The sequence below is a fragment of the Mameliella sp. LZ-28 genome (assembly GCF_012274245.1).
Taxonomy (GTDB): Bacteria; Pseudomonadota; Alphaproteobacteria; order Rhodobacterales; family Rhodobacteraceae; genus Antarctobacter; species Antarctobacter albus.
Map to the genome: position 1 here is coordinate 281,834 of NZ_JAANYX010000032.1, position 109,615 is coordinate 391,448.

Sequence of the window (109,615 nt, forward strand, 5' to 3'; positions counted from 1 at the left end):
AGGAAGGCATGGACGAGCTGTGGGACCAGACCAAGGCGGTTTACAATCCCACTGACGAGGTGCCGCCGAAGAAATTCCAGAAGCAGATCGCCTTCAACGTCATTCCGCATATCGACGTCTTCATGGAAGACGGTTCGACCAAGGAAGAGTGGAAGATGGTCGCCGAGACCAAGAAGATCGTCGATCCGTCGATCAAGGTCACGGCGACCTGCGTGCGCGTGCCTGTCTTTGTCGGTCACGCCGAGGCGATCAACCTGGAATTCGAGGACTACCTGGACGAGGACGAGGCGCGCGACATCCTGCGCGAGGCGCCCGGCATCATGGTGATCGACAAGCGCGAGGACGGTGGTTACGTCACGCCGGTCGAATGCGTGGGCGATTTCGCCACCTTCATCAGCCGCATCCGCCAGGACTCGACCATCGACAACGGTCTGAACCTGTGGTGCGTCAGCGACAACCTGCGCAAGGGCGCGGCGCTGAATGCGGTGCAGATCGCCGAGGTGCTGGGCCAGAAGGCGCTCAAGAAAGGGTGATTTGAGGCGCCGCGCGACGGCGCGGCGGCACCTCCGGCGGAGGTTTCCCAGGTCACGGGCCGCGTTCCGGCCATAGGCATCAACAGAACCCGCGCCACGTGCGCGGGTTCTTTCGTATCCGGGGCTATCCCGCGGGGCGCAGAGCGTCCCGTTCCGTGGCGTGTGCCGTGTCCGGTATCCAGCTGTTGGCATGGGCGGGGAAGGCGCGCCCGAACCTCCTGGCCAGTGCCTCGGCGCATTGGTCCAGAGCCGAAAGCGTACAGATCCGCTGCCCTCCCGGTTGATGGTATAGCACGAGCCCCTCCACCGATTGGCGCAGGCGGTAGCCCTTGAGCAGCAGCCGGCCCTGGAGTTCGGGCCAACTGCGCGCCCTGGCGAAATCCGGTGACAGCCTGTCCCGAAGGCATGCGGCCAACGCGGGACCGGGGGCGGCCCTGTGTGCGGCCGCGTCCCGGACCGTGCGGGTCAATGCCTTTTGCAGGAGGTGATCCAACGTCGTGCCCTGCCGGGCCGACAGGCGGGTCGCCGCATCGTGCAGGGGACGCGGCAGGCGCAGGGTGATTTCCGTCTCTTCCATGCTGATACCGTGCCGCACGCATGGTTAACGCCCGGTTTTCCTTTCGTGTCGAATTCTGGGCGGGCGGCCGGAGTTGCCCAAGTTTTGCCGCAATTCGGTGCCACGCTTTCTGGATCGGCAAGGAGACGTAGGATGTTTCACACTGCCATACCGCAGGCCAATTGGCCGAACGCCCCCCGGACATCCGGCCTTCCAAGGCCCCTGGACAGTGAGGCCCTGTCGCTGCTGCGATTGTTCCTGACGCCGATCCTGGAACGCGCCGCCAGTTGGCAGGCCCTTCATGAACAGCTCTGCGCCAAGGGGTTCCGGCTGGTCTTTCGCCGGGGCCACATGGTCATCCTGAACGACACCGGCGAGGGGCTTTGCACCGGCAGCGACCTGGGTGTCCCCCTGGCCACCATTTCGGCCCGGATCGGGCGGCCCTGCGTTCGCGCGCATCGGACCGGACAGACCGGCGAACTGGATCTGCCGCGCGCTGCGGCCCGTGCGGCCCGCGCCTAAAGGGCGGAAACGAAAAGGCCCGGACACAGCCGGGCCAAAAGACGGTTTGTGTAAGGCCGGCGTCAGACCGGGACGAACTGGCCGGACTTGCCGTCGAGGTTCTGCAACTCGCCGCTGCCGATATCGACCCAGAGACCGTGAAGCCCCAGCTTGCCCGCTTCGACCGCCTCGCGCACGAAGGGGAAGGTCATCAGGTTGCGCAGCGACACGGAAACGGCCTCGCGTTCCAGGGCGTGCGGCATGTCCGCGTCGCCCTTCACCGCCTCGTATCCGGGGCGCAGGATGTCCATCCAGCGGCCGACGAAGCTGCCCGTTTCCTCCAGTTCGGGGGCGCGGCCTTCGCACATGTCCAGACATCCCTGCACACCGCCACAGCTGGAATGTCCCAGCACGATCAGATGCGCGACCTTGAGCGCCATGACCGCGTATTCCACGGCCGCCGAGGTGCCGTGGTGCTGGCCATCGGGTTCGTAGACGGGCACCAGGTTGGCGATGTTGCGGTGAATGAAGAACTCGCCCTGGTCCGCGCCGAAGATCGACGTCACGTGGACTCGCGAATCGCAGCAGGAAATCACCATCGCCCGCGGCCGCTGGCCTTCATCGGCAAGACGGCGGTACCAGGCACTGTTTTCAGCGTGCGTGGTGGCTTTCCAGCCATGATAGCGCTGCAGTAGAAATCCGGGCAGGGGGCGAGCGAATTCCATGAAATCCTCCGGTCGTCGCAAGGGTTCGGTCCAACTACGATGAATTCACGGGAAATTCGAGCGAAAACACGTCTCTGGAATAACCTTTTGAGAACCCCGCCGAGGGCATGTTGCGCCCTGCGTGGGGCACTTGAATGGGGTGAGATGTGAAAGAGGTTACCTATCTGGCACCGGCGGAACGACCCGCCGTTGATCCGGCGCAGATCGAGACGCTGTGCACCGATCTGGGCAGACCGGCGGCCGAAGACGTGGTTTGCCGTGCGATGGAGGAACTGGCACAGCGCATGTGCCTTATCCAGACCCAGGCCCTGAAAGGGCCGCGCGAGGACATGCACAAGGGGCTGCGCGCCCTTGCGGCGATCGCCGACCAGATCGGCCTGTGTTCGCTGAGCGAGGTGGCCCATGATGTCATGGCCTGTATCGAGCTGGGCGATGCGGTGGCCGAAGCGGCGACATTGGCCCGGCTGGCGCGGGTGGGCGAACGCTCGTTGACCGAGCTCTGGGATCTCAACGAGTTCACCGTCTGAACGGGTCGTGAAATCCGCTTGCGGCGGGCGGCGCAGGCAATAGGCTGGCGGCACCTTGTTACAGGAGCCTCCATGCCCGTGTCCTTTGCCACGCCCGATACTTCCCCCCTGCCGCTCTACGTGATCGAAGCCGATGCCTTGGCCGCCTGGCTGGACGGGCAGGACGCACCGACACGCGCCTGGGTCGAGGCCAGCGGCTTTGCCGGCGGGCTGGGCACGGCGCTGATGCTGCCGGGGCCGGATGGCACGCCGGTGGGGGCGCTTGCGGGCTACGGCAGTTCCGACGCGCGCGCGCGCCATCGGTTCCCGCTGGCCGGTGCGATCCCGGGGCTGGCGCCGGGGAGTTACCGGATTGCCTCCGGCCTGCCGCCGGAATGCGCGGCGACCGAGGCGCTGGGCTGGCTGCTGTCGGGGTATTCCTACGGTCGCTACCGCGAACAGGGGGGGCGCGAACGGACGCTTGTCGCGCCCGAGGGCATCGACCCCCGCCGGATCGAGATCCTGGCAGAGGCCGAGACGCTGACCCGCGATCTGGTGAACACGCCGGCCTCGGACATGGGGCCGGAGGCGCTGGAGGCCGAGGTGCGGGCGCTGGCAGGCCGGTTCGGTGCCGAGGTCGCGGTCATCGCCGGCGAAGACCTGCTGTCGGAAAAGACATATTTCCCGATGATCCACGCGGTAGGCCGCGCCGCCGGGCAGGTGCCGCGGCTGATCGACATGCGCTGGGGCCGTTCGGGGCCTATGCTGACGCTGGTCGGCAAGGGGGTCTGTTTCGACACCGGGGGGCTGAACCTGAAACCCGGCGGCTCGATGGGTCTGATGAAAAAGGACATGGGTGGCGCGGCCAATACCATCGGGCTGGCGCAGGCGATCATGGCGCTGGACCTGCCGCTGCGCCTGCGGCTGCTGATCCCGGCGGTGGAAAACAGCGTATCCGGCCACAGCTTCCGCCCCGGCGACATCCTGCAGTCACGCAAGGGGCTGACGGTCGAGATCAACAATACCGACGCCGAGGGGCGGTTGGTGCTGGCAGATGCACTGGCCTATGGCGACGAGGAAACGCCGGACCTGATGATCTCGATGGCGACGCTGACCGGGGCGGCCCGCGTGGCCGTGGGGCCGGACCTGGCGCCTTTCTACACCGATGCCGAGGATTTTGCCGGCGCGCTGGCGGGTGCTGCCCCCGGTGCCGCAGACCCGGTCTGGCGGATGCCCTTCCACGCGCCCTACGAGGCAATGATCGAACCGGGCATCGCCGACCTCGACAACGCGCCGTCGGGCGGCTTTGCCGGCTCGATCACCGCCGCGCTGTTCCTGCGCCGCTTCACCGGGCAGGCCGCACGCTACGCGCATTTCGACATTTATTCCTGGCAGCCCAAGCCCGAACCGGGCCGTGCCAAGGGCGGGCTGATGCAGGGCCCGCGGGCGATCCTCGATGCGCTGCCGCAGGTTCTGAACCTCTGATGGACCGCCGCCTGACGCCCTTCAATGGCCGGGTGGCCCATGTCTCGCTGACAGGGCAAGTCGAGGCGGACCGTTTCGTCGAGGGCGAGCGGCACCGGATCGCTGCCCCCATCGCGGACCTGCTGACAAAACCCAAGGGCGCCCGCGACCGGCAGTTGCTGCGCGGCGCGCCGTTTCAGGTTCTGGAACTGGCAGACGGCTGGGCCTACGGGTTCGCGGAACGGGACGGCTACGTGGGCTGGGTCGCGGCCAGCGATCTGGTCGGGATACCCAAGGAACCCGAGACCCACCGTATCGCCAGCGCTCGGAGCTATGGCAAAACCACCCCAGGTCTCAAGCAGATGGGGCAAATCACGCCACTGTCACTGGGAACCCGACTGGCCGTTATCGAAGAAATCGACGGCTGGGCGCGGGTCGCCTGGGCTCGGGGGGCCACCCCGCGTGATCTGTACATCCCGGGCCAACACCTTGCGCCTGTCGACCATCCAGAGGCCGATCCCGTCGCCGTGGCCGAACGGCTCCTCAACACCCCCTACCTCTGGGGAGGCAACAGCGCCTTGGGCATCGACTGTTCAGGCCTCGTCCAGATCGCGCTGCACGCCTGCGGGCAAGACTGCCCCGGCGACAGCGACATGCAAGAGGCACTGGGCCGGGCCCTGCCCCCCGGCACGCCCCCCGAACGCGGCGACCTGATGTTCTGGAAGGGCCATGTGGCCTGGGTCGCGGACCCCGACACGCTGATCCATGCCAATGCCTACCACATGGCCGTCGCCTACGAGCCGATCAAAGAGGCCATATCCCGCATCCGGCAACAGGGAGATGGCCCCGTCACCCGCCACGCCCGCTTGACCACCTGAGCACGCCCCTGTCTTCTTCTTGGTGAAAATACTCCCGGGGAGCGCGAGGGGCTGGCCCCTCGCCCCCGCAACGACTGGAGCCTGCAATGTCCGACCCGTTCTTTCACCCTGTCTCAGGTTTCGACCTGCCGCGCTTTGCCGGGGTGCCGACCTTCATGCGCCTGCCGCACCTGACGTCGGACCACCCGCGGTTCAAGGATGTGCAGATCGGCCTTGTCGGCGTGCCCTGGGACAGTGGCACCACCAACCGTCCCGGGCCGCGTCACGGCCCGCGCCAGTTGCGCGATGCCTCGACCATGATCCGCGCACAGCACGCGGCGAACGGCATGCGCCCCTTCGAGGCAGCCAATTGCGCCGATCTTGGCGATGTCGGGCCGAACCCGGCGGACATCCCCGACAGCATGGCGCGCATCACTGCCTTTTACACGCAGCTGCGGCAGGCGGGCATTCGGCCGCTGACGGCGGGTGGCGACCACCTGACCTCGCTTCCGGTCCTGCGGGCGCTGGCCAAGGACGGTCCGCTGGGCATGGTGCATTTCGACAGCCACACGGATCTCTTCCACAGCTATTTCGGGGGCACGATGTACACGCATGGCACGCCCTTCCGCCGGGCCGTCGAAGAGGGATTGCTGGATCCGAAACGGGTCATCCAGATCGGCATTCGCGGCACGATGTACGATTCCGAGGACCGCGATTTCGCCGCCGCGAACGGCATCCGCATCGTCCCGATCGAGGAGTTCTTTGCCCGTGGCGTGGCCGAGGTCATGGAAGAGGCGCGCGCAACCGTGGGCAGTGCGCCCTGTTACGTCAGCTACGACATCGACTTTGTCGATCCGACCTTTGCGCCCGGGACCGGCACGCCGGAAGTGGGCGGCCCCAACAGTTACCAGGCGTTGCAGGCTTGCCGAGAACTGGAAGGGCTGGACATCGTGGGGGCGGACCTGGTCGAGGTCTCTCCGCCCTTCGATCAATCCGGCGGAACCGCCTTCCTGGGCGTGTCGATCATGTTCGAACTGCTTTGCGCCATGCTGGCCAAGTGACGGCTTGGGGGCAGGGTGGTGCCCTGCCTGTCCCTAGTCGACCGGGCGGATCAGCTTGCGTTCCAGCACGCGCAGAACGGTCTTGAGGTCATGGCCGCGTTTCAGGACCTGCCCTTCCATCCCGTAGACCGCGTATTCGCCCTGTTTGTTGCGCAGCTTCGGGCGTTTCTCGATCCGGTAAAGCGGGTGTTCGGCGGTGCGGCGAAAAACCGAGAAGACGGCCGCCTCTCGCAGGCTGGAAATCCCGTAGTCGCGCCATTCGCCGGCGGCGACCATGCGTCCATAGAGCGATAGGATGACGTTGAGCTCGGGCCGCTGAAAGGCGACCACCTCATGCGCGGACCCCTGGCCGGGGAAGGGCGTCAAGCTGTTCATACCCTCAGAGTTGCGCCCTTCCGGCAATAAATCAAGGGGGTGGATGGTGGTTCAAAAATTACTTGACCGCGCGGTCGGTTTTGGGCAGTCTCGCGCCACCGAGGGAGGAGCGAGATGACACCGCAGCAACGCGCCGAGCGTGCGGCCGAGGCCATGTATGCCAAGGATACCGCCGCGCAGGAGATGAAGATGCAGATCGAGGCGGTGGGTCCCGGTCGGGCCGTGCTGTCGATGGAGGTTCAGCCGGCGCATCTGAACGGCCACCGCATCTGTCATGGCGGGATCATCTTTACCCTGGCCGACACCGCCTTTGCCTATGCCTGCAACAGCTACAACACCCTGACCGTCGCGCAGGAAAACCAGATCACCTTCCTGGCTCCCGGCCAGTTGGGCGAACGGTTGACCGCCACGGCCGAGGAACAGGCGCTGGCCGGCCGGTCAGGCGTCTACGACGTGACCGTGACCGGCGGGGATGGCCGCAAGGTGGCGCTGATGCGCGGCCTGTCGCGCACCGTGAAGGGCCAGCATTTCCCCGAAGATGAATTGACCCAGGAAGATCGCGCCTGACGCGCCAGCACTGCCGGAGGAGACCCGATGGAAGACCTCACCCCGTCCAAGGACAGCCTTGACCCGATCGAGATCGCCTCGCGCGATGAGATTTCCGCCCTGCAGTTGCAGCGGATGAAATGGTCGCTGCGCCATGCCTATGACAACGTGCCGTTCTACAAGCAGAGCTTTGACGCGACGGGCGTGCACCCGGATGACCTGACCTCGCTGGCGGACCTGGCCAAGTTCCCCTTTACGGTCAAGACCGACCTGCGCGACAACTATCCGTTCGGCATGTTCGCCGTCCCGCGCGAAAAGGTCCGGCGCATCCATGCGTCGTCCGGCACCACGGGCCAGCCGACGGTCGTGGGCTATACCGACAACGACCTGGATGCCTGGGGGACGGTGGTCGCGCGCAGCCTGCGGGCGGCGGGGCTGAAGCCCGGCGACGTGCTGCACAATGCCTATGGCTACGGGCTGTTCACCGGGGGGCTGGGCATCCACCTGGGCGCCGACAAGCTGGGCCTGTCCACGGTCCCGATTTCCGGCGGCATGACCCAGCGCCAGGTGCGCCTGATCGAGGATTTCCAGGCCACGGGAATCACGGTCACGCCCTCTTACGCGCTGTCGATCATCGACGAATATGCCGCCCAGGGCCGCGACCCGCGCAAGTCTCCGCTGAAGGTCGGAATCTTTGGCGCCGAACCCTGGACCAACGCCATGCGGCTGGAAATCGAAGAGGCCTTCGACATGCACGCGGTCGACATCTATGGCCTGTCCGAGGTCATGGGGCCGGGCGTGGCGAATGAATGCGTCGAGACAAAGGACGGCCTGCATATCTGGGAAGACCACTTCTACCCCGAGATCATTGACCCGGAGACGGGCGAGGTGCTGCCGGACGGCGAGCTGGGGGAACTGGTCTTCACCTCGCTGACCAAGGAGGCCTTCCCGGTGATCCGCTACCGGACCCGTGACCTGACGCGCCTGCTGCCCGGTACGGCGCGGTCGATGCGGCGGATGGAGAAGGTGACGGGGCGATCTGATGACATGATCATCCTGCGTGGCGTCAACGTCTTCCCGACCCAGATCGAGGAACAGCTGATGACGGTCAAGGCGCTTGCACCGCATTTCCAGCTGGAACTGGACCGGGTCGACCACAAGGACGTCATGAAGGTGGTCGTCGAACCCTGGCCGCATTCCGTCGAAGGCGGTGCCGAGGCCGCACGCGAGCTGGCGGCCAAGGTCAAGCAGGTGGTCGGCGTGACCGTCAAGGTCGAGGTCGCCGAGCCCGGCGGCGTGGCCCGAAGCCAGGGCAAGGCGGTGCGCATCGTCGACAACCGGCCCAAGACCTGAGGGCCGTCGGGCGACGCTTGCCGGGCCATGCGGCCCGACGTCGCCCCGCCCACCGTCCCTGAAAGGCGCCTGCGGGCGCCTTTTTCCGTTTGGAATGCCGTTGTCGAGTTTCCGATTGGCGTCAGGGCCACCGCGTGCGGGCCTGAAACCCGACGCAATAGATGCAAAAACCGACTTGCCGAGTCTCCGGCCCTGCCGTAGATGCGTTCGTGGGACACCCCTCCCCAACGAGGGGCATCTATCTGGAAGGTTAGCTCAGCTATGGCACCCCAAGCACCGGCAACGCGGCCGGCTAATCCGCGTTTTTCCTCTGGCCCCTGCGCCAAGATCCCCACATTCTCCCTGGACAAGCTGTCCGACGCGGCCCTGGGCCGGTCACACCGCGCGGCGGTGGGCAAGGACAAGCTGAAAGCGGCCATCGAAGGCACGCGCGAAATCCTGGGCATCCCGGCAGACTACAAGATCGGCATCGTTCCCGCGTCCGACACCGGCGCGGTCGAGATGGCCATGTGGTCGATGCTGGGCGCACGCAAGGCGACAATGGTGGCTTGGGAAAGCTTTGGCTCGGGCTGGGTGTCCGATGTCGTCAAGCAACTCAAGATCGACGCCGATGTGAAAGAGGCCGGCTACGGCGAGATCGTGGACATGGCCGCGATCGACTATGACTCCGACGTCGTCTTTACCTGGAACGGCACCACTTCGGGCGTGCGCGTCCCCAATGGCGACGTGATCCCGGCGGACCGCCAGGGCCTGACCATCTGCGACGCCACCTCGGCGGCCTTTGCGCAGGACCTGCCGTGGGACAAGCTGGATGTGACGACCTTTTCCTGGCAAAAGGTCATGGGCGGCGAGGCCGCGCACGGGATGCTGATCCTCAGCCCCCGCGCCGTCGAGCGGCTGGAAAGCTACACCCCCGCATGGCCGCTGCCCAAGATCTTTCGCCTGACCAAGGGCGGCAAGCTGATCGACGGCATCTTTACCGGCGCGACGATCAACACGCCGTCGATGCTGGCGGTCGAGGACTACCTGGTGGCGCTGGACTGGGCGCGCGAGATTGGCGGTCTGACCGCGCTGATGGCCCGCGCCGACGCCAACGCCAAGGTGATCTGGGATTTCTGCGATACGCACGACTGGATCGCCAACCTGGCAGAGGACCCGGCGACGCGGTCGAACACCAGTGTCTGCCTGAAGTTCACCGACGACCGGATCAAGGATGGCGCGGCATTCGCCAAAGCCGTGGCCAAGCGGCTGGAGGCCGAAGGCGTGGCGCTGGACATCGGCGCCTATCGTGACGCCCCGGCGGGCCTGCGCATCTGGTGCGGCGCCACGGTGGAAACCTCGGACATCGAGGCCCTGATGCCCTGGCTGGAACATGCCTTCGCGGCAGAGATCGCGGCGCAAGCGCAAGCCGCCTGAGACAACACGCGCGCCCCGGGGCGGACCCGGGGCCTCTCCCCCATATCCTCTCAACAGGAGGCCCCGGATCAGGTCCGGGGTGTGTATCCCATGACTGCACCCAAAGTTCTCGTCTCCGACAAGCTCTCGGAAACCGCCGTCCAGATCTTTCGCGATCGCGGCATCGATGTCGATTTCCTGCCCGACGTGGGCAAGGACAAGGAAAAGCTGGCCGAGATCATCGGCCAATATGACGGCCTTGCCATCCGGTCGGCCACCAAGGTGACGCCCTCGATCCTGGAACATGCCCACAAGCTGAAGGTGGTGGGCCGCGCCGGGATCGGCACCGACAACGTCGACAAGGAAGCGGCGTCGAAAAAGGGCGTGATCGTGATGAACACGCCCTTCGGCAACATGATCACCACTGCCGAACATGCCATCGCCATGATGTTTGCCTGCGCCCGCCAGATCCCCGAGGCCAGCGCCTCGACCCACGCGGGCAAGTGGGAGAAATCCAAGTTCATGGGCGTCGAGCTGACCGGCAAGACCTTGGGCGTGATCGGTGCCGGCAATATCGGCGGCATCGTCTGCGACCGCGCGCGCGGCCTCAAGATGAAGGTCGTGGCCTATGATCCCTTCCTGTCGGAAGAGAAGGCCGGAAAGATGCAGGTGGAAAAGGTCGAGGACCTGGACGACCTGTTGAAACGCGCCGATTTCATCACGCTGCACGTTCCGCTGACCGACCAGACCCGCAATATCCTGTCGAAGGAGAACCTGGCCAAGACCAAGAAAGGCGTGCGCATCATCAACTGTGCCCGTGGCGGCCTGGTCGACGAGGCGGCGCTGGCAGAGCTGATCAAGTCCGGCCACGTGGCCGGCGCGGCCTTTGACGTCTTTGCCGAGGAACCGGCCAAGGAAAACCCGCTGTTCAACCTGCCGAACGTGGTCTGCACGCCGCACCTTGGCGCCTCGACCAGCGAGGCGCAGGAAAACGTCGCCCTGCAGGTGGCGGAACAGATGTCGGATTACCTGCTGACCGGCGCGGTGCAGAACGCGCTGAACATGCCCAGTGTCACCGCCGAAGAGGCCAAGGTCATGGGGCCCTGGATCAAGCTGGCCGATCACCTGGGCAGCTTCATCGGCCAGATGACCGACGAGGCGATCAAGGCGATCAACATCCTTTACGACGGCGAAGCGGCGACCATGAACCTGGAGGCGCTGAACTGTTCGCTGATTGCCGGGATCATGAAATCGGTGAATCCCGAGGTGAACATGGTTTCGGCGCCGATGGTGGCGCGTGAGCGTGGCATCAAGATCTCGACCACCAACCAGGAGCAGTCGGGCGCCTTCGAGGGCTACATCAAGGTGACGGTCGTGACAGAAAAGCGCGAACGCTCGATCGCCGGGACGGTGTTCAGCGACGGCAAGCCGCGCTTCATCCAGATCAAGGGCATCAACATCGACGCCGAGGTCGGTCGCCACATGCTGTATACCACCAACAACGATGAACCGGGCATCATTGGTGCGCTGGGGCATACGATGGGCAAAAACGGCGTGAACATCGCGAACTTTACCCTGGGGCGCAAGGATGCGGGGGGCGAGGCTATCGCGCTGCTGTACGTCGATGAGCCGGTCCCGGCCGAGGCCCGCGCGCAGTTGGCAGAAACCGGCCTGTTCAACCAGATCAAGCCGCTGCAATTCGACGTGGCCTGAACCTGGCGTCAGCCCTGACGGCTACGACCCTCTCCCGCGCGCCGGGGGAGGGTCTTTTCTTGTCCGGGTGTCAGCCCTGCGCGTGGTATTCGGCGATCAGCTCTTCGAACCGGTCCATCGGCGGCCATTCCACGTAGCTGTGCCGCGCCGGGGTGGTGGCCCAGGGCAGGCGGGCGCTGGTCATGGTCTCGATGAAGGGCGAAAACCAGCTGGTGTCGTCGAACATCGTCGGGCGGACGTTCACGAAGGCGTCGATCCCGGTGATGCGGGTGAACATCCAGCTCATGCAATGCGGGCAGGCCATGTGGTCCTGGTCCGGTCCGTGGGTGCCGCATTCGACCGGCGCGCCCTTAGTCACTTCCAGCCCGTCCGCGGGGACCATGACGGTCAAGGAAAAGGCGCTCGAGGACATTTTCTGGCAGCCCCGGCAATGGCAGGCGGCGGTCATCAGGGGCGGCTTGGTGATCCGGATGTGGACCTGGCCGCAGCGGCAGGACCCGTCGAGGGGCAGGGAAGGCGTCGACATGATGTTTCCTTGGCTGTTTCCTGGCCGCACCCTAGGCGCAACCGGCAGCCCCTGCCAGTGGCGCGGGCGCACTGGCCGGGCCGTGGGGAACATGCTAGGCGGCGGGCATGGGTGACACGATCTACGCCATTGGCGACATTCACGGCCAGCTGGCCATGCTGGACACCGCGCTGGACCGGATCGAGCAGGACGGCGGGCCGGATGCGCGCGTGATCTTCCTGGGTGATTACGTCGACCGAGGGCCGAACTCTCGCGGGGTGATCGAACGGCTGAGCCGGGGTCTGGCCGAGGGGCGAAACTGGGTCTGCCTGAAAGGCAACCACGACCGCCTGTTCGAATGGTTCATCGCGCCGCCCGCACCGCGCCAGGACCCTTACCTGCTGCTGGGCTACGACTGGTTCCATGAACGCATCGGCGGGCTGGACACGGCGGACTCCTACGGTGTCGACGTGCCCACTCGGATCCGGCGCAAGGACCTGGCCGCCGAGTTCCGGGCCGCCGTGCCGCCGGAACACCTGGCCTTCTTGCAGGGGCTGAAACTGATGCACCGCGAGGCGGGCAAGGTCTTTGTCCATGCGGGCATCCGCCCCGGCGTGCCGCTGGATCAGCAGGACGAGGAAGACCTGTTGTGGATCCGGCAAGAGTTCCACGATGACCCGCGCGACCACGGGGCGTTGATCGTGCACGGGCATACGCCGGTGGAGGCGCCCGAGCTGAAACCCAACCGCCTGAACCTGGATACCGGGGCGGGCTACGGGCGCCCGCCCGGCGTTGCCGTTCTTGAGGACAATGGCGCGATCTTCACGCTCGAAGCGTCAGGCCGCACCTACCTTGGCGGGTGAGCCCTGCTCCGGGCTGGGGGCAGGCTCTTGCAGGGCTTGCCAGGCGTCGTATTGCGACAGGAAGACCTTGCCAGTCAGCTCGTCCAGGAAATGCGACCGTTTCAGCCGGTCCATCACCGGGCCCTTCACCTCGGACAGGTGCAACTGAATGCCCATTTCCGACAGGCGGCGGTTCAGTTCTTCCAGCGTTTCCAGCGCGCTCATGTCGACCTCGTTGACCGCCGGGAACATCAGCACGACATGTTCGATCGGCTCGTCACAGGTGACGCGGCCAAGAACGTAGTCCTCGAGGAAACGCGCGTTGGCGAAATACAGGCTTTCGTCCACCCGCAGCGTGACGAGGTGGGGCAGCGTCTCGACCTTGTGGCGCTTGATGTTGCGGAAATGATGGGTCTCCGGCACCAGCCCGACCTCTGCCACATGCGGGCGCGAGGTCTTGTAGAGATGCAGGCCGATCGAGATCAGCACTCCCGCCGAAACGCCCAGTTCCACGCCGAACCCCAGCGTCAGGACGATGGTGGCAAAGACAGCGGCGAAATCGACCCTGGAATAGCCCCAGGCCTTCTTGAGGATCGAGAAATCGACAAGGCTGAGGACGGCCACGATGATCGTCGCGGCCAACGTCGCCTTGGGCAGGAAGAACAGCAGGGGCGTCAGCAGCAGCGTCGCGACGGCGATTCCCACGGCGGTATAGGCGCCCGCCGCCGGGGTCGCGGCGCCGGCGTCGAAGTTCACCACCGAGCGCGAGAAACCACCCGTCACCGGAAAGCCGCCCGAGACCGCCGAGGCGATGTTCGAGGTGCCCAGGCCGATCAGCTCCTGGTCGGGCGAGATGCGCTGGCGCCGCTTGGCGGCCAGCGTCTGCGCGACGGACACGGATTCCACGAAGCCGATGATCGAGATCAGCAGCGCGGACATGAAGAGCTCATTCCAGAGCGATGGCGAAAAGCTGGGTGCGGTCAGCGGCGGCAGACCCATCGGGATCTCGCCGACGATCTTGACCCCGGCATTCGACAGGCCAAAGACCCAGGTGGCCAGCGTGGTCACGACGACGGCGGCCACGGGGCCGGCCTTGGTCAGCACGTCGGCCAGTTTCGGCGGGACCCCCTTTTTCAGCAGCAGCGGTTTCAGACCCTTGCGGACCCAGAACAGGAAGGCCAGCGCCGACAGGCCCAGGACGAGGGTATAGCCGTTGGTCTCGCCCAGATGCGCGAACATGGTGCGGATCAACTCGGTCAGGGTGTGACCGTGCATGTCGATGCCGAAGATATGTTTCAGCTGCGAGGCGGCGATCAACACGCCCGAGGCGGTGATGAAACCGGCGATGACCGGGTGCGACAGGAAATTGGCGAGGAAGCCCAGCCGGAACAGCCCCAGCAAGGACAGGATCACGCCAGAGATGAAGGCCAGCGTTCCGGCGGCCAGCGCAATGTCCACCGGGTCCGACAGGCCCAGGTTGCCGATGGCGGCGGCGGTCATCAGCGAGACGACGGCCACGGGGCCGACGGCAAGCGCGCGGCTGGTGCCGAAGATCGCATAGGCCACCAGCGGCAGGATCGAGGCGTAAAGGCCCATCTCGGCGGGCAGGCCCGCCAGCAGCGCGTAGGCCAGAGATTGCGGGATCAGCATGATCGTCACGATCACCGCCGCCAGCCCATCGGCAGAGGCGGTTTCGCGGTCATAAGTCCGCGCCCAGTCGAGAATGGGCAGGTAGCGGGTCAGTTGGCGTGGCAGTTGCATGGCGAATCCTGCTTTCGGGTCGGGTTCATCCCCCGAGTCGCGTTTGGAACTCGTATATATATTCAGGAATCAGAATTTAAAAGGGGCAGTGCGCATTCGCCAGACGACTTCGGCAGACGAAAAGGGGCCGGGCCATTGGCTCCGGCCCCTTGTGCCCTTGGGTTTATCCGGCCGAGACGCTTTCCGGCTTGGCCATCCATTCCTTCCCGCGCAACATGGCCTTCCAGTAGACAGGCGGCAGGATCTGTTCCTTGAGCAACCAGGCGGCGCGCGTCGGCTTGGTTCCGTCGATCACCCACTTGGGGAAGGAGGGCAGCAGCGCACCGCCATAGCCGAACTCGGCCAGGACGATCTTGCCCTTCTCCACCGTCAGCGGGCAGGACCCGTAACCGTTGTAGACCGCGTGCGGGCTGAGGCCGCGGGTGTCGGCCACCACGTTCTCGGCCACCACGGGCGCCTGCATCCGGGCGGCGGCGGCGGTCTTGGCGTTGGGCGCGTTCATCACGTCCCCCAAAGACCAGATGTTGTCGTAGGTCTTATGCCGCAGCGTGGCCTGGTCCACGTCGACCCATCCGGCGGCATCGGCCAGCGGTGACACGCGGATGAAATCCGGTGCCACCTGCGGCGGGCAGACATGCATCATGTCGAAGTCGACCGTGACCTCGGTCGGCTCTTCGTCTGGCTTGGAGACCTTGAAGGTTGCCGTTTTTCCGGGGCCGTCCACGGCGATCAGGTTGTGGAAGAAGTTCAGCGAGGCGTCGTATTTCCTGACGTAGTCCATCAGCGCAGGGACATAGTCCTTGACCCCGAAGAGCACGCCGCCGGCGTTCATGAACTGGATGTCGATGTCCTTCAGCCGCCCGGTGCGGAACCAATGGTCGCCCGACAGGTACATCGCCTTTTGCGGTGCGCCGGCGCATTTGATCGGCATCGGCGGCTGGGTGAACAGCGCGCGCCCCTCGCGCATCTTGCTGACCAGCTCCCAGGTGTAGGGCGCCAGGTCATAGCGATAGTTCGAGGTCACGCCGTTCTTGCCCAGCGTGTCCACCAGCCCCTCGACACCGTGCCAGTCCAGTTTCAGCCCCGGGCAGACGATCAGCCGGTCGTATTTCACCACGCGGCAGCCATCGAGCACCACGGCATTGTTCTGCGGTTCGAAGGCGGCGACGGCGGATTTGATCCAGTGGACACCCTGCGGGATCAGGCTGCCCATCGTGCGGGCCGTGGTCGCGGCCTCGAAGACACCGCCGCCGACCATCGTCCAGCCGGGCTGGTAATAGTGCACGTCGGCCGGGTCCAGAATGGCGATGTCCAGCCCCGGCTTGCGCGCCTTGAGGCTGGAAGCCACGGCGATCCCCGCCGCGCCGCCGCCCACGATCACGACGTCGAACTTGGCGTCGCCTTCGTCCGTGGGGGTCTTGCCGCCGTTCACGATGCGCCGCACGACACCGGCCATGTCATAGCCGGCGCCCTTGGTCGCGGCGAGGATGGTCGCCGGGGCCAGCGCATTGGCCTGGCTCAGCGACCAGAGCGTCGCCGACCGCGTGCCGGTGCGGCAGTAGGCAAAGACCGGGCCGGGCAATTCTCGCAGCAGCTTGCCAAAGGCCTCGGCGTCCTCGTCCCGGACCTTGCCCGAAGTCACGGGCTGATAGCGGACCTCCAGCCCCTTTGCCTTGGCCGCCGCTGCGATCTCGTCAAAGGTCGGCTGATCGGCGCCCTCGCCATCCGGGCGGTTGCAGATGACGGCGCGATAGCCGGCGTCGGCGATCTCTTGCAGGTGATCTGCGGTGATCTGGGGAGAGACGGTGATGTCGTCGGTGATCTTGCGGAATTCCAAGGCCTGCACCTCCTGCATGCGGGGAATCGGGTTATGCGAAGGTATACATTCATTTCTGCGAATGCGTCATGGGCGAAACGGTCGCAGGCTGATGGGGCAAAACCGGCTCCTTACCGCATAAAAACCGGGAGATGCTTTGCCTCAGGCGCGAAAAATTGGATAATTCGGTCGAACCGGCATGCGTTTGACATGTTTTCGGGAAAATCCCCTGTCACACCGTTGTTACTCTTCACTCAGCCATAAGGCGAATAAACGGAACAGGGACAATCAAGATGAACGATTAGTTTGTCGTCGGATATGACGGCAGCGAAGCGGCGCGGCGTGCGCTGGACTTCGCGATGGATCGCGCCGCGGCGCAGGGGGCGACGGTTGTGATCGCCCATGTGCTGGAATGGTCGCCCTACTCCTTCCTGACCCCGACCGAGCTTGAAGAGCGCCACATGCGCCGCAAGGAAGAGCTGAACCGGGCCGAGAAATCGATCATTACGCCCGCCAAGGCCGCGGTCGAGGGCAAGGGCGTGCCGGTCGAGACGGTGCTGCGTTACGGCCATATCGCCGACACGCTGTGCGAGGTCGCCGACAAGATGGAGGCGGCCCAGATCTTCATCGGGCGGAACGGGCATTCGCGTTTCGGCAGCCGGGTCTTCGGCTCTGTCGCCGGGTCGCTGGTCCAGACCGCCCCGGTGCCCTGCACCATCGTCCCCTGAAGCGCCGTAGAACAGGACAACCGACATGAACAGATTGACACAACGTGCGGCGCTTGCCGCCACGGCTTTTCTGCTTTTTGCGGGCGCTGCCGCCGCGCAGGAGCAGACCATCGACGACAGGATCAACGCGGTCTTCAGCGGTGCAACCGGCTGGTTCGTGAGCTTCATCTTCAGCCCCTTTCCCGGCACCAGCTTTCCCTGGATCGTCGCCTGGCTGGTGATCGCTGCAACCGTCTTCACCATCTATTTCGGCTTCATCCAGTTCCGGGCCTTTCCGCATTCCATCGCGCTGGTCAAAGGCGACTATTCCGATCCTGATGACGCGGGCGAGGTCAGCCACTTCCAGGCGCTGGCCACGGCGCTGTCGGGCACGGTCGGTCTGGGCAATATCGCGGGTGTCGCGGTGGCCGTGGGCATCGGCGGGCCGGGGGCGACCTTCTGGATGATCCTCGCCGGTCTCATGGGCATGGCGTCGAAATTCACCGAATGTACGCTGGGCGTGAAATACCGAAACGAGTTCGAGGACGGCCATGTCTCGGGCGGTCCGATGTACTACCTGACCAAGGGTTTTGCCGAACGCGGACTGCCGGGCGGCGGCATCCTGGCGGTGCTCTTCTCGATCTTCTGTATCCTGGGGTCGCTGGGCGGCGGCAACATGTTCCAGGCCAACCAGGCACACCAGGCGCTGACCGGGGTGCTGGGGGACTATCCCGGCTTCATCACCGGGCTGATCTTTGCGGCGATCGTCTTTGTCGTCATCATCGGCGGGCTGAAATCCATCGCCTCGGTGACGGAAAAGGTCGTGCCCTTCATGGCGGTGATCTACGTCGGCACGGCGCTGATCATCCTGATCATGAACGCCGACATGATCGGCTGGGCATTCGGTCAGATCTTTGCCGGTGCCTTTACCGGGTTGGGTGTCGCGGGCGGCATGGTCGGCGCGCTGATCCAGGGGTTCAAGCGGGCGGCCTTCTCGAACGAGGCGGGCGTCGGTTCGGCGGCCATCGCACACTCTGCCGTGCGTACCAAGGAGCCGATCACCGAAGGCTTCGTGTCCTTGCTTGAACCCTTCATCGACACGGTGGTGATCTGCACCATGACGGCGCTGGTGATCATCATCACCCAGCAACTGGTGATCGACGAGGCGACGGGCAACTACCTGCTGAACGAGGCCGGGACCGCGATCAGGACAGTCGGCGATACCTCGGGCGTGGGCCTGACGGCGGCGGCCTTCGGAAGCTCCTTCAGCTGGTTCCCGACGATCCTTGCCATTGCCGTGATCCTCTTTGCCTTCTCGACGATGATCAGCTGGTCCTACTACGGCCTGAAGGCCTGGACCTTCCTGTTCGGCGAGGGAAAGACCAAGGAACTGGTGTTCAAGGTGATCTTCTGCATCTTCGTGATTATCGGGGCTTCGGCCAGCCTTGGCCCGGTGATCGACTTCTCGGATGCGGCGATCTTTGCGATGGCAGTGGTCAACATCATCGGCCTCTACTTCCTGATGCCGATCGTCAAGCGCGAGGTGAACAGCTACCTCGACCGCCTGAAATCGGGTGAGATCAAGAAGTTCAAGCACTGAGGCTTGCAACAGCACAGGCAGGGGACCGGGTTCGGCCCCCTGCCGTACAAGTCCGTCATTGACCGATCCGGGGGCCTGCGGACAAAGGGCGTTTGAAGCCCGGTACAGTGGATCAGGCTTTGGCGACCACGACGTGCGACGCGTGTGGAAATGTCATCGACGTTCCGTCGAAACAGGCCTCCAGCCCATCCAGAAAGATCCCCACGGCGCGCGCAACGCCATCCCTTGCCAGGTCTGACAGCTTGTCCCCCGTGTGCATGCCGCCCATTGCCCCGATCGCAAAGGCGCGGGCATCAGGGTGATGCAGCGTCAGTGTCACTGGGTCGACTTCGATGTCCCGGAAACCCGCCTCTTTGAACAGCTGCCTCAGTTCATTTCCGTCCGGTAGGCTGCAGATGGCCCGGACAGCATCCCCGGCGGTGCTGCCGACACAGGCGTCAAGCGCGGCGGCCTGCGCCCGAAGCATCGGGTTGACGTCCAGCTCTCGTTGCACGCAGAAGACAACCCGCCCGCCCGGTTTCATGACGCGGTGCAGATCGCTCAGCGCGGCGGGCTTGTCCGGGAAGAACTGCAAGGCTTGCTGGCAAAATGCCAGATCGAAGCGGTCGTCCGGGAAGGGCAGGTGTGCCGCATCGGCTTCGACCCATTCGACATCCCTTGCGGCGTTGTCGGCGAGGGTCCGTGCGACGCGCAGCATGTCGGGGCTGTGATCGCAGCCAGTGAGACTGCCCGGTTGGAACGCGAGCGAAGAGACCAGCCTCGTGACCACGCCCGTGCCGCAGGCAAGATCAAGGATATGTTCCCCCGCCCCGGGTTCAGCGCGGCGGACGAGCTCTTCTGCCCAGGGCCTGAAGATCACCGGTACCAGGATCGACTGGTAACGGTCTGCAAAGGTCAAGTCTGTCGGCATGTCCGCACCCAACGGTTTGCGCGTGACGCCGGGCAAGATCATGCACCTGGCTCCGACGCCGCGTCATTGATGCTGGATTCAGCTTATCACGGATGCGGCACGGGCCAAATGTCAAACTGCCGGAGCAGCGACAGTGCGGTGCGCCAGCGGGTGACGCGCACCGAAAGGGCGGGAAGGGGCCGTGCCGTTTCACGGCCCCCGGCCCGCTGTCAGGCGGAGGCAAACCCCTTGTCCAAGGCGGTGAGGATGGTGTCGATCTCGCCCTCGGTGATGGTCAGCGGCGGCGACATCAGGATGTTGTGCATGCCAAGGCGGACCATCGCGCCAGCCTCGTAGGCGGTCTGGTGGATGCGCTTCATGGTTTCACCGTCCATCGGCGTCTTGGCCGCGCGGTCGCTGACGATCTCGATCCCGGTCATCAGTCCGTGGCCGCCGCGCACGTCGCCGATGATGTCATAGCGTTCGGCCAGCTTGCAGACCCCGTCATACAGCTGCTTGCCGCGTGCCGCCGCGTTGGTTTTCGTGTCGAGGCGCAGGGTCTCTTCGAGGCAGGCGATCACCGCCGCGGCGCCCACCGGATGCGCGGAATAGGTGTAGCCGTGGTAGATGCCGCCATCGGCGCCCGCACCTTCGAAGACCTCGGCCACCTTGCCGGACATCAGGGCCGCGCCCACCGGGAAATAGCCCGATGTGATGCCCTTGGCGGTGCTCATCATGTCGGGCTGCACGCCCCAGTGCCGCGCGCCGGACCAGTCGCCGGTGCGGCCAAAGCCGGTGATGACCTCGTCCGAGATCAGGAGGATGCCGTGCCGGTCGCAGATCTCGCGCATCAGCGGCATGAAGGTGGCATCCGGTACGATCACGCCCCCGGCGCCCTGGATCGGTTCCATGATGAAGGCCGCGATGGTGTTCGCGCCCTGGAACTGGATCTCGTCCTCCATCGCCTGCGCGATCAGTTGGGCCAGTTTCGCCGGGTCCGTCTCGTTGAAGGGGTTGCGATAGGGGTAGGGGGAGGGCAGGTGGAAACAGCCGGGCAGGAGCGGTTCATAGTTGATGCGGAAGCGGTTGTTGCCGTTCACGCTCGCGCCGCCGAAATGGGTGCCGTGATAGCCCTTTTTCAGGCTGAGAAACTTGGTGCGCGTCGCTTCGCCCCGCAGGCGGTGGTACTGCCGCGCCAGCCGCAGGCAGGTTTCCACCGAGTCCGAGCCGCCCGAAGTGAAGAACACCCGCTCCATGCCGTCAGGGGCAAAGAACTCCTGCACCGCATAGGCGGCCTCGATCGCCGGCGGGTTCGAGGTGCCGGCGAAGGCCGAGTAATAGGGCAGGTCGAACAGCTGATCCGCGATGGCCTGTTTCACCCGGTCGTTGGAATAGCCAAGGTTCACGCACCACAGGCCGCCCACCGCGTCCACGGCAGAGTGCCCGTCGATGTCGGTGATGCTGCTGCCCTCGGCGCCCTTGATGATCTTGGGCGGGTTGGCCTGTGCGTCGCCCGGGGCGCCCATCGGGTGCCAGAGTTGGCGGGCGTTGTTTTCCTTGAGAAAGTTCTCGTCCTTCATGGCGGCGACTCCGGCTGCGGGTTTTGATCAAATTGGCAGGGGTGCGAAGGGCTGTCCAGTGGGGCGAGGCGCCTTGGGTACGGTGAATGCCACGGGCGCTCGGCCCGAGATGCGCAAGAACCTGCCGGGTCCGGGTGAGGGAAATCAGACTGACGCGCCGCGACCGGCCCGCGTAGCTTTGACCGGCGGGGTGTTCCAGGCCCCGAATTTTGATTGAGGAGATTACAATGCGTATTGCTTTGCTTTCGATGACAGCCCTTGTTGCCCTGGCCAATGTCGCCGTGGCGGACACCCCGCCCTGCATGCCCAAGGTCAGCCCGGGACAGGTGAAATGGACAACCTGTGTGCCGGATGAATTGCATGCCCCCAGCGGCCCCAAGACCGTGTCCGGGATGGGGCTGAGCGTCAAGAAATGACCGCTCGAACGGCCGTTCGCGGTCTGCCAAACGAAAAACGCCGCCCCGAGGGGCGGCGTCCTGTTTCGAAAGGCGGAAGGCTCAGAAGCCGAGGCCTTCGTATTTCTTCTTGAACTTCGACACGCGGCCGCCCTGGTCGAGCATGCGGCCCGTACCGCCGGTCCAGGCCGGGTGCACGGTGGGGTCGATGTCGAGCACGAGCGTGTCGCCCTCTTTGCCCCAGGTCGAACGGGTCTGATACTCGGTCCCGTCGGTCATCTTGACGGTGATCAGGTGATAATCGGGGTGCAGATTCTTTTTCATATCGCGGGCTCCTTACGCGTCAGCGCCAGCGCTCTTGCCTTTGAGCGGCTTGTAGGTGGTGTCCTCTGCGATACGGGCCGACTTGCCACGGCGCGAGCGCAGGTAGTACATCTTGGCGCGGCGGACGCGGCCACGACGGACGACTTCGATCGACTCGATGTTGGTCGAGTACAGCGGGAACACACGTTCCACGCCTTCACCGAAAGAGATCTTGCGAACGGTGAACGAACCCGCGATGCCCTTGCCGTTCTTGCGGCTGATGCAGACGCCTTCGTAGTTCTGCACACGGGTGCGGGTGCCTTCGGTCACCTTGTAGCCGACGCGCACGGTGTCGCCGGGCTTGAAATCGGGAATGCTCTTCCCGAGCGAGGCAATCTGTTCTGCCTCGAGCTGTGCGATCAGATCCATCTGACCTTCTCCTATGTTCGTCGCGGTTTTCCCGCGGAGATGTCTGGGCAGTGCTTTCCCCCTGTCGGGAAAAAGATGACCAGCTGTTCTTTGTTCGGGTGCCACCCGTTTCCGGACAACAAAACCAATCGGCGCCGAGTCGCCCCGGCACCGAAAGATGCGTGTCCTTACATGTGCGCCGGAGCTAAATCAAGGACCAAGACCCACGGCCCGCAAGGTGCGTCGCGATCAGGCGCTTTGCGCGAAATCCGCGTGCTGCGGGGTATCGTCGTCCAGCCGGGCGCGGAGGCAGTCGGGCAGGAAACGGCGGCTGGAAATCCGGGGCAGGGCCATCTCGTGGATGAGCCGGTCTGCGCCGTTCAGGTCGAGGTATTCCTGGTAGTTGGCAAAGGCGCCACGCCCGGCGTAATCGACATAGGTTTCTGCCGGGGCGCCTTCCGCCAACAGCGCCTCGTGGGTCTCGGTCTCGACATGGTAGACGGTAACGGTCTGGGGCATCTGCGCCGGGTCGGCCCAGGTGATCCCGCGCCCGTTCACCAGGACAGAGGCGTTGACGACATGCCCGTCCAGAACCATTCCGTGATCGCCGGTCACGATCAGGTCGCGCAGCGGTAGCCCAGCACCCAGCGCGCCGGCACGGATCACGATCAGGTGGCCGTCGACGGGACGCACCGCCTGGTGGCCGACCCAACGTACCCGGGTGGTGCCGCCATCGGCGCGCAGGATCTCCTGGCCCGCTGTCAGCGTTTCGACGGCGGCTTCGCCCCGGGCGGTCGCGATCCGGGTGCCTGCCGCAAAACAGTTGATCGTGCTGGCGGATGCGGTGGGCGAAGAAATGGGCTGCGTGACGGCGCTGCCGTTCAGCGTCGACAGGTCGTCGATGCTGGAATCGAAGGGGATGTAGAAATCCCGGCCGTCCTGGAAGATGGCGTATTCGTTGCCATTGATCGTGATGGTAAAGCTGCTGAAGGACAGCGTGCTGCTGCCCCACTGAAGGTAGTCGAAGCCAAGGTTGACCTGGCCATCAGTGTTGCCGTCCACCACGGTCGTGTTCGAGGTGTAGAGAACGTAGTTCCCGGAGGGCGTCAGGGTCGAACCGCTGTCCGAGCCCCGGAAATACAGCATGTCCGTCGCTTGGAAGTTTGGCATTTGGGATCACTCCTTTTTGGTACAATCTTTTTTTGGCGCGCAGGCCTGTCTGATCCGTTCGACCGGGCGTCCGCAGCGGGCGCCACATGTCGTTGCAAAGCGCGCGAACCGGGGGCTCGCGCGGTGGATGGTCTGATGTGCCGACGTTCTGTCAGGGGATGGGGTGGTAGGGCACGCGCGGGCGTGCGGTGGGCCGTCCGGGTCGTTCAGGGCCGACGCGCAGAGGGCGTCAGTGGCCCGGTTGCAGCACCGTCAGGGACACATGTCTCATGTGTGGGGAGCGCATTGTGCGCTGTCTGGGGCTGGCAGTGCGGCCCGGAAAATCCGGACCGGACGGTGTGGGGCAGAAAACGCCTCCGCAATGGTCAAAGATGGACATGGTTATCCCGAAACAATCAAGTTTTCAGCAAGATAGCCAGAAGACCCCGAAAGTGAATGCCGAATTGACGTGCCGTCGCGTCAAGGGTGTGAGGGGGTCATCGTGTCGAACATTGCGCCAGCGTTGTGCCGTTCATGGTCTGCGCGTTCAGGTTCGCGGTCAGGACCACCGTCACAAAGGGATTGCCCTGGGCATAGGACAGCGTGTCGGCACATTCGCCCAGCCCGTTGTCGGCCTCGATGGTGATGATGGTATCGCCGTGATGCTGGTGGGACAGCGAGACCTCGAGCATTTCCGGGTCCTCGTCGAAGTCGGGGGTGATGACCCGAAATCCGGCGATTTCGGGCCCCTGGAACCGCCATTCCACGGTGTGTTCCCAGGCCAGGGCCGGCATGGCCAAAAGGCAAAGGGAAAGGGCGGGGACAAGGCGCATGATGGCTCTCCAAGGCTGGACCGGGGTAGGCTGGCACGCGCCATCCGGCCTGTAAAGCCGCTCAGAGCGCCAGCTTGAAGCCGGTGTGGCTGCCGGTGAAGCCGAGGCTTTCGTAAAAGTGATGCGCCTCGGGCCGGGCCGTGTCCGAGGTCAGCTGGACAAGGGTGCACCCGCGGGCGCGACAGGTCTCGATGGCCCAGTCGAACATCTGCCGACCAAGCCCCTCGCCCCGCGCCGCGCGGGCGATGCGCACGGATTCGATCTGGCCCCGCCAGGCGCCCATGCGGGACAGGCCGGGCAGGAACGTGATCTGCAGGCAGCCAAGGATTTCCTGGTCTCGGACCGCTACGGCAAGCAACTGGTTCGGGTCCGCGTCGATCCCGGCGAAGGCAGAGATATAGGCCTGGTTCAGTGGCAGAGAGGCGTCCTCGCGCGCCGCGCCAAGGTCATCATCGGCCAGCAGGGCGACGATGGCAGGCAGGTCCTCGGCTGTGGCGCGGCGAAAGCGGATCACGGGGTCAGTCCTCCGTGCCAAGATGCGCCTGCCAGAGATCCGGGCGGCGTTCCTGTGTCAGCTTCTCGGATTCCGCGCGGCGCCAGGTCTCGACCGCGCCGTGATTGCCGGACAGCAGAACCGGCGGGATTGCCCGGCCCTGCCATTCGGCGGGACGGGTGTATTGCGGATGTTCCAACAGTCCGTCGGAAAAGCTTTCTTCCTCGGCGGACTCGGCATTGCCCAGGACGCCGGGCAAGAGGCGTACAATGGCATCCAGCATGACCTGCGCGGCGATTTCTCCGCCGGTCAGGACGTAGTCGCCGATGGACACCTCGGCGATGTTGAAATGGTCGATCACGCGCTGGTCCAGACCCTCGAAGCGGCCGCAGATCAAGGTGATCCCGGGCCGCGTGGCAAGATCGCGCGCCATGCCCTGCGTGAATGGCCGTCCGCGTGGCGACAGGTAGACCAGCGGCGCCCCGGCGTGCTGGGTGGCACGCGCGGTCTCGATCGCCGCGCCCATGACATCGGGGCGCAGCACCATTCCCGCGCCGCCGCCGGCGGGCGTGTCATCGACGTTGCGGTGCTTGCCCTCGCCGAAGGCGCGCAGAGGCACGGTATTCAACTGCCAGAGCCCGTCCTTCAGCGCCTTGCCGGTCAGGGACAGGCCAAGCGTCCCCGGAAAGGCCTCGGGGAAAAGGGTGATGACCTGAGCGCGCCAGGCGCGGGCCAGTTCTGCCTCCGGGTCCATCAGCTCGCGGGGCTTGAGCGTGGGGCGGATCGTCTTGCGCCCGTGGGACCGGGCCGGGGGGGACTTGTCTGTCATGGGTAAGGGCGTCCTGCTTTGACGCGCCGTTTAGCCCGAGCCGGGGGCAGGGGGCAAGGATGTGCCCGATCTCAGAGATAGTCGGCCCGGTTCGGCGCGGCGACGAGCCGTCCCAGGGCGATGTCCCAGGCCGGGCGTGGGCGGGCCTCGCGGCCTTCGTGCAGGACAAGGATGCACTGCGGGTCCGGCCAGCGCGGTTCGCGGTTCAGCACCGCAAGCCCGTCCAGTTCCCGCGCCAGGGCTGCGGCGCTGTCGCTGTGCGGCGCATAGGCCAGTTCCTGGCTGCGGTAGATCCCGGCGTTGCAGTTGTCGATGATCCGGCGCACCTGGCCCAGAAAGCCGAGGTCGCCGTCGATCTCGGCATTCTGCAACTGGGACTCATCGGTCAGGCGGGCCAGGTAGGCGGCAACCGTCGCGCGATCGCAGTCGGGCTGGGTCACGCACCACAGCGCTGCGCTGCGCTGGGCGGGGTCTGCTGGGTCGTGCTCCAGAACGATGCGATGCCACAGGTCCCTGTCCACCGTACCAAGGCATTGCAGCGCTTCGGTCAGGGTGCCGGGCTGCGGGCTGGCGGCGAACATCAGGCGGGTGGCCTGAAAGGCGGCAAAGGCCCGGTCGTAGGCGGCGCGCGCCTCGGTGATCCTTTCGATCTCTTCGCGCAGGCTCAGCACCACGTCGGGACGTTGGAACATCTGGGCGATGCGGCCGGCCTCGCCCGGATCCGCTTTCAGCAGGCGTTCCAGCTGTGTCAGCGCAATCGTCATGTCGCGCGGCAGTTCTGCAAGGTCCGTGACCTTCCAACTGTCCAGGATGCGTCCCAGAATGCGCGCGATGGCGGTTTCCCGGGTCGGCGGGGCCTCGGGTTCGGCGCGCAGGTCCACGGCGGCGGCCAGGGCATCGGCCAGTGCAAGGCGCTGATCCGCGGTCGAGGGCAGGGTGTCGTCGCGTCTGCGCAGAGAGGCGCGCCGCAAGAGGACGGGGCCGGCCGGGCGCGGGCGCGCCTTGCGTCCGCGTAACGAGGTCATGAGCGCATAGAGGCTGCCTATCCCGCCGATGGCCAGACCGATCGGCACGCCGATGGCAGAAGCCGGCAACAGCGTGGCCAGAAAGGCCGGGCCGATGGCCACACCTGCCAGTGCCAGTCGATACACGAATGCGTCCACGGTAGCCCCTCAAATCCACGTCGAATGCGGCTAAAATTGGCCGAAAATTGCGGCTTGATCGTGGCGCGAAACGGCCCAAATTCCCGGCCTGCGTTTCGCAGGTGGTGACATTGCGGGCTGTTCTGTGTGGTTGTTTTCGGGGTGCGTGAAATCTCTCAAGGCGCGGCCGGGATGCGGCAAAAGTCCGGATCGAAACGGGACCAAAACGAGTCACGGGCAGGGGTTGCCGTGGTGCGCGCGGGATCAACTATGGCGCGATTTGCGCAACCGGCGCAGGCCGGGCGCTCAGTCGAACAGGCCCTCGGGAGGGTCTGCCACGATCCGGCCCGCGGTCAGGTCGACGGTGGGCACCGCCGCCAGCGTGAAGGGCAGGAGCACGGTGCTGGACTTGCCCGGAACCTGAAGCTCCAGCAGGTCGGTGGCGCCGTGGTTCTGGACCGCGCGGACCTTGCCCAGTTCAACACCGCCGGCGTCGAAGACCGGCAGGCCGATCAGGTCGGCGTGGTAGTATTCGTCGTCGGGAAGATTGGGCAACCGGTCACGCGGGGCGTAAAGGCGCGTGCCCTTGAGCGCATCCGCCTCTTCCTTCGTCCGAACCCCGGACAGGTGGGCGGCAAAGCCGTTCTTGATTTCGCGGGTGATCTCGATGTCGAAGAGGCGCGCGCCGTCCTCGGTGCTCAGCGGCGAATAGTCGGCCACCGCAAGCGGATCGGATGTGAAACTCTTGAGGCGCACCTCACCGTGGACGCCAAAGGCGCCCGCGATCGCGCCAACGCAGATCGTGTCAGTCATTGGGATATTCCGAAACAGACGCCATCACGGGCCTCGCCTCCCTTGTCCTCACAGCGATCATGCCATGTCAATTCGGAATAGAGAAACCCGGCGGTGAAGGCGATCACCAACAGGAAGAAACTGCGCAACAGGCGAAACATGGGGACAGGGACGGGACGGCAGGGCTGGCCCGCCGTCCCGCTGTACGGATCTTATTCCGCGTCGGCGCCAGCCGCTGCGGCGGCCTTTTCGGCCTTCTCTTCGGCGCGTTCCTGGGCTTTCTTGCCCGGGGTGCCCTTCTTGGGGTTGTTGCGCTCTTTCTTCTCGATCACGCCAGCGGCTTCGAGGAAGCGCGACACGCGGTCGGTGGCCTGTGCGCCTTCGCCCAGCCAGTACTGGATGCGCTCGACGTCCATCTTGACGCGCTCTTCGCTGTCCTTGGGCAGGAGCGGGTTGTAGGTGCCCAGCTTCTCGATGAAGCGACCGTCGCGCGGCATGCGCGAGTCGGCGGCCACGATGCGGTAGAAGGGACGCTTTTTCGAGCCGCCGCGGGCGAGACGAATCTTGACTGCCATTTGTTTTCTCCTTTGTCGAATGGCTGAAGACGGAGAGTGCCGTCTTACGTCTGGTGTTGCTTGTGGTGCTGTATGACTTCCTGAATGACGAAGTTCAGGAATTTCTTGGCGAATTCCGGGTCGAGGTCGGCCTGGGTCGCAAGATCCTGGAGCCGCGCGATCTGTTTTTCCTCACGCGCGGGGTCGGATGGGGGAAGCTCGTGCTGCGCCTTGAGGACGCCCACGGCCTGGGTGTGCTTGAACCGTTCGGCCAATGTGAAGACAAGGATCGCGTCGAGCCGGTCGATGCTTTCGCGATGTTCCTTCAGCAGTTCCGCGGCGCGGATGACGGGATCGGTCATTGTGCGGTCCTTTCGGGCGAAACGGGGCGGGCGATGTCAGTCAACGGCCCAGCCTTTCGGTTTGAACAACGGGTCCTGGTAATGTGCGATTTCCATCGCGACCCCATGACCGACCTGGCCGCGCAGTTCGTCGAGCGAGGGATGGCGGTAGACCGCATCGCTGCCGTCGATCGAGGGCGCGGTTGCGTCCTTCTTGCAGCCGAGGCGTTCGGCCAGGCGGATCGAGTCCAAGTTCTTGGGGTCGATGTAGCTGACGGCGCTTTCCCACCCAAGGTCATGGTAGAAATGCCGCCGCACCCGGTCGGTCGCCTCCAGCGCATAGCCCTTGCCGGCCTGGTCCGGCCAGATGATCCAGGCGATCTCGCGCTCGGGCCATTTCGCGGGGAACCAGCCACCGGCCATGCCCACGGTTTCGCCGGTTTCGCGCAGGTGGATCATCCACATGCCGAAACCGCGGATTTCCCAATGGCCGATCTCGGCGGCGTAGAGCATCCATGTTTCGTAGGCATTCAGCGGCCCGCCCATGAAACGCGACCGGTACGAGGCAAAGGTGGCCTTGAAATCGGGGTAATCATGGGGCTCCGGCCCACGCAGGATCAGCCGCCTGGTTTCCAGGACGGGGATGTCGCGATGACCCATCAGGCGGCCTCCTTGTAGTGGCGGAAGACAAGGGTGCCATCGGTCAGCGCGGCCTCTGCCTCGGCGTCGCGACGGGCGCCAAGCCGGGTCATCAGGCCGATGCTGCGGTCGTTCCCGGGGGCGACATAGGACACGATGCTGTCCCATTTCAACGCCTCGAAGGCATGGGCGCGCACGGCCTCGACCGCCTCGGTGGCATAGCCCTGCCCTTCGGCCTCGGCGGTCAGGAAGATGCCAAGCTCGGGCTCGGGGTCTTCGTATTCGTAGCCGATCAGCGCAAAGCCCGCCGAGGGCGTGGTGCTGGCATCGATGGTCCAGAGCCCGAAACCGTGCAGCAGCCAGCAGGCGCAGTAATTGGTGAAATCCGCCCAGGCGCCCTCGCGGGTCATCGGGCCGCCCATGTGGACCGCGCGCTCGGAACAGACGATCGTCGCGTAGGCGTCGAAATCGTAGATCCGCGGGCCGCGCAACTGCAGGCGCCGGGTGTCGAGGACCGGCAGCCGGCCACCCAGCCGGGCGGCGACGCGGGCGCCGGGCCCAGGGATATGACGTTCGCAGGGCGCGGTCATGCCTGCCCCCCGGTGTGGCGCCAGATCTGGGCGGCATGACCCAGCAGGTCCGTATCCCGTTCAAAATGCGCGCCCAGCCTTTCTGCAACCCTGCGTGAGGGCGCGTTGTCGGGATGGATGTAGGAGATCAGCGGGCCAAGACCGCGTTCCGTGCCGGCCCAGTCCCGGATGCGGGCCGCTGCCTCGGTGGCAAAGCCCTGTCCCTCGAACCCGTCGAAGATGTGCCAGCCCAGTTCGGGCTCGTCCCACATGACATGGTTGACGATGCCCACGCGTCCGACCTTTTGCCCGTCGTGCAGAACCATGAAAAAGCCGTAGCCGCGCAGCGCCCAGTGGCCGAAACCGGACAGGAAACCGCGCCACTGGTCGAATTCATCGGTCACCGGCCCGCCGACAAAACGCGCGCGGTCCGAGGCCATGAAGGCGGAAATGACAGGATAGTCCTCTTCCAGCGGCGTACGCAGGGTGAGGCGATCGCTGGTCAGGGTGATCTGAGGGATCATGCCAGCGCCTCCGGACCGGGGTGGCGCCAGAGTTCGTCTTCGCCCATGTTCTCGTTGTGATAGGTGCGCTCGTAGGCGGCACCAAGGCGGCGCGCCAGCGCCTTGGACCTGTCGTTGCCGGGAACGATGTTCGAGGTGAGCGTGGTGAACCCCAGGTCGTCATAGGCCCAGCGGCGGGCGCGTTCCGCGGCCTCGCGCGCGATACCCTTCCCTTCGAACCCGTCGAAAACGACCCAGCCCAGTTCCGGTTCCGGCCAGGATTCCGGGAACCAGATGCCAGAGATGCCGGCGGCCTCGCCGGTGTCCTTCACCTCGATCACGAAGTAGCCGAAGCCATGCCAGTGCCAGTGGCCGACGTTCATGGTGAACCAGCGCCAGGCGTCGCCCCGTTGCGGGATGTGGCCAAAACCGTCGGCGCGCACCGGATCCTGCAGGAAGGCGATGACCGCCTCGGCGTCGCGTTTTTCGGGGCCGCGCAGGATCAGGCGGTCGGTTTCCAGGCGGGGGGCATTGGTGAGGCTCATGCGTAGGCCTCCGGGCTGCCGTCCGCGTCGGGGCTGTGGCGATAGACCAGCGTTTCCTGCGCCGTTTCACCGTCGGGCAGCTGCGCGTCGGGGTCGTGTACCGCGCCCAGCCGTTCGGCCAGCGCGATGGAGCGGGCGTTGTCGGGGTGGATGTAGCTGACCAGCGTGGACCAGCCCTGCGCCCAGGCCCAGTGCAACGCGGCGGTGGCGGCCTCGGTGGCATAGCCCTTGCCCTCGAAGCCTTCGAAGAAGATCCAGCCGATTTCGCGCTCGGGGAATATCGGGGGGCGGGTGATCGCCACCTGGCCGATGACCCGGCCATCCTTGAGGTCGACGCCCCAGCCCCCGTGCCCCAGAAGATCCCAACTGCCGACCTCCGACGCGAAGCCGAGCCATTGGTGCGTCAGGCTTTTCGGGCGCCAGACATAGGCGGCCCGGTCGCTCTGGTGAAAGTCCCAGAACGGGGTCATGTCGCTTTCGACATGGGGGCGCAGCGTCAGGCGCGGAGTATGCAGCGTTGGGGCGGGCATGGGCGAGTCAACGTGATCGGCGGTTCCTGTGGCGAGGGCGTGTGCCTCCGGCGGGAGGTATTTTCAGCCCAAAGAAACGCCGTGTCGGTCTGTCCTTTCGTTACTTCTTCTTGCCGAAACCGGAGAGGCCGGGGGGCAGGGCGCCGCCGCCGAGGCCGGGCATGCCGCCCTTGGCTCCCATCTGCTTGGCCGCGGCCTCCAGCGCCTTGGGATCCATGCCCTGCGCCATTTCCGGGGGAAGGCCACCCTTGCCGCCGAACATGCCGCGCATCGCCTGTTTCAGCATGCCGCCTTTGCCCATCTTGCCCATCTTCTTCATCATGTCGGACATCTGGCGCTGCATTTTCAGCAGCTTGTTGAGGTCGGCGACCTCCATGCCCGCGCCCGCGGCGATGCGTTTCTTGCGGCTGGCCTGCAGGATCTGCGGGTTGGCGCGTTCCTTTTTCGTCATCGAGTTGATGAGCGCGATCTGCTGGCGCAGCATCTTGTCGTCGATGCCCGCGCCGTCCATCTGCTTGGCCATCTTGCCCATGCCGGGCATCATGGACATCATGCCTTCCATGCCGCCCATCTTGATCATCTGGTCGAGCTGCATCTTGAGGTCGTTCATGTTGAACTGACCTTTCTGGAAGCGCTTCATCATGCGCTCGGCCTGTTCGGCCTCGAGCGTCTGTTGCGCCTTTTCCACAAGGGCCACGATGTCGCCCATGCCCAGGATGCGGCCCGCGACGCGGTCCGGCTCGAAGGTTTCGAGCGCGTCCATCTTTTCGCCAAGGCCGACGAACTTGATCGGCTTGCCGGTCACGGCGCGCATCGAGAGCGCCGCACCACCACGGCCGTCGCCGTCCATCCGGGTCAGCACGACGCCGGTGATGCCGATGCGGCTGTCGAAATTCTCGGCGGTGTGCACAGCGTCCTGGCCGGTCAGGCCGTCGACGACAAGGATGGTCTCGCGCGGGTTGGCGACGTCGCGCACCGCCTCGACCTGGGCCATCAGCTCTTCGTCGATGGAAAGGCGCCCGGCGGTGTCCAGCATGTAGACATCGTAGCCGCCGAGGCCCGCCTGGGTCTTGGCGCGTTTGGCAATCGCCACCGGGTCCTCGCCCTTGACGATGGGCAGGGTGTCTACGCCGATCTGCTGGCCGAGGATGGCCAGCTGTTCCATCGCCGCCGGGCGGTTGACGTCAAGCGAGGCCATAAGGACCTTCTTGCCGTCGCGCTCCTTGAGGCGCTTGGCGAGTTTCGCGGTGGTCGTGGTCTTGCCGCCGCCCTGCAGACCGACCATCAGGATCGGCGCGGGTGGGCTGTCGATGCGCAGCTTGCCGGGGTCGCCATCTTCGCCGGCCAGGACGGCGATCAGCTCGTCATGGACGATCTTGACGACCTGCTGACCGGGGGTGACGGACTTGGTGACGGCGGCGCCGGTGGCCTTCTTCTCGACGGCCTTGATGAACTGGCGCGCCACGGGCAGCGAAACGTCGGCCTCGAGTAAGGCGACGCGGACCTCGCGCAGCGCGGTGCGGACGTCATCCTCGGACAGGGCGCCCTGCTTGGTCAGACGGTCGAAGACGCCGCCGAGGCGTTCGGAGAGATTTTCGAACATGGGGCGCAGGGCCTCCTTTTCCTTCGTATTGCGCCACTCAAGGTAAGGGCGCGCGGCGTGCATCACAATCGGATGGGTCAAAGCGCGAGAGCCCCCGTGGGCGCAACGCGCTGACGGAGGGCGATCCCGGGCATAGCCCATGGGACCGGAAGGCCACAGGCTTCCGGAGGTTGGGTGCATATAGAGAGGAGGTTGGCTGCGAGTCAAGGCCCGCGGCCTTGTCAGTCCTCGACCCCGAGCCAGGCGTTGATGGCGCGCGCCATGCGGCCCTTGCGCCATCCGCCGGAGCTGTAGCCGCCGGTCAGCGAATGGGGGCCGGCCTGTTCGTCCCCTGACACCTGCAGGACCAGCTTGTAGAGGCGGTTGCCGGATGTGCGTCGGCGCAGGACCTGCGCCCGGGTGATGGAGGCCAGCGGCAGGGTAAGGTCGCGCCTGCCGAAAAGACTGGCAAAACGGATTGTGGCCGTGCCCGTTTCGCGATCAAGGAGGATATGCGTGCGGCGGGACAGCAGCCAGACGCCCAGCCCGATCATGCCCAGGCCCACGGCCACAAAGATGCCGCCTTGTGCCTCTCCGGCCCCCAGGGCGGCGACGCCGAGCGCCGTGAAGAGCGCGCCGAAGACGGACAGAAGAAACCCGGCCAGCCAGCTCCGAATGCTGGCCTCGAACCGGGTTTCGCTGTTCTGGATGACGCCCATGCCTTCAGGTTAGGCAGGTCGGCGCATCGGGTCAAATCCGGGCAGCCCCGTGGGGGCCGCCCGGATGGTTGGATCAGGCGGCCAGATGCGCCAGGTCGTCCGCCGCGCGGGCCTTCGACGCTTCGGCGTCGACCATCTGGCGGTCCGACCGCACCACCTGGATGTCGGTGATGCCGATGAAGCCCAGGACGTGACGCAGCCAGGGGGTGGCAAAGTCGATCGGGCCGTCGACCTCGGTGCCGCCCGAGGCGACGGTGATGATGGCGCGCTTGCCCTTCATCAGGCCCTCGGGGCCTTCTTCGGTGTAGCGGAAGGCGATGCCGGCGCGGGCAATCTGGTCGAACCAGGCCTTGAAGCCGGAGGGCACGCCGAAGTTGTAGATCGGCAGCGCGATCACCAGCGTGTCGGCGGCGCGCAGTTCCTCGATCAGTGCGTCGGACAGGGCCAGGCGGGCGCGCTGATCAGGGGTGCGCTCGGCCTCGGGGGTGCCGTTGGCCTCCAGCCAGCGGGTGTCGATCTGGGGCACGGTCTCTGCCAGGTCGCGCGAAACGACGGTGGCGGGGTTCAGGCGCGAGACCACCTCGTCGGCAAGCTGGCGGCTGACGGAATCGGTGCCACGGGCAGAGGCGTCGATGCGGAGAACGGTGTTGGTCATCGGTCGGGTCCTTTCCAGGAATGATGCATTCGATGGACCACAACTTGATCATTGCATTTGTGAACGCAATATCGCATCAAGCGCAAATGCTGTGCGCATATGCGCAGGTGGCCAAGCGAGGGGCAGATGGACAACTGGGATGAGATCCGCACGGCCTACCAGGTCGCCCGGCTGGGAACGGTCAGCGGCGCCGCAGAGGTGCTGGGCGTGCACCACGCGACGGTGATCCGCCATATCGACGCACTGGAGGGGCGGCTGGGTGTCAAGCTGTTCCAGCGACATGCGCGTGGCTATACGGCGACCGAGGCGGGCCATGACCTGATGCGCGTGGCGCAGACCACCGACGACCAGTTGCAGCAGCTGGAGGGCCGGATAAAGGGGCGCGGAAATGAGGTGGCGGGTGACCTTCTGGTCACGTCCCTGGTGGCCTTCGCACCGCTACTGGTCCCGGCGCTGACCAGTTTCCGCGCGCAATACCCGGACGTGATCGTGCGTTTTCTGACCGACGACCGGGTGTTCCGGCTGGAATACGGTGAGGCGCATGTGGCGCTGCGCGCCGGTCCTGCCCCGCAGGAACCGGACAACGTGGTGCAGAGCTTTGCCCGCCAGGACATCGCCCTTTATGCGCATCGCGACTACATCGCGAAGCACGGGATGCCCGAGGGCGAAGACGACCTTAAGGATCATTTCTTCGTCTCCCACGACGATCCCGAAAGCCGCGCGCCTTTTGCGCGCTGGCTGCGCGGGCATGTGCCGGCGGACCACGTCGTCTTTCGCAGTACCGATTCCCGGGTGCTGGAGGCCGCGGTGGCCGAGGGTGCGGGGATCGGCTTCATGGGCGCGCGGGAGGCCGCGTTGCGCCCGGAGTTGGTGCAGGTCATGCCCCCGCGCGAGGACTGGGCCTCGCCGCTCTGGCTGGTGACCCATGTGGATCTGCACCGGACCGCCAAGGTCCAGGCCTTCCTGTCGCATCTCAAGGCCTTCGCCGGCGAAGGTTCGGCCCGATGAGTGAGGCAGGGCGCGGGCACCTGGCCATGCTGGGCTTTGCCATGCTGGTTTCGGGATCTTTTTCGCTGGGTGCGATGGCGGCCCCCTTCATCGAACCCGAGGTGCTGAACGCGGTGCGTTTCCTGCTGGCGGGGGCGGTGCTCTGGGGCTGGGCGCTGGCGACGGGCAAGGTGACACGGGCGGTCTTTGATGCGCCCTGGCGGTACTTTGTCCTAGCCGGACTCTTCGTCATCTATTTCGTCACCATGTTCGAGGGGCTCAAGACGGCGGCCCCGGTCAGCATGGCGGCGGTCTTTACCCTGAACCCGGCGCTGACGGCGGTCTTTGGCTACATGGTCGTGCGCCAGGTCACCACGGCCCGCATGGCGCTGGCCATCGTCGTGGGCGGGGTCGGCGCGCTCTGGGTGATCTTCGATGCCGACCTGGCGGCCTTGATGCGATTCGAGGTCGGGCGCGGCGAGGCGATCTATTTCTGGGGCTGCGTGGCGCATGCCCTCTACGCGCCGATGCTGCGCAAGCTGAGCCGCGGGGAATCCGGCATCGCCTTCAACGCGGGTATCCTGACAGCCGGGTCGGTGATCCTGTGCATCTGGGCGGGGCCGGGCCTGGTGGCGATGGACTGGGCCGCATTGCCGATGATCGTCTGGTGGACGATCCTCTACGTCGCGCTGGCGGCGACGGGCGTGACCTTCCTGATCCTGCGCTACGCGACCCTGCGGCTGCCGGCAGCCAAGGTCATGGCCTACACCTACATCGTGCCGTCCTGCGTGATCCTGTGGGAGCTGGTGCTGGGGCGGGGCGTGCCGACGGCGATGGTCCTGCCGGGGGTCGCGCTGACTGCCTTGTCGCTGCTCCTGTTGCTCAAGGACGAGGAAAAGCCCGAGGAAGTGACTGCTGCCTGAGATGCCCCGGCAGTGACGGCCTCAGGGCTTGTCCTCGGGCGCGGGGGCCAGCTCCTGTTCAAGGAAGCGTTCAAAGCCGTCGAGGTCGAACTGGTCGAACTGCCCGAAGGCCTGCATCCAGATGCTGGCTTCGCGCAGGGCGTCCGGTTCCAGCTTGCACCATTTCACGCGACCGCGCTTTTCCTGGCTTATAAGGCCCGCGCGGGTCAGGATGACGAGGTGCTTGGATATCGCGGCCAGCGACATCTCGAACGGGTGGGCGACATCGGTCACGGCCATATCGTCCTCCAGCAGCATCGACAGGATGCGGCGGCGCGTCGGATCGGCGAGCGCGGCAAAGACGGTGTCGAGCCGGTCGCTCATCTTGTCCCGGCGCGGAGAGCGGTGGCCGCGGGCGGCTGTCGGCGGCAATGGAAGGGGCGGGCGAACATGGGGCGATCCTGAGCGGTTTAGGCCGGTTTGGGCGGGTCCCGTGGAAAACTCAACCGCTAAGTTGAATTTGCAATTGCAGCATGGTTGGCGCCCAAACGGGCTGCGGCGGAATGACCTCTGCCTTGGTGTCTCTGAAATAGTCATTTAATTACAGTATCTTGGGGTACCCATTTTCGGCTCGCCATGCGTGTTGACTCGATGCGCCCCCCAGCTTAGCACCATGCCAACCCTGACCGGAGCCATCTGCACCGTGAGCGACCCTGACCCCAAGCGAAAGCTGGATGACCTGGACGCCAAGCTGAACGCCTACAAGGCGGGACGCAAAGTGGAGAAGGCCCATCAGGAAGAACACTACTCGCAGGCCAATATCGCCTGGCGGATGGTGACGGAAATGGTTGCCGGTCTGGGGATCGGGTTCGGGATCGGATACGGGCTCGACGTTCTCTTGGGCACCAAGCCGTTGCTGATGGTGGTGTTTGCATTGCTGGGCATCGCCGCGGGCATCAACGTGATGCTGCGGACGGCGAAAGAAGTCCAGGCGAAACAGGGTTCCGGACCGCAGTCCGGAACAGGCCCTGAGCGGGCCAAGGCGGACCGCCCCGACGGGGGCACGAACGACAACGCCCGGTTGACCGGCGCGGATGAGGGGAAAAGAGATGGCGACTGAAAGCGCAGAAACGGCAGACGGCGGCCTGGTGTTCCACCCGATGGACCAGTTCATCGTCAAGCCGCTGTTCGGCCACGGTGAAGTGGGCATGTTCACCATCACCAACGTGACGCTCTGGCTGTTCCTGGCCATCGTTGCCGTTGTCCTGATGATGGTTCTGGGCACCTCCAAGCGCGCCATCGTGCCGTCGCGGTCGCAGTCGGTGGCCGAACTGGCCTACGGTTTCGTCTACAAGATGGTCGAGGACGTGACCGGCAAGGACGGGCTGAAGTACTTCCCCTACATCATGACCCTGTTCATGTTCATTGTCTTCGCCAACTTCCTTGGCCTGATCCCGATGAGCTTCACCACGACCTCGCATTTCGCCGTCACCGTGGTTCTGGCGCTCTCGGTCTTCCTGACCGTGACCGTGCTGGGCTTCGTCAAGAATGGCGCCGGTTTCCTGAGCCTCTTCTGGGTTTCCAGCGCACCCTTGGCGCTGCGCCCGGTGCTGGCCCTGATCGAACTGATCTCGTACTTCGTGCGCCCGGTCAGTCATTCCATTCGTCTTGCGGGCAACGTCATGGCGGGCCACGCCGTGATCAAGGTCTTCGCGGGGTTTGCCGCAATCGCCGCCATCTCGCCGATTTCGGTGCTGGCAATCACGGCGATGTACGGCCTTGAGATCCTGGTGGCCTTCATCCAGGCCTACGTCTTCACGATCCTGACCTGCGTCTACCTCAAGGACGCACTGCATCCGCATCACTAAGGCAGATGGGTCGGACGACCCATCCTACCGCACAGAACACCTCGATACAGAAACTTCCAATCGTAAGGAGATACACAATGGAAGGTCTCAACTTCATCGGCGCCGGTCTCGCAGCAATCGGTTCGGGCGCAGCCGCCATCGGTGTGGGCAACGTTGCCGGCAACTTCCTGGCCGGCGCCCTGCGCAACCCCTCGGCAGCTGCTTCGCAGACCGCCACCCTCTTCATCGGTATCGCATTCGCGGAAGCACTGGGCATCTTCTCGTTCCTGGTTTCGCTGCTGCTGATGTTCGCCGTCTGATCCACGGAACTTAACGATCCTTACGCGCGGGCGGTCAGGCACGCCTGACCGCCCGATGTAGAGACAAGTTCCGACGGAGGACAAAATGGCGACCGAAACTCACGGAGCCGAAGCCGTCAGCACCTGCGTGGACTCGCACGGCTCTGCCGTCGGGATGCCGCAGCTCTGCGGTGACTGGATCGGCAACCAGGTCTTCTGGCTGGTGATCACGCTGGTCGTGATCTACTTTGTGCTGGCCCGCATCGCCCTGCCGCGCATCGCGGCCGTTCTGGCGGAACGCCAGGGGACGATCACCAACGACATCGCCGCCGCCGAAGATCTCAAGCGCAAGGCCGAAGAGGCCGAAGCCGCTTATGACAAGGCGCTTGCCGATGCCCGGGCCGAGGCCCAGGTTATTGCGCAAAAGGCGCGTGACGACATTAAGGCCGACCTCGACGTCGCAATGGAAAAGGCCGACGCGGAAATCGCGGCCAAGGCTGCCGAGTCGGAGAAGGCCATCGCCGAGATCCGCGACAGCGCCCTTGCAAATGTCGAAGTCGTGGCCAAGGACACCGCAGGCGCCATCGTGGCCGCCCTGGGGGCATCCGCCGACGACGCCAAGATCGCCGCTGCGGTCGACGCGCAGCTGAAAGGGTAAGGTTATGAAGAAACTCATCCTTCCCGTGATCGCAGCGCTGGCCGCGACCCCGGCTGCCGCCGCATCCGGCCCCTTCTTTTCGCTGGGCAACACCGACTTCGTGGTGCTGCTTGGTTTCATCGTCTTCATCGGCGTCCTGATCTACTTCAAGGTGCCGGGCCTGCTCATGGGCCTGCTGGACAAGCGCGCCGAGGGCATTCAGGACGAGCTGGACGAGGCACGCAAGCTGCGTGAAGAAGCTCAGTCGTTGCTGGCCAGCTACGAGCGCAAGCAGCGCGAAGTTCAGGGCCAGGCCGACCGCATCGTTGCCCATGCCAAGCAGGAGGCCGAACTGGCCGCCGAGCAGGCCAAGGCTGACATCCAGGCCTCGATCGCCCGCCGCCTGCAGGCCGCCGAAGGCCAGATCGCATCGGCCGAGGCCGCTGCGGTCAAGGAAGTGCGCGACCGTGCCGCTGCCGTGGCCGTGGCTGCCGCGCGCAACGTGGTGGCCGAGCAGATGACTGCCGACAGCGCGGGCAAGCTGATCGACGACGCGATCGCAGACGTGAGCGCCAAGCTCCACTGACCGCGTCCCGAGGGACAGTGACGAGGCCCGGCCAAAGTGCCGGGCCTTGCGCGTTGCAGGCCCCGGGTGGGCCCAATCGCCGGAACAGGCAGCAAGACCGGACCGCGAGAGACATCGCGGCCGCACCAGGACAAGGGTTGAGGCGTGGCACATATCATCGTCGTGGGAAACGAAAAGGGTGGGGCGGGCAAATCGACCATCGCGATGCATGTCGCGACGGCGCTTGCGCGCATGGATCATCGGGTCTGGACGCTGGACCTGGACCTGCGTCAGCAGAGCCTGGGGCGCTACCTTGCCAACCGCCGTGCCTGGCTGAAGAAAGAGGAACACGACCTGCCCGTGCCGGGGTACATGGCCTTGCCCGAGGCCGATCCCGCTGCCCTCGCGGCGGGTGAGCAGGCCGCCGACAACCGCCTCAGCCGCGCGGTCGCAGAGCTGGAGCCCAAGTCCGACTTCATCATCATCGACTGCCCCGGCGCCTACACACGTTTGGCGCAGGTGGCGCATTCGCTGGCGGATACGCTGGTGACGCCCCTGAACGACAGTTTCGTCGATTTCGACCTTCTTGCCCGGATCGAGGGCGACGGCGAGACCATTGCCGGTCCGTCGGTCTATGCTGAGATGGTCTGGTCGGCGCGTCAGCTCCGGGCACAGGCCGGGCTGCAGCCGATGGACTGGATCGTGCTGCGCAACCGGATCGGTGCCCAGCAGATGATCAACAAGGCCAAGATGGAAAAGGCGGTCGCAACCCTGTCAAAGCGGATCGGCTTTCGCGTTGCGCCCGGCTTCTCGGAACGGGTTGTGTTCCGAGAGCTGTTCCCGCGCGGGTTGACCCTGTTGGATCTGCGAGACATTGGCGTGCGCAGCCTGAGCCTTTCGAACATCGCGGCCCGGCAAGAGGTGCGTGACCTCGTCAAATCGCTGAAACTCCCGAACGTCACGGTCAACTTCTAGACGCCCTGCGTTGGGCGCGATTCACAACGTCCCGTGTTTCTTTGGGCACGAAATTCTTCGGGGGTCCGGGGGCAGAGCCCCCGGCGCCGCCTTGGCGGCAAGAAAAAAGACCGGACCCGAAGGTCCGGCCCATGAATCCGGCCAAGGATTTGGAGGAGATGTTACTCGGCCGGAACCGCTGCGGGGGTTGCCTTGGCAAAGTGCTGGCGGTTCAGGCGCAGCACCAGGGCGATGGCAACCACCTGCGACGCGATGGCCAGTCCGGTGACGCCCCAGTAGGCAAGGTCGAACTTGTCCACGACACCGGCTGCGACCAGACCCTTGTTGGCAAAGAAGTGGATCATCACTGCCAGCGCCACGAAGGGGCAGACCAGCGCGTAGGAGCCCGGCGAGGTCTTGGACCCCACCACGAAGTCGCTGAAGTACCCCTGTGCCTTGAGCACCACTGCCCCGAGGCCAAGGAAGGCCAGCTGGATGCCCAGCAGGCGGGCAAGGAAGACCATCGTTTCGCCGGCGTTGCCATGTGCGTCAAAGCTGGTGTGCAGCCCGTGATCCTGGCGCAGGAACATGATTCCCAACACGGTGACGATCGGAACGATGATCATCAGGGTCGGGCCGGCTTCGCGCGCGGTGCCATGCTGCAACATCGAGCCGAAGGCCGTGATGCTGGCAAACGCGGCGTAGAGAACCGCGATGGTGCCGAGGATGGTCGAGATCACCAGGGCGACACCGACGGTCGTGGCGCTTGTGCTCATGGCGGCGGGGGCGGCAAAGCCGACCGCGATCATCGACAGGGCGAAGGCCGGGGTGAGCTGCGCGAAGGAGTTATGCGCGGTCACGTCGAACAGCCCACCCTTGGCCAGCACGCGGCCCAGGAAACCACCGATCAGACGGAAGGCGATCACGGCAATCAGGCCAAAGGCAATCATGGCCAAGGGGAACAGGTATTCCACCACGTTCCAGAGTTGGGGCACGAAGACGAGGCCGATGATGAAACCGACGTTCACCGACATGGCCAGCGCCAGCGGCATCGCAAGAAGTGTGGATTCGGCGTTGGAATTGCGCAGCTCTTCGTAGACCGGGCCCTTCTTGAAGGCGCTGTAGGACGCAAGGTTCCAGATCAGCGACTTGATGTTGAGAAAGGCAAAGCCGGCAATGCCCGCCATCGCGATGACGATTGCGGCCTGCATGTAGAGGCCGCCTTTGGCCCAGGCGGCCATGATGTCTTCGAACACCGGGACGGGCTGGCCGGGGTGGGGCACCCAGAACATGAGGAACATGAAGAAACTGACCGCGATGCCGCCGGCGCCCAGCGAGGCGAGAAAGTAGATCGGGGAATAGCTGTCTGCGGGTCTTTGTGCTGCATTGGCCATGAGGGCCTCCTGTGACATGCAGGTAAACATTCATCAGATGGAATGTAATATACATTCTAAAATGAGAATGTAAAGGACGGCGTCGATTGCCCGCCATGCACGCCACACATGACGGGATTAACCACTTCGTAACCAGGTTCAGGCCAGAATTGGCCATGCGCGGTTATCCCTGTGTTCTTCTTCTGCTCGGCCTCGTCGGATGCGCATCGGCGGGGCCGGGTTTTTATGGAGCAGAGCAACACATGCGCTCGGTCGAAGGATCACGCTTTAGCCTTAGGTTCCGCGGCCCCCTGGTCGAGGCCACACGCACCTCTCCGGAATGGTTGCCCCGGTTCGAAGAGATCGCTCGCAAGGCCGGCATCGCGGCGCAGATCGAAACCGGTTGCCGCGCCAAGTGGGTCGAGGGCGATCCGGCGATGATGTGGATCGGATTGTCCTGCGACGGCAAACCTGCCCCGAAAATGCCCCGACGGCCCCGCACCATCCAATGTGCCATTGATGAACCCGCCCCGCGAGCGACCCGGCGCGGTTTGGTCTTGGATTGCGGCGCAGGCCGGCGTTAGGTCGCAATATCTTGTGGAGAAGTGGCGCGAAGCCGCCATATGGGGCGTCCTTTCCTTGACTCGACACACCCCGAAAGCGCAGGCTGAGGTCCAATCTCGGAATCGGACATGGCCCATTGCGCTTTTCCAGACTCAGACTCACCGGCTTCAAGAGCTTCGTCGATCCGACGGACCTGATCATCAACGACGGGCTGACCGGCGTGGTCGGTCCCAACGGCTGTGGCAAGTCCAACCTTTTGGAGGCGCTGCGCTGGGTCATGGGCGAAACCCGGGCCAAGGCGATGCGTGGCGGCGGGATGGAGGACGTGATCTTTGCCGGCGCCTCGTCGCGGCCCGCCCGCAACTTTGCCGAGGTCAGCCTGCATATCGACAACGCCGACCGTCTGGCCCCGGCGGGGTTCAACGACCACGATCATCTGGAAATCGTGCGCCGCATCACTCGTGACGTCGGCAGCGCCTACAAGGTCAACTCCAAGGACACGCGGGCGCGCGACGTGCAGATGCTGTTCGCGGACGCGGCGACCGGGGCGCATTCGCCCGCCCTGGTCCGGCAGGGGCAGATCAGCGAGTTGATCAACGCCAAGCCCAAGAATCGACGCAAGGTGCTGGAGGATGCCGCCGGGATCGGCGGGTTGTACCAGCGTCGGCACGAGGCCGAGCTGAAGCTGAAGAACACCGAAGCGAACCTGTTGCGGGTCGATGATGTGGTTGAGCAACTGGCTGGACAATTGGCCGCGCTGGCCAAACAGGCCCGGCAGGCGGCGCGCTATCGGGCCATCGGGACCGAACTGCGCCAGGCCGAAGGCATGTTGTTGTATCGCCGTTGGCGCGAGGCTGACGATGCCCGTGCCGCGGCAGAGGCCGCATTGCGCGAGACGGTGACACGGGCCGCGCAGGCGGAAACCGCGGCGCGTGCCGCCGAAAAGACCCGGGCCGAGCGCGAAGAAACCCTGCCGCCCCTCCGCGAGGAAGAGGCAATCGCGGCGGCCGTTCTGCAGCGATTGATTGTCCAGCGTGACACGCTGTCCGATCAGGAAAAGCAGGCGCTGGCCCGGATCGAGACCCTGCGCAACCGGATCGCCCAACTGGTCCGTGACATGGACCGCGAGGCGGGGCTGAACCGCGACGCCGGAGAGACCATAGAGCGGCTGGAATGGGAGGCACGAGAGCTTGCCAAGGCCTCGGAAGGGCACGAGGACCGGCTGGCCGAGGCGCATGAGGCTGCACGCGAAGCCTCGGGCGTGTTGCAGGCCCGCGAGGCGGAGCTGGAACAGCAGACAGAGGATGTCGCCCGTCTGTCCGCGCGCCACCAATCCGCGCAGCGCTACCTCGCCGATTGCCGCAAGACGGTTGAGCGGAACGAAAGCGAGGCCGCCCGGGCGCGTGCCACGGTCGACACCGCCAAGGAGGCACAGGCCCGGTCGCGCGAGGCGGCAGAGGCCGCGCAGGCCCGCCTGGCCGAGGCGCAGGAGGCGGCGGAGCAGGCCGAGGTGACCCTGACCGAGGCCGAAGCCGCCCGTGCCGATACGCAGGCCCGCGAAGCCGAGGCGCGTGGGGAACGCTCCGAGGCCGAGGGCCAGATGAATGCCCTGCGGGCCGAGGTGACGGCGCTGGCCCGATTGCTGGACCGCGACACCGCCGAGGGTGGCCAGATCCTGGATCGGCTGCAGGTGGAGCAGGGCTATGAAAAGGCACTGGGTGCGGCGCTGTCGGACGACCTGCGCGCCCCCGAGGTCGAGGGCGACGGGCCGACCGGCTGGGTCGTGTTGGCGGCCTACGACACCACGCAGCCGCTCCCCGAAGGCGCCTCGCCGCTGGCGGGCCATGTCTCTGTTCCCGACGTGCTGGAACGGCGGCTGAGCCAGATCGGCCTGGTGGACCCCGAGGATGGCCCGCGCCTGCAGGCCTTGCTGAAACCCGGTCAGCGTCTGGTGACGCTGGAGGGCGATCTCTGGCGCTGGGACGGCTATCGCGCCTGGGCCGAGGATCAGCCCTCGGCGGCGGCGCTGCGGCTGGAACAGCTTAACCGGCTGGAAGGGTTGAAACAGGAAATGGCCCGCGCATCGGCCCAGCTCGAAGGGACGCAGGCCGCGCATGAGGCGCTGGTGGCGCAGTTGAGCGCGCTGACCGAGGCCGACAAGGCGGCGCGCGCGGCACGGCGCGCGGCGGATCAGGCCGTGACAGAGGCCGCCCGGGCGCAAAGCCGCGCCGAGGCCGAACGCGACATGGCCGAGGGCAAGGTGGAAAGCGCGAGCCTGTCGGTCAAGCGCTACGAGGACGAAGCCGGCGCGGCACGCGGCCAGTTGAAAGAGGCCGAGCGCGCACTCGAAGGGTTGGACGATCTCGAAGAGGCGCGCGCGCAGGCCGAAGACATCAAGATGACGGTCGAGGCCGCGCGGATGACCATGATGGCCCGCCGCTCTGCCCATGACGAGTTGCGCCGCGACGGCGAGGCCCGCAAGGGGCGCGCCCAGCAGGTGACCAAGGACCTGTCGGGCTGGCGTCACCGTCTGGAAACCGCCGAGAAACGCGCCACCGAACTGGCCGAGCGCAAGGCCGAGAGCGAAGCGGAACTGGCCCAGGCCGAGGAGGTCCCCGGCGAGTTGGAGGCGCAGCGCGACGACCTGACCGGCGCGATGGAAACGGCCGAAGACCGCAAGGCGGCGGCCAGCGATGCATTGTCGGCGGCTGAAAGCGCCCTGCGTGAGGCGATCACCGCCGAACGCGACGCCGAACGTCAGGCCGGTGAGGCGCGAGAGGCGCGGGCGCGGGCCGAGGCACGGGCCGAGGCCGCCCGCGAAACCGTCGAGGCCGCCGCAGAGCGCATCACCGACGAGTTGGAAACCACGCCGGCGACGCTCTTGGAGCAATTGGACGTGGACCCGGACCAGATGCCCGCTTCGGACAAGATCGAGGCCGAGGTGTCGCGCCTGAAACGCCAGCGCGACGCCTTGGGTGCGGTCAACCTGCGTGCCGAGGAAGACGCCAAGGAAGTGCAGGAAGAGCATGACACGCTGGTGGCGGAAAAATCCGACCTCGAAGAGGCGGTCAAGACTCTGCGCTCGGGCATTGCCAGCCTCAACCGCGAAGGGCGTGAACGCCTGCTGACCGCTTTCGAGCAGGTAAACAGCAACTTCTCGATGCTGTTTACCCATCTCTTCGGCGGTGGTGAGGCCAGCCTGATGATGGTCGAAAGCGACGACCCGCTGGAGGCCGGGCTGGAGATCATGTGCCAGCCGCCGGGCAAGAAACTGTCGACCCTGTCGCTGATGTCTGGCGGTGAACAGACCCTGACCTGTCTGGCGCTGATCTTTGCGGTCTTCATGGCCAACCCCTCGCCGATCTGTGTGCTGGACGAGGTGGACGCGCCGCTGGACGATGCCAACGTGACCCGGTTCTGCGACATGCTGGACGAGATGTGCCGTCGCACGGACACGCGGTTCCTGATCATCACCCACCACGCGGTGACGATGGCGCGGATGGACCGGCTGTTCGGCGTGACCATGCAGGAGCAGGGCGTCAGCCAGCTTGTCTCGGTCGACCTCAAGCGCGCCGAGAGCCTGGTGGCCTGAACCAGGCACACGGCGCCGTCACGTTCACGTCAAAGGGTTTTCGCCAACGGCCAATTGCGCCATGTAGGGCGGGCTGTTCCTTTGATCCGGTTCCCCGCGAGGGTATCCCATGCGCCTGTTTCTTCTGATCGCCCTGACGATGGTGGCTTTTGCCGCGAACTCTGTCCTGAACCGGGCTGCCCTGGCCGCGGGCGGGATCGACGCGGTGAGTTTCGGCACCATCCGCCTGTGGTCCGGTGCGGCGATGCTGGTGCTGCTGGGGCTGGTGCTGCGCGGACGAATTGCGCTGGGCGGCGCCGGACGGGTGGCCGGGGTGCTTGGGCTGGTTCTCTACATCTATGGGTTCTCGGTGGCCTATGTGGCGCTGGACGCGGGCCTTGGGGCGCTGATCCTCTTCGGGACGGTCCAGGTGACCATGTTCGGCGGCAGCCTGATCGGCGGAGAGCGCCCTCCGGCCCTGCGCTGGGCCGGGGCGGCGCTGGCCTTTGGCGGGCTGGTATGGCTGCTCTGGCCAGGGGGCGGCGTTGCGCTCAGCCTGACGCACGGTACGGCGATGGTCCTGGCCGGGTTGGGCTGGGGCATCTACTCGCTGGCGGGGCGGCGGGCCGAGGATCCGCTGCTGGCGACCGGGGCGAACTTCCTGCTGGCCGCGCCAATTGGCTTTCTGCTGGGGCTGGTTTTGCCGGTCAGCCCCGAGGCGATCTCACCGGAGCCCACGGGCATCCTGCTGGCGGTGATCTCGGGCGCAGTGACCTCGGGTCTGGGCTATGCGTTGTGGTATCATGTCCTGCCGCAGATCAAGGGCAGCGTCGCGGCGGTGGCACAGTTGAGCGTGCCAGTGATCGCGATGGCGGGCGGCATGATCTTTCTGGGCGAGGCACTGTCGTTGGATTTCGTCATCGCCGCGGCGGTGGTCCTGGGTGGTGTGGCCCTGTCGGTGCTGCGGAAATAGCCGCGTGGATCAACGCAGGATAGGTTCCAGCGGGTCATAGCCGGGCCCTTCGCCCCAGGCGACATCGGGCAGGCTGGAGGGTTTCAGGCGCAGGCGCGTCAGCTCGTCCCGCGCAAAAAAGCGCCGCTTGTGCACCACGCCTTCCGGGTCTTTCCAATCGTCGGTCAGCGTGCCTGCGGTGATGCGGGCGCGAAAGAAGATCTCGACCTGGTGAAAACCGCGCTTGGGGTCGTGGAACTCGTTGACGAGGCAGGGGGCGCCGACCTCCACGCGCAGGCCGGTTTCCTCCAGCACTTCGCGGGCGAGGTTTTCGGGCAGGCTCGAGTGCGGCTCGACCCCGCCGCCGGGGGCGCACCACAGGTCCGACAGGTTGCCGGGCCAGGCGTTGACCAGCAGCAGGCGGTTGTCCTGCAGGATCACGGCGCGGCAGGCGATGCGGGGGGCGGGCAACGGGGCACTCCTTTCATGACTTTTCTAGGCGCTGGCGGGACGCTATGCCAGCGTCATGAAATGGTTTCTCCTGTGTCTTGTCCTGCTTGCCCCTCTGCCTGCGCGGGCCGGGGATTGCGTCATCCTGCTGCACGGGCTGGCGCGGACCGAGTATTCGATGGCGCTGCTGGGCGCGGTTCTGGAATCGCGCGGGCATCGCGTCATCATCCCCGGCTACGATTCGACCCGCTACCGGGTCGAACACCTGGCCGAAGAGACCCTGCCGGAGGCGGTGAACCGTTGCGGATCCAAAACGGTGCATTTCGTCACCCATTCGATGGGCGGCATCCTTTTGCGGCACTGGCTGCGGGACCATCGCCCGCCCCGGTTGGGCCGGGTGGTGATGATGGGCCCGCCAAATGGCGGCAGCGAGATCGTGGATCTTGCCGGGGGCTGGGAGGTTTTCGAGTGGATGAACGGTCCGGCGGGCCAGCAGCTGGGCACCGGGCCGCGGGATCTGCCCGCGCGGCTGCCGCCGGTGGATTTCCCTTTGGGGGTGATTGCCGGGTCCAGGACCCTGAACGCGCTGACCAGCTCGGTGATCCCCGGTGTGGACGATGGCAAGGTTTCGATTGCGTCGACCCGTGTCGACGGCATGGCTGACCACATCGTTCTGCCGGTCACCCATACCTTCATGATGCAGGCGCCCGAGGTCATGGTGCAGGTGGTGCGGTTCCTGGAAGAGGGGCACTTCCAGCCGGGCGCGGACTGGCGCCTGCTGCTGGACGAGGCCGACCTGGACTGCCTGCTGGGAGAGTGCGATGCCGATTGAACTGGACCTTCAGGGCGCGCGGGTGTTGCGGCCCGGTGGCTGGGATCACGGGCCCCTGTCGCTGGCGGGCGGGGTGATCATCGACGGACCGGTGGGACGCGCCGTGGACCTGTCCGGCTATGACCTGCTGCCGGGGATTGTCGACGTGCATGGCGACGGGTTCGAGCGGCACATGGCGCCGCGCCGGGGCGCCCTGCGGGAACGCGACGCGGGCATGGTGGCCTGCGCCGCCGAGCTGGGGGCCTGCGGGATCACCACCGCCGTTCTGGCGCAGTTCTGGTCCTGGGAAGGCGGAATGCGCGGGCCGGAGTTCGCCGAAGAGGTCTTTGCCGCCGTGAGTGCCGTGTCGCCAACCGTGCCGGTGGACCTGCGGCTGCAGATGCGGCTGGAGACGCATTTCACCGAAAGTTTCGAGGGGGCCGAGGCGGCGCTGGCGCGCTGGGGGATCGGCTATGTCGTTTTCAACGACCACCTGCCGCATGCGCGGCTGGCCGAGGGCCGGCGCCCGCCGCGCCTGACCGGGCAGGCGTTGAAATCGGGCCGCAACCCGGAGGCGCACCTGGAACTGATGACGCGCCTGCATGAAGCCGGGGACGCGGTCCCGGGCGTCCTGGATGCGCTATGCGCGCGGCTGGCCGCACAAGGGATCCGCATGGGCAGCCATGACGACCGGACGGCGGCGGGCCGAGCCGCGTGGCGCGCGCGGGGCGTCACGGTGTCCGAGTTTCCCGAAACGCTGGAGGCGGCGCAGGCGGCACGGGACGCGGGGGAGCCGGTGGTTCTTGGGGCGCCGAACGTGGTGCGCGGGGCCAGCCATGCGGGCAATGTCTCGGCGCTGGACCTGATCGGCGCGGGGCTTTGTGATGCTCTGGCCTCGGATTATCACTACCCGGCGCCTGCGCGGGCGGCCTGGCGTTGTGTCGAGCTGGGCCTGATGGACGAGGCGGCGGCCTGGGCGCTGGTCTCGGAGGGGCCGGCGCGGGTGCTGGGCCTGGCGGATCGGGGGCGACTGGATACCGGCCTGCGCGCGGACCTGGTGGTGATGGACCGCGAGACGCGGCGGATCGCGGCGGTCTTTGCGGGCGGCGATCTGGCCTGGATGAGCGGGCCGGTGGCGGGGCGCTTTATCAGTTAGCGGAGCGCTGGCGCGCACAGGGGGGATTGCGTTCAGGCCACGCAGGCCTTGAGGAGGGCGCTGCCCTCCTCAAACTCCTCCCGAGGTATTTGGAAAACCAAAGAAAACCGGGTCAGTCCTTGGGGACAAGGAAATTGGCGTGACCCATCTTGCGGCCAGGCTTGGTCTCGGTCTTGCCGTAGAGATGCAGGGCGCAGGCCGGATCGGCGGCAAGGGCGGGGACACGGTCCATGTCGTCGCCGATCAGGTTTTCCATGCGGATGTCGCTGTGGCGGCTGCCGTCGCCCAGGGGCCAGCCCGCGACGGCGCGGATGTGCTGTTCGAACTGGTCGGTCATGCAGCCGTTCTGGGTCCAGTGGCCGGAATTGTGCACGCGGGGGGCGATCTCGTTCACGATCAGCCCGCCGGGGGTGACGAAGAACTCGACCCCCAGGACGCCGATATAATCGAGCGCGTTCAGGATCTTGCCCGCTGTCAGAACGGCATCGGTGAGGGTGCGGTTGGGCAGGCTGGCAGGCACGGTGGTGGTGCGCAGGATGCCGCCCTCATGCACGTTCTGGCCGGGGTCGAATGCGGCGACGCGGCCGTCGGTGCCGCGCGCCGCGATCACGGAGATTTCGCAGGTGAAATCGACGAAACCTTCGAGCACGGCGGGCGCACCCTGCAGCGCGGCAAGCGCCTCTGCGGCGTCTTCGGGTTTGGTGAGCCGGGCCTGCCCCTTGCCGTCATAGCCGAAGCGGCGGGTTTTCAGGATCGAGGGAGTCCCAATGGTTTCAATGGCTTGAGCCAGGGAGGCCGCGTCGTCCACCGTTGCGAAGGGGGCGGTCTGCAATCCGAGATCGCGCAGGAAGGTCTTTTCGGTCAGGCGATCCTGGCTGATACGCAGCGCCTCGCGCCCCGGGCGGATCGGGCGGATCTGGTCCAGCGCGTCGAGCGCTTCGGTCGGGATGTTCTCGAACTCATAGGTGAGGACATCGACGGAATTTCCGAATTTTTCCAGGGCCTTGATGTCGTCGTAGCCGGCCTGCAGGTGGAAGTTGGCCACATGAGAGGCGGGGCAATCGCCGCCCGGTTCAAAGATCGCGGTCTTGAAGCCGAGGCGGCTGGCCGCGACGGAAAGCATCCGGCCAAGCTGGCCTCCGCCGAGGATGCCGATGGTGCTGCCGGTGGGGAGAGGGGCGGTCATGAGGGTACCTGCAGTTTGTACGTTTTGTACGTTTTGTACGGCGTTTCCGACGTTTTGTACAAAGTCAGTCGCGGAGGGGTTCATCGGCGATGGAGGCAGAAAGATCGGCCCGCCACTGGTCGAGCCGGGCGGCAAGACCGGCATCCTGAAGGGCGAGAATCCCGGCGGCCATGAGACCCGCGTTTTTCGCCCCCGCCGCACCGATGGCCATCGTGGCAACCGGGAAGCCGCGCGGCATCTGCAGGATGGAATAGAGACTGTCGACGCCGTTCAGCGCCCGGGTCTGGACCGGCACGCCGATTACCGGAACGCGGGTTTTCGAGGCCATCATGCCGGGCAGGTGCGCGGCGCCGCCGGCGCCCGCGATGATGACCTGCAGGCCCCGGGTGACGGCCGTCTTGCCGTAGTCCCACAGCCGGTCCGGCGTGCGGTGGGCCGAGACGATGCGCGCCTCGTACTCTACCCCGAGCTCGTCGAGAATATCCGCCGCCTCGACCATTGTGGGCCAGTCCGACTGGCTGCCCATGATGATGCCGACCCTGGGACTGTCCATGCCTGCCTCCGCGTTATGCGGGTGTTGTTATAGGCGATGGGGGCAGGGGCGCAATGGGGCGGCGTTCAGGCGATGATGTCGGGCAGCAGGCGGTCCTCAATCAGGGCGATCTTGTCCTTGAGCCGCAGCTTTTTCTTTTTCAGGCGCTGCAGCGTCAGGCGATCGGCGGTGCCGGTCTCCTGCAGTGCATGAATTGCCTCGTCGAGGTCGCGGTGTTCGCGGCGGAACACCTCCAACTCCACACGCAGAACGTCCTCGCTCTTCATGGCGATATCCGTGGGCGCGTTCATGAGCCTAATCCCTTGAGTGATACCCGGACCCCGAAGATAGCGTTTCTGTGGCATTGCGCATAGCCCCTTGCGCGGATTAGCCCCTGTGCCCATATTTCAGGAGCAACGGTCGCCTTCGGGGGCCGTGGCGTGACGGTCGCTTGTGCAAAGGACGTGTCGATGACCAAACTGACGCTGGGATCTTATCCCCATATGCTCGGGTTCGAGCAGCTGGAGCGCCTGCTGGAGCGCACCGCAAAGACATCGGAGGGCTATCCGCCCTTCAACATCGAGCAGACTTCGGATCATTCCTATCGCATCACCCTGGCCGTGGCCGGGTTCCGCGAGGATGACCTGTCGATCACCGTCGAGGACCGCCAGCTGGTCATCCGGGGTCGGCAGCGTGACGATGGGTCGGATCGCATATTCCTTCATCGCGGCATTGCCGCGCGGCAGTTCCAGCGCACATTTGTATTGGCGGATGGTGTCGAGGTGGGTGAGGCTGTGATCGAGAACGGGCTGTTGCACGTCGATCTGACGATGAGCCGGCCCGAGACCGTCGTGCAGACGATCAAGATCAGGAAGGGGTAAGTACCATGCATGCCAAGTACGATTTTGACAAACTGGTCGAGGGGCGGACGGTCTATGTACGCCCGGTGAAAACCGCGGACCTGCCCGACGACGTGCGCAAACAGGCGGCCGGTCGCGACACGCTGTATGCGGTGCACCGCGCCGATGGCGAACGCCTGGCGCTGGTCAAGGACCGCTCGCTGGCCTTCGTGCTGGCGCGGCAGAACGACCTGGCGCCGGTGACGGTGCACTGACGCATTGACGGGCGGGGGCTTTCCCCCTGATCTCGTATCGCAGGGCCCGGCGGATTTCGCCGGGCTTTTCGTTTCTGGGTGGTTGGGGGATCACCGACGCGGGGGCCAGAGGCCGAACCTCTCCCAAAGACAGTGCGCGGCGGCGGCATTGGCGCGGGCGCGGTCCGTCGTATCCTGCAGCGGGGCGGGGCGGTCCAGGGGCGTGACGCGCGCGCGCGCCTCGGGCGCCAGCCGCAGGGGGGTGCCTGTCAGCGCGCGCATGCCCGAGAGCCAGATGTCATCGACCGGGCGGGCCTCTGCCGGGATGTCGAAGGCGCGCGGGTCGATCATTCCTGGCCCGATCAGCACGCCGGAAAACCCCTGTGCGATATCGCTGTGCGGGGGCGCGGCGCCCTGCCGTTTCAGCCGGTCGACGGACCAGCCGGAGGCGGCCACCGCTTCTGTGGCGCTGGCGGCGGTGCAGAGTGCGGCAAGCCAGCCGGGCTGGTAGAGGCAATCGTCATCGCAATAGGCCAGGGCGTCCTGTGGAAAGGCGCGCAGGGCCGGCAGCAGCTTGGTCGCCGGGCCATAGTCGGTGTCGGACCAGAGCAGGGTGACCCCCGGGGGCAGGGCTGGTGGCGTGACCGGGCCGGGAAAGCGGGCATAGTGGCGCGGCAGGCACAGCACGACCCGCGCGGCGCCCTGCGCCAGTAGGCTGTCCAGCACCCCGGCCAGGGCGGCAAAGCGCGGCGGGATCGAGGTGAGCGTGATGGTCGTGCGGCTGGGCTCAGAAATTGAGATTGTAGTTCATCCGCAGTTTCATGTCGCGCGTGTCATCCAGGATGCGGCCGCCATCCAGGTCGAGCGTCAGCCGACCTTTGCCCGCGTCATAGGCAAACCCTGTTCCGATACGGGGGCCGGTATGGCTGGTTTCGCGGCCCAGCCCGTCGTCGAACCGATTGTATTCCGCGCCGAGGCTGACATAGGGCGTCAAGGCCGTGCCGAGGTCGAAACTGGCGCGTGTGCCCAGCGATCCGGTCACCCCGGTCACGGTTCGCGGGGCCAGGCCTCCGGCGGCGGGGTGATCCTCGGCAAAGCCGGACACCCCGATGAAGGAACGGATGTCGGCGCTGCCCCAGGTGTAATCCGCGTTGGCGGTCAGCCCGGCGGCGCGGCGTTCGGCCTGGTAGGTGACGCCGCCGACGTCGTAATCGGGCCGTGCAAAAAGGGCGTATCCGGTCACGTTGTAGCGGTCGCCGATGCGGGACTTGAAATAGGGGCCGATGCTGAGCGCGTCGCTGTCCACCGAGACGCCGGAAACGTCCAGATCGGACCGGCCCGCCGACAGGAAGAAGCCCAGGCGCGTGGAGGCGCCGACCTCGTAGTCGAGGCCGAAGGTCAGTTCATGTGCGCTGCCGTCGATGTCGCCGTCAAAGACGCGCCCTTGCAAGGCTGCCCAGCCGGTCATGCCCGTCTGGTCGCCGTAGGTGGAGAGGAACAGCCCGTTTCGCGTGACCGAGGCCGGGGCGCCGCCCGAGAGGGTGCTGTTGATCGCGCTGCCGACAAAGCCCACCGATGTGCTGGCCGAGGCGAAGGCACCCATGCCCTGCGCGGCCTTGCGTCCGCCCTGTCCTGCCGCACCGCTGCCACCCCCGCCGCAGGACAGGGTGAAGGTATCGCCGGACTGGGCAAAGGCCTCGACCCCGTAGTCGCCGGTCAGGGCGGCGGTATGGCTGAACCCGTCGCAGGAGGTACCGTCGAAGGCGGGGTTGCAGATACCGTCATCCGTGCCGCCCTGTCCGCCGAATTCGATCGAGACGGCCAGGGTGCCGGCGTCCGGTGTCGAGATGTTCAGCGTCTCACCCTGTTGCAGGTTCACGGTGACAAAGGCCGGGGCGGTATGCACCACGCCCTGAACCGTGGAACAGTCCAGCGTGGTGGCCAGGGCGGGGCCGGATCCGATCAGGAGCGCGGCCAGGGGAATGAGGCGCAAGGGAATCATGGCATCAGTGTAGCATGGTCAATCCTTAACAGTTTATCACGGAAACTTTGGCGCTTCACCTGTCGGGCCGGCTGACGCCACTGGGCGTCACGTTTTTGTCACCTGACAAGAATCCCGCAACGACAGGCGCTTGTCCGGGCAGGGAGGCGGGTGGCGGGGGCCTTGGCCTTGACAGCTTGCCTGCCGCTGGGCGTCACTGATCGGACGTCAGTCACGATGATCGGAGTCGCCCATGCCCGGATCGGGGACCAGATGGAGGTTCGCAGTGCTTCTGGCGCTTGGCCTTGCCTTGCCCGGGCTGAGCGCAGAGGCGGCGGGCGATGCCCATGTGACCTGCGTGCAGGGACAGTTGCAGGCGTTGGGGTTCGATCCCGGGCCGATCGACGGCCAAAGCGGCCCGCGCACGCGCGGCGCGCTGCGTGCCTGGCTGGACACGCGCGAGGCCGGGGCGCGCGCGGTCTTTGAAACCCTGCCGCCTTTCGACAACCGCTCCTCCGTGGGTTGGTGCCGCGAGATCGGGCTGGCCGAGCCCGAGGCGGCAAAGCTCATGCCCTCGGTCAATCCGCCCAGGATCCTGATCGGTCCGGACGTGCACCCTGAGATCGCCGATCACGTCCTGACGGCCTATGAAGAGGCCGAAGACTTTCTTGAGCGGCGGTATGGCGTAAAACTGGCCAGCCAGGTCAGCATCATCGTGGCGACCGAGGTCGAGGCCTGGCATCGCCTGATCGGCCAGGCCGGGACGATGAAGTTGCAAAGCTGGGCGGCGATCCGTGCGCGCGGCAAACGGGATTGCGACACCGAGTTCGGGCTGGGCGCCAGCGCTTCGCGCGACGGGCTGTCCTTTTGCGGCACCACCCTGGCCCTGAAGGAGCCGGGGCTGGCAGAGCTGTACCGCATGGTCCTGTCGGTGACGATGACGCATGAGGTGGTCCACCACGCACAGCGCGAGTACAGCTATGACAAGGTTGCCCGCTGGGTGCACAACCCGGACGCGGTGCGCCCGCGCATGGGGCCGGCCTGGATGGTCGAGGGCACCGCGCAGGTGATCGAACAGGTCTTCATGGAGGAAAAGTTCGGCCGGGTGGCGCCCGCTCTGCACCAGATGCGCGCACAGGCCGCCGGGTCGGAGCTGACCCCGCGCCAGATCCGGCTGGCGCGAGAGGTGCGCACGGTCGAGGCCTATGACGTTTCGGCCTATGCCGTGGCGATGCTGGTCGAGCGGTTTGGCGAGGAAACCCTGTTCCGTTTCTGGCGCGCGGTGGGTGAGACCGACAATTGGTACACCGCCTTCGAGCAGGTCTATGGCATGACGGTGGAAAGCTTTGAAACGCTTTACCCGACGCTGCGCGACGACGAGATGGCCCAGCGAGAGTTCCTCGCCGATCGGGACATGAACGGCGATCACATCCTGGCGCACCGTCCGCTGACAGAGGCAGAGCTGGGGCGGTAATTCTTGACAGGCCCGGGGGCAGGCATTTCGATATCCTTGGTCCGGTGTGGGTGCGCAGAGGGTGGTGGTTAATTGAAGAGATTGATTTTATGTGCCTTTTATGGGTTGTTCGCCTTGGCGGGGCCGGCCGTGGCACAGGATCCGCATGTTGTCTGCGTTCAGCGGCAACTGGATGCCCTTGGCTTCGATCCGGGCCCGGCGGACGGCGCCATCGGGCCGCAGACACGCGGCGCTCTGGGCCGGTTGGTTTCCGAAACGGAGGCCCGCGAGGCGCTGGAGACGCTGCCTGGTCTTTCGGCGCGGGCGGCGCTGGGCTGGTGCCGCGAGATTGCGCGTCTCTACCCCGAGGCAAGGGGGCTGATGCCGTCTAGCGAGGGGCCGCAGATCTGGACGCCCGAGGGCTTTGACCCGATGATGCGGCTGGAGCTGCAGATCGCCTTTGACGAGGTTGCGCGGTACTTCGAAGAACGCTTTGGGGTGGCGCTGGCCAGCCGCGTGCAACTGGTTGCGGCCAATGATCCGGACAGCCTGGGCCGGATTCTGCGGGCGGCGGCCAGCCATCAAGAGGTTGGCGCGGCGGAGGTCCGCCGGACCGCGGAGCGAAACTGCCGCAAGAGCTCGCGGATCGGCGCCTCGATGTACCGTCACCACATGGTGTTTTGCTGGCGCGAAGAGTTCGAAGCCGGGAATTCCGCAAGGTTCGAGGATTTTCGTGTATGGCTGCGCCGGGTCATGGCGCATGAATTCACCCATCATCTTCAGCGCGAACTGGCTTATGACAAGGTGCCGCAATGGGTCCGGCGGGGACAGAGCGTGCGGCCCCGGATGGGGCCGGCCTGGATGGCCGAGGGCGGCGCCCAGGTGATCGAATACCGTTATATCCATGATATTCATGACAGTTCGTTGCCGCGCACCAAATGGCTGCGGCTGGGCGCGTCGCGCTCTGGCCTGACGCTGGACGGGATCCGCCGCAAGGGTGAGGTGCGCGAGCCCAACGCCTATAGCACCTCCTTCTACGCGGTGCACCTGCTGACAGAACGTTTCGGCGAAGAGACCCTGATCAGCTACTGGCGGCGTCTGGGAGAGACCGACCGCTGGGAAACAGCCTTCGAGGATGTCTTTGGCATCGCGATGCAGGATTTCGAGCGCATCTTCCCGACCCTGACCGCCGATCCGGATGCCGCGCAGGAGTTCCTGGCGAACCGTGATCTGGATGGCGACGGGCTGATCGCGGGATCCGCTGCGATGCCCGCCCCGGGGAACATGGCGGCGCAGCGCCGGGCGCAGGTGGTCTGTGTGCAACGCCAGTTGGCGGCGCTGGGCCTGTCGCCGGGCGCGGCGGACGGGGTGCCGGGGCCGCGCACCCGCGCGGCGCTGGCGGATTTTGTGCGGCGGCAGGGCGGCTCTGGTCGCGCGGTCTTCGACCTGTTGCCGGATCTGTCGCCCGGGTCGGCCGTGGCCTGGTGCCGCGAGATCGGGGCGATGGCCCCGGAGGCGGCAGAGCTTTTGCCTTCGGCTGCTCCGCCGGAGGTCGTGCTGGCCGCTGAGGTGCCCGAGGCAATGGGCGAGGTGCTGCGCGATCTCTACGGCGAGGCGCGCGATGCGGCGACCGGGGTCTACGGTTTGCGGGCGGCGACGGCGCCGGTGCTGATCTACGCGCAGGATGCGGATGCGCTGACAGGGATGCTTCGGCGGGATTATCCCGGCGCTTTGGGCCTGTCCGAGAACGAGGCCGGGCTTCATGCGCGGTCCTATTGCGGGGCCGGAGCCGACATCGCCAGGCTTGCCACCGATCTTTTGCCCGGGCGGATCGTGCTGTGCCTGCCGGAGGAGATGACGGCGCGGCTGATCAGCGGCGCGGCCTCGACAGAAGCGCTGTCCCGGCGGATCGCTTACGATCACGCGCATCACCTGCTGGCCGAAATCGGCCTGCGGGATCCGTTGACGTCTGACGGGGCGGCGGGCCTACGGCCGGCCTGGATGGTGATCGGGACGGCGCGCGGGCTTGCCCGGGGCCGACCGTCCGAAAGCGGGGCCTTGCCGCTGGCCGAATTGCAGCGCGATGACGGGGCGATGCCGCTGGCCCAGTTGCGTTCACGGATTCCGGCCCGATTGGCCGGGGCTTCCGCGACCTCGGAACTGGCCGTTGTGCTGTTGTCGGCGCGCTATGGAGAGGCGCGATTGACGGAGTTCTGGCGCAGGGTGGCGGCGCAAGGTGACTGGAAGTCCGCCTTTGAAACGGTCTACGGCCAATCGGTCACAGGGTTCGAGGGAGTCTTTGAAACCCTGCGCCGCGACGAGACCGCCGCCCGCGCCTATGCGACGGGGCAGGGGGCCTATCCCTACACGCCGGAAGAAAGGGCCTTGCTGGGCCTGCCGCCGGCAGAAGTCGAGGAAGCACGGGCTGGCGTGAAGGTAGGAATCCCCTGACTTGTTGACCGGCCACAGGATTTCCTAAGTTGATGCCAGACAGCATCAAGGGACCGGCATCATGGCGATCAAGAAACTGATGTGTTCACTCACGCTCTGCCTGGCGGCCAGTATCGGCGCGGCAGAGGCTTCGGATCGGCATGTCAGCTGCGTGCAAAAGCAGCTGGCGACACTGGGGATCGACCCGGGCGAGAACGATGGTACCAGCGGCGCGGGGACGCGGCAGGCGCTGGCAGAATTCATGCGCGGGCTGGTCGGTGAGGACGTGCAGGCGATCTTTGCCGGGTTGCCGGATTTCTCGGAACGCGCGGCGGTGGGCTGGTGCCGCGAGATCGGCGGATATGCCCCGCAGGCGGCGGCGTTGATGCCCTCGTCGGAACCGCCCCTGATCCTGACCGCGCCCAATATCCCGGAAGAGGTTCGGGGCTATATCCAGCGGTCTTACGATGACGCGCGCGCGATGTTCGCACAGGAATACGGCATCACCACCGCGTCCAAGCCGGTGCTGATCGTGGCCTTTGGGCGCGACGACCTGGAAAAGCTGCTGCTGGAGCCGGTCGAGGGCATTCCGGATCTGTCTGTCAGCGCGGCGCGGGACACCGCGGACGACCTTTGTGTCGGGGTCGAGCGCGTGATGGGCAGCGCCTACCGCAACCGGATCGCCCTGTGCATGCCGCCCGAACACCTGGACAGCGTGGCCAGCTACGACATCTGGCGCGGGCGCTACCAGTACGTGATGCTGCACGAATACATGCACCATGTTCAGCGCGAGATGCTGTATGACAAGGTGGCCTATGATGAGACCGGGCGCCGCCGCATGGGGCCGCTCTGGATGGTCGAAGGCAGCGCTTACCTTGCGCAGATCAAGTCGCGCGGCGGTCCCACCCGCGAGGTCTCTGTGCCCATGCTGGCCGCGCTGCGGGCCCGGGATGAGGAAGAGGCCGTGCCTCTGGATTACATCCGCAAGAAGCAGTCGGTGCGCTCGGACGGTGAATATTCCGCCTCGAACCTGGCGGTGGCCGTGCTGGCCCTGCGCTATGGCGAAGACCGGATGGTGGATTTCTGGCGGGTGGCCGGCGAGATGGACGACTGGGAACCCGCATTCGAGACGGTCTACGGCATGAAGATGGCCGATTTCGAGGAGCTCTTCGAAGAGCTGCGCCACGACCAGGGCAAGTTGGTGAAATTCGCCCGGGGTCAGGAACCCTATGGGCTGGACATGCGGTTCGGCCCGATCAAGGGCGCCGGACGGCCGGGGCATGCAGGACGGGGCAGCGTGCGGGGGTAGGTCCCGGCACACGCGGACCAGTCGGCACACACAAGAAAGCCCGGCGCGTTGACGCCGGGCTTTGTCGTCTTTCGGGGTGCGGCGCCTTACTGCGCGGCGATCAGGCCCATGCTCTCCAGCTTGAGGATCACCTGGTGGGCGCAGTTGTCGACGTCGACGTTTTCGGTTTCGACCACCAGTTCGGCATTCTCGGGGACTTCATAGGGGTCGGAGATCCCGGTGAATTCCTTGATCTTGCCTTCGCGGGCGAGCTTGTACAGGCCCTTGCGGTCGCGGCGTTCGCATTCCTCCAGCGAGGTGGCGACATGGACCTCGGCAAAGGCGCCGTACTGTTCGATCATCTCGCGGACGGCGCGGCGGGTCGCGGTATAGGGCGCGATGGGCGCACAGATCGCGATGCCGCCGTTCTTGGTGATTTCCGACGCAACATAGCCGATGCGCTTGATGTTCAGGTCGCGGTGCTCTTTCGAGAAGCCCAGTTCCGACGAGAGGTGTTTGCGCACCACGTCGCCGTCCAGCAGCGTCACCGGGCGACCGCCCATTTCCATCAGCTTGACCATCAGCGCGTTGGCGATCGTCGACTTGCCCGAGCCGCTGAGGCCGGTGAAGAAGACGGTAAAGCCTTGCTGCGAGCGCGGCGGCTTGGTCTTGCGCAGCTCTTCGACCACCTCGGGGAAGGAGAACCACTCGGGGATTTCCAGACCCTCTTGCAGGCGGCGGCGCAGTTCGGTGCCCGAGATGTTGAGGATGGTGACGTTGTCCTTGTCCTCGATCTCGTCGTTGGGCTCGTACTGGGCGCGTTCCTGCACGTAGACCATGTGTTTGAAGTCGACCATCTCGATGCCCATTTCTTCCATGTGCTCACGGAAGAGATCCTGTGCGTCGTAGGGGCCGTAGAAATCCTCGCCGGCGGAGTTCTTGCCGGGGCCGGCGTGGTCACGGCCGACGATCAGGTGGGTACAGCCATAGTTCTTGCGGATCAGCCCGTGCCAGACCGCCTCGCGGGGGCCGGCCATGCGCATCGCAAGCGGCAGCAGCGACATGGTGGTGGTCGATGCCGGGTACTTGTCCAGGACCGCCTCGTAGCAGCGCACGCGGGTGAAGTGATCGACGTCGCCCGGTTTGGTCATGCCCACGACAGGGTGGATCAGCAGGTTGGCCTGCGCGTCCTTTGCGGCGCGGAAGGTCAGTTCCTGGTGCGCGCGGTGCAGCGGGTTGCGGGTCTGGAAGGCGACGACGCGGCGCCAGCCCAGCTTGCGGAAGTAGGCGCGCAATTCGTTCGGGGTGTCGCGGCGGGCGCGGAAGTCATAGTGCACGGGCTGCTGGATGCCGGTCACGGGACCGCCCAGGTAGACCTCACCTGCCTGGTTGTGCAGGTAGTAGACGGCCGGGTGCGCCTGGTCGTCGGCGCCAAAGACCTTCTCGGCTTCGTTCGACTTGTTCGGGACGTATTTGTCGGTGACGGTCATGGTGCCCAGGATCACGCCTTCCTGGTCGCGCAGGGCAATGTCCTGGCCGATCTCGATGCTGTCGGCAAAGTCCTTTTTCACGTCCAGCGTGATCGGCATCGGCCAGAGCGTGCCGTCGGCCAGGCGCATGTTTTCCACGACGCCATTGTAGTCTTCCTCACCCAGGAAGCCCTTGAGCGGGTTGAAGCCGCCGTTCATCAGCAGTTCCAGGTCGCAGATCTGGCGCGGGCTCAGGTCGTGGCTGACGAGGTCGGCTGCTTCGACCTTCAGTTTCTGTGCGCTGTCGTAGGAAACGTACAGCTCGGGGATGGGGGCAAGGTTGTTCTGCATCAATTCGGTCCTGTGCTTAATGGGAACCAGGTTGCTGGAGGTGCCTGTCAGTTCGGCGTGGAGTGCGTCGTATTCCGCGAGTTTCCGGGCAAGAAACCGGTCCGTGAGCCGGTTCTTCTCGGCGGCCCCGCGAGAGGTCAGCGCATAGGCGAACCTCTGGCGCCGGTCCGGCCCCTCGCGTTCGCTGATCTTGATGAACCCGGCCTCGGCCGCCGCCCGGAGCTGCGCGTTCAACCGTCCCAGGGAGACACCCAGCGCGGAGGCGATGGCACGCTGCGACGACACTTCCGGCGCCAGGTCGAGCTGGCGCAGGAGGCGGAAGAGCAGGCCTTCTTCATCCGAAATGAGCTGTGCCTTGGAGGCGGACATGGCGGGCGACTCAAAGTGTGTTCATCGCTGAACGCATCCCACAGTTTGCACCTGCAGAAAAGTCGAAATTCGCGGGCGTGGGGGATTTCCGCCGGCGTGACTCTTGCGCAACGCCGTAGAGTTGCCGGTCAGGACGGGCTGTCAAAGCCTTCGGGCAAAAAGCGGAACATTGCCTGTGGCCTCTTTAGGTCAAGCTGGAAGAGATGCGGGCGCTTGGCCAGGACGAAGGTGCCGATACGCGAAGACAAGGCCAGCTTCATCGTGGTGGCGTAGACACGCGCCACCGTCACACGCCCGTTGCGAGAGGCGATTTGGATCAACTGCGCGGCATGTGCGGCGCTGATATTGTCACCATCGACCAGAAGGGCGACCGGGGTATCGGGGGGGAGCGGATCTTGCACAACGAAACGGGACACTGGCTTGGAAACGGCAATGCCGAGAGCAGAAATCCGATCCGGAGATAGTGCAACCCGAACCCCGGAAACAATTCGGCCCCGGCGGGATGCCGGGGCCGTTCGGGGGGGCTACAGGGAGTGTCGCCTCAGGCGCTTTCGGGTTCGTTGGCGGCTTCCGGTGCGGGTTCGCCCGCCGCGTCCTGTTCCGCCAGCCAACGCTCGGCCTCGAGTGCGGCCATGCAGCCCATGCCGGCACTGGTCACGGCCTGGCGGTACTTGTGGTCGGTCAGGTCGCCGGCAGCAAAGACGCCGGGGATCGAGGTGGCGGTGCTGTCGGGCTTGGTCACCACATAGCCGCCCATGTGGGTTTCCAGCACGTCCTTGACCAGCTCGTTCGCCGGCGCGTGGCCGATGGCGACAAAGACGCCGGCGCAGGGGATCTCGGTGATCTCGCCGGTCTCGACGTGCTTGACCTTTACCCCGGTGACACCCTTGGGCATGTCGTCGCCCACCACTTCCTCGAGCTGGTGGAACCAGAGCGGCTCAATCTTGGGGTTCTTCATCAGTCGGTCTTGCAGGATCTTCTCGGCGCGGAGTTCGTCGCGGCGGTGGATCAGTGTCACCTTGGAGGCGAAGTTGGTCAGGAACAGCGCCTCTTCCACGGCGGTGTTGCCGCCGCCGATCACGACGATTTCCTTGCCCCGGTAAAAGAAGCCGTCACAGGTGGCGCAGGCCGAGACGCCAAAGCCCTTGAAGGATTCTTCGGACGGCAGGCCCAGCCATTTCGCCCGCGCGCCGGTGGCGAGGATGACCGCGTCGGCGGTATAGGTCGTGCCGCTGTCGCCATGCGCCACGAAGGGGCGCTTGTCGAGTTCGAGCGAGCTGATGATGTCGCCGATGATCTCCGTGCCCATCGCGCGGGCGTGGGCCTCCATCCGGACCATCAGGTCGGGACCCTGCACCTCGGTGTCGCCGGGCCAGTTCTCGACCTCGGTCGTGGTGGTCAGCTGCCCGCCGGGTTCCAGCCCCTGCACGAGGATCGGGTCCAGCATCGCCCGGCTGGCATAGACGCCCGCCGTATAGCCTGCGGGGCCGGAGCCGATGATGAGGACCTTGGTGTGGCGTGTCTCGGACATGGAATTTCTCCTTAGCGGCGCGTGCGGGGTCATATAACGACAAGGATGGGGTGAAAAAAGAGGGGCGGCAGGGTGCCGCGTCTTTGTGCCATGCCGGAAAAGATTCTTGCGCCTTGTTGAAATATTATTGCGCAGGGCCTACTGGCTGCTATAACAATCGCGAAATACACGGGGGAGACTATGGCAGGTCACCGGCTTGATCCGATCGATCGCAAGATTCTGGCAGAACTGCAAGCGGATGGCCGAATGACGAACGTCGAATTGGCCCGCAGGGTGGGTATTTCGGCGCCGCCCTGCCTAAGACGTGTGCGCGTTCTGGAAGAACAGGGCTATATCCGCGGCTACCACGCCGAAGTCGACAGCCGCGCGCTGGGCTTCGAGGTGCAGGTCTTTGTCATGGTCGGGCTGCAAAGCCAGGCCGAGGTGGATCTCAGTGTCTTCGAGGAACGCTGCCGCGCCTGGCCGCTTGTGCGCGAATGCCACATGCTGAACGGCGAGGTGGATTTCATCCTGAAATGCGTCGCGCCCGACCTGTCGACCTTTCAGAGTTTCCTGACCGGAGAGCTGTTGACCGCGCCCAACGTCGCCAGCGTCAAGACATCTCTGGTGATCCGCAACGCCAAGGACGATCCCGGCGTGCCCTTCGAGGTACTGGAAGAACGGTTGAGCCGCACCGCCTGAGCGGATGCGGCCCTGTGGTCGTGTCGGGTGGTCGTGTAGGGCGGGGCTTGCCCCGCCGCCCGGTCAGACCCCCACGAGGTTTTCGACCACGTCCCGCGTCGTGCGCGTCATGCTGACCTGCCCGAAATCGTCCAGTGCCGAGATGTTGGGGAACATCGTCAGGTAGAGTGCCCGCATGTTCTGGCCCAGGGACTGCCCCGCCGTGTTGCCAGGGTGATAGGTTTCCAGGTCGACGCCGCCGATGCGGATGGTCGTGTGGCGTTGCACCATCAGGTGGAACAGCTGCACCGTGCCCATCGGCGTCACCTCCAGGAAGCGGTCGCCGTCGGCGTAGTCCTTGACCGGGGCCAGCACGCTGTTCTGACCCAGCAAGTCCTCCAGCCGGGGGTGACGCACCACCATTCGTGCGGCCGGGCCTAGCAGCAGGTCCATCGGTGGATGCCCCATCCCGAAGGCATCGGTCGTGATCCGCGTCATGTGGGTGAGCGTGGTCGCCTCGTCCTCGTGGCCGGGGACATAGGTCGTGGAGCCGATCCAGGTGACGGACACCGACCCGCTGGCGGTCAGGATGTAGTCGCCGGGCACGAGGTCCTCGATGGCCACCGGGCCGCGCACCGTTTCGATCAGCGTGCCGCGCGCAAAGGCCGAGGCGCATTCCTCGAAGAACGGAGAGGCCGGGGCGACATGCTGGGTGAAGGAGACCGTGAGGTCGGGAAGCAGGGCGGCGACCTCGTATTTGCGCATGAGAGAGCCTGCGCGGCGAGGTCGCCTGTCCGGAGAGAGCTCCCGTTCCGGAGAAACGGGAAGAGAGAGAGCCGGGTCAGCCGCCGGGGCAACGCCCGAAAGGCCGCGATGGAGGCGGGTCATGTGAACACCCCTTGAGGTTGGTCACATCCGTGTTGGCCCCCACCAACAACGACAGACGGAATATTGAAACAAGTAACTGACTGATGCCGATCTGGCCGCAATCGGCCCGGCCTGTCAAAATTGGCGCGCTTGAGGAGTTGCGGCGGGCGACAATGCGGAAGCTTCTCCGGGATTGTCGGACCTGGCGGGACATTGGTGCCACATTCCGCCGGCTGCGCGGCGAATCGAAGCCTATCGGATGTCCGGGGGGAGGGGCCTGTGGACGGGCGCGGGCCGCTATCCAGGCTGGCCGGGAGTGGACCGGCGCGGCATCGCCGCGACGGTCGGGGACTTGGTCACAATACAGGGATACAGGGCGTTTCCGGCCCTGCCACGGAAGGGTCAGGCGCTTTTGACGCTGAGTTGGCGCGGGGCCTGCGCCTGTTCGCGGCGGGCGATCATGGCCGCACGCGGGGCGCCGCGTTCGAACGGCAGGCGGGGTGCGCCCTTGCGGGCGGTTTCCGTGATCGATGCGATAAAGCGGCGCTGCGGTTTCATGACGTGTCCTCTGCTCTGCCTCTGGTCGTGCCTGTCCGTAGAATTTGCAGCGAATTGCGGCATCATTGGGACAATGGTGGGCCAATAGGCGGATTGTTTCCGGCAGGGGCCGGGCATAGCGTCTAGAGCCGGATGGCAGAGATCAGGCGGCCATAGTCCGCCTCTCCGGCATGGGTGGCGCGGCGGTAGGAATAGAACCGATCCGGGTCGGAATAGGTGCAATGACGTGTCCATTCCGCCTCGACCCCGGCCTCGCGCAGGCGGTGCAGCCCGTAGGCGGGCAGGTCGAACATCATGCGGTCGCCCGTGCCGCCGGCAAAAAACCGGCTGTTGCGCCCGTCCTCGATGACGAAATCCTCGAAGAACTCGGGCCCGACCTCGTAGGCGCGCTGACTGATCGAGGGGCCGATCACGGCGCGAATCCCCTCGCGCGTGGCGCCGAGGGCCAGCATCGCCTCGACCGTGGCCTCCAGCACGCCATCCCGCGCGCCGCGCCAGCCCGCGTGGGCCGCGCCGATCACACCTGCGCCGTGGTCGGCGAACAGCACCGGCTGGCAATCGGCGGTCAGCACCCCCAGCGCCACGCCGGGCGTCGCGGTGACAAGCGCGTCTGCCTTCCTGTCCGAGGCATCCTGGGGCTGTACCACGGTGACGACATCCGGCGAATGCACCTGGTGCACGGTCAGCAGGCGGTCGGGCGCGGTTTCCATCGCGTTGGCCACGCGCGACCGGTTGATTGCCACGATTTCCGCCTGGTCCGAGGAGCCCGCGCCGCAGTTCAGCCCCGAGAAGATACCCGAGGAGGCGCCGCCCCGGCGCGTGAAAAAACCGTGGCGCAAGGGAGAGAGGCTCAGCGAAGTGATGATCTCGAGCGTCATGGCGTGGCGCGCAGCTCCAGTCCGGGCGGGGGCGGGGAACCCTGTGGCAGCAGGGCGATGGTCTTGAACAGTGATCCCATTTCCGCCGGATGCGTCAACCGGCGATGTGCGGCAATGTGGCTGTCCAGCGCCTCGCCGCTGAGTCGCTGCGCCAGCGCCTGGGCCCGCGCGGTGATCCCCAGGCGTTCCAGGAAAACCCCCTGCGGGGTCAGCAACGTATGGGTGGCGGGGGCGGCGGCAGTGGCCAGGGCCTCGAAATCGACATGGGTGGTGAGGTCGGACTCTCCGGGGGTGGCGAGCGGGTTGGCGGCCTTGTGCCCCTGCAGGGCCTGCAAGGTGTCACCAAGCGAGCGCCAGTCGCCATAGTCGACGATCAGCGCAAGCCCGCCATGTCGGGCGATTCGGGCGCCAAGGGTGGCTGTGATGGCCTGCGCCGGGGCACAGGTCTCGACGATGTCGCCGTCGCGCGTGTCCTGCAGCCTGTGGGCCAGGCCGGGCTGCGGGGCGGGCGCGGCAAGGCCAAGTGCAAGCGTGCCCTCATCGTCCAGCCCGACGACCCGTTCCTGCCAGGCCTCACCCGCGCGCTGGAACTGGCGCACCGGCAGCGCGTCGAAGAACTCGTTGGCGACAAGGAAGATCGGCCCCTCGGGCAGATCCTCGACGCTGTCATGCCATGTTGCCTGCGGCAGGCGGCCGGCCTGTTCGGTGCGCAGCTTGGGCGAGGTTTCGACAAGATGCAGCCGGGCGGCGGCGTGAAAGCCGGGCACGCGGGCGGTGGCGCGCAGGATGTCGGCCATCAGGGTGCCGCGACCGGGGCCAAGCTCTGCCAGGACAAAGGACGCGGGCGCCCCCTGGTCCATCCAGCTTTGCGCCAGGCACAGGCCCACCAGCTCACCGAACATCTGGCTGATCTCGGGGGCGGTGGTAAAGTCGCCCGCCGCGCCCAAGGGGTCACGCGTGCTGTAATAGCCGTGCTGCGGATGCATCAGGCAGGCGGCCATGAAGTCGGCCAGCGTCATCGGCCCGTTGGCCATGACCTGCCGGACCAGGATATCACGCAGTGCGGTCAAGAGGCCGCGTCAGCCCTGGCCCCGCGCGCGCGGTTCAGGGCGAACCAGATTGTCAGCGCCCCTCCCAGGATCATCGGCAGGGTCAGCAGTTGCCCCATCGTCAGGCCGTAGCCGTTCACCTGCAGGGCAAGACCCAGTGGATTGCCTTCGGACTGGAACTGCGCGTCGGGCTGGCGAAAGAACTCGACGATGAATCGCCCGATCCCATAGCCCATGAAGAAGGTGCCCGCGACTGCGCCGGGCCGTTTCAGCCACCCGCGCGAGACCATCCAGATCAGTACGATCAGCAGCACCAGTCCTTCGAGCGTTGCCTCGTACAGCTGCGAGGGGTGACGCGCACAGAGTTCGCCAAGGGGCTGGCCGCAGTCCTGTGCCAGTTGGCCGGGAAAGATCACCGCCCAGGGCACGTCCGAGGGGCGGCCCCAGAGCTCGGCGTTGATGAAATTCGCCAGCCGGCCCAGTAGCAGCCCCGGCGGTGTCGCCAGCGCCAGCAGGTCCGAGGCCGAGGCCAGTGGCGCCTTGTTGCGCGCGCAGAAGATCCAGACCGCCAGCACCACGCCGATCAGCCCGCCGTGAAAGGCCATGCCGCCCTGCCAGATCATCAGGATTTCCGCCGGATGCGTCAGGTAGTAGCCGGGCATGTAGAACAGGACAAAGCCCAGCCGCCCACCCAGGATGATGCCCAGGATCACCCAGGTCAGCAGGTCCTCGATCTGGCGCGGGGTCATGGGCGGCGTGTCATTGGCCCACAGGTGCGCACGCTTGACCGCCCAGAGGGCCAGCCGCCAGCCGATCAGGATGCCCGCGATATAGGCGAGCGCGTACCAGCGCAGCGCGAATTCGAACCCGAAAAGCGCGATGGAAAACACCTCTGACGAGAGGTCGGGAAAGGGGATGGCGGCCTGCATGCGTCCTGTTGCCTCTTGTCGCGCGGCGAAGTCAACCTTGAGGGTTGCGCCTTGTGCGACCATATAGGCAGGGAATGCAACGGCGGAGTGACCCAATGCAGACGCGTAACAAGGTTTTCGAGGATATCAGCCAGCTGATGACCAACGCTATGGGCGTGGCCCAGGGCGCGCGGGAAGAGGCGGAAACCGCCATGAAGTCGATGATCGACCGCTGGCTTGCGGATCGTGATTTCGTCACCCGCGAGGAATTCGACGCGGTCCGCGCGATGGCGCAGAAGGCGCGCGAGGAAAACGAAGCGCTGAAGGCGCGTATCGAAGCGCTGGAAAAGGGCTGAAGCCCTGACGGCATCGGGCCGGATTTCGCGGAAATGAGATGAAACCTATCATTTCCGTCCTGGCCCGGCTCAAGACTCTCATTCCTGCAAACTTGCGCGGTTTCTGACCGCAGGGGTTTGACAGTCCGCCCCTCCTTGGCTTTCGGTAGCGCCAACACGAGGAGGCGGGACATGTATCTGGGTTTGGATATGGGAACCTCGGGGCTGCGGGCCCTGTTGGTGGATGGCAACGGTGCGCCGGTGGGCAGCGCCGTGCGGGCCTATGCGCCGAAACATCCGCATCCCGGCTGGTCCGAACAGGATCCGGCGGATTGGGTGGCGGCGGTGGACGGCGCGCTGGGCGAACTGGCCGCCGCACATCCCCAAGCCATGCCCGCTGTGCGGGGCATGGGCGTGTCGGGTCACATGCATGGTGCCACGCTGCTGGATGCCGACGGTGCGGTGCTGCGCCCCTGCATCCTGTGGAACGACACCCGCAGCGCGGCCGAGGCGGCAGAGCTGGACGGGGCGGCGGCGGTACGCGACCTTTCGGGCAATATCGTCTTTCCGGGGTTCACCGCGCCGAAACTGCTCTGGGTGGCGCGCAACGAACCCGATGTCTTTGCCCGCACCGCGACGGTTCTGCTGCCCGCCGCCTACATGAACTTTCACCTGACAGGCGAACGCTTTGCCGACATGTCGGACAGCGCCGGCACCGCTTGGCTGGATGTGGGCGCGCGCGACTGGTCCGCGCGCCTGCTGGAGGTGTCGGGGATGCGCCCCGACCAGATGCCGCGCCTCGTCGAGGGCTGCGAGACGGGGGGCACCCTGCGCCCCGACCTCGCGGACCGTTGGGGCATGTCTGCGGGTGTGATCGTGGTCGGCGGGGCGGGCGACAACGCGGCCTCGGCCTGTGGCGTCGGCGCGATGCGCGAGGGAACGGGTTTTGTCTCGCTGGGCACATCGGGTGTCGTGCTGACCGGGCGCGACGGCTATGCGCCGCTGCCGGAAAGCGCGGTCCACACCTTTTGCCACGCGGTGCCGGGGCAGTGGTACCAGATGGGGGTGATCCTGGCGGCAACGGACAGCCTGAACTGGTTGTCGCGGGTGACGGGGGCCTCCCCGGCCGAGCTTGCGACCGAGCTGGGCGACACTTTTGACGGGCCGGGAGCGCTGCGCTTCATGCCCTACCTCTCCGGCGAGCGGACGCCGCACAACGACAGCCGCATCCGGGCGGGGTTCCTGAACATCGACGTGGGCAGCAGCCGCCGCGACATGACGCGCGCGGTGATGGAGGGCGTTGCCTTTGCCCTGTGTGATTGCGCCGAGGCGCTCAAGGCCTCCGGCGCACGGCTGGACAGCCTTCTGGCCATCGGCGGGGGGGCGCAGTCGCGCTATTGGGTGGAACTGATCGCGACGGTCCTGGATGTGCCGCTGGCCTTGCCCGACAAGGGCGATTTCGGCGCGGCGCTGGGGGCGGCCCGGCTGGCGATGGTGGGGGCCGGGGCGGGCACGGTCGACGAGATCATGACGCCCCCGCCCGTGCGCGAGACCATTGCGCCGAATGCGGCGCTGACCGGCGCCTACCGCGACGCCTATGCCGCGTGGCGCGAGATTTATCCGGCAGTGAGGGGGCTGACATGAGCACGGGATTTTTCGACGGGATCGACACCATCCGGTACGAGGGGCCGCAAAGCACCAGCGAACTGGCCTATCGCCACTACGACCCCGATGAGATGGTCATGGGCAAGCGCATGGAGGATCACCTGCGTTTTGCCGTCGCCTGGTGGCACAGCTTTGCCTGGGAGGGGGGCGATCCGTTCGGCGGTCAGACCTTTGTCCGGCCTTGGCATCCGCAGGACGACATGGGGCGCGCCAAGATGAAGGCCGACGTGGCCTTCGAGATGTTCGGCATCCTGGGCCAGCCCTTTTATTGCTGGCATGACGCGGACATCCGGCCGGAAATGGGCAATTACGCCGACAACCTCGCCGGGCTGGAAGAGATCACTGACTACATGGGCCAAAAGCAGGAGGCCACGGGGACCCGGCTGCTGTGGGGGACGGCCAACTTGTTCTCGCACCGGCGGTTCATGTCGGGGGCGGCGACCAACCCGGACCCGGAGGTCTTTGCCTTTGCTGCCGCGACGGTGAAGGGCTGCATCGACGCGACGCATAAACTCGGCGGGCAGAACTACGTTCTGTGGGGTGGGCGCGAGGGGTATGAAACCCTGCTGAACACCGATCTGGGCCGCGAAGCCGACAACATGGCGCGCTTCCTGTCGATGGTGGTGGATTACAAGCACAAGATCGGGTTCGAGGGCACGATACTTGTCGAACCCAAGCCGCAGGAACCGTCGAAGCATCAGTATGATTACGACGTGGCCACCTGCATCGGCTTCCTGCGCAAGTACGGGCTGCAGGATGATATCAAGCTGAACATCGAGCAGGGACATGCGATCCTGGCCGGGCATTCGTTCGAGCATGAGCTGGCGCTGGCGGCCACCGAGGGGATGCTGGGGTCGATCGACATGAACCGCAACGACTACCAGTCGGGCTGGGACACCGACCAGTTTCCCAACAACGTGCCCGAGGTGGCGCTGGCCTACTATCAGGTGCTGAAGATGGGCGGGTTCACAACCGGCGGAACCAATTTCGACGCCAAGCTGCGGCGGCAGTCGCTGGACCCGGTGGACCTGGTGGCCGCCCATGTGGGGGGCATGGACATCTGCGCGCGGGGCCTCAAGGCGGCGGCGGCAATGCTGGAGGACGGCGGGTTGGAACAGGCGCTGTCCGAGCGGTACGCCGATTGGGACACGCCCGGGGCGCAGGCCATGCTGCAAAGCGACCTCGGGGCGATCCAGCAGCGCGTGCTGGAGGAGGGGATCAATCCCGAGCCACGTTCCGGCCGGCAGGAACGGCTGGAAAACTGGGTCAACAGGTTCGTCTGAGGGAGAGGCCGCTCAGGCGGGCCCGGGGGCGTCGTCGATCTGGTGAATCCAGACCTCGAACCCGGTCAGGTCGTGGCGGCCGAAACTGTGGATCAGCGGCACGTCCGCCGCGTCGCGTCCGCGCGCGATCAGCACCCGGCCAAAGCGGGTGTCGTTGTTGCGCGGATCGAAGACCCACCATTGCCCGCCCAGGTAGACCTCCATCCAGGCGGCGAAATCCATCGGGCGGATCGGCGCGGACTGGCCGATGTCGCTGACATAGCCGGTGCAATAACGCGTGGGGATGTTCAGCGCCCGGCACAGCGCCACCGCCAGGTGGGTGAAATCACGGCAGACGCCGACGCCCTCGTTCAGCGCCTCGGCGGCGGTGCGGGTGGGGCGCGAGTGCTCATAGCCGAAGCGGATGTGGGTATGCACGAAGTCGCAGACCGCCTGCACCCGGGACCAGCCAAGGGGCGCGTCGCCGAACCGGTCCCAGGCAAATTCCGACAGAACGTCGCTTTCGCAGTAGCGACTGGGCAGCAGGAACCCCAGCGCCTCGACCGGCAGTTGTTCGACGGCATGTTGCTGCGCCTCATGCCCCACGGGGTCGGAAAACCCGGCATCGAACAGCGTGCCGTCCGTCGTCATGGTCATCCGGCCTTCGGGCGCGACCAGCCGGTTGCACCAGTTGCCGAACCCGTCGCGATAGGCCTCGACCGGGACGCCGGGATCGGTCAGCAGCAGGTCGGGCCGTTCCAGATCGCTGGCGCGCGAATAATGCACGTTCAGCAAGCAGATCAGCGGTGTGGGCGCGGCAAGCTCGATAGAAATCCGGCAGCCCAGGTTAATACGCATGGTCCCTCGTCCGGTTGCGGCCCGGGCCTGTGGCGCCCGGCCAGTTCCTTTACCCAAACATCATTGGGCGCCGGGCGAAAGCCATAGCCTCTGGTTGGGGTGCTCAAATAACGGGCTGTGCCGAATAAACCGGCAGGGCTATGCCGACGGTCAGGCCGCCTTGCGGGCCGGGATGACCTGTTGGGCCACGCCCGCAAACAGCAGGTAGACAGAGGTCACGACCAGCCCCCAGTGCGCCCAGCTTTGCGGGTGGAAATCCACCCAGGCGGCCCAGCCGGCAAAGACCGTCCAGGCGAGGGCGATGGGCAGCGACAGCATCCGCCAGCGCGCGGTGCGCACCGGGTGAATGAATTTCAACGGCAGGAACATGGCCAGCGCCAGCGCGGCGACAAGCGCCAGGATCACCCAGAAATCGGGCTTGATGGCGAAAAGGACCAGCACCAGCATGTTCCAGCAGCCGGGAAAGCCCTGAAAGGAATTGTCCTCTGTCTTCATGCGGTTGTCGGCGAAATACATGGCGCTGGAAAAGGTGATCAGGATGATCGCCACCCAGCCCGTCCAGCCCGGCAACAGCCCCGACTGGAACAGAGCGAAGGCCGGGATGAAGACATAGGTCAGGTAGTCGATGATCAGGTCCAGCAGGACGCCGTCGAACCGGGGGGCAAAGGTCTTGACGTCGTATTTCCGCGCCAGAGGTCCGTCCACGCCGTCGACGGCAAAGGCCACGACCAGCCAGAGGAACATGAGCGACCAGTTTTCCTGCACCGCCGCCAGCATCGCCAGCATGGCAAAGACCGCCCCGGTGGCGGTCAGAAGGTGAACGCAGAGCGCACTGGTCTCGGGCTTCAATCGTGACGTCATGAAACCGTCATGGAGCAAATGTGCACGGGTTGCAATTGCCCAAGCGTTTGGTGCCGGGCGCGGGCGCCGCTTGCATCGGACCGGGGTGGGGGACATATGCTAGGGGTCCGAGATAGCCGGAGGATTTTCATGCTCAGAGCTTTTGTTTGTCTAATTATGCTGGCGGTCCCGGCGGCGGCGCAGGACGTGCGCGTGCCGCAGAGCCCGGGTGAGATCAGCCTCAGTTTCGCGCCCCTCGTGAAAGAGGCGGCCCCGGCTGTGGTCAACATCTATGCCCGCCGCGTCGTCGAACAGCGCAGCCCCTTTGCCGGCGACCCGGTCTTTGGCGATTTCTTTCGCCAGTTCGAACAGCGGCCCCGGGTGCAGAATTCGCTGGGGTCCGGTGTGATCCTGTCTGCCGATGGCATCGCGGTGACGAATTATCATGTCGTGGGCCAGGCGACGGACATCCGCGTGGTGCTGAACGACCGGCGCGAATACGACGCGGAAATCCTGCTGGCGGACGAGGAATCCGACCTTGCCATCATGCGGCTGGCCGGCGCCGAGGACATGCCGCACCTGGATCTGCGTGACAGTGACACGGTCGAGGTGGGCGAGCTGGTGCTGGCCATCGGCAACCCCTTCGGCATCGGGCAGACCGTGTCCTCGGGTATCGTGTCCGGGCTTGCGCGGTCGGGCACCGCGACGGGCAATGCGCGCGGCTATTTCATCCAGACCGATGCGCCGATCAACCCGGGCAATTCCGGCGGGGCGCTGATCGACGTGCAGGGTGAGCTGATCGGCGTGAACACCTCGATCCTGACGCGGTCGGGCGGGTCGAACGGTATCGGCTTTGCCATCCCCGCGGGGCTGGTGGCGCAATTCGTCAAACAGGCTCAGGAAGGCCATCGCCGGTTCCAGCGGCCCTGGGCGGGGATGGTCGGACAGTCGGTGACGGCGGAACTGTCGGACAGCCTTGGCCTTGACCTGCCCGGTGGGGTGGTCATCGCCGAGATGCACGAAGACAGCCCCTTTGCCGCAGCGGGCCTTCAGGTGGGCGACGTGGTGTCCGAGGTCGACCGTGCGCCGGTGAACACACCCGCCGAGATGCTGTTCCGCATGTCGATGCGCGGGATCGGCCGGTCGGCCGAGGTGATCTATGTCCGCCGGGGCGAGGAAAAGATCGCCACCGTTCCGATGATCGCCCCGCCCGACAGCCCGCCGCGCGAGATGGTCGATCTTGGCGAACGCACCGTCCTGCCGGGGTTGCAGGTGGCGCGGGCCAACCCGGCGGTGGTTTCGGAACTGGGACTGCCGGTGGACTCCGAGGGGATCGTCGTGCTGGATCCCGGCCCCTTTGGCGCCCAGATCGGCCTGCAGACCGGGGACCGGCTGCTGGGTGTGAACGGCCGCCGGATCGAGGCGCCGCGCGACGTGGATCGCCTGCTGCGCCGTCCCGGCCCGCTGGTCCAGATCGAGGTGCTGCGCGGCAACCGCCGGCTCCTGTTACGCTTCCGGGCCTGACCGGATGGCCGATCTCTTTGATACCGGGGCGGCAGAACCCGCCGTGGCCGACAGCGCACCGCGCCCCCTGGCCGACCGGCTGCGGCCCCGGCGGCTGGACGAGGTGATCGGCCAGCGCCAGGTGCTGGGACCGGACGCGCCGCTGGGCGTGATGCTGGAGGCGGGCACGCTGGGGTCGATCGTCTTCTGGGGGCCGCCGGGGGTGGGCAAGACCACCATCGCGCGGTTGCTGGCGGATGCCACCGATCTGCATTTTGTCCAGATCAGCGCGATCTTTTCCGGCGTGCCGGAGCTGCGCAAGGTTTTCGAGGCCGCGAAACAGCGCCGCCGCACCGGGCAGGGCACCCTGCTTTTCGTCGACGAGATCCATCGTTTCAACAAGGCACAACAGGACAGCTTCTTGCCCCACATGGAGGACGGCACGATCCTGCTGGTGGGCGCCACCACGGAAAACCCGTCCTTTGAACTGAACGCCGCTTTGCTCAGCCGGGCGCAGGTGCTGGTGCTGGAACGCCTGGGCGAAGAAGATCTCGAGGCCCTGGTCAAGCGGGCCGAGGGCGAACTGGGCCGGGACCTGCCGCTGGACGCATCGGCCCGTGCCGCCCTGCTGGACATGGCCGATGGCGACGGGCGCGCGCTGTTGAACCTGGTTGAACAGGTGACCTCCTGGCGGCTGGCAAAACCGCTGGACACCGATGGGCTGAAGACGCGGCTGATGAAGCGTGCCGCCGTCTACGACAAGTCCGGGGATGGCCATTACAACCTGATCTCGGCGCTGCACAAATCGGTGCGCGGGTCCGATCCCGATGCCGCGCTCTACTGGTACGCGCGGATGCTGGAGGCGGGCGAAGACCCGCGATACCTGGCGCGCCGCATCACCCGCATGGCGGTCGAGGACATCGGCCTGGCCGATCCGCAGGCGCAGGCGGTCTGCCTGCAAAGCTGGGAAACCTACGAACGGCTGGGCAGCCCTGAGGGGGAACTCGCCATTGCGCAGGCGCTGGTCTACCTGGCGCTGGCGCCGAAATCGAACGCGGCCTATGTCGCGTACAAGGCCGCGCGGGCATCGGCGAAAAAGACCGGCAGCCTGATGCCGCCCAAGCATATCCTGAACGCGCCCACCGGGTTGATGAAGGACCAGGGCTATGGCGCGGGCTATGCCTATGACCACGATGCCGAGGACGGGTTTTCCGGGCAGGATTATTTCCCCGACAAGATGGACCGCGCCAGTTTCTACGAGCCGGTGGAACGCGGGTTCGAACGCGACCTGCGCAAGCGGGTGGATTATTTCGCGCGTCTGCGGTCGCAGCGAAAGGGCGGCTAGGGCGGCGTTCACGGCATTGTGGTGGGCGGACGGGTGAAACGCGGGGCCGAACGGCCTAGGCTTTCCCTCACGACTTTCCCGAACCGCCGTGCCGACGGCCAAGGAGGAGACGCCGCCATGACCGTTCCGTTCTACAACCGCCGCGCCTTTCTGATTTCCGCAGGGCTGGCCGGGGCCGCTCTGGTCCATGCGCCGGGGCAGGCGCTGGCCGCCGGACTGGCGCCGACCCGATCCATGCGGGGCGGCAGCAACAACTATCGGCCCGGCGCACCCTTGGTCGAAAACCTGGGCCGCGGGTTCTTTGTCCGGGGCAAGGTGCTGCGCGCGGGCGATGGCGCGCCGCTGGACAACCTCCGCATCCAGATCTGGGCCGCCACCGTGCTGGGCGGAGAGCGCGAGCCGCGCAATCATGGCAGCGTGCTGACCCGGGCCGATGGTTCTTTCGAGCTGGAGATGGAACAGATCGTGCCGAACTTCGGTCAGCCACATGCGCATCTGGCCTATGACGACGGCCGCTTCAAGACCGTCTTCCTGCGACCCGTGATGCCAAGCGCCAAGGATACCGCCGTGTCGGCGGACTTCGTTCTGCAACCCGCCTGAAGTGTGCCGGGCGGCCACAAACCCATGCGCGCGCTGCTGATCTGGGGTGCCGTGCTGGCGCTGATGGCGGTGCCAGTGGCCTATGCCGCTGGCAGCCCGCTGCTATCCTATCGCGGCGCCGCCTATATCGTTGGGGGCTTTGCCGGCATTTTCTGCCTGGCGCTGATGGTTTTGCAGCCGCTGCTGGCAGCGGGCTACCTGCCCGGCGTCGGCGGCCCGCGCGGGCGGCGCTGGCACCGTTGGCTGGGGGTTGTGTTGACCGCCGGCGTGGTGCTGCATGTGGCGGGTCTGTACGTGACCAGCCCGCCGGACACGCTTGACGCGCTTCTTCTGGTCTCGCCGACGCCGTTTTCCGTCTATGGCGTTGCGGCCATGTGGGCCGTCCTGCTGACCGCGCTGCTGGCCGGGTTGCGGCGGCGGATCGGGCTGCGGCCCCGCCTCTGGCAGCAGGTGCACGGAGTGCTGGCGCTGGTGATCGCCGTCTCGACGGTGGTTCATGCGGTGCAGATCCAGGGCGCGATGGAACCGGTGACGAAATGGGGGCTTTGCCTGGCGGTGCTGGCGGCGACCGGGGCGGCCCTGCTGGACCTGCGGGTGCTCAAGCCGCTGCGTCGGTGGCGGGACCGTCGCGACACCCGGCCCGGCCGCGCTTGACATCCGGGCCCCTCGCCGCCATGTCCGCGCCCATGACGCCCCTTCTGCAAGTTGCGCTGGGCGGCGCCCTTGGCGCCTCGGCCCGCTATATGACAGGCATCGCCGCGGCGCGCCTGTTGGGCAAGGGATTCCCCTGGGGCACGCTGACCGTGAACATCGTCGGATCCTTCCTGATGGGCGTTCTGGTGGTGGCCCTGCTGCACCTCAGCGCGAACCGCTATGCGCCCTTGCTGATGACCGGTGTGCTGGGCGGTTTCACCACCTTCTCGGCCTTTTCGCTGGATGCGATTACCCTGTATGAACGGGGACAGGGCGGGTTGGCGGCGGTCTATGTCGCGGGATCCGTGATCCTGTCGCTGGCGGCGCTCCTTGCCGGTCTCACCCTTGCACGGAGTGCTGTTTCATGAGCCGAGTTCAAACCGTGACCGTGGGCCCGGGCGATGGCGACCAGCGGCTTGACCGCTGGCTCAAGCGGCATTTCCCGCAACTGGCGCAGGGCCGTATCGAAAAGATGTGCCGCAAGGGTGAGCTGCGCGTCGACGGCGCGCGCGTCAAGGCCTCGACCCGGCTGGAGGTCGGTCAGCAGGTCCGCATCCCGCCCTTGCCCGAACCCGGCCAGGTGGAAAGCGCGCCGAAACCCGCCGTTTCGGACCAGGATGCGCAGATGATCCGCGATTGCGTGATCTACAAGGACGATCACCTGATCGCGATCAACAAGCCCCCCGGGCTGGCGACACAGGGCGGCAGCAAGCAGACCCGCCACGTCGACGGCCTGGCCGAGGCGCTGACCTTTGGCTACGACGAGAAACCGCGCCTGGTACATCGGTTGGACAAGGACACATCCGGCGTCCTGGTGCTGGCGCGCACGCGCGAGGCGGCCAAGGCGCTGACCGCCGCGATCCGGCACAAGCTGACACGCAAGATATACTGGGCGCTGGTGGCCGGTGTGCCTACGCCTTACCTGGGCGAGATCCGGTATGGCCTGGTCAAGGCACCGGGCCACGGACACCACGGCGAGGGTGAAAAGATGCTGTGCGTCCACCCGCGCGACATGGCGCATACAGAAGGTGCAAAACGTGCACACACATTGTATGCAACGCTTTACCGCGTCGCGGGCCGTGCCTCTTGGGTGGCGCTGGAGCCGATCACCGGCCGCACCCACCAGTTGCGCGCGCACATGGCCGAGATCGGACATCCAATCATCGGGGACGGCAAATACGGCGGTTCGGGGCAGGAAAACCTGGGCGATGGCTGGGGCGCACAACTGGGTGGGATGATCTCGCGCAAGTTGCACCTGCACGCACGCTCGATGCGGTTCGAACATCCCTTCACCGGCAAGCCACTGACCCTGACCGCGCCCTTGCCCGATCACATGGCGCAAAGCTGGGACACGCTGGGCTGGACCGAGGATATCGCCGCCGACGATCCTTTCGAGGAACTGCAATGAGCCTGAGCCTCGTGATCTTCGACGTCGACGGGACGCTTGTCGACAGCCAGGGCGATATCCTGGGTGCCATGAGCATCGCCTTTGCCAGCGAGGGGATCGAACGCCCGACGCGCGAGGCGATCCTGGCGATCGTCGGCCTGTCCCTGCCGCAGGCCTTTTCGCATCTCGCGCCCGAGCTTGGCCCGGTGCAGCGCACGCGCCTGGTCGAGGCTTACAAGGACGCCTATGCCGAATTGCGGATGAAGGGCGGGCCAGAGGCCTCGCCGCTCTATCCCGGCATCCCGGCTTTGCTGGATCGGTTGTCGGCGCGGGACGACGTGCTGTTGGGGATCGCCACGGGCAAGTCGCGGCGCGGGCTGACCGCGCTTCTGGAAAGCCACGGGCTGACACAGCGCTTCGTCACCCGGCAATGTGCCGATGACAACCCGTCCAAGCCGCATCCTGCGATGCTGTTCAACGCCCTGGATGAAGCGGGGGTGGACCCCGAGCGGGCGATGATGATCGGCGACACGAGCTATGACATGGAAATGGCGCAGGCTGCGGGTATGCCGCGCATCGGCGTGACATGGGGGTATCACCCGCCCGAGGCTCTGACCGGGGCGGAACATGTCGTGGATGATGCCGCCGGGCTGGAACGCGCCATAGACACCGTCCTGGAGGGCATGACATGAGCGAATGGGCGCTCAAACGTTTCTGGCAGAACGCCGAGGTGACACCGGTCGAGGGCGGCTTTGCCGTCACGCTGGACGGGCGCGGGGTCAAGACCCCGGCCAAGACCGCGCTGGTGGTGCCGACAGAGGCCCTGGCGCGTGAGATCGCCGGCGAATGGGCCGCGCAGGAGGACAAGGTCGATCCGACCTCGATGCCCTTTACCCGCATGGCCAATTCCGCCCTGGACAAGGTGACGCCGCAGCATGCGGCCGTGGCCGACATGCTGGCCGCTTATGGTGACAGCGATCTGCTGTGCTATCGTGCCGACGATCCGGAAGGGCTGGCAGAGCGTCAGCGCCAGGGCTGGGACCCCTTGCTGGACTGGGCCGAGGCGACCTATGGTGCCAGGCTGGTGCCCGTGGCGGGGGTCATCCACCAGCCGCAGGACGCGCAGGCGCTGGACCGGCTGAGCGCAGAGGTGCACGGGCAATCGCCGTTCCACCTGGCCGCTTTCCATGACCTCGTGTCGATGTCCGGTTCGCTGGTGCTGGCGTTGGCGGTGATCCGGGGCGCATGTGCACCCGAAGAGGCCTGGGCGCTGTCGCGGATCGACGAGACCTGGCAGGAAGAGCAATGGGGTGTCGATGAAGAAGCCGCCGAAATTGCCCAAAGAAAACGCGGCGAGTTCCTGCATGCGAGTGTTTTCCATTCGCTCGCAGATGGTTAGACAGGATCGGGACGGGCGGAACCTTGCCTTTCCGGGTGGCATCCTTGCTTGACCTTTGGGCGGGAATCCGCCCAAATTGGCCCAGCGTCGAGGGGGGCTCGGATCAAGGACCCCTCCGTTTTTTTGTCCGGCGGGGGCCGGTCTGTGACAAGCGAGATCCGGGGTTAGAGAACGGCATGCTGAGGTTATTTCTATGCGCGACGGCCTTCCTGGCCTGTGCCGTCGGCGGCGCCTCGGCCGGCACGCTGAAGGACGTCCAAGACAGGGAAGTCCTGAACTGCGGGGTGAACTCCGGCCTGATCGGCTTTGCCTCGCGGGATTCGCGCGACGAATGGGCGGGATTCGACGTGGACCTGTGCCGTGCCATCGCGGCGGCGGTGCTGGGCGATCCTTCGGCGGTGGAATTCGTGGAAACCACGAACCGCACGCGCTTTACCCTGCTTCTTGGCGGGGACCTGGACGTGCTGGCACGCAACACGACCTGGAGCTTTGCCACCGACGTTGGCGTGAAGGTCGATTTCGCCGGGATCAACTACTATGACGGGCAGCGCTTCATGGTGCCCAAGACGCTGGGGGTCTCTTCTCCGACGGAGCTGAACGGCAAGCGCGTCTGCGTCCAGCCGGACACCAAGACGGCGATGAATCTGGACGAGTATTTCGCCCGCAACAACATCACCTACGAGCCGGTCGCTGTCGAAAGCACGGCGCAGGCGCAGACCTTCTACCTGGAAGGCGAATGCGAGGTCTTCACCGGCGACGCCTCGGAACTGGCGGCGATCCGCGCCGCCTTCAAGGCGCCAGGTGATCACCTTTTGCTGGACGACGTGATTTCGAAGGAACCGCTGGGTCCGGTGGTGCGCCACGGGGACGACGAATGGGCTGACGTCGTCCGCTGGGTCCTGAACGCGCTGATCTCGGCAGAGGAACTGGGCGTGACCTCGGTCAACATCGACGAGATGCGCGAGAGCACGGACAACCCGGAAATCGCGCGCCTGCTGGGCACCAGCGGGCTGATGGGCGAGATGCTGGGCCTGGATGCGGATTGGGCTGTGCGGGCGATCAAGGCCGGCGGCAACTATGGCGAGATCTTTGCCCGCAACATCGGTGAGACGACGCCTATCGGCCTGTCGCGCGGGTTGAACCTGCAGTGGACCGATGGCGGGTTACTGTATAGCCCGCCGTTCCGCTGAATTCGGACGCCTTTCGGGGATTCTTGCAGAGTAGAAACAGGGGCGCCCGCGTCAGTCGGTGAGGTCGCGCGGCACGATGAAGGCCTCTGCGGTCCCGGTACCGGGTTGCAGGCGACGCCAGTCGTCGATGTCGAAACGGGCCACCAGCGTGGCGCAGGTCGGGTAGGCGGCAAAGCGCGGGTGATCCGGGGGCGATTCCAGCAGGTCTTCGGCGAGGGCCGCGATGCCCGGGTTATGGCCCAGCATCATCACGCTGTTGCCTGCTGCGGTTTTCAGGATCTCCAGCATGGTTTCCGGGGCGGCGTGATAAAGCGCCGGTTCGAAGCGAACGGGGGCTTTGGCCCCCAGCAGAGCCAGCGTCTCGCGCGTGCGCGTTGCCGTCGAGCACAGGATGTCGTCCGGAAGAAATCCCTTTTCCCGCAACCAGTCGCCGATCGCAGGCGCGGCACGGCGGCCCCGGCTGTTCAGTGGCCGATCATGATCGGGTAGGCCATGGCTCCAATCGGATTTGGCGTGGCGGATCAGGATGAGCTGTTTCAAGGCGCATCTGCCCCAAGGAAAGCCCGCATGTGAAAGGCGGATTGCGCTGCCCTGCGCGAGAAACCGTCAGAGACGGGGCAGGCGCGGCGGACCAGGCAGCCCTCGGTCCGGCAGGTCATGCCCTCGGCTGTCAGCATATGGGCCTTGCAGCGCGCCACGTCATAGGTTTGACCGGGCCCAAGTGCCCCCACCGGACAGGCGGTTTCGCAGGGGCGCGGACAGGTGCCACAGGGCTGCGTGCCGGTGGGTGTCAGCGGCAGGCGCACCGGAAGGGCAATGGCGCCACGGTAGCTGATGAAGAGCCCGGCGGCATCGTGCACCAGCATCCCGACCGGCGACGACCATGCGCGGCCCGTTCCCAGCGCCCAGGACAGGAACGGCGCATAGGGTGGTCCGTCCGATGGAAAGATCGCCGTTCCGCCCCAGTCCTCGGCCACCGCGGACAGCACCCGTTTCGACCAGCGGTCGAGCGGATCGGGCGCACCGTCCAGGTATTCGGGGGCAGCGGTGAAGAGCGGCCAGAAATGCGGCTCGTCCGGGCCGAGCAGCAACAGGGTGCCGGTGCCCTCGGGCGCGCCGTCTTCGCTGTCCGGGTGCAGGGCGCCGCGCAGCCGAAGCCCGGCACGGGCGGCGGCGATGTCGGCGTCCTGCAGGTCCCTCGGGGTCATTTCGGCAGGGGCGGCCGGTTGTCGGAGCGGATCATCGACCCCGACCCATGTTCGGTGAACAGCTCCAGCAAGCAGGCATTGGACACGCGCCCGTCGATGATGACCACCGCGCGCACGCCCTCTTCGATGGCCTTGAGCGCGGTTTCCGTCTTGGGGATCATGCCGCCCGCGATCACGCCCTCGGCGGTCAGCTTGCGCACGTCATCCGGCGACAGTTCGGTCACCACCTCGCCGTCTGGTCCCTTGACGCCCTGCACATCGGTCAAGAGCAGCAGGCGGTCGGCCTTGAGCGCGCCGGCAATGGCGCCGGCGGCGGTGTCGCCGTTGACGTTGTAGGTTTCCGTCACCTCTGTCCCGGTGGCAACCGGGGCCACGACCGGGATGATCCCGGCGGTAAAGAGATCCCGCAGGACCTGGACGTTCATCTCGATCGGGCGGCCGACAAATCCCAGTTCGGGATCGTCCGGTTCGCAGACCATCAAGTCGTCGTCCTTGCCCGACAGGCCGACCGCGCGGCCGCCTTCGTCCATGATCGCCTGGACAATGCGCTTGTTCACGAGGCCGGTCAGAACCATCTCGACCACCTCGACGGTGGCCTGGTCGGTAACGCGCTTGCCGCGGACGAACTTGCTTTCGATGTTCAGCCGCTTGAGCATGTCGTTGATCATCGGCCCGCCGCCATGCACCACGACAGGGTTCACGCCCACCTGGCGCATCAGAACGATGTCGCGGGCAAAGGCGGCCATTTCCGCGTCGTCGCCCATCGCGTTGCCGCCGAACTTCACCACGACAATGGCGCCGGTGTAGCGCTGCATGAAGGGCAGGGCCTCGGAGAGGGTCCGGGCGGTGGCGATCCAGTCTCTGTTCATGTTCTGTCGTCTCATCTCGGGTCTTCCAGGCAGGGGGCTATACCCAGAATGCCCCGCGCGGGGCGGGATTTCCAGAGGGCAGGACCGCGATCAGCTGAGCCCGGCGATGATCGCGCGCAGGGTGGCGATGCCATCCCCCTTTTCGCTGCTGGTCAGGACGATTTCCGGGTAGGCGGCGGGGTGCTTCGACAACCCCTGGCGCACTTGCGCCAGGATACGGTCCTTATCCTTGTCCTTGACCTTGTCGGCCTTGGTCAAAACCGCCTGGAAGGTCACGGCAGAGCGGTCCAGCAGGGTCATGATCTCGTCGTCGACGGGTTTGATCCCGTGGCGGAAATCGATCAGCACGAAAGCACGGCGCAGGCTGACCCGGCCCGAAAGATAGGATTTCAGCAGGGCCTGCCAGCGCGCGACCACGTCCACGGGCGCGTTGGCAAATCCGTAACCGGGCAGGTCGACCAGGTAGTGATCGGCGCCCAGGGTGAAATAGTTGATTTCCTGCGTGCGGCCCGGCGTGTTCGACGCGCGTGCCAGCCCCTTGCGGCCGGTCAGCGCATTGATCAGGCTGGACTTGCCGACGTTGGACCGGCCGGCAAAGCAGACCTCGGCCCGGTCATTGGGCGGCAGGCCGTCCATGCCGACGACGCCCTTGAGGAAATCGACCTCGTGACCGACGAAAAGCTTGCGCGCCGCTTCGCGGGCGGCGTCGTCCGGTTCCTCGGCGACGGGAAAGGCAAGTTGCATCACAGAACCTCCACGCGGTCGCCAAGCGCGATCCGTCCGCTGCGCACGACCTCGGCCCGGACCGAGAAATCGCGGTGATCCCAGTGATCCAGCGTGCCCAGCACGTCATGATCACGCTTTCCGGTGTCGGGATTGTTGTGGGTGGCAAGGCAGCGGTCCGTGCGTTCGCGCGGGATCAGAACCGCCTCGCCGATCTGTACCTCGCGGTCGATCCAGTCGAACTCTTCCCAGGGGGCGCCGCCATCGAACCAGAGATTGCCGCGCCAGCGGTGGATCGACAGGGCATGGCCAAGCCGCTGTTCCACGGCCCGGTGCGAGGACAGGTTGCACAGCGTGATCGAGGGGAATTCGCTGTCGGTAAAGCCGCGGGTCCTGCCGCGCACCACCCGGGTGGATTGCGCGCGGTTGTCCGGGATGAATCCGCCGGCCCAGGCGATCAGCTTGTCGCCTTCGTCGTCGGGCCGCAGCGTCAGGTCGTCCCGGTCCGGGTGTGAGAGCGTGACCGTGGCCGATGCCTCGTCCAGCCGGGCAGAGATGGCCCCCAGCGCGGGGGCCTTGCTGCCGATCGAGAAGTTCCGGCAGGAGACCCATTCCGATCCGTCGGCGCCGGACTGGTCATGTGCGACAGCCCAAAGGCGATCCCAGGGCAGGCACTGCCCGGCGCTCAGCGTGACCGCGTCCAGCTCTTCCCGGCCGTGGCTCTTGATCGGAAAGCGCCAGATCGCGGTCAGGGAACGGGTCATTTGCTGTCCTGCTCCTTGTCCTTCTTCTTTTTCACGCTGGACTTGATGTTGCCCATGATGTCGGGCGTGTACCCGTGGCTGCGCATGATCATGTACTGCTGCATGAAGGTGATCACGTTGTTGGTGATCCAGTAGACCACCAGGCCGCTGGCGAAACCGCCCAGCATGAACATGAAGACCCAGGGCATCCAGGCAAAAATCATCTGCTGCGTCGGATCGGCGGGCGCCGGGTTCAGCTTTTGCTGTAGCCACATCGAGATACCCAGAAGCAGCGGCAGGATGCCGATGAAGACCAGGGCCAGGATCGACTGCGGATCGGGCGCGCCCCAAGGCAGCAGGCCGAACAGGTTGTAGAGCGAGGTCGGATCAGGCGCCGAGAGATCGTTGAACGGGCCAAAGAAGTTGGCGTGCCGCAGTTCCAGCGTGACGAAGATCACCTTGTAGAGAGAGAAGAAGATCGGGATCTGCAGAAGGATCGGCAGGCAGCCGGCGGCCGGATTGACCTTTTCCTTCTTGTAGAGCGCCATCATCTCTTTCTGGAGCTTCTCGCGGTCGTCGCCCGCGCGCTCCTTGAGCTTTTCCATCTCAGGCTGGAGTTCCTTCATCTTGGCCATCGAGGCATAGGATTTATAGGCCAGCGGGAACAGCAGCGCCTTGAGCAGCAAGGTCAGAGCGATGATGGCGAGGCCCATGTTGCCGATATGCAGGTTCAGCCAGTGCAGGACGGCGAACATGTATTTGGTGATGAAGAAGAACCAGCCCCAGTCGATCGAGTCGAGGAAGCGGTCGATGCCGGCCTTTTGGTATTCCCGGATGGTTTCCCATTCCTTGGCACCGGCAAAGAGCTTGCTGCTGACCTCCCGGCTGGCGCCGGGCGCCAGTTCGACGGTCGGCAGCACCGCCTCTGTCTGGTAGATGTCGCGGCGGGCGTCGTATTTGACCACCGACTTGAACGGCGTCCCCGCGTCGGGGATCAGCGTCGCCATCCAGTAGTGATCCGTGAACCCGACCCAGCCGGTTTCCTGCACACGCTCGACCGTGGCCTGCGTGCCCTCGGCGGGCAGCATGTCCAGATCGGGGATGTTCTTGTACTTGGTCTGCTCCAGGATGCCGTCGGACATCTGTAGCGCGCCTTCGAACAGCACGAAGAAGTTCTTGAGGTCGTCCGGTTCGCCGTGCCGCGCGAGCACGCCGTAGGGGGCCAGCGACACGGTCTGGTCGCCGGTGTTCTCGACCGCCTGCGTGACCGAGAACATGAAATCCTCGTCGACGGAGATGGTCCGGCGGAAAATCAACCCGGCGGGGCTTTCCCAGCGCAGGGTCACAGGGCTGTCGGGGGTCAGGGTCTCGCCGCTTTCGATGGTCCAGGAGGTATTGGCCCCGGGCACATCCGACAGTGCCAGTCCGTTGCCAGGCGCCCAGCCGTAGAGCGCGTAGTAGGGGTTGGAGCTGCCGACCGGGTCAAGCATCTGCACGATGGGCGATTCCACCGACAGTTCGACGTGATAGTCCTTGAGCCGCAGGTCGTCGATGCGGCCGCCGGTGAGCGAGATCGACCCTTCCAGGCGGGCGCTGTCCAGCGGCAGGCGGGGGGCCTCCGTCGTGTCGGCATTGGCCGCGGGGGCCTCTGCCGGTGTTCCGCCGCCCAGGGGATCAGCGGCACGCGGCGCGGTTGCCACGCCGTCGGGCGCGGGGGCGTCGGTTTCGGTGGCCACCGGTGCATTCGGATCCTCAGTCGGCTCCGGAGGGGGAAACAGCAGGAACCATACAAGGATCACGACCATGCTGAGCGCGGTCGCGAGAAGCAGGTTCTTGTTCTGATCGTCCATGAGGCCGGCCACCTATCCGTTGAAAGTCATCGCTGGGTTCAAACGTCCCGCAGTGCAAAGGTCAAGCGGAATCCAGCCGGACGGGACGGTGTGGCACATGGATGCCGAGACCGAGCAAGGGGATGGCAGGTGTTCGGAAAGGGCTTTCCGGCTCAGCCGGTGGTGCCGCCCAGTTTCCTGGCGTCGGCGATCCGGGCGTCATGTTCATGTGCCCAGTCGATCAGCTTGTCGACGGGCATCGGGCGGGCGATGCCAAAGCCCTGGACGTGATCACAGCCAAGCTGGGCCAGCAGCGCGTGTTCGCCCACGCTTTCGACGCCCTCGGCAAGGGTTTCCAGGCCCAGCCGGTCTGCCAGGCCCAGGACCGCGGCCAGCATCCGGTGCTGATCCTCGTCGCGGTCGACGCGGGTGACGAAGCTGCGGTCGATCTTGAGCCGGTGTACGCGGAACCGACGCAGCGAGGTGATCGAGGCATGACCCGTGCCGAAATCGTCGAGGTCGATATGGCAGCCGATCTTGCCCAGTTCGACGATGTTGCGGGCCACGATCCCCTCGGGCGCGCCTGCGATCACGGTTTCAAGAACCTCGATTCCCAGCCGTTCGGCGGTCAGGCCGAAGCGGTCGAGCTCCCACTGGATGCGGTCGACAAGGCGGGGGTCGCGCAGTTCGGGGTCGGAAAAATTCACGCTGACGCGTGGGATGTCGAGCCCGGCCTGGTCCCAGCTGCGCAGGGCGGTCAGAGAATGCTGCAGGATGACCTCCGACAGCTGTTCCATGCGCCCGGCGTCTTCGAGCACGCGCAGGAATTGCGCGGGCGGGACGATGCCGCGTTCGGGGTGGATCCAGCGCGCCAGCGCCTCGACCCCGCTGATCGCACCGGTCGAGGTGCAGATCTGGGGTTGGAACCAGGGCTGGATTTGACCGTTCGACAGGGCGCGATCCACCTCGTTGCGCAGGGAACGCTGTTCCATGTGGGCCTGGCGCATGTTTTCGGACCAGGCGCGGATCGCCGAAGGACCATTGGCCGTTGCTTCCTCAAGTGCGACCTGCGCCGCTTCCAGCAGTTGCTTGCCGGAGGCGTCGTTGCTCAGCCGCAGGCTGCCGCAGAACCCGATGGACCCCGATAGATAGCGCATGGCATCGCCAACCGATGCAGGTTCTTCGACCGCGTTCTGCAGGCGGCCGGAGAGTTGCAGCAGCGCCTCGAGGTCTAGCCGCAGCGAGGGGCCGAGGAAGATCACGAATCGCGTTTCGCCCAGGCGCACGGCCTCGTCATCGCGGCGCAGGGTCTTGCGCAGGCGGCCCAGGGTCAGTTCGCGCAGGGCGTCGACCGTTGCCTCATCGGTCTGCTGGGCCACTTCGGTAAGGCCGTCGACCTCGATCAGCAGGCAGGCCGTCGCCAGGTTGGCCGCGCGCGCATTGTCCAGCGCCTGTTGCGCCAATTGCGTCGCCGCGATGCTGTCGACGATGTCGGCCTGATCGGTTCCCGACCGGCCATCGCCCCGGTCCGCGGGGACGCCGACCAGAAGAAAGATGCCCGGCGTGCCCAGGGCAACCACCAGCAACAGCGCCTCGCCCCCCAGCCAAAAGGCGGCAAGCGCCGCCGCAGGCAGAAATGCCAAAGCCTGTGGTCCCTGCAGACCCCGCCGCACGCCTGTGCGCAGCGTTGTCGGAAGCGCGCGAAGTGACGCCAACATGCCCGTGTCCTTGTACCTCATGAGGCGAGACTAGGCGACGCTGGTAACTCGGTTCTTAACGCGGCTCCGGGTTTTTCAAGGAATTGGGCGATTCCATGTCCCGCATGAGGCCGGCAAAGTCGAACAATCCCGGATCCAGCATGTGTGACGGGCGGACGTTCATCAGCGCCCGGAACATGACCTGACGCCTTCCGGGAGAGTTTTTCTCCCATCCATCAAGGATTTGCTTGACCTGTTGGCGCTGCAGGCCGTCCTGGCTGCCACAGAGGTCACAGGGAATGATCGGATAGTTCATGGCCCGCGCGAATCGGTCGCAGTCCGCCTCTGCCACATGTGCCAACGGACGGTAAACGAACAGGTCGCCCTCTTCGTTGACAAGTTTCGGCGGCATGGTCGCCAGTCGTCCGCCGTGGAACAGGTTCATGAAGAAGGTTTCCAGGATGTCATCCCTGTGATGGCCCAGCACGACGGCTGAACAGCCCTCTTCACGCGCGATCCGGTAAAGATTGCCCCGTCGCAGGCGCGAGCAGAGCGCGCAATAGGTCCGGCCCTGGGGCACCTTGTCGACCACGATGGAATAGGTGTCCTGGTACTCGATCCGGTGGGGCACCTGCATCTTTTCCAGGAACTCCGGCAGAACGGTTGCCGGAAAGCCCGGCTGGCCCTGGTCGAGGTTGCAAGCCAGGATTTCGACCGGCAGCAGCCCGCGCCACTTCAGCTCGTGCAGCACCGCGAGCAGCGTATAGCTGTCCTTGCCGCCGGACAGGCAGACAAGCCATTTGGCCCCTTCTTCGACCATGCCGTATTGCTCCACGGCCTCGCGCACGTTCTGCACGATCCGTTTGCGGAGCTTCTTGAACTCGGTGGTCTTGGGCGCCCCGTGGAACAGGGGGTGAATGTCGTCAGCATGATCCAGCATGCGGCGGGGATACGTCCCCGCCGCGACTTGGGCAAGTGTTATCGCGGGCCAGGGCCGGGTGCCGGAACGAAGGGTTGGATCGCCAGGCGTCTGTCCACCAAGGTCTTTGGCGGCAGACCGACGTCCCGCCGGAGATGATCGGTCAGATCCTCTGCAAGCGGTGGCGGAGGCCGCATTCTCGGGGCCCTGAACAGCGCGGCCAGGGCGGCGGCAAGCACCCTGGGCGCACCGTGCTGCGCGATGGTGGAGGCGATGTCGGTGCTCGGATGCCGAGCGACTGCGGGATTGTTCATAAGTGTTTCCCGGCGCGAAAACGGCCGGACTCCTGGTCTGGTTTGAAATGGACTGACGACGCACGGGGGACCCCGGGCGCGAATGTCAGCGATGGTTGGTTGGAAAACGACCCGCGTCAGGCGAGGGCCGGAAGTGAAGCGGTGTTAGTCCTGGACGGATCGGCGAAAGCCGTTGCCCCAGGTCGCTTCGAGAGAGGCCGCGCGGCGCGAGAAAGTCTGATCGTTCATGTCGGACCTCCTCTTGTTGATGCGTGGTCTCTGCGGGGTCGTTAGCCGAGCCCGGTCGAAAATGGTACATGTTTTTTGGAAAATGCCTGGGCACGAGGCGAATGTGCCCGTGGCTGTGGTCAATCGGGCACGTTGTCGATGCCGGAGCCGCCCCAGGGGTGGCAGCGGGCAATGCGCCGCGCGGCCAGCCAGCTGCCCTTGAGCGCGCCATGTTTTTCCAGCGCTTCCAGCGCGTAGACGGAACAGGTGGGATGAAAGCGGCACCCGTGGCCGACCCAGGGGCTGAGCACGAGGCGATAGGCGCGCACGGGCAGGGCGACGATATGGGCGAGCGGGCTCATCTGCTGCCCCCGTGTACCTTGCGCAGGGCATGGCGCAGGTCGGCCTGCAGTGCGGTGAAATCGCGCCAGGCAGTCTTTTCCGCGCGGCCGATCAGAACATAATCCCAGCCGTCCCGGCCCTGCTCGGGCAGGATCAGGCGCGCGATTTCGCGCAGGCGCCGCTTGGCCCGATTGCGGGCGACGGCGTTGCCGACCTTCTTGGAGCAGGTGAACCCGACGCGGATGCCCTCTGCCTCGCCGTCCTGGCGTTGCCGGGCCTGCAGCAGGAACCCCTCTGTCGGAGCGCGACGGGCACGGGCCGCGCGCAGGAAATCTGCGCGCCGGGCCAGAACCGTCAACGGCAAAAAGGCCGCCTCGGAGCGATCCGCGGCGGCTTTTTCGTCGGCGTTCATCTCCCGCTCCGCTGTGGGCGGCGTGGGGATCAGGCGCTCAGGCTCTTGCGGCCGCGGGCGCGGCGCGCGTTCAGGATCTTGCGACCTGCCTTGGTGGCCATGCGGGCGCGGAACCCGTGGCGACGCTTGCGGACGAGGTTCGACGGCTGGAAGGTGCGTTTCATCGCGGCTACTCCGGTTCAATGCCCCCGAGTCGACTCGGGCGCAGGAAATTCGAAGCCCTGCCTATAGGGGGGCGGGCGTCCCCTGTCAAATGGGTGTCATGGTTTTTTTGCCAATGGCGCGGGTGCCTGACAGGCGTTCGGAGCGGCGTCCGGCCACACGGGGCAGGCGTGCCGACCCTCGGTGCACTGAACCTTTGTGGCCTTCCGGTTCCGACTGCAACACTTGCATGCGGCCTGACCCGCGAAATGTTTCACTCTGGCTTTTCGGGCGTGAATTTCTCACGCTGGGGCACAAGCCGGATCAAGCGGGCGTGAGACGGCTGTTTTCCCGGTGGCGTCGGGGGCATCTATGCGGTGCCCCTGCCGCAACCCAAAGGCCCCGAACGATGAGCGACATGACCGACACGCCCAAACCCGGCCTCCGACGCCACCTGCCCCTGCTGGCCATCCTCGTGGTGGCGATCATCGGGTACTTCACGCTGGGCGACCTGCTGAGCTTTCAGACACTGGCCGACAACCGAGAGGCGCTGCTGGCGTTCCGTGACGCGCATTACCTGTTGACGCTGGGGCTGTTCATGGCGGTCTACGTCGTCATCGTCGGGTTTTCCCTGCCGGGGGCCACGATCGCCACGCTGACCGGCGGCTTTCTCTTCGCGACCTTTCCCGGCGCGCTCTACAACGTGACCGCCGCCACGCTGGGCGCCACGGGAATCTTCCTGGCCGCCCGCTGGGGCTTGGGCGCGCGCCTCGGCGACAGGCTGGAGCATTCTCAGGGCATGGTGAAAAAGATCAAGGACGGCATCGACGAGAATCAGTGGTCGATGCTGTTCCTGATCCGGTTGGTCCCTGCGGTGCCCTTCTTCGTCGCCAACCTCGTCCCTGCCTTTCTCGAGGTGCCAGTGCACCGTTATGTCATCTCGACCTTCCTGGGCATCATCCCGGGTGCGGTGGTCTACACCTCCGTCGGCGCGGGCCTGGGCGAGGTGTTCGAGCGTGGCGAGACGCCGGACCTGGGCATCATCTTTGCCCCGCATGTGATTCTGCCCATCCTCGGGCTGGCGGCCCTGTCCGCCCTGCCGATCCTGCTCAAGGCCCTGCGTGGCCGGAAGGGGATCTGAGATGGAAAAGCTGACATGTGATCTGCTGATCCTCGGCGCCGGGTCCGGTGGCCTGTCGGTGGCCGCGGGGGCCAGCCAGATGGGCGCCGACGTGATCCTGCTTGAAGGTCACAAGATGGGTGGCGACTGCCTGAATTACGGCTGCGTGCCGTCCAAGGCGCTGATTGCCAGTGCCAAGGTGGCGCACGGGATGGAGCATGCCGCCGTCTATGGCGTGGCCAATGCCGTGCCACATGTCGATTACGCCGCGGCCCAGGACCATGTCGCCGATGTGATTTCCCAGATCGAACCGGTGGATAGCCAGGAGCGGTTCGAGGGCTTTGGCGTGCGGGTGATCCGCGAATACGGGCGTTTCGTGTCCGACCGCGAGGTCGAGGCTGGCAATTACCGTATCACCGCGCGGCGAATCGTGCTCGCCACCGGGTCTTCTCCGCTGGTGCCGCCGATCCCTGGCATGGACGGCGTGCCCTACCTGACCAATGAAACCCTGTGGAAGCTGCGTGAGCGTCCCGAACACCTGCTGATCATCGGCGGCGGGCCCATCGGGATGGAAATGGCGCAGGCGCATCGGCGATTGGGCTGTGCGGTGACAGTGATCGAAGGCGCAAGGGCGCTGGGCAAGGATGATCCGGAACTGGCCGGGATCGTGTTGGAGACCCTGCGGGAGGAAGGCATCGAGATCGCCGAAGAGGCTCTGGCACAGGAGGTGCGGGGACAGGCGGGCGCCATCGAGGTCGAAGTGAAGGACGGGCGCGTGTTCCGGGGCTCTCACCTGCTGGTGGCAGTTGGGCGCAAACCCAACATCGACAGGCTGAACCTCGAAGCCGCCGGGATCGAGACCACCAAGACGGGCATCAAGGTGGATGCCAGTCTAAAGAGCACCAACTCTCGCGTTTACGCCATTGGCGACGTGGCGGGCGGAATGCAGTTTACCCATGTGGCCGGCTATCATGCCGGGATCGTCATCCGCTCTGCCCTGCTGGGGCTGCCAGCCAAGGCCAAGACGGATCACATCCCCTGGGCCACCTACACAAGCCCGGAACTGGCGCAGGTCGGCCTGACAGAGGACGCGGCGCGAAAGGCCCACGGCGACCGGATGGAAGTCGCGCGGTTCGACTACCACCACAATGACCGGGCCATCGCCGAGCGCAGGACGCGCGGTGTCATCAAGGTCATGGTGGTCAAGGGGCGCCCCGTCGGTGTGTCGATCGTGGGCCATCAGGCCGGGGAGCTGATCAATCTCTGGTCGCTGGTGATCGCAAACCGGCTCAAGATGAGCGCGGTTTCGAACATGGTTTCGCCCTATCCGACCATCGGGGAGATTAACAAACGGGCCGCGGGGGCCTATTTCTCCCCCAGGCTGTTCGAGAACGAGACGGTCAAGAAAGTGGTGCGGCTGGTCCAGCGCTGGCTGCCCTGAGTACGGTAGGACATGGTCAACTCGCTTTCCGGACGATTCCTGATCCTCACCATCATCTTCGTGATGGTGGCAGAGGTGCTGATCTTTGTCCCCTCCGTGGCGCGCTTCCGCGAGGACTACCTGCTGGCCCGGCTGGAACGGGCGCAGATCGCTTCTCTGGCCTTGCTGGCCGACGACATGATCGAACCGGAGCTGGAAAAAGAACTGCTGGACAACGCGGGCGTCTTCAACGTGGTGCTGCGGCGTGACGAGATCCGGCAATTGATGCTGTCATCGCCGATCCCGGGTGAGGTGGCGCAGACCTTCGACCTGCGCGACGCTTCGGCCTGGGTGCTGATGCGGGACGCGATCCTCTGCCTGGTCGACAGCGAATGGACGGTGATCCGTGTGATCGGCGATCCCTTCCGCGATGGAGGCGAATTGATCGAGGTCACGATGGACGGCGGGCCGCTGCGGACCGCGATGATCGACTACGGGCTGCGCATCCTGCTGCTGTCGGCGGCGATCTCGATCATCACGGCCGGGCTGTTGTTCCTGGCTGTGCGGTCCTTGCTGGTCAAGCCGATCAAGGGGGTCGTGGGCCATATCGGCGCCTATGCCGAGGCGCCCGAGGACGCGCGGCGGATTATCAAGCCCTCTGCCACGGTCCGAGAGCTGCGCGAGGCAGAGGAATCGCTGCAATCCCTGCAGACCCAGCTGACCCAGGCCCTGCGCCAGAAGGACCGGCTTGCGCAGCTGGGCGGCGCCGTGGCGCGGGTCAGCCATGACCTGCGCAACATCCTGACCAGTGCGCAGTTGTTCACCGACCGGATCGAGATGTCCGAAGATCCGGCGGTCAAGCGAATGGCACCCAAGCTGGTCAACTCGATCACCCGGGCGGTCTCTCTTTGCGAGAGCACGCTGGCCTTTGGGCGCGCCGAGGAACCGGCGCCGGTGATGACCCTGTTCAACCTGGCCGAACTGACCAACGAGGTGCTCGAGGCCGAAAGGCTGGCGATCGGCGAGGCGGATGTCTCGCTGAGCGAGGATATCCCGGCCGGGTTGATGGTGCGGGGCGATCCGGAACAGATCTACCGTGCCCTGTCGAACATGGTCCGCAACGCACGGCAGGCCATCGTTGCGACCTCGCAACCGGGAGAGATCAACATTGCCGCGCGGATCGAGGATGCGGATTGGGTCATCACGGTGACCGACACGGGCCCGGGCCTGCCGCCCAAGGCGCGCGATCACCTGTTCCAGCCCTTCCAGGGCGGCGTGCGCAAGGGGGGCTCGGGGCTGGGCCTTGCCATCGTGGCGGAACTGGTGCGCGGACACGGTGGCAACCTGAGGCTGGCGCGCAGCGACGAGACCGGCACCTGCTTCGAGATCCGTCTGCCGATGGGAGACGTGGGCTGACGACCGGGGTTTCCGGTGCCGGGCGGGCTGCGCGGAAATTCTTTGGGCCGATCGAAAAAAATCCGCGGATTGCCCCTTGCATCGTGCAGAGGTGGGAGGTACATGCAGCCCTCACGGACCGATAGCTCAGCTGGATAGAGTACTTGACTACGAATCAAGGGGTCGGGGGTTCGAATCCTCCTCGGTCCGCCACTTGCCCCTGATAACATTGGGAAAAGTGGCGGTTTGGCGGTTTTACCCACCTAAATACCCACCATGCTGAAAACGCTTGAACGCAAAGCGATGCGACACGGGGGTATGCTCAATCCTGCCAGCTTTCGGCATAGGGACCGGCGCGGGCAGGCTTTTGCGAGCATCCACAAAATCGGGTTTGATTGCCGGGCTGTCGAAGTGACACCCCATACCGCGCAGCGGGTTTGATTGTTTTTCAAACCGCCGAGGCAGTAACAGCCCATGGCGAGGGCGCGGCCTGAAACCTCACGTTTTGTCACCCTCTTTGCGGCAAAGCCGCCAGCGCGCCCAGCGTTGCCGCTGCGCTTCGCGAATGCGCTCGATGCCTTCCGGGGTTCTGGCGCCGGTCGATTTCCCGCCGTGAAACTTGCAGCGGCGCCTGCCCGGTTCGGACTTCGCACGGCAGGGTGTTCCCTTGCGCGTCCGCGCGCCGCAGATAACCCGTCGCTTGGCCCTGACTGTTTCGCATTGAACTTGCAGTCGCCGGACGTGCACAAGAAACGCGGCCTCACGCGCCGCGTCCTCGGCGGCCAGCATATCAGCCCAAGCCGCCCGCGCGCGGGTGACTGCGGGTGTATCCGGCAGGTCCAGGACTGTGGCCATGCGTTCAACGGCCCAGGCGCGCAAGTCCACCACGGGTTTGCATTCCCAATAGCTGACGGCGTGGCGCCCGCATCCGGCCTGCCGGGCCAATTCGGTTTGCGACAGCCCGGCACGCTCGCGGATTGCTGCGAGTTCCGCCCCGGTCACGCGCCTGCCCTCACAGAACGTCTTTGCCGCGCGGCGGCCTTGCGGCAGGCTTCGCGGCAATAGAGGGCGTCTGCGCACATAGTCGGGCAGAGTGTCGCCGCACCAGCGGCAATGCCAGTCTCGCCGCATCAGGCGTTTCAGTATGGCAATCGCACGGGCTTTTCGGTTCCCGCCGTTGCCGGTCCAAAGATACGAATGATAGCTGGCACGGGGGCTGCTTGGGTCGCTATCGACAATCCAGAAGGCGTGTGGGTCGGGTCCGGGCATCTTGATCCGTTTGATTTATTGCGCACCAAAGCCGGGTCAGCATCTTGAAATAAAAGGATAGCATTTTTTGACCCACTGCGCAGTCACAACGCAAAGTGGCCCTTGTCGTCAATGCGCGCCTGCCCCAGGGCAGTCAGGCTTTCCGGAAGCGGTCGCGCGGTCGCGTGCACGGCCTCGTTTGAATTGGCGGGCCACCTGTTCCGGGGTTGCTTCGCCCAGGTCGGACAGGGCTTCGCGCACGGTGGCGATATGTTCCGGCAGGGATTTCGGGAAAGGTGGCTTGGTCGCAGTTTCCTTGGGGCCAAGGGCCATTGCGTCCTGTTCCTTTTCCTTTGCCACGCGGCCCTCGGGGTTCTGGTATTCGGGGCGCATCTTGGGATAGGGGCGATCTCTGATCGCGGTATCCTTCGTGGGTACATGGATGATCGTGGGCGAACGTGTGGCCTGGCCAACCTGCCTGACGCCGAGGCCCCGGTCATTCAAGAAGGGGACAAAGGGGGGGCAGAAGCGCGCGGCCATAACCTCAAAACAACGCTTCTTCCCGACGTGCTACGGACCCGAGTTCGTCGCCCAGGCTGTCCGGGACTGGATCGCAGCCGTCGGCGCCAAGACGGCCTACATCGAGCCGGGATCGCCTTGGGAGAATGGCTACTGCGAGAGCTTCAACGCACGTTTCCGAGACGAGCTGCTCGACGGTGAAATCTTCTACAGCCTGCGCGAGGCGCAAATCCTGATCGAACAATGGCGAAAACACTATAACACCAAGCGACCTCACAGTGCTCTGGGCTACCGCCCGCCGGCTCCGGAAACCATCGTCCCGATGGACCAAAGGCCGACCATGCACTAACACTCAACGCGGACCACTCAGGTGGGGCGGATCATCACCAGAACGGCTGTACCAAGTTCGAATTTGGTCCTTGCAGACAAAGGCACCTTGGCAACCCCAACTCCTTGGGGAGCGCGGCTGCCAAATCGCCCGTCATGCCCAGACTGGCCGCCCTTTTGGCGCCGTTGACACAACAATGCCCCTCAGCGCCCCCGACTGTCGTCGCTACGCCAAACAATAGACACATTCGACTAGCATTATTCATTTAAATAAGGATGAATCACATGAAAGTCCGGTTCGAACCCGCTTTGCCAGATTTGAGCTACACCATCCAGGCACCTCTTCTGGTTGACCTCGAGGGCGCGGGATGTTTCTGGGCTGAGTCCTGGTCGCTTGAGCATGTGACGCGTCCGATATCGGTCCCCCGACTTAGCGGCGAAGCCACGATCACCATCCCCTTCCAGGGCTTCGGCATTACATTGCAAGCCAGGTTGGCCTATGACCCCGATATCGACGGCTTCCGGTTTTCGGCCATTGGCCAGCGTGAGTCCGAAGTCTTGGCCAACTTCTACCGACAATTGGCAACGGGCCGGGCGATGACGATGGACCGCATGATCCTTGCGATGGACGCGCCTGTCGAAAAAATCTCGATGGAACAAACTCCGAAGGAAGTCGCGGCGGAGACGCGCCGTGCCTTGCCACGCCCGACGCGGGTCCTGACGGCGGTCGCCATCTACGCGCTTTTTGCCTTCTTCGCATACAAGCCTGTTGTTCTCCCCATCTACCAGGCCCTGAGTGTCGGTCCGGCCTCTGCCGAGACGCAGAAGAACTGATGCCCGAAACCAGCTGGCTTCCCGCGGATCCCTATGGCGACATCGCCGAACGTATGAGGGTCCATCAGGCCCCGATTCCCGGGAGCAAATGGCGTCTTCGGGACATGCTGGCCCTGGCGGGCATGGTTCTGCTTGGTCTGCTTTGCGTCGTCTTGATCCCGGGGTTCCTCTACGATGTGGAGCACCAAGAGATCACCTGGGTCCTGGGTCTTCTGGGCATATGGCGGTATGGCTGGTGGTTCAACCACGCACAACGCGCCCGCCGTTACGAAAGGGACAAGTTCCCGGGCATTCGCAGTCACTGTGACCGGATCTGGAACGGCGGGTGGCGACCACGGCACCTGCATGTCCAGATGACGACCTACTACGAAGAAGAGGCCATCACGCGCCACGTGATCAAGGCACTTCTGGATCAGATCCGCGAAATAGGCGTACCTGCGACCATCTGGGTCGGCAGTGGTGCGCGTCACGACGAACGCATCATCGAAGAAGTTGTCTGGGAACATGGCGCCGATCTTGACGCAGAAGTAGCGTTCATCCGCCAGAACCAGCCTGGCAAGCGGATGGCAATTGGCCTTGTGATGCGCGCCATCATTCGTACCGCTCCAGACGACGATGACCTGATCCTGTTCATGGATGGCGACGCCATTCTGGGCCCTGGTGTCCTGGCGCGGTGCTGCGCCATGTTCGGCGCGGATGCCAAGCTCGAGGCCCTGACGACGGACGAAGAGGCCATCACTTATGGACCGTCCTGGATGCGCCGCTGGCTGAACATGCGTTTCGCACAACGCCGGCTCGCCATGCAGAGCCACGCCATGAGCGACAAGGTCCTGACCCTAACCGGACGGATGAGCATGTTCCGGGCGCGGCAGATCTGCAATTTGTCCTTTGTCCGGACCATCGAAGCGGATTTCCTCGATCATTGGCTCTGGGGGCGTTTCCGCTTCCTCTCCGGGGACGACAAGAGCACCTGGTACTTCCTGCTCGGACGTGGGGCAAAGATGCTCTACGTGCCGGACGTCTGCGTCTATACCGTCGAAGTCATCAAGGGCAGCGGTCGGGACCGGATGGTCCAGAACCTGCGCCGCTGGTCCGGCAACATGCTGCGCAATGGTGCACGCGCGTTGCAACTGGGGCCGGGGAAAGTCGGCTGGTTCATCTGGTGGTGCGTGCTGGATCAGCGTCTTGCGATCTGGACCATGCTGGTCAGCCCGACATTGATCCTGCTCTCGCTGATCCTTGACCCGGGCTATGTCTGGATCGCCCTGTCATGGATCCTGGTGTCCCGCCTGGTGCTCAGCCTGTTCCTCTTCCGGTATGCCAAGCGGCCGGATCTGACATGGCCTTTCCTGCTGTATGCCAACCAGCTTTTGAATGCTTCGGTGAAGTCTTTCATGATCTTCTTTCCACACAAGCAGCGCTGGGCCAACCGGGGCGGTCAGAGAGCTCAGCACGAAGTCAGCCTTGCCTACCGGGCCAAGTCTGCCGTCGCGCTTTTCCAGTTCGTCACGGTTGCCCTTGTCTTCATACAAGTAGTGGCACTGGTCTTGGGCTCCGGCGCATTGTTCCAGACGTTCTGAACCCCGTTCAGATCGAGGGCCCGACGTGACGCCGGAAGACCTGGCCTGCCTTTCCCTTTTGGTGACGATGTCCGGTTTCAAACACCAGAGGCATCCGAATTTTCGCTTTATCGTCAATAAGTTGAGGCGAGTCCTGCAAATCCTAACATATTCTTAATAGCGTCCAATTTCGACCACAATGAAGGTTGATTGTCCAACTTAAAGAAACAGAAATCGAGGTAATGAGCAAATGTTGGACGCTGTCTCTGCGAACTGGCATTCAGATGTGTCGAGGGGGTTCCAGCCCTATCTGGTTCCGGACCACAAACCGCGCATCAGCGTCGTCGGTCTCGGCTACGTCGGATCGGTGACCGCTGGATGTCTTGCATCGCTCGGCCACCAGGTCGTTGGCGTGGACGTCGATCCGCTCAAGATCGCGAACGTCATGGAAGGCAAATCCCCGATTCACGAAGCGGGCCTCGATGACCTGTTGGCCGACGGCGTCAAGTGCGGGGCAATCTCTGCCACCGACGACCTCTGTGCGGCCGTTGCCGGTACGGATGCGACCTTTGTTTCCGTCGGCACGCCGACCGCCTCCGATGGCTCTTGTGACTTGCGTTACATCGAAAGCGTGGCCGATACGATCGGTGCCGCCATCGCAACCAAGAAGAGCTTTCACGTGGTCGTTTTGCGGTGCTCTGTCCCGCCGGGAACCACGATGAACGTCATGGCACGCCGGATCGAGCAAGCGTCACGCAAGGCGGCCGGCGTCGACTTCGGCATTGCCTTTGTTCCCGAATTCTTGCGCGAAGGTGTCGCGGTAGATGACTTCCGGACGCCGCCCAAGACGGTCATCGGCGCGTCGGATGAACGCTCTGTCGCAATCGTGGCCCGGATCTTCGAGCCCGTCGATGCCAAGCCGATCCTGACCGAAATCGAAACCGCCGAACTGGTCAAATACGTCGACAATGTCTGGCACGCGAACAAGGTCTGCTTCGCAAACGAGATCGGTCGCCTGTCCAAGGCCCTGAATATCGACGGAAGAGACGTCATGGACATCTTTTGCCAGGACACCAAGCTGAATTTGTCGCCCTATTACCTAAAGCCGGGCTTCGCCTACGGCGGGTCCTGCCTGCCCAAGGAAGTGCGGGCGATGAACCATTTGGCGCAGAGCCGAAACGTGGACCTGCCCCTGATCGGTAGCCTTGATCAGTCCAACCTGGCGCAGATCGACCGGGCCGTTGCCATGCTTCTTGCCGCGCGACCCCGCAAGGTGGCCGTACTTGGCCTTGCCTTCAAGCCCGGCACCAACGACCTGCGCGAAAGCCCGATCCTGGACGTGATCGCCCAGCTTCAGGAAAAAGGCATCGCCGTCAGCGCGCATGACCACTTCGTGACATCTGACAATGTTGCCGAAAGTGCGCGCCACGCGGCCTCGACGAAACCGGGTTTGCAAGACCTCTGCCAGCAGTTGCCGCAGCTTCTGAGCGAAGACATCGCGGACACGCTTCAGGACGCGGATGCGGTGATCGTGACCCACGCCCTGCCTGAATACCGCCAGGCGGCGCAGGACGTGTTTGTTCCGGTCATCGACGTTGCTCGCCTGTTTGCCGGACAGACCGAACCCGCGCACTGCCAAGGCATCGGCTGGTAACCAGTTTGCGGGCCGACAGGCGGAGCCGCGCAATACAATTCATTCGGAGCGAAAGACCATGCCAGTACCCAAAGCCGCCAAGACTCTTGCGAAGTCGGCCGGCACATCCGGCAACGTCCCACGCGGGCCAATTCCCGACCTCGATCTTGCCCCACCAACCGAAGCCCACTTGCTGAAATGGGCGCGCTCGCTTGACGCGGCCCACCCCGGGCACAAGGGGCAAGGTAAGTGGTTGCCCTCTCTGGACGAGATTCCGGAATCCTTCCTGGATCGCATTTCCAAGATCGGCGCGTCGGTTTCGGTAAGCCCTTCGGGCCTGTTCCTGCGCACCGTTGATATGCATCTGGAACCTGTACAGGTTTCGATCGGTCCCGACGGAATAAGCTTTGCCGAAGACCGAGGCCTGTTCACTGTCGAAGACGATTTCGTCTTTCTGTCTCCGTCGGAAACGGAACGCGATGCCAAGGACGGGGACGACACGGTCATCCTGCTTGCCGGTGGCGCATCCGGGCCTGTCTTCGGCAACTCGGGCAATGATACGGTTCTTGGCAACGCGGCGGATGACAGCCTTTTCGGCGACTCTGGCGAGGACCTTCTGGTGGGTGGTTCCGGCGCGGACAAATTGTCCGGTGGCGATGACGCAGACACCTTGCAAGGTGGCGACGGCGCTGACTTGCTGAAAGGTGGCAAGGACAATGACCTGCTCGACGGCGGCGCGGGCGAGGATCGGCTATACGGAGACACAGGCGATGACAGCCTGTATGGCGGTGACGACGTGGACATGATCTACGGCGGCAACGGCAATGACTTGATCGACGGTGGCGATGGATCAGACAACCTCTTTGGCGGCAAGGATAACGATACCCTGATCGGATCTGCCGGCAATGACCTGCTCGAAGGCCAAAGCGGCAATGATTCCATGAGCGGTGGCGACGGAGACGATACGCTCATCGGGACCTCGGGAGACGATACCCTGATCGGCGGGTTTGGCGCAGACAGCCTGTCGGGCGGCTCTGGGACCGATTGGTTTGTCTTCGATGCCGAAACCAGCGACGGATCCAGCGACACCATCATTGATTTGAACGCGGACGATATCATAGTCCTTGCTGGTTTCGATGAACTGTTGGCGGCAGCAGATCCCCTGCTAATGCTTGCCGACGCCTTCATCGTGCAGCCATCGGGCGATGGTCTCTTGCAGTTTGGCGATCTGCATATATCGATCGAAAACAGCAAAATGCTCGACGAAGCCAGCTTCGAAGAGCTTGTGATCAGCGCTATTCAGATCGCCTGAAGCGTGACCGCCCGGTGAAGGTGCTCTGGCAGGGCGTCGGCGGTCCCGCTTACGCTGCCTGCGCAGCGTAACTCCAAGGCATCAGTTCGTCGAGACGGTTGGTCTTGTGGTCAGCGATGCGCCCGAGCACACAGGTCAGCCAGGCTTGGGGATCTATGCCGTTCAACTTGGCGGTCTCGATGACGGTGGAGGCGATGGCCATGGCTTCTCCGCCGCCCTTAGAACCGGCAAACATCCAGTTTTTCCTGCCTATAGCCACAGGCTTCATCCCTCGTCGGTCGATCCAGCCCCATATCATCCTCACATCTGGTCACTGCAGGTTAGGTCAAATCTTGCAAACCTTTTGATCAAGATTCAAGCCGCTGCCTCCTCTTTCAGCACCACGACCGCCTTTCACCCGGCCCGTGGCGGTCCCAATTCGACAGCGTGCGCCAATCGTCCTGCGACACGACGCGGCCCGTCCAGGTCAATGGGCGGCCACCAGGGGACTTGCCGTGCGGGAAAGGTTCTCCGTCCAGCCATGAAGGGGGGACGGGGCGCGCCGGGGTCGCGGGCGGGCGTGTTGCGACACTTGCGACAATCGCGACACGGGGCGCGGATCCGGGGCTTGTGTCGCAGGTGTCGCGATTGTCGCAGCGGGTCGAGCCTTGGGGGCGGGTTCTGTGACGCCTTCGATTTCAGCAAGCGCAGCGGACACATCAAACCACATCGCCGCCACCCTTCACGATTGCCCACGCTTTATTCCGCGCAGCCCCGCGCACCACCGTTCCAGGGGCGAGCGGCGCAATCCATTCGTGCCGCTCAAGGATGCCCAGAGCGGCACGGGCCTTCGGGCTTTCGCGAAGCGGGTTCGGCCCGAGCCGCACCACGTCGCGCACCATGACGTCAGAATGTTCCCAGCTTTCCAGCAGCCATTTGCGCAGTGCTTCGGCCCGGTCGATTTCTTGTGATACCGTCGCAGCGTCGGCCAATCGCACCGCCTCGGACAGGTAGAATTGCGCAAGCGCGATGCCCTCGCCCATGTCCCGCGCAGTGACGGAAGGTGCATCCAGGTCGCGCCATAGCGTCAGCACACCCGCGATGCGCGCGGCTTGTTCCGCCGCCTTGCTGGCATAGCCGGTGACGTTTGCGAGGTCGCCACTGGGGGCCTGCGCGGCCTCGATTGCATCGGCAAAGCGGACCAGCAACGCGCGGGCCTCGGGGGCGAGCGGCAGTACGCGGGGCAAGAGTTCGCGGGTTTCGTCGTCCATCGGCAAGGGTGTTTCCAGTATCGTGCGCAGCCGTTGCCCGAAGCCCGCCACGGTCACGGAATCGCCCCGTGCGTTCGCGTGAAGGCGCGTGCCGATGGTCGAAGGGGGTTCGCTAATCAGGAAGCGCGGCAGAAAGCCCGTATCCGCCGCCATCCGGTCGGCGATGAAGGCGCGTGCGACGGCGGGCTGCACCATCAGGTGAACCGCCAGCCTGCGCCCGTATAGCGTTGCGTGTCCGTCACCGGCCCGCGTGCGGCGTACCGGGTTGCCCTGCCAAAGGTCATTCAGGGCAGCCAGCGTCTTTTGCCGGTTGTCATTGTTCATCGCGTGCCCGCCCAGGAATTGCCCGCCTTCGTCCGAGAAGATGCCCAGTGACGGTTGTCCCGTGGCGAAAAGCCGGGTCAGCCCCTCGAAGGTCGGTTCGGTCACGGTGCGGTCGGCGCTGGGCGGTGCCGCCGGTTCCGCCCCGAGCGCGTCAAGGTCGGCCTGCGCAGCGGTGCGCTTTTCTCCCTTGCTCTTCTTGGCCTCGGCAAGGATGCGGTCGCGCTCGCCTTTCCATAGCGCGTGCGCATTCTGCCAAGCCGTAAAGGCTTCGCGCTGGGCCTTGCCCTGTTCCCTATCGTGGTCGCGCAGGGCGGCCATCAGCGGCCCGTCACAGCTCGATTTACGTTCGCCACTGCGGGCGATGGTCAGGGCGTAGAGAGACACGGGACGCGGCCCGCCCAGCGTTTCCACATTCGCAAAACCCTGCACCGCCAGCGATGCCACCGCCAGGGCCGAAGCCGCCGGGATTGCGACGGGGGCCTGCGCCATGCCCTGCACCGCTTCCACCGCCTCGCGCAATGGTCCGAGATGGGTGACGGGATACTGCGCGCCGAGGGCAATCTCGCGCACCAGCGGTTGCGGTCCTTCGGGTGTGAACGGGATGGGTTCGGCGGGATTGAAGGCGGTCATGCGCGCGTCCCTTTCATCATGAGAATATCATTCCAGTCGTGGCCATCGAGGGCGGGCAAAAGCGACACGGCCCAGCCGGTCGCGTGTGCCCGTTCGGCCAGAGCGTGCGCAGCCGCGCGGCCCGCCGGGTCGCCATCGGGGGCGATGGTTAGTCGCCCGGCGTCGGGCGGAAGTCGCAGCCCGCGCATTCCAGAGGTGGAGAGCGCCGCCCAGATGGTCGCAGGTGCGCGCAGAAGGCCACAGGCAAGGCTCAGGGCGGTTTCTATGCCCTCAGCCACCACCAACGAACCTTGGGCTTCAGCGAGCCGCACAGCGCCGCCTGCGGTTGCCCCCAGCATGGCCTTGTTTGGCTCGATTGCCGCTTTTTCCGAGGTGTCCATGGAAAGGTAGGTTCTGTGGACCGCAAAACCGTTGCCGCCCTCAACCACCGCGATCAGGGCGGGATAGCGTTTCGCTGTGGCACCGTGCCAGCAGGCCGGATGATAACGGAGTTTATCGGGCAGATCGCAGGTGATGCCGCGTCCGCGCAGGTAACTTTCTGCCACGGTTCCGGCCAATGGCTGCGCCTCTTGCCAGTTTTGCCGCGCAATACGCGCGCGGCGTGCGGTTTCGTTTCGCTGTTCCGCTTCGCGGCGGGCAAGTTTCACTGGATCCGGCGCGCGATACTCTCCGGGGACAACGCCAGCCGCCGCCAGAATGTCGCGAAAACCGCAGTCCAACCGCTTGCAGTTCGCCAGCAACCGCCCGGCCTCGCCATCACGCAACGTCAGGGCGTTTTGATCCTTCCGGCGTTCGGGCTGGCAAACCGGGCAAGGCGCGGTGCCATAGGTGCGAAGCCACTTGCCGCCAAGGCGGTTTGTCATGTCGCGTGCGTCAGTCATTGCCTGCCCCCCAGATCAGGGCGGCGACGGCCTGCGCCTGTGCTTCGGTCAGGCCGTGCAAGCGGCGGAGATAGAAGATTTGCAGCCGGTTCATGACTGGCCCTCGCTTTCCTGTATGCAGGAAAGGATTTCGCTATCCAGCCACCAGCGCTTGTGCCTGCCGGGGTGCTCGCCTTCATGGCTTTCCCAGGCATCGGCAATCGGGATGCCGTGAACGTGCTTGGCCTGCCAGATATAGGCCGCCCATCGCGGCCCCAATGCTTCGCGTCCGGTGCGGCCCGCCGGGCCAGCTTTCCGCAGTTCCTCGATTGCCCATCTCACACGTCCGCCAATATTGACGGTTTGCGTTTCACCATTGGGGTCAGGATTCGTTCTCTCTCAAAGCCAGAAGATTACGGTCGCAGCAAGTGCGATTGCTGAGAAGAAGGTTCGTGGGCAGCGGTCATAACGGGTCGCAACCCTCCTCCAGTCCTTGAGCCTGCCGAACATGATCTCGATCCGGTTGCGACGTTTGTATCTGCGCTTGTCGTACCGGACGGGCGTCTTCCGTTTCTTCCGGCCCGGGATGCAAGGATGTATCTTCTTGTCCTGCAAGGCTTCTCGAAACCAATCGGCATCATAGCCACGATCTCCGAGCAGCCACTTCACCTTGGGCAACCCGCTGACCAGGGCACGCGCCCCGATGTAATCGCTGACGGGACCGGCAGTCAGGAACAGGTCGATGGGTCGGCCCCGGCTGTCGCAGATGGCGTGCAGTTTCGTGTTCATGCCGCCCTTGGTTCGGCCAATCAGGCGTCCACGCCCCCCTTTTTGACGCCCAGGCTGGACGCCGTACGATGGGCCTTCAGATGAGTTGCGTCGATCATCACGGTCGTCTCCTCACCGTGCTCGGCCGCCAACCCCGCCATGATCCGGGCGAAGACACCCCTGTCGCTCCAACGCTTCCAGCGGTTGTAGAGCGTTTTGTGCGGGCCGTATTCCTTTGGCGCATCTCGCCACCGCAAACCATTGCGATTGATGAAGATAATCCCGCTCAGGACACGCCGGTCATCAACCCTGGGCTTGCCGTGCGACTTAGGGAAGTAAGGCTCCAGACGCGCCATCTGCGCATCGCTCAACCAGAAAAGATCAGACATGTTCACCGCTCATTTTCGAACGGTGAATCATGCTCGCCCAACCAAATCAATGGGTCCTGACCCTAGCCAATCCTCACCACATCAGCCCCAACCCGGTCCTTCCCGGTCAGGTAATCTGCCCAAGCCGTCATCATCGCACGGCGTTTTTCAACCATGTCCCCGCGCCGGTAAGACGCCTCCACGGCATTGCTCACCTTGTGCGCCAAGGCCACCTCGGCCATGTCACCAGGGAAATGCGTGCGCTCGGCCACCCAATCGCGGAAGGTGCTGCGCAGCCCGTGCGGTGCCGCCGGGCGTTTGCTTACCCGGTCCACGAAACCCGGCCCACCTGCATCAACGTCAGCCTTGTGCAGCCGTTTCATGGCCGCGCTCAGGGTCATGTCGGACATTTCGCCTCCACGCGGCGCCGGAAAAACCAGCGGGTTATCCTCGAAACGCGGCAGAGCCTCCAAGAGCGCCACGGCCTCGGGCGTCAACGGCACGCGGTGCTCCCGATCCATCTTCATGCGCGCCGCCGGAATGACCCAAAGCCCCGCGTCCAGGTCGATTTCCTCCCAGACAGCGCCGCGCACCTCTTTGGAGCGGGAAGCGGTCAGGGCGGCAAATTCCAAGGCGCGTGCGCCCGTGCCATCGCGTTTTCGCAGCGCTGCAAGCCAGCGCGGCGCTTCGTCGATCTGCACAGCCGGTTGATTGTCCTGTTTCGCCACCTTCGCGGCGGCGGGCAGAAGCTCTTTGAGGTTTCCAGCCCAACGGGCGGGATTATCGCCAGAGCGGTGCCCGGCCACTGTGGCCCATGACAGTACGCTTTCAATCCGTCCGCGCAGGCGGGATGCGGTTTCGGTCTTGCTCTGCCAGATCGGTTCAAGAACGCGCAAAACATCCTGCACCGTGATTTCATCCACCAGCATTTTGCCAAGTTCAGGCATGGCGTAGGTCTGCAAGGTGTTCTGCCATTGCTGGCGATGCTTGGCGTTCTTGAAGGCGTCCAGCTTCGCCGCAAGGTATTTGTCGGTTGCATCCGCAAAGGTCAGCCCGCGCCGCTGCGCCGCCGCCAGTGCGGCCTGCGCTGCCTTGCGTTCCTCCACAGGGTCGATGCCCTGCCGGATCTTGTCCTTGGCTTCCCGTGCGCGTTCACGGGCTTGCGCAAGGGTTACATCGGGAAAGCCGCCCAAGCCGATTTCGCGGCGCTTGCCTCCCACGGATACCCGCAGCAGCCATGTGCGCCCGCCGTTCGGGGTGATTTGCAGGTTGAGGCCCGATACCCCACCCACGGCAAAGAGCGCGTTGCTTCCCCTTCCGGGGTGCTGCAACCTTTTTACATCTAGTGCAGACAGTTCCTTGGCAACACGCGGCAAAGGGCCGACTCCAACTTACCCACCTAAAAAGAGTGCGATTTCTTGCAAAGTTTGGCGGGTTGGAATCGCAAATTTTCTCCGTACAAGCCTGTATTGAAACGACGAATTGCGGCGGGGTCCGAAAAGTCGCAACCTAACTCTGGCGGTTCCTCGGTCCGCCACTTACCCCGCCTAGCCCGCTCAACGCGGCACTGGCAGCGGGGAGGTCCCTTGCCAGCCACTCTCTCCACTACCAGACATAGCAGACGTCGAACCCTACCAAGCGCACCATCTGTCGCACTTTGGCGTCAGTTCCGCCGTTGTCCGGAACGCACATTTGACCTAGCGTGCCCGCGAATTTGCGTCGTACTGGTAGCCTTCTGATGAGTAACACTTTTTCGGCCTCTTCGCAGGTGAAAGCCGGCACGGCCGCCATGCAATCAGCCGCTCAGCCTTTGCCCGATCTTGTCCTTGCGGATGGCTATGTCGCCGTCGAGGGAGAGGTCGGCCCAACCGGCGGGATGATCTTTCACGGTGATTTCCTGCACTCGGGCGGGACCATCGCGAACCAGGGGGATGCCGACGCGCCGCCCTTTACCTTTGGCATCTACCTGTCGACCGACCCAGAGGTGACAGCTGATGATCTGCTGATCGGATCCTGGACCTATACCGGCTATCAGAACGTCATCGACACCTACCACTTCGAGCATTTCACCGGCCCGCCGATCGAGATCGACTATGATGCCTTGGGCCTGCAGCCGGGAACCTACTATATCGCCCTCCTGGTCGACCCGGAGAACGAGATCGCCGAGTCGGACGAGACCAACAACGCCTCGACCCCGCGTGAGGTGACGGTTCACGAAGACCAGCGGATCACGGATTTCTATGTCGACCTGTCCTTCCTGGCGGGGGACCAAGCTGGGCCGCTTGATTTCGTTGTCTTCGGTGGCAATCTGGGCAACCGCCCGATGCAGGCCTTCGAACTGCGGGTCTATGCCTCGGGTGAGGACAGGATGTCACCCGACGCTGCCGAGGTGGCCGTTCTGCCCGGAGAGGTCGGCGGCGCGCAGATTTATCCCTTCACGTTTTCGCCCGACCAGTTCCGGTCATTCACCGCCGACCTCTATCTGTTCGGGTGGATCGTGCCAGGACCGTTCGAGGAGATCATCGACAACAACCTGACAGAGGGACATTACGTTCAGCCCAACTATCACACCGAAGGCACGCGCATGTTCGGCGATGCCGATGACGAGTACCTGATCGGTTCGGCGTCCGGCAATTACATGAACGGGGCTGCGGGCGACGACCTTGTGACCGGTATGGCCGGGACTGACGTGCTGGTCGGCGGGGCAGGGGCCGATGTCCTGCGCGGTGGACTCGATCGAGACTACCTGATCGGGGATGAGCGCGGCCTCTACGGGATCGAGATCTCTGCCCAGATCTATCGCCTGTACCTTGCCGTTTTCGGACGAGAGCCGGATGCGAACGGGCACCAGGAATGGCTGACCCGCCTGGCGTCGGGCGCCATGACCCACGAGACGATCGCCGAGGCCTTCATGGGGTCGCGCGAGTTTCGCGACACCTACGGCGACACGGATGATCTCGATTTCGTCGGGTTGCTCTATCTCAACGTCTTCAACCGGGTGCCAACCGAAGAGGATGCCCAGGCCTGGGTGGACCGGATGGAGGCCGGAATGTCACGGACGGCGGTGGTCCGGCATTTCGCCGAAAGCCCAGAACATGTGACCCGCACGGAGGCGGCGCAGGCGGTCTTCGACGAATTCCACGATCCGACAACCTGGGCGGATGACGTCTATCGCCTGTATCGCGCGGTCTTTGACCGTGACCCGGACTATGGCGGCTTCTCGGGCTGGGTCGAGAAACTGTCCAACGGTTGGGATTTCGGCGGAACGGTCGCCTTTTTCGTCGGATCGGCAGAGTTCCAGGCCACCTATGGCGACACCACGGACGCGGAGTTCGTGACTCTGCTTTACAACAACGTGCTGGACCGAAACCCGGATCCCGGCGGTTTTGCGACCTGGGTCGGGCTGCTGGAAGACGGGGCCAGCCGCGTCGCTGTGGTCCGGCATTTCATGGACAGCCCGGAATTCGTGGAAAACACCGGCCCGGCGCTGCGGGACTTCATGCTTGGCTATGGCGCCGACGACCGGTTGATCCCCGAAGGCGGCGGCGGGGTTCTGTCCGGCGGCCTGTATTCGGACACCTTCGTGTTCCACTACGAACAGGGCGGGCAGCACTGGATCACCGACTGGGA

The 109,615-nt window shown here is 65.2% G+C and carries 114 protein-coding genes, 1 tRNA gene and 3 pseudogenes (2 of these 118 cut by a window edge); 55 read left to right on the forward strand and 63 right to left on the reverse strand.

From position 1 onward, the window contains the following. Positions 1 to 533, forward strand: the 3' portion of a protein-coding gene (locus tag G9Q80_RS16525; RefSeq protein ID WP_088714689.1) for an aspartate-semialdehyde dehydrogenase. The gene continues 490 nt to the left of window position 1, outside the view; 533 of the gene's 1,023 nt are visible here — the last part of the coding sequence; the start codon falls outside the window, past its left edge; its stop codon occupies positions 531 to 533. Between the two features lie 124 nt (positions 534 to 657). Here the strand turns inward: G9Q80_RS16525 and G9Q80_RS16530 are convergent, their stop codons facing one another. After that, positions 658 to 1,110, reverse strand: coding sequence for a hypothetical protein (locus tag G9Q80_RS16530; RefSeq protein ID WP_133066381.1), 453 nt, complete (start codon positions 1,108 to 1,110; stop codon positions 658 to 660). A 132-nt stretch (positions 1,111 to 1,242) separates the two neighbouring features. Between G9Q80_RS16530 and G9Q80_RS16535 the strand changes: the two genes are divergently transcribed. Continuing rightward, positions 1,243 to 1,611 carry a hypothetical protein gene (locus G9Q80_RS16535; protein WP_074621893.1) on the forward strand — a complete coding sequence of 123 codons (369 nt, stop codon included), beginning with the start codon at positions 1,243 to 1,245 and terminating at the stop codon, positions 1,609 to 1,611. 62 nt (positions 1,612 to 1,673) lie between these two features. Here the strand turns inward: G9Q80_RS16535 and G9Q80_RS16540 are convergent, their stop codons facing one another. Then, complete coding sequence (locus G9Q80_RS16540) at positions 1,674 to 2,315, reverse strand: carbonic anhydrase (protein WP_043140748.1); 642 nt, start codon at positions 2,313 to 2,315, stop codon at positions 1,674 to 1,676. 146 nt (positions 2,316 to 2,461) lie between these two features. On the opposite strand from G9Q80_RS16540, the gene G9Q80_RS16545 reads away from it, so the two are divergent. From G9Q80_RS16545 to speB, 4 genes are all read left to right on the forward strand, one after another. Continuing rightward, positions 2,462 to 2,842 (forward strand): hypothetical protein, encoded by a 381-nt coding sequence (locus tag G9Q80_RS16545; protein ID WP_043140751.1) that lies wholly within the window; start codon positions 2,462 to 2,464, stop codon positions 2,840 to 2,842. 72 nt (positions 2,843 to 2,914) lie between these two features. Beyond that, on the forward strand, positions 2,915 to 4,306 hold the full coding sequence (locus tag G9Q80_RS16550; protein WP_088714691.1) for a leucyl aminopeptidase family protein: 1,392 nt from the start codon (positions 2,915 to 2,917) through the stop codon (positions 4,304 to 4,306). Continuing rightward, positions 4,306 to 5,163 (forward strand): C40 family peptidase, encoded by an 858-nt coding sequence (locus G9Q80_RS16555; protein WP_088714692.1) that lies wholly within the window; start codon positions 4,306 to 4,308, stop codon positions 5,161 to 5,163. The genes G9Q80_RS16550 and G9Q80_RS16555 overlap by 1 nt, the downstream gene beginning before the upstream one ends. 86 nt (positions 5,164 to 5,249) lie before the next feature. Further along, on the forward strand, positions 5,250 to 6,203 hold the full coding sequence (gene speB, locus G9Q80_RS16560) for an agmatinase (protein WP_088714693.1): 954 nt from the start codon (positions 5,250 to 5,252) through the stop codon (positions 6,201 to 6,203). 33 nt (positions 6,204 to 6,236) lie between these two features. Here speB and G9Q80_RS16565 read toward each other — a convergent pair whose 3' ends face one another. Next, on the reverse strand, positions 6,237 to 6,578 hold the full coding sequence (locus G9Q80_RS16565; protein ID WP_088714694.1) for a DUF2794 domain-containing protein: 342 nt from the start codon (positions 6,576 to 6,578) through the stop codon (positions 6,237 to 6,239). A 114-nt stretch (positions 6,579 to 6,692) separates the two neighbouring features. Here G9Q80_RS16565 and paaI point away from each other — a divergent pair, with 114 nt between their 5' ends. From paaI to serA, 4 genes are all read left to right on the forward strand, one after another. Further along, positions 6,693 to 7,145, forward strand: coding sequence for a hydroxyphenylacetyl-CoA thioesterase PaaI (gene paaI / locus G9Q80_RS16570; RefSeq protein ID WP_069210580.1), 453 nt, complete (start codon positions 6,693 to 6,695; stop codon positions 7,143 to 7,145). Positions 7,146 to 7,172: 27 nt separating this feature from the next. Further along, positions 7,173 to 8,477, forward strand: coding sequence for a phenylacetate--CoA ligase PaaK (gene paaK, locus G9Q80_RS16575; RefSeq protein ID WP_088714695.1), 1,305 nt, complete (start codon positions 7,173 to 7,175; stop codon positions 8,475 to 8,477). Positions 8,478 to 8,738: 261 nt separating this feature from the next. Then, entirely contained in the window at positions 8,739 to 9,893 is a 1,155-nt protein-coding gene (locus G9Q80_RS16580; RefSeq protein WP_088714696.1) for a phosphoserine transaminase, read from the forward strand. 90 nt (positions 9,894 to 9,983) lie between these two features. Then, on the forward strand, positions 9,984 to 11,585 hold the full coding sequence (gene serA / locus G9Q80_RS16585; protein WP_043140770.1) for a phosphoglycerate dehydrogenase: 1,602 nt from the start codon (positions 9,984 to 9,986) through the stop codon (positions 11,583 to 11,585). Positions 11,586 to 11,655: 70 nt separating this feature from the next. Here serA and G9Q80_RS16590 read toward each other — a convergent pair whose 3' ends face one another. Beyond that, positions 11,656 to 12,111, reverse strand: coding sequence for a GFA family protein (locus G9Q80_RS16590; protein WP_069210582.1), 456 nt, complete (start codon positions 12,109 to 12,111; stop codon positions 11,656 to 11,658). Positions 12,112 to 12,218: 107 nt separating this feature from the next. Between G9Q80_RS16590 and G9Q80_RS16595 the strand changes: the two genes are divergently transcribed. Further along, positions 12,219 to 12,953: a metallophosphoesterase family protein gene (locus tag G9Q80_RS16595; RefSeq protein WP_069210583.1), complete on the forward strand. Its 735-nt coding sequence runs from the start codon at positions 12,219 to 12,221 to the stop codon at positions 12,951 to 12,953. Here the strand turns inward: G9Q80_RS16595 and G9Q80_RS16600 are convergent. Next, positions 12,927 to 14,693 carry a SulP family inorganic anion transporter gene (locus G9Q80_RS16600; RefSeq protein ID WP_088714697.1) on the reverse strand — a complete coding sequence of 589 codons (1,767 nt, stop codon included), beginning with the start codon at positions 14,691 to 14,693 and terminating at the stop codon, positions 12,927 to 12,929. The genes G9Q80_RS16595 and G9Q80_RS16600 overlap by 27 nt on opposite strands. A gap of 163 nt (positions 14,694 to 14,856) precedes the next feature. Continuing rightward, on the reverse strand, positions 14,857 to 16,548 hold the full coding sequence (locus G9Q80_RS16605) for a bifunctional protein tyrosine phosphatase family protein/NAD(P)/FAD-dependent oxidoreductase (RefSeq protein WP_447257644.1): 1,692 nt from the start codon (positions 16,546 to 16,548) through the stop codon (positions 14,857 to 14,859). Between the two features lie 269 nt (positions 16,549 to 16,817). On the opposite strand from G9Q80_RS16605, the pseudogene G9Q80_RS16610 reads away from it, so the two are divergent. Further along, positions 16,818 to 17,237: pseudogene (locus G9Q80_RS16610) on the forward strand (universal stress protein); the annotation flags it as partial. Positions 17,238 to 17,262: 25 nt separating this feature from the next. Beyond that, entirely contained in the window at positions 17,263 to 18,816 is a 1,554-nt protein-coding gene (locus G9Q80_RS16615; RefSeq protein ID WP_043140783.1) for an alanine/glycine:cation symporter family protein, read from the forward strand. A gap of 112 nt (positions 18,817 to 18,928) precedes the next feature. Here G9Q80_RS16615 and G9Q80_RS16620 read toward each other — a convergent pair whose 3' ends face one another. Both G9Q80_RS16620 and G9Q80_RS16625 read right to left on the reverse strand, forming a co-directional pair. Then, positions 18,929 to 19,726 carry a class I SAM-dependent methyltransferase gene (locus G9Q80_RS16620; protein WP_157903806.1) on the reverse strand — a complete coding sequence of 266 codons (798 nt, stop codon included), beginning with the start codon at positions 19,724 to 19,726 and terminating at the stop codon, positions 18,929 to 18,931. A 209-nt stretch (positions 19,727 to 19,935) separates the two neighbouring features. Further along, positions 19,936 to 21,285 (reverse strand): aminotransferase class III-fold pyridoxal phosphate-dependent enzyme, encoded by a 1,350-nt coding sequence (locus G9Q80_RS16625; RefSeq protein WP_069210586.1) that lies wholly within the window; start codon positions 21,283 to 21,285, stop codon positions 19,936 to 19,938. Positions 21,286 to 21,512: 227 nt separating this feature from the next. Here G9Q80_RS16625 and G9Q80_RS16630 point away from each other — a divergent pair, with 227 nt between their 5' ends. Further along, entirely contained in the window at positions 21,513 to 21,701 is a 189-nt protein-coding gene (locus G9Q80_RS16630; RefSeq protein WP_088714699.1) for a hypothetical protein, read from the forward strand. An 81-nt stretch (positions 21,702 to 21,782) separates the two neighbouring features. On the opposite strand, the gene rpmE is transcribed toward G9Q80_RS16630, so the two are convergent. The 18 genes from rpmE to G9Q80_RS16720 all read right to left on the reverse strand — a co-directional run bounded on the left by rpmE (position 21,783) and on the right by G9Q80_RS16720 (position 34,266). Next, positions 21,783 to 22,004: a 50S ribosomal protein L31 gene (gene rpmE, locus G9Q80_RS16635; protein WP_043140792.1), complete on the reverse strand. Its 222-nt coding sequence runs from the start codon at positions 22,002 to 22,004 to the stop codon at positions 21,783 to 21,785. A 12-nt stretch (positions 22,005 to 22,016) separates the two neighbouring features. Next, positions 22,017 to 22,412, reverse strand: coding sequence for a 50S ribosomal protein L19 (gene rplS / locus G9Q80_RS16640; RefSeq protein WP_043140793.1), 396 nt, complete (start codon positions 22,410 to 22,412; stop codon positions 22,017 to 22,019). A 228-nt stretch (positions 22,413 to 22,640) separates the two neighbouring features. Further along, entirely contained in the window at positions 22,641 to 23,561 is a 921-nt protein-coding gene (locus G9Q80_RS16645) for a Hint domain-containing protein (RefSeq protein WP_088714700.1), read from the reverse strand. Positions 23,562 to 24,037: 476 nt separating this feature from the next. After that, a complete protein-coding gene (locus tag G9Q80_RS16650; protein WP_088714701.1) occupies positions 24,038 to 24,373 on the reverse strand; it encodes a hypothetical protein in 336 nt (111 codons plus the stop codon). A gap of 61 nt (positions 24,374 to 24,434) precedes the next feature. Then, positions 24,435 to 24,887 carry a GNAT family N-acetyltransferase gene (locus G9Q80_RS16655; protein ID WP_088714702.1) on the reverse strand — a complete coding sequence of 151 codons (453 nt, stop codon included), beginning with the start codon at positions 24,885 to 24,887 and terminating at the stop codon, positions 24,435 to 24,437. Positions 24,888 to 24,891: 4 nt separating this feature from the next. Next, a complete protein-coding gene (trmD, locus tag G9Q80_RS16660; RefSeq protein ID WP_043140800.1) occupies positions 24,892 to 25,695 on the reverse strand; it encodes a tRNA (guanosine(37)-N1)-methyltransferase TrmD in 804 nt (267 codons plus the stop codon). 71 nt (positions 25,696 to 25,766) lie between these two features. After that, positions 25,767 to 26,858 (reverse strand): hypothetical protein, encoded by a 1,092-nt coding sequence (locus G9Q80_RS16665; protein ID WP_088714703.1) that lies wholly within the window; start codon positions 26,856 to 26,858, stop codon positions 25,767 to 25,769. A 285-nt stretch (positions 26,859 to 27,143) separates the two neighbouring features. Continuing rightward, positions 27,144 to 27,650, reverse strand: coding sequence for a ribosome maturation factor RimM (gene rimM / locus G9Q80_RS16670; protein ID WP_043140804.1), 507 nt, complete (start codon positions 27,648 to 27,650; stop codon positions 27,144 to 27,146). Positions 27,651 to 27,841: 191 nt separating this feature from the next. Next, the gene (gene rpsP, locus G9Q80_RS16675; protein WP_043140807.1) at positions 27,842 to 28,204 is read right to left on the reverse strand and encodes a 30S ribosomal protein S16; all 363 of its coding nucleotides are present in this window, start codon (positions 28,202 to 28,204) and stop codon (positions 27,842 to 27,844) included. 44 nt (positions 28,205 to 28,248) lie between these two features. After that, positions 28,249 to 28,545 carry a chorismate mutase gene (locus tag G9Q80_RS16680; protein ID WP_043140810.1) on the reverse strand — a complete coding sequence of 99 codons (297 nt, stop codon included), beginning with the start codon at positions 28,543 to 28,545 and terminating at the stop codon, positions 28,249 to 28,251. A 36-nt stretch (positions 28,546 to 28,581) separates the two neighbouring features. Beyond that, a complete protein-coding gene (locus G9Q80_RS16685) occupies positions 28,582 to 29,184 on the reverse strand; it encodes a GNAT family N-acetyltransferase (RefSeq protein ID WP_069210592.1) in 603 nt (200 codons plus the stop codon). Continuing rightward, a complete protein-coding gene (locus G9Q80_RS16690) occupies positions 29,184 to 29,753 on the reverse strand; it encodes a GNAT family N-acetyltransferase (protein ID WP_088714704.1) in 570 nt (189 codons plus the stop codon). The genes G9Q80_RS16685 and G9Q80_RS16690 overlap by 1 nt, the downstream gene beginning before the upstream one ends. Next, positions 29,750 to 30,256: a GNAT family N-acetyltransferase gene (locus G9Q80_RS16695; RefSeq protein WP_088714705.1), complete on the reverse strand. Its 507-nt coding sequence runs from the start codon at positions 30,254 to 30,256 to the stop codon at positions 29,750 to 29,752. Before G9Q80_RS16695 ends, G9Q80_RS16690 begins: the two co-directional genes overlap by 4 nt. Continuing rightward, positions 30,253 to 30,780 (reverse strand): GNAT family N-acetyltransferase, encoded by a 528-nt coding sequence (locus G9Q80_RS16700; protein WP_043140820.1) that lies wholly within the window; start codon positions 30,778 to 30,780, stop codon positions 30,253 to 30,255. The genes G9Q80_RS16695 and G9Q80_RS16700 overlap by 4 nt, the downstream gene beginning before the upstream one ends. Then, the gene (locus G9Q80_RS16705) at positions 30,777 to 31,310 is read right to left on the reverse strand and encodes a GNAT family N-acetyltransferase (protein ID WP_088714706.1); all 534 of its coding nucleotides are present in this window, start codon (positions 31,308 to 31,310) and stop codon (positions 30,777 to 30,779) included. Before G9Q80_RS16705 ends, G9Q80_RS16700 begins: the two co-directional genes overlap by 4 nt. 100 nt (positions 31,311 to 31,410) lie before the next feature. Next, positions 31,411 to 32,913 (reverse strand): signal recognition particle protein, encoded by a 1,503-nt coding sequence (ffh, locus tag G9Q80_RS16710; RefSeq protein WP_069209541.1) that lies wholly within the window; start codon positions 32,911 to 32,913, stop codon positions 31,411 to 31,413. A 221-nt stretch (positions 32,914 to 33,134) separates the two neighbouring features. Next, complete coding sequence (locus G9Q80_RS16715; protein WP_088714707.1) at positions 33,135 to 33,611, reverse strand: hypothetical protein; 477 nt, start codon at positions 33,609 to 33,611, stop codon at positions 33,135 to 33,137. A gap of 73 nt (positions 33,612 to 33,684) precedes the next feature. Continuing rightward, entirely contained in the window at positions 33,685 to 34,266 is a 582-nt protein-coding gene (locus G9Q80_RS16720) for an FMN-dependent NADH-azoreductase (RefSeq protein ID WP_043140831.1), read from the reverse strand. A 126-nt stretch (positions 34,267 to 34,392) separates the two neighbouring features. Here G9Q80_RS16720 and G9Q80_RS16725 point away from each other — a divergent pair, with 126 nt between their 5' ends. Together G9Q80_RS16725 and G9Q80_RS16730 are read left to right on the forward strand one after the other, a co-directional pair. Then, positions 34,393 to 35,274, forward strand: a complete 882-nt coding sequence (locus G9Q80_RS16725; protein WP_088670525.1) for a LysR family transcriptional regulator — start codon at positions 34,393 to 34,395, stop codon at positions 35,272 to 35,274. Then, positions 35,271 to 36,176 (forward strand): DMT family transporter, encoded by a 906-nt coding sequence (locus G9Q80_RS16730; RefSeq protein WP_232786320.1) that lies wholly within the window; start codon positions 35,271 to 35,273, stop codon positions 36,174 to 36,176. The genes G9Q80_RS16725 and G9Q80_RS16730 overlap by 4 nt, the downstream gene beginning before the upstream one ends. A 21-nt stretch (positions 36,177 to 36,197) precedes the next feature. On the opposite strand, the gene G9Q80_RS16735 is transcribed toward G9Q80_RS16730, so the two are convergent. After that, entirely contained in the window at positions 36,198 to 36,539 is a 342-nt protein-coding gene (locus G9Q80_RS16735) for an ArsR/SmtB family transcription factor (protein ID WP_074621872.1), read from the reverse strand. Between the two features lie 319 nt (positions 36,540 to 36,858). On the opposite strand from G9Q80_RS16735, the gene G9Q80_RS16740 reads away from it, so the two are divergent. The 6 genes from G9Q80_RS16740 (at position 36,859) to G9Q80_RS16765 (ending at position 40,478) form a co-directional block, all read left to right on the forward strand. Further along, positions 36,859 to 37,275, forward strand: a complete 417-nt coding sequence (locus G9Q80_RS16740; RefSeq protein ID WP_043141247.1) for an AtpZ/AtpI family protein — start codon at positions 36,859 to 36,861, stop codon at positions 37,273 to 37,275. Further along, positions 37,265 to 38,023 (forward strand): F0F1 ATP synthase subunit A, encoded by a 759-nt coding sequence (locus tag G9Q80_RS16745; RefSeq protein WP_043140837.1) that lies wholly within the window; start codon positions 37,265 to 37,267, stop codon positions 38,021 to 38,023. Before G9Q80_RS16740 ends, G9Q80_RS16745 begins: the two co-directional genes overlap by 11 nt. A gap of 77 nt (positions 38,024 to 38,100) precedes the next feature. Next, positions 38,101 to 38,322, forward strand: a complete 222-nt coding sequence (locus G9Q80_RS16750; protein WP_043140840.1) for a F0F1 ATP synthase subunit C — start codon at positions 38,101 to 38,103, stop codon at positions 38,320 to 38,322. Positions 38,323 to 38,407: 85 nt separating this feature from the next. Beyond that, the gene (locus G9Q80_RS16755) at positions 38,408 to 38,959 is read left to right on the forward strand and encodes a F0F1 ATP synthase subunit B' (protein ID WP_069209538.1); all 552 of its coding nucleotides are present in this window, start codon (positions 38,408 to 38,410) and stop codon (positions 38,957 to 38,959) included. 4 nt (positions 38,960 to 38,963) lie between these two features. Further along, positions 38,964 to 39,524 carry a F0F1 ATP synthase subunit B gene (locus G9Q80_RS16760; protein ID WP_074621870.1) on the forward strand — a complete coding sequence of 187 codons (561 nt, stop codon included), beginning with the start codon at positions 38,964 to 38,966 and terminating at the stop codon, positions 39,522 to 39,524. A 144-nt stretch (positions 39,525 to 39,668) separates the two neighbouring features. Beyond that, a complete protein-coding gene (locus tag G9Q80_RS16765) occupies positions 39,669 to 40,478 on the forward strand; it encodes a division plane positioning ATPase MipZ (protein WP_043140847.1) in 810 nt (269 codons plus the stop codon). Between the two features lie 161 nt (positions 40,479 to 40,639). On the opposite strand, the gene G9Q80_RS16770 is transcribed toward G9Q80_RS16765, so the two are convergent. Continuing rightward, positions 40,640 to 41,851, reverse strand: a complete 1,212-nt coding sequence (locus G9Q80_RS16770; protein ID WP_088714708.1) for a TsoY family (seleno)protein — start codon at positions 41,849 to 41,851, stop codon at positions 40,640 to 40,642. A gap of 155 nt (positions 41,852 to 42,006) precedes the next feature. Here G9Q80_RS16770 and G9Q80_RS27920 point away from each other — a divergent pair, with 155 nt between their 5' ends. From G9Q80_RS27920 to G9Q80_RS16780, 3 genes are all read left to right on the forward strand, one after another. After that, complete coding sequence (locus tag G9Q80_RS27920; RefSeq protein ID WP_198549971.1) at positions 42,007 to 42,414, forward strand: hypothetical protein; 408 nt, start codon at positions 42,007 to 42,009, stop codon at positions 42,412 to 42,414. A gap of 116 nt (positions 42,415 to 42,530) precedes the next feature. Continuing rightward, positions 42,531 to 45,986, forward strand: coding sequence for a chromosome segregation protein SMC (smc, locus tag G9Q80_RS16775; RefSeq protein ID WP_069209534.1), 3,456 nt, complete (start codon positions 42,531 to 42,533; stop codon positions 45,984 to 45,986). Positions 45,987 to 46,095: 109 nt separating this feature from the next. Then, the gene (locus G9Q80_RS16780) at positions 46,096 to 46,938 is read left to right on the forward strand and encodes a DMT family transporter (RefSeq protein ID WP_088714709.1); all 843 of its coding nucleotides are present in this window, start codon (positions 46,096 to 46,098) and stop codon (positions 46,936 to 46,938) included. A 9-nt stretch (positions 46,939 to 46,947) separates the two neighbouring features. Here G9Q80_RS16780 and G9Q80_RS16785 read toward each other — a convergent pair whose 3' ends face one another. Further along, a complete protein-coding gene (locus G9Q80_RS16785; RefSeq protein ID WP_043140858.1) occupies positions 46,948 to 47,388 on the reverse strand; it encodes an NUDIX domain-containing protein in 441 nt (146 codons plus the stop codon). Positions 47,389 to 47,443: 55 nt separating this feature from the next. On the opposite strand from G9Q80_RS16785, the gene G9Q80_RS16790 reads away from it, so the two are divergent. Both G9Q80_RS16790 and G9Q80_RS16795 read left to right on the forward strand, forming a co-directional pair. After that, the gene (locus G9Q80_RS16790) at positions 47,444 to 48,199 is read left to right on the forward strand and encodes an alpha/beta fold hydrolase (protein ID WP_184757133.1); all 756 of its coding nucleotides are present in this window, start codon (positions 47,444 to 47,446) and stop codon (positions 48,197 to 48,199) included. Next, on the forward strand, positions 48,189 to 49,334 hold the full coding sequence (locus G9Q80_RS16795; RefSeq protein ID WP_088714710.1) for an alpha-D-ribose 1-methylphosphonate 5-triphosphate diphosphatase: 1,146 nt from the start codon (positions 48,189 to 48,191) through the stop codon (positions 49,332 to 49,334). Before G9Q80_RS16790 ends, G9Q80_RS16795 begins: the two co-directional genes overlap by 11 nt. Positions 49,335 to 49,446: 112 nt before the next feature. Here the strand turns inward: G9Q80_RS16795 and G9Q80_RS16800 are convergent, their stop codons facing one another. The 3 genes from G9Q80_RS16800 to G9Q80_RS16810 form a co-directional block, all read right to left on the reverse strand. Then, positions 49,447 to 50,520, reverse strand: a complete 1,074-nt coding sequence (locus tag G9Q80_RS16800; protein ID WP_088714711.1) for a 5-(carboxyamino)imidazole ribonucleotide synthase — start codon at positions 50,518 to 50,520, stop codon at positions 49,447 to 49,449. A 64-nt stretch (positions 50,521 to 50,584) separates the two neighbouring features. Further along, entirely contained in the window at positions 50,585 to 51,073 is a 489-nt protein-coding gene (gene purE, locus G9Q80_RS16805; protein WP_088714712.1) for a 5-(carboxyamino)imidazole ribonucleotide mutase, read from the reverse strand. Positions 51,074 to 51,138: 65 nt separating this feature from the next. Beyond that, complete coding sequence (locus tag G9Q80_RS16810) at positions 51,139 to 51,363, reverse strand: YdcH family protein (protein WP_074621861.1); 225 nt, start codon at positions 51,361 to 51,363, stop codon at positions 51,139 to 51,141. Positions 51,364 to 51,522: 159 nt separating this feature from the next. Here G9Q80_RS16810 and G9Q80_RS16815 point away from each other — a divergent pair, with 159 nt between their 5' ends. Together G9Q80_RS16815 and G9Q80_RS16820 are read left to right on the forward strand one after the other, a co-directional pair. Continuing rightward, positions 51,523 to 51,933, forward strand: a complete 411-nt coding sequence (locus G9Q80_RS16815) for an Hsp20 family protein (RefSeq protein ID WP_043140874.1) — start codon at positions 51,523 to 51,525, stop codon at positions 51,931 to 51,933. A 5-nt stretch (positions 51,934 to 51,938) separates the two neighbouring features. Continuing rightward, on the forward strand, positions 51,939 to 52,166 hold the full coding sequence (locus tag G9Q80_RS16820; RefSeq protein WP_043140876.1) for a DUF1150 family protein: 228 nt from the start codon (positions 51,939 to 51,941) through the stop codon (positions 52,164 to 52,166). 90 nt (positions 52,167 to 52,256) lie between these two features. On the opposite strand, the gene G9Q80_RS16825 is transcribed toward G9Q80_RS16820, so the two are convergent. Both G9Q80_RS16825 and G9Q80_RS16830 read right to left on the reverse strand, forming a co-directional pair. After that, positions 52,257 to 52,871: a glycosyltransferase gene (locus tag G9Q80_RS16825; protein ID WP_088714713.1), complete on the reverse strand. Its 615-nt coding sequence runs from the start codon at positions 52,869 to 52,871 to the stop codon at positions 52,257 to 52,259. 61 nt (positions 52,872 to 52,932) lie between these two features. Continuing rightward, positions 52,933 to 54,147, reverse strand: coding sequence for an autotransporter outer membrane beta-barrel domain-containing protein (locus G9Q80_RS16830; protein WP_088714714.1), 1,215 nt, complete (start codon positions 54,145 to 54,147; stop codon positions 52,933 to 52,935). A 265-nt stretch (positions 54,148 to 54,412) separates the two neighbouring features. Between G9Q80_RS16830 and G9Q80_RS16835 the strand changes: the two genes are divergently transcribed. The 3 genes from G9Q80_RS16835 (at position 54,413) to G9Q80_RS16845 (ending at position 59,318) form a co-directional block, all read left to right on the forward strand. After that, on the forward strand, positions 54,413 to 55,600 hold the full coding sequence (locus G9Q80_RS16835; RefSeq protein ID WP_088714715.1) for a peptidoglycan-binding domain-containing protein: 1,188 nt from the start codon (positions 54,413 to 54,415) through the stop codon (positions 55,598 to 55,600). 129 nt (positions 55,601 to 55,729) lie between these two features. After that, complete coding sequence (locus G9Q80_RS16840) at positions 55,730 to 58,030, forward strand: peptidoglycan-binding domain-containing protein (protein WP_133066382.1); 2,301 nt, start codon at positions 55,730 to 55,732, stop codon at positions 58,028 to 58,030. Positions 58,031 to 58,091: 61 nt separating this feature from the next. Beyond that, positions 58,092 to 59,318 carry a peptidoglycan-binding protein gene (locus tag G9Q80_RS16845; RefSeq protein WP_074621856.1) on the forward strand — a complete coding sequence of 409 codons (1,227 nt, stop codon included), beginning with the start codon at positions 58,092 to 58,094 and terminating at the stop codon, positions 59,316 to 59,318. A gap of 86 nt (positions 59,319 to 59,404) precedes the next feature. On the opposite strand, the gene G9Q80_RS16850 is transcribed toward G9Q80_RS16845, so the two are convergent. The 3 genes from G9Q80_RS16850 to trxB form a co-directional block, all read right to left on the reverse strand. Continuing rightward, entirely contained in the window at positions 59,405 to 61,486 is a 2,082-nt protein-coding gene (locus G9Q80_RS16850; RefSeq protein WP_043140894.1) for a bifunctional sulfate adenylyltransferase/adenylylsulfate kinase, read from the reverse strand. A 128-nt stretch (positions 61,487 to 61,614) separates the two neighbouring features. Beyond that, on the reverse strand, positions 61,615 to 61,902 hold the full coding sequence (locus G9Q80_RS16855; protein WP_088714717.1) for a PIN domain-containing protein: 288 nt from the start codon (positions 61,900 to 61,902) through the stop codon (positions 61,615 to 61,617). A 125-nt stretch (positions 61,903 to 62,027) separates the two neighbouring features. Further along, complete coding sequence (gene trxB, locus G9Q80_RS16860) at positions 62,028 to 63,017, reverse strand: thioredoxin-disulfide reductase (RefSeq protein ID WP_052244445.1); 990 nt, start codon at positions 63,015 to 63,017, stop codon at positions 62,028 to 62,030. A gap of 180 nt (positions 63,018 to 63,197) precedes the next feature. Between trxB and G9Q80_RS16865 the strand changes: the two genes are divergently transcribed. After that, positions 63,198 to 63,698 carry an Lrp/AsnC family transcriptional regulator gene (locus G9Q80_RS16865; protein ID WP_043140899.1) on the forward strand — a complete coding sequence of 167 codons (501 nt, stop codon included), beginning with the start codon at positions 63,198 to 63,200 and terminating at the stop codon, positions 63,696 to 63,698. Between the two features lie 63 nt (positions 63,699 to 63,761). Here the strand turns inward: G9Q80_RS16865 and G9Q80_RS16870 are convergent, their stop codons facing one another. From G9Q80_RS16870 to lgt, 5 genes are all read right to left on the reverse strand, one after another. After that, positions 63,762 to 64,442, reverse strand: coding sequence for a Hint domain-containing protein (locus G9Q80_RS16870; RefSeq protein WP_088714718.1), 681 nt, complete (start codon positions 64,440 to 64,442; stop codon positions 63,762 to 63,764). A gap of 504 nt (positions 64,443 to 64,946) precedes the next feature. Beyond that, complete coding sequence (locus G9Q80_RS16875) at positions 64,947 to 65,102, reverse strand: hypothetical protein (protein ID WP_168246505.1); 156 nt, start codon at positions 65,100 to 65,102, stop codon at positions 64,947 to 64,949. 122 nt (positions 65,103 to 65,224) lie between these two features. Beyond that, positions 65,225 to 65,980, reverse strand: a complete 756-nt coding sequence (gene pgeF, locus G9Q80_RS16880) for a peptidoglycan editing factor PgeF (RefSeq protein WP_043140905.1) — start codon at positions 65,978 to 65,980, stop codon at positions 65,225 to 65,227. Next, complete coding sequence (locus G9Q80_RS16885; RefSeq protein ID WP_088714719.1) at positions 65,977 to 67,050, reverse strand: class I SAM-dependent methyltransferase; 1,074 nt, start codon at positions 67,048 to 67,050, stop codon at positions 65,977 to 65,979. The genes pgeF and G9Q80_RS16885 overlap by 4 nt, the downstream gene beginning before the upstream one ends. Then, positions 67,047 to 67,958: a prolipoprotein diacylglyceryl transferase gene (gene lgt / locus G9Q80_RS16890; RefSeq protein WP_088714720.1), complete on the reverse strand. Its 912-nt coding sequence runs from the start codon at positions 67,956 to 67,958 to the stop codon at positions 67,047 to 67,049. The genes G9Q80_RS16885 and lgt overlap by 4 nt, the downstream gene beginning before the upstream one ends. A 95-nt stretch (positions 67,959 to 68,053) precedes the next feature. Here lgt and G9Q80_RS16895 point away from each other — a divergent pair, with 95 nt between their 5' ends. From G9Q80_RS16895 to xylA, 3 genes are all read left to right on the forward strand, one after another. After that, on the forward strand, positions 68,054 to 68,293 hold the full coding sequence (locus G9Q80_RS16895) for an accessory factor UbiK family protein (protein WP_043140914.1): 240 nt from the start codon (positions 68,054 to 68,056) through the stop codon (positions 68,291 to 68,293). Between the two features lie 171 nt (positions 68,294 to 68,464). Then, positions 68,465 to 69,916: a xylulokinase gene (gene xylB, locus G9Q80_RS16900; RefSeq protein ID WP_088714721.1), complete on the forward strand. Its 1,452-nt coding sequence runs from the start codon at positions 68,465 to 68,467 to the stop codon at positions 69,914 to 69,916. Beyond that, positions 69,913 to 71,220, forward strand: coding sequence for a xylose isomerase (gene xylA / locus G9Q80_RS16905; protein ID WP_088714722.1), 1,308 nt, complete (start codon positions 69,913 to 69,915; stop codon positions 71,218 to 71,220). The genes xylB and xylA overlap by 4 nt, the downstream gene beginning before the upstream one ends. Positions 71,221 to 71,232: 12 nt before the next feature. Here the strand turns inward: xylA and G9Q80_RS16910 are convergent, their stop codons facing one another. Beyond that, a complete protein-coding gene (locus G9Q80_RS16910; protein WP_088714723.1) occupies positions 71,233 to 72,057 on the reverse strand; it encodes a transglutaminase-like domain-containing protein in 825 nt (274 codons plus the stop codon). 150 nt (positions 72,058 to 72,207) lie between these two features. Continuing rightward, positions 72,208 to 72,918 (reverse strand): CDP-alcohol phosphatidyltransferase family protein, encoded by a 711-nt coding sequence (locus G9Q80_RS16915; protein ID WP_069209516.1) that lies wholly within the window; start codon positions 72,916 to 72,918, stop codon positions 72,208 to 72,210. 129 nt (positions 72,919 to 73,047) lie between these two features. Between G9Q80_RS16915 and G9Q80_RS16920 the strand changes: the two genes are divergently transcribed. From G9Q80_RS16920 to G9Q80_RS16960, 9 genes are all read left to right on the forward strand, one after another. After that, positions 73,048 to 74,421 carry a trypsin-like peptidase domain-containing protein gene (locus tag G9Q80_RS16920; protein ID WP_088714724.1) on the forward strand — a complete coding sequence of 458 codons (1,374 nt, stop codon included), beginning with the start codon at positions 73,048 to 73,050 and terminating at the stop codon, positions 74,419 to 74,421. A 4-nt stretch (positions 74,422 to 74,425) separates the two neighbouring features. Next, entirely contained in the window at positions 74,426 to 75,745 is a 1,320-nt protein-coding gene (locus tag G9Q80_RS16925) for a replication-associated recombination protein A (protein WP_088714725.1), read from the forward strand. Between the two features lie 117 nt (positions 75,746 to 75,862). Continuing rightward, on the forward strand, positions 75,863 to 76,345 hold the full coding sequence (locus G9Q80_RS16930; RefSeq protein ID WP_088714726.1) for a peptidase associated/transthyretin-like domain-containing protein: 483 nt from the start codon (positions 75,863 to 75,865) through the stop codon (positions 76,343 to 76,345). 24 nt (positions 76,346 to 76,369) lie between these two features. Next, positions 76,370 to 76,999 carry a ferric reductase-like transmembrane domain-containing protein gene (locus tag G9Q80_RS16935; protein ID WP_088714727.1) on the forward strand — a complete coding sequence of 210 codons (630 nt, stop codon included), beginning with the start codon at positions 76,370 to 76,372 and terminating at the stop codon, positions 76,997 to 76,999. A gap of 32 nt (positions 77,000 to 77,031) precedes the next feature. Continuing rightward, positions 77,032 to 77,406: a fluoride efflux transporter CrcB gene (crcB, locus tag G9Q80_RS16940; RefSeq protein ID WP_088714830.1), complete on the forward strand. Its 375-nt coding sequence runs from the start codon at positions 77,032 to 77,034 to the stop codon at positions 77,404 to 77,406. Beyond that, on the forward strand, positions 77,403 to 78,446 hold the full coding sequence (locus G9Q80_RS16945; RefSeq protein ID WP_043140935.1) for an RluA family pseudouridine synthase: 1,044 nt from the start codon (positions 77,403 to 77,405) through the stop codon (positions 78,444 to 78,446). The genes crcB and G9Q80_RS16945 overlap by 4 nt, the downstream gene beginning before the upstream one ends. Continuing rightward, entirely contained in the window at positions 78,443 to 79,117 is a 675-nt protein-coding gene (locus G9Q80_RS16950) for an HAD-IA family hydrolase (protein WP_074621841.1), read from the forward strand. The genes G9Q80_RS16945 and G9Q80_RS16950 overlap by 4 nt, the downstream gene beginning before the upstream one ends. Beyond that, on the forward strand, positions 79,114 to 79,824 hold the full coding sequence (locus G9Q80_RS16955) for an ATP12 family chaperone protein (RefSeq protein ID WP_088714728.1): 711 nt from the start codon (positions 79,114 to 79,116) through the stop codon (positions 79,822 to 79,824). The genes G9Q80_RS16950 and G9Q80_RS16955 overlap by 4 nt, the downstream gene beginning before the upstream one ends. A 176-nt stretch (positions 79,825 to 80,000) precedes the next feature. After that, on the forward strand, positions 80,001 to 81,014 hold the full coding sequence (locus G9Q80_RS16960; protein ID WP_088714729.1) for an amino acid ABC transporter substrate-binding protein: 1,014 nt from the start codon (positions 80,001 to 80,003) through the stop codon (positions 81,012 to 81,014). A 51-nt stretch (positions 81,015 to 81,065) separates the two neighbouring features. Here G9Q80_RS16960 and G9Q80_RS16965 read toward each other — a convergent pair whose 3' ends face one another. The 11 genes from G9Q80_RS16965 to rpmH form a co-directional block, all read right to left on the reverse strand. After that, a complete protein-coding gene (locus tag G9Q80_RS16965) occupies positions 81,066 to 81,554 on the reverse strand; it encodes a SixA phosphatase family protein (RefSeq protein ID WP_088714730.1) in 489 nt (162 codons plus the stop codon). Continuing rightward, positions 81,551 to 82,222, reverse strand: coding sequence for a ferredoxin (locus G9Q80_RS16970; RefSeq protein ID WP_088714731.1), 672 nt, complete (start codon positions 82,220 to 82,222; stop codon positions 81,551 to 81,553). Before G9Q80_RS16970 ends, G9Q80_RS16965 begins: the two co-directional genes overlap by 4 nt. Beyond that, positions 82,219 to 83,106: an acetylglutamate kinase gene (gene argB / locus G9Q80_RS16975; protein ID WP_043140951.1), complete on the reverse strand. Its 888-nt coding sequence runs from the start codon at positions 83,104 to 83,106 to the stop codon at positions 82,219 to 82,221. The genes G9Q80_RS16970 and argB overlap by 4 nt, the downstream gene beginning before the upstream one ends. 75 nt (positions 83,107 to 83,181) lie before the next feature. Further along, positions 83,182 to 83,835, reverse strand: coding sequence for a ribosome biogenesis GTP-binding protein YihA/YsxC (yihA, locus tag G9Q80_RS16980; RefSeq protein WP_088714732.1), 654 nt, complete (start codon positions 83,833 to 83,835; stop codon positions 83,182 to 83,184). Then, complete coding sequence (locus tag G9Q80_RS16985; RefSeq protein WP_088714733.1) at positions 83,835 to 84,578, reverse strand: MOSC domain-containing protein; 744 nt, start codon at positions 84,576 to 84,578, stop codon at positions 83,835 to 83,837. Before G9Q80_RS16985 ends, yihA begins: the two co-directional genes overlap by 1 nt. Continuing rightward, positions 84,575 to 86,407, reverse strand: a complete 1,833-nt coding sequence (yidC, locus tag G9Q80_RS16990; protein WP_043140955.1) for a membrane protein insertase YidC — start codon at positions 86,405 to 86,407, stop codon at positions 84,575 to 84,577. The genes G9Q80_RS16985 and yidC overlap by 4 nt, the downstream gene beginning before the upstream one ends. Positions 86,408 to 86,559: 152 nt before the next feature. Continuing rightward, positions 86,560 to 88,104 carry a putative bifunctional diguanylate cyclase/phosphodiesterase gene (locus G9Q80_RS16995; protein WP_043140956.1) on the reverse strand — a complete coding sequence of 515 codons (1,545 nt, stop codon included), beginning with the start codon at positions 88,102 to 88,104 and terminating at the stop codon, positions 86,560 to 86,562. Between the two features lie 55 nt (positions 88,105 to 88,159). Further along, on the reverse strand, positions 88,160 to 89,023 hold the full coding sequence (ttcA, locus tag G9Q80_RS17000) for a tRNA 2-thiocytidine(32) synthetase TtcA (protein WP_074621835.1): 864 nt from the start codon (positions 89,021 to 89,023) through the stop codon (positions 88,160 to 88,162). Positions 89,024 to 89,663: 640 nt separating this feature from the next. Further along, positions 89,664 to 89,885 carry a membrane protein insertion efficiency factor YidD gene (yidD, locus tag G9Q80_RS17005; protein WP_043140958.1) on the reverse strand — a complete coding sequence of 74 codons (222 nt, stop codon included), beginning with the start codon at positions 89,883 to 89,885 and terminating at the stop codon, positions 89,664 to 89,666. Continuing rightward, positions 89,882 to 90,277 (reverse strand): ribonuclease P protein component, encoded by a 396-nt coding sequence (gene rnpA, locus G9Q80_RS17010; RefSeq protein WP_069209502.1) that lies wholly within the window; start codon positions 90,275 to 90,277, stop codon positions 89,882 to 89,884. The genes yidD and rnpA overlap by 4 nt, the downstream gene beginning before the upstream one ends. Before the next feature lie 29 nt (positions 90,278 to 90,306). Continuing rightward, positions 90,307 to 90,441: a 50S ribosomal protein L34 gene (gene rpmH / locus G9Q80_RS17015; RefSeq protein ID WP_012177012.1), complete on the reverse strand. Its 135-nt coding sequence runs from the start codon at positions 90,439 to 90,441 to the stop codon at positions 90,307 to 90,309. Positions 90,442 to 90,827: 386 nt separating this feature from the next. On the opposite strand from rpmH, the gene G9Q80_RS17020 reads away from it, so the two are divergent. The 4 genes from G9Q80_RS17020 to G9Q80_RS17035 all read left to right on the forward strand — a co-directional run bounded on the left by G9Q80_RS17020 (position 90,828) and on the right by G9Q80_RS17035 (position 94,566). Further along, the gene (locus tag G9Q80_RS17020; RefSeq protein ID WP_069209501.1) at positions 90,828 to 91,559 is read left to right on the forward strand and encodes a TVP38/TMEM64 family protein; all 732 of its coding nucleotides are present in this window, start codon (positions 90,828 to 90,830) and stop codon (positions 91,557 to 91,559) included. A gap of 1 nt (position 91,560) precedes the next feature. Next, positions 91,561 to 92,979, forward strand: coding sequence for a dihydrolipoyl dehydrogenase family protein (locus G9Q80_RS17025; RefSeq protein WP_088714734.1), 1,419 nt, complete (start codon positions 91,561 to 91,563; stop codon positions 92,977 to 92,979). A 12-nt stretch (positions 92,980 to 92,991) separates the two neighbouring features. Then, entirely contained in the window at positions 92,992 to 94,374 is a 1,383-nt protein-coding gene (locus G9Q80_RS17030; RefSeq protein ID WP_043140976.1) for a sensor histidine kinase, read from the forward strand. 115 nt (positions 94,375 to 94,489) lie between these two features. Next, positions 94,490 to 94,566 (forward strand) — tRNA-Arg (locus tag G9Q80_RS17035). A gap of 285 nt (positions 94,567 to 94,851) precedes the next feature. On the opposite strand, the gene G9Q80_RS17040 is transcribed toward G9Q80_RS17035, so the two are convergent. Both G9Q80_RS17040 and G9Q80_RS17045 read right to left on the reverse strand, forming a co-directional pair. Beyond that, a complete protein-coding gene (locus tag G9Q80_RS17040; RefSeq protein ID WP_133066383.1) occupies positions 94,852 to 95,484 on the reverse strand; it encodes an HGGxSTG domain-containing protein in 633 nt (210 codons plus the stop codon). A gap of 246 nt (positions 95,485 to 95,730) precedes the next feature. Beyond that, the gene (locus G9Q80_RS17045) at positions 95,731 to 95,994 is read right to left on the reverse strand and encodes a hypothetical protein (protein WP_088670497.1); all 264 of its coding nucleotides are present in this window, start codon (positions 95,992 to 95,994) and stop codon (positions 95,731 to 95,733) included. 181 nt (positions 95,995 to 96,175) lie between these two features. On the opposite strand from G9Q80_RS17045, the pseudogene G9Q80_RS17050 reads away from it, so the two are divergent. The 5 genes and pseudogenes from G9Q80_RS17050 to G9Q80_RS17070 form a co-directional block, all read left to right on the forward strand. After that, positions 96,176 to 96,469 (forward strand): annotated as a pseudogene (locus G9Q80_RS17050) (integrase core domain-containing protein); the annotation flags it as partial. A gap of 263 nt (positions 96,470 to 96,732) precedes the next feature. Beyond that, positions 96,733 to 97,281 (forward strand): hypothetical protein, encoded by a 549-nt coding sequence (locus G9Q80_RS17055; protein ID WP_043140988.1) that lies wholly within the window; start codon positions 96,733 to 96,735, stop codon positions 97,279 to 97,281. A gap of 104 nt (positions 97,282 to 97,385) precedes the next feature. Beyond that, positions 97,386 to 98,861 carry a glycosyltransferase gene (locus G9Q80_RS17060; protein WP_246870537.1) on the forward strand — a complete coding sequence of 492 codons (1,476 nt, stop codon included), beginning with the start codon at positions 97,386 to 97,388 and terminating at the stop codon, positions 98,859 to 98,861. Between the two features lie 265 nt (positions 98,862 to 99,126). Further along, positions 99,127 to 100,494, forward strand: a complete 1,368-nt coding sequence (locus G9Q80_RS17065; protein WP_184757131.1) for a nucleotide sugar dehydrogenase — start codon at positions 99,127 to 99,129, stop codon at positions 100,492 to 100,494. A 58-nt stretch (positions 100,495 to 100,552) separates the two neighbouring features. Further along, positions 100,553 to 101,785 (forward strand): calcium-binding protein, encoded by a 1,233-nt coding sequence (locus G9Q80_RS17070; RefSeq protein WP_121497599.1) that lies wholly within the window; start codon positions 100,553 to 100,555, stop codon positions 101,783 to 101,785. Positions 101,786 to 101,834: 49 nt separating this feature from the next. Here G9Q80_RS17070 and G9Q80_RS17075 read toward each other — a convergent pair. From G9Q80_RS17075 to G9Q80_RS17100, 6 genes and pseudogenes are all read right to left on the reverse strand, one after another. Next, positions 101,835 to 102,059 (reverse strand): annotated as a pseudogene (locus G9Q80_RS17075) (transposase domain-containing protein); the annotation flags it as partial. 424 nt (positions 102,060 to 102,483) lie between these two features. After that, positions 102,484 to 103,989 carry a YfjI family protein gene (locus G9Q80_RS17080; protein WP_088714737.1) on the reverse strand — a complete coding sequence of 502 codons (1,506 nt, stop codon included), beginning with the start codon at positions 103,987 to 103,989 and terminating at the stop codon, positions 102,484 to 102,486. Further along, a complete protein-coding gene (locus G9Q80_RS17085; protein ID WP_246870538.1) occupies positions 103,986 to 104,753 on the reverse strand; it encodes a DUF7146 domain-containing protein in 768 nt (255 codons plus the stop codon). Before G9Q80_RS17085 ends, G9Q80_RS17080 begins: the two co-directional genes overlap by 4 nt. 207 nt (positions 104,754 to 104,960) lie before the next feature. After that, on the reverse strand, positions 104,961 to 105,203 hold the full coding sequence (locus G9Q80_RS17090; RefSeq protein ID WP_373286039.1) for a winged helix domain-containing protein: 243 nt from the start codon (positions 105,201 to 105,203) through the stop codon (positions 104,961 to 104,963). A gap of 45 nt (positions 105,204 to 105,248) precedes the next feature. Beyond that, positions 105,249 to 106,006 (reverse strand): IS5 family transposase gene (locus G9Q80_RS17095; RefSeq protein WP_088714739.1). Its coding sequence is split into 2 segments (ribosomal slippage): positions 105,249 to 105,685 and positions 105,685 to 106,006, totalling 759 coding nucleotides; the frame shifts between segments, so codons are not numbered across the junction. A gap of 62 nt (positions 106,007 to 106,068) precedes the next feature. Further along, positions 106,069 to 107,361, reverse strand: a complete 1,293-nt coding sequence (locus tag G9Q80_RS17100; protein WP_074623057.1) for a tyrosine-type recombinase/integrase — start codon at positions 107,359 to 107,361, stop codon at positions 106,069 to 106,071. Positions 107,362 to 107,723: 362 nt separating this feature from the next. Here G9Q80_RS17100 and G9Q80_RS17105 point away from each other — a divergent pair, with 362 nt between their 5' ends. Beyond that, on the forward strand, positions 107,724 to 109,615 hold the 5' portion of the coding sequence (locus G9Q80_RS17105) for a DUF4214 domain-containing protein (protein WP_088714740.1). It continues 172 nt past the right edge of the window; only the first 1,892 of its 2,064 coding nucleotides appear in the window; its start codon is at positions 107,724 to 107,726; its stop codon lies beyond the right edge, outside the window.

Excerpts from the sequence above, each read along its gene's own strand:
- G9Q80_RS16530 (WP_133066381.1), bottom strand. The coding sequence starts at position 1,110 with ATGGAAGAGACGGAAATCACCCTGCGCCTGCCGCGTCCCCTGCACGAT.
- G9Q80_RS16535 (WP_074621893.1), top strand. The coding sequence starts at position 1,243 with ATGTTTCACACTGCCATACCGCAGGCCAATTGGCCGAACGCCCCCCGG.
- G9Q80_RS16540 (WP_043140748.1), bottom strand. The coding sequence starts at position 2,315 with ATGGAATTCGCTCGCCCCCTGCCCGGATTTCTACTGCAGCGCTATCAT.
- G9Q80_RS16550 (WP_088714691.1), top strand. The coding sequence starts at position 2,915 with ATGCCCGTGTCCTTTGCCACGCCCGATACTTCCCCCCTGCCGCTCTAC.
- G9Q80_RS16555 (WP_088714692.1), top strand. The coding sequence starts at position 4,306 with ATGGACCGCCGCCTGACGCCCTTCAATGGCCGGGTGGCCCATGTCTCG.
- speB (WP_088714693.1), top strand. The coding sequence starts at position 5,250 with ATGTCCGACCCGTTCTTTCACCCTGTCTCAGGTTTCGACCTGCCGCGC.
- G9Q80_RS16565 (WP_088714694.1), bottom strand. The coding sequence starts at position 6,578 with ATGAACAGCTTGACGCCCTTCCCCGGCCAGGGGTCCGCGCATGAGGTG.
- paaI (WP_069210580.1), top strand. The coding sequence starts at position 6,693 with ATGACACCGCAGCAACGCGCCGAGCGTGCGGCCGAGGCCATGTATGCC.
- paaK (WP_088714695.1), top strand. The coding sequence starts at position 7,173 with ATGGAAGACCTCACCCCGTCCAAGGACAGCCTTGACCCGATCGAGATC.
- G9Q80_RS16580 (WP_088714696.1), top strand. The coding sequence starts at position 8,739 with ATGGCACCCCAAGCACCGGCAACGCGGCCGGCTAATCCGCGTTTTTCC.
- serA (WP_043140770.1), top strand. The coding sequence starts at position 9,984 with ATGACTGCACCCAAAGTTCTCGTCTCCGACAAGCTCTCGGAAACCGCC.
- G9Q80_RS16590 (WP_069210582.1), bottom strand. The coding sequence starts at position 12,111 with ATGTCGACGCCTTCCCTGCCCCTCGACGGGTCCTGCCGCTGCGGCCAG.
- G9Q80_RS16595 (WP_069210583.1), top strand. The coding sequence starts at position 12,219 with ATGGGTGACACGATCTACGCCATTGGCGACATTCACGGCCAGCTGGCC.
- G9Q80_RS16600 (WP_088714697.1), bottom strand. The coding sequence starts at position 14,693 with ATGCAACTGCCACGCCAACTGACCCGCTACCTGCCCATTCTCGACTGG.
- G9Q80_RS16605 (WP_447257644.1), bottom strand. The coding sequence starts at position 16,548 with ATGCAGGAGGTGCAGGCCTTGGAATTCCGCAAGATCACCGACGACATC.
- G9Q80_RS16615 (WP_043140783.1), top strand. The coding sequence starts at position 17,263 with ATGAACAGATTGACACAACGTGCGGCGCTTGCCGCCACGGCTTTTCTG.
- G9Q80_RS16620 (WP_157903806.1), bottom strand. The coding sequence starts at position 19,726 with ATGCCGACAGACTTGACCTTTGCAGACCGTTACCAGTCGATCCTGGTA.
- G9Q80_RS16625 (WP_069210586.1), bottom strand. The coding sequence starts at position 21,285 with ATGAAGGACGAGAACTTTCTCAAGGAAAACAACGCCCGCCAACTCTGG.
- G9Q80_RS16630 (WP_088714699.1), top strand. The coding sequence starts at position 21,513 with ATGCGTATTGCTTTGCTTTCGATGACAGCCCTTGTTGCCCTGGCCAAT.
- rpmE (WP_043140792.1), bottom strand. The coding sequence starts at position 22,004 with ATGAAAAAGAATCTGCACCCCGATTATCACCTGATCACCGTCAAGATG.
- rplS (WP_043140793.1), bottom strand. The coding sequence starts at position 22,412 with ATGGATCTGATCGCACAGCTCGAGGCAGAACAGATTGCCTCGCTCGGG.
- G9Q80_RS16645 (WP_088714700.1), bottom strand. The coding sequence starts at position 23,561 with ATGCCAAACTTCCAAGCGACGGACATGCTGTATTTCCGGGGCTCGGAC.
- G9Q80_RS16650 (WP_088714701.1), bottom strand. The coding sequence starts at position 24,373 with ATGCGCCTTGTCCCCGCCCTTTCCCTTTGCCTTTTGGCCATGCCGGCC.
- trmD (WP_043140800.1), bottom strand. The coding sequence starts at position 25,695 with ATGACAGACAAGTCCCCCCCGGCCCGGTCCCACGGGCGCAAGACGATC.
- rimM (WP_043140804.1), bottom strand. The coding sequence starts at position 27,650 with ATGACTGACACGATCTGCGTTGGCGCGATCGCGGGCGCCTTTGGCGTC.
- rpsP (WP_043140807.1), bottom strand. The coding sequence starts at position 28,204 with ATGGCAGTCAAGATTCGTCTCGCCCGCGGCGGCTCGAAAAAGCGTCCC.
- G9Q80_RS16680 (WP_043140810.1), bottom strand. The coding sequence starts at position 28,545 with ATGACCGATCCCGTCATCCGCGCCGCGGAACTGCTGAAGGAACATCGC.
- G9Q80_RS16685 (WP_069210592.1), bottom strand. The coding sequence starts at position 29,184 with ATGGGTCATCGCGACATCCCCGTCCTGGAAACCAGGCGGCTGATCCTG.
- G9Q80_RS16690 (WP_088714704.1), bottom strand. The coding sequence starts at position 29,753 with ATGACCGCGCCCTGCGAACGTCATATCCCTGGGCCCGGCGCCCGCGTC.
- G9Q80_RS16695 (WP_088714705.1), bottom strand. The coding sequence starts at position 30,256 with ATGATCCCTCAGATCACCCTGACCAGCGATCGCCTCACCCTGCGTACG.
- G9Q80_RS16700 (WP_043140820.1), bottom strand. The coding sequence starts at position 30,780 with ATGAGCCTCACCAATGCCCCCCGCCTGGAAACCGACCGCCTGATCCTG.
- G9Q80_RS16705 (WP_088714706.1), bottom strand. The coding sequence starts at position 31,310 with ATGCCCGCCCCAACGCTGCATACTCCGCGCCTGACGCTGCGCCCCCAT.
- ffh (WP_069209541.1), bottom strand. The coding sequence starts at position 32,913 with ATGTTCGAAAATCTCTCCGAACGCCTCGGCGGCGTCTTCGACCGTCTG.
- G9Q80_RS16715 (WP_088714707.1), bottom strand. The coding sequence starts at position 33,611 with ATGGGCGTCATCCAGAACAGCGAAACCCGGTTCGAGGCCAGCATTCGG.
- G9Q80_RS16720 (WP_043140831.1), bottom strand. The coding sequence starts at position 34,266 with ATGACCAACACCGTTCTCCGCATCGACGCCTCTGCCCGTGGCACCGAT.
- G9Q80_RS16725 (WP_088670525.1), top strand. The coding sequence starts at position 34,393 with ATGGACAACTGGGATGAGATCCGCACGGCCTACCAGGTCGCCCGGCTG.
- G9Q80_RS16730 (WP_232786320.1), top strand. The coding sequence starts at position 35,271 with ATGAGTGAGGCAGGGCGCGGGCACCTGGCCATGCTGGGCTTTGCCATG.
- G9Q80_RS16735 (WP_074621872.1), bottom strand. The coding sequence starts at position 36,539 with ATGAGCGACCGGCTCGACACCGTCTTTGCCGCGCTCGCCGATCCGACG.
- G9Q80_RS16745 (WP_043140837.1), top strand. The coding sequence starts at position 37,265 with ATGGCGACTGAAAGCGCAGAAACGGCAGACGGCGGCCTGGTGTTCCAC.
- G9Q80_RS16750 (WP_043140840.1), top strand. The coding sequence starts at position 38,101 with ATGGAAGGTCTCAACTTCATCGGCGCCGGTCTCGCAGCAATCGGTTCG.
- G9Q80_RS16755 (WP_069209538.1), top strand. The coding sequence starts at position 38,408 with ATGGCGACCGAAACTCACGGAGCCGAAGCCGTCAGCACCTGCGTGGAC.
- G9Q80_RS16760 (WP_074621870.1), top strand. The coding sequence starts at position 38,964 with ATGAAGAAACTCATCCTTCCCGTGATCGCAGCGCTGGCCGCGACCCCG.
- G9Q80_RS16770 (WP_088714708.1), bottom strand. The coding sequence starts at position 41,851 with ATGGCCAATGCAGCACAAAGACCCGCAGACAGCTATTCCCCGATCTAC.
- G9Q80_RS27920 (WP_198549971.1), top strand. The coding sequence starts at position 42,007 with ATGCGCGGTTATCCCTGTGTTCTTCTTCTGCTCGGCCTCGTCGGATGC.
- G9Q80_RS16780 (WP_088714709.1), top strand. The coding sequence starts at position 46,096 with ATGCGCCTGTTTCTTCTGATCGCCCTGACGATGGTGGCTTTTGCCGCG.
- G9Q80_RS16790 (WP_184757133.1), top strand. The coding sequence starts at position 47,444 with ATGAAATGGTTTCTCCTGTGTCTTGTCCTGCTTGCCCCTCTGCCTGCG.
- G9Q80_RS16795 (WP_088714710.1), top strand. The coding sequence starts at position 48,189 with ATGCCGATTGAACTGGACCTTCAGGGCGCGCGGGTGTTGCGGCCCGGT.
- G9Q80_RS16800 (WP_088714711.1), bottom strand. The coding sequence starts at position 50,520 with ATGACCGCCCCTCTCCCCACCGGCAGCACCATCGGCATCCTCGGCGGA.
- purE (WP_088714712.1), bottom strand. The coding sequence starts at position 51,073 with ATGGACAGTCCCAGGGTCGGCATCATCATGGGCAGCCAGTCGGACTGG.
- G9Q80_RS16810 (WP_074621861.1), bottom strand. The coding sequence starts at position 51,363 with ATGAACGCGCCCACGGATATCGCCATGAAGAGCGAGGACGTTCTGCGT.
- G9Q80_RS16815 (WP_043140874.1), top strand. The coding sequence starts at position 51,523 with ATGACCAAACTGACGCTGGGATCTTATCCCCATATGCTCGGGTTCGAG.
- G9Q80_RS16820 (WP_043140876.1), top strand. The coding sequence starts at position 51,939 with ATGCATGCCAAGTACGATTTTGACAAACTGGTCGAGGGGCGGACGGTC.
- G9Q80_RS16830 (WP_088714714.1), bottom strand. The coding sequence starts at position 54,147 with ATGATTCCCTTGCGCCTCATTCCCCTGGCCGCGCTCCTGATCGGATCC.
- G9Q80_RS16845 (WP_074621856.1), top strand. The coding sequence starts at position 58,092 with ATGGCGATCAAGAAACTGATGTGTTCACTCACGCTCTGCCTGGCGGCC.
- G9Q80_RS16850 (WP_043140894.1), bottom strand. The coding sequence starts at position 61,486 with ATGTCCGCCTCCAAGGCACAGCTCATTTCGGATGAAGAAGGCCTGCTC.
- trxB (WP_052244445.1), bottom strand. The coding sequence starts at position 63,017 with ATGTCCGAGACACGCCACACCAAGGTCCTCATCATCGGCTCCGGCCCC.
- G9Q80_RS16865 (WP_043140899.1), top strand. The coding sequence starts at position 63,198 with ATGGCAGGTCACCGGCTTGATCCGATCGATCGCAAGATTCTGGCAGAA.
- G9Q80_RS16870 (WP_088714718.1), bottom strand. The coding sequence starts at position 64,442 with ATGCGCAAATACGAGGTCGCCGCCCTGCTTCCCGACCTCACGGTCTCC.
- G9Q80_RS16875 (WP_168246505.1), bottom strand. The coding sequence starts at position 65,102 with ATGAAACCGCAGCGCCGCTTTATCGCATCGATCACGGAAACCGCCCGC.
- pgeF (WP_043140905.1), bottom strand. The coding sequence starts at position 65,980 with ATGACGCTCGAGATCATCACTTCGCTGAGCCTCTCTCCCTTGCGCCAC.
- lgt (WP_088714720.1), bottom strand. The coding sequence starts at position 67,958 with ATGCAGGCCGCCATCCCCTTTCCCGACCTCTCGTCAGAGGTGTTTTCC.
- G9Q80_RS16895 (WP_043140914.1), top strand. The coding sequence starts at position 68,054 with ATGCAGACGCGTAACAAGGTTTTCGAGGATATCAGCCAGCTGATGACC.
- xylB (WP_088714721.1), top strand. The coding sequence starts at position 68,465 with ATGTATCTGGGTTTGGATATGGGAACCTCGGGGCTGCGGGCCCTGTTG.
- xylA (WP_088714722.1), top strand. The coding sequence starts at position 69,913 with ATGAGCACGGGATTTTTCGACGGGATCGACACCATCCGGTACGAGGGG.
- G9Q80_RS16910 (WP_088714723.1), bottom strand. The coding sequence starts at position 72,057 with ATGCGTATTAACCTGGGCTGCCGGATTTCTATCGAGCTTGCCGCGCCC.
- G9Q80_RS16915 (WP_069209516.1), bottom strand. The coding sequence starts at position 72,918 with ATGACGTCACGATTGAAGCCCGAGACCAGTGCGCTCTGCGTTCACCTT.
- G9Q80_RS16920 (WP_088714724.1), top strand. The coding sequence starts at position 73,048 with ATGCTCAGAGCTTTTGTTTGTCTAATTATGCTGGCGGTCCCGGCGGCG.
- G9Q80_RS16925 (WP_088714725.1), top strand. The coding sequence starts at position 74,426 with ATGGCCGATCTCTTTGATACCGGGGCGGCAGAACCCGCCGTGGCCGAC.
- G9Q80_RS16930 (WP_088714726.1), top strand. The coding sequence starts at position 75,863 with ATGACCGTTCCGTTCTACAACCGCCGCGCCTTTCTGATTTCCGCAGGG.
- G9Q80_RS16935 (WP_088714727.1), top strand. The coding sequence starts at position 76,370 with ATGCGCGCGCTGCTGATCTGGGGTGCCGTGCTGGCGCTGATGGCGGTG.
- crcB (WP_088714830.1), top strand. The coding sequence starts at position 77,032 with ATGACGCCCCTTCTGCAAGTTGCGCTGGGCGGCGCCCTTGGCGCCTCG.
- G9Q80_RS16945 (WP_043140935.1), top strand. The coding sequence starts at position 77,403 with ATGAGCCGAGTTCAAACCGTGACCGTGGGCCCGGGCGATGGCGACCAG.
- G9Q80_RS16950 (WP_074621841.1), top strand. The coding sequence starts at position 78,443 with ATGAGCCTGAGCCTCGTGATCTTCGACGTCGACGGGACGCTTGTCGAC.
- G9Q80_RS16955 (WP_088714728.1), top strand. The coding sequence starts at position 79,114 with ATGAGCGAATGGGCGCTCAAACGTTTCTGGCAGAACGCCGAGGTGACA.
- G9Q80_RS16960 (WP_088714729.1), top strand. The coding sequence starts at position 80,001 with ATGCTGAGGTTATTTCTATGCGCGACGGCCTTCCTGGCCTGTGCCGTC.
- G9Q80_RS16970 (WP_088714731.1), bottom strand. The coding sequence starts at position 82,222 with ATGACCCCGAGGGACCTGCAGGACGCCGACATCGCCGCCGCCCGTGCC.
- argB (WP_043140951.1), bottom strand. The coding sequence starts at position 83,106 with ATGAGACGACAGAACATGAACAGAGACTGGATCGCCACCGCCCGGACC.
- yihA (WP_088714732.1), bottom strand. The coding sequence starts at position 83,835 with ATGCAACTTGCCTTTCCCGTCGCCGAGGAACCGGACGACGCCGCCCGC.
- G9Q80_RS16985 (WP_088714733.1), bottom strand. The coding sequence starts at position 84,578 with ATGACCCGTTCCCTGACCGCGATCTGGCGCTTTCCGATCAAGAGCCAC.
- yidC (WP_043140955.1), bottom strand. The coding sequence starts at position 86,407 with ATGGACGATCAGAACAAGAACCTGCTTCTCGCGACCGCGCTCAGCATG.
- G9Q80_RS16995 (WP_043140956.1), bottom strand. The coding sequence starts at position 88,104 with ATGTTGGCGTCACTTCGCGCGCTTCCGACAACGCTGCGCACAGGCGTG.
- ttcA (WP_074621835.1), bottom strand. The coding sequence starts at position 89,023 with ATGCTGGATCATGCTGACGACATTCACCCCCTGTTCCACGGGGCGCCC.
- yidD (WP_043140958.1), bottom strand. The coding sequence starts at position 89,885 with ATGAGCCCGCTCGCCCATATCGTCGCCCTGCCCGTGCGCGCCTATCGC.
- rnpA (WP_069209502.1), bottom strand. The coding sequence starts at position 90,277 with ATGAACGCCGACGAAAAAGCCGCCGCGGATCGCTCCGAGGCGGCCTTT.
- rpmH (WP_012177012.1), bottom strand. The coding sequence starts at position 90,441 with ATGAAACGCACCTTCCAGCCGTCGAACCTCGTCCGCAAGCGTCGCCAC.
- G9Q80_RS17020 (WP_069209501.1), top strand. The coding sequence starts at position 90,828 with ATGAGCGACATGACCGACACGCCCAAACCCGGCCTCCGACGCCACCTG.
- G9Q80_RS17025 (WP_088714734.1), top strand. The coding sequence starts at position 91,561 with ATGGAAAAGCTGACATGTGATCTGCTGATCCTCGGCGCCGGGTCCGGT.
- G9Q80_RS17030 (WP_043140976.1), top strand. The coding sequence starts at position 92,992 with ATGGTCAACTCGCTTTCCGGACGATTCCTGATCCTCACCATCATCTTC.
- G9Q80_RS17040 (WP_133066383.1), bottom strand. The coding sequence starts at position 95,484 with ATGCGGCGAGACTGGCATTGCCGCTGGTGCGGCGACACTCTGCCCGAC.
- G9Q80_RS17045 (WP_088670497.1), bottom strand. The coding sequence starts at position 95,994 with ATGCGCCCCGAATACCAGAACCCCGAGGGCCGCGTGGCAAAGGAAAAG.
- G9Q80_RS17055 (WP_043140988.1), top strand. The coding sequence starts at position 96,733 with ATGAAAGTCCGGTTCGAACCCGCTTTGCCAGATTTGAGCTACACCATC.
- G9Q80_RS17060 (WP_246870537.1), top strand. The coding sequence starts at position 97,386 with ATGCTGGCCCTGGCGGGCATGGTTCTGCTTGGTCTGCTTTGCGTCGTC.
- G9Q80_RS17070 (WP_121497599.1), top strand. The coding sequence starts at position 100,553 with ATGCCAGTACCCAAAGCCGCCAAGACTCTTGCGAAGTCGGCCGGCACA.
- G9Q80_RS17080 (WP_088714737.1), bottom strand. The coding sequence starts at position 103,989 with ATGACCGCCTTCAATCCCGCCGAACCCATCCCGTTCACACCCGAAGGA.